The 107,645-nt window shown below is 61.5% G+C and carries 102 protein-coding genes and 2 pseudogenes; 49 read left to right on the forward strand and 55 right to left on the reverse strand.

Translation table 11 applies throughout. The annotated features are described in order from the left end of the window. Positions 1-497 precede the first annotated feature (497 nt). From F2P47_RS13110 to F2P47_RS13120, 3 genes are all read right to left on the reverse strand, one after another. The gene (locus F2P47_RS13110) at positions 498-689 is read right to left on the reverse strand and encodes a Thivi_2564 family membrane protein (RefSeq protein WP_152216828.1); all 192 of its coding nucleotides are present in this window, start codon (positions 687-689) and stop codon (positions 498-500) included. A gap of 138 nt (positions 690-827) precedes the next feature. Further along, positions 828-1,676, reverse strand: a complete 849-nt coding sequence (locus tag F2P47_RS13115) for an RcnB family protein (protein WP_152216829.1) — start codon at positions 1,674-1,676, stop codon at positions 828-830. A 145-nt stretch (positions 1,677-1,821) separates the two neighbouring features. Further along, positions 1,822-10,386, reverse strand: coding sequence for a glycoside hydrolase family 94 protein (locus tag F2P47_RS13120; RefSeq protein ID WP_152216830.1), 8,565 nt, complete (start codon positions 10,384-10,386; stop codon positions 1,822-1,824). A 286-nt stretch (positions 10,387-10,672) separates the two neighbouring features. Between F2P47_RS13120 and F2P47_RS18065 the strand changes: the two genes are divergently transcribed. The 5 genes and pseudogenes from F2P47_RS18065 to F2P47_RS13140 all read left to right on the forward strand — a co-directional run bounded on the left by F2P47_RS18065 (position 10,673) and on the right by F2P47_RS13140 (position 13,816). Beyond that, positions 10,673-10,798 (forward strand): hypothetical protein, encoded by a 126-nt coding sequence (locus F2P47_RS18065; protein WP_281349291.1) that lies wholly within the window; start codon positions 10,673-10,675, stop codon positions 10,796-10,798. 709 nt (positions 10,799-11,507) lie between these two features. Next, positions 11,508-11,603: an entericidin A/B family lipoprotein gene (locus F2P47_RS17940; RefSeq protein ID WP_246176897.1), complete on the forward strand. Its 96-nt coding sequence runs from the start codon at positions 11,508-11,510 to the stop codon at positions 11,601-11,603. Between the two features lie 53 nt (positions 11,604-11,656). Next, the gene (locus F2P47_RS13130; RefSeq protein ID WP_152216832.1) at positions 11,657-12,370 is read left to right on the forward strand and encodes a DUF6134 family protein; all 714 of its coding nucleotides are present in this window, start codon (positions 11,657-11,659) and stop codon (positions 12,368-12,370) included. A 371-nt stretch (positions 12,371-12,741) separates the two neighbouring features. Further along, positions 12,742-13,047 (forward strand): annotated as a pseudogene (locus tag F2P47_RS18145) (phospholipase D-like domain-containing protein); the annotation flags it as partial. A gap of 376 nt (positions 13,048-13,423) precedes the next feature. Next, positions 13,424-13,816: a phospholipase D-like domain-containing protein gene (locus tag F2P47_RS13140; RefSeq protein WP_152216925.1), complete on the forward strand. Its 393-nt coding sequence runs from the start codon at positions 13,424-13,426 to the stop codon at positions 13,814-13,816. Positions 13,817-13,903: 87 nt separating this feature from the next. On the opposite strand, the gene F2P47_RS13145 is transcribed toward F2P47_RS13140, so the two are convergent. The 7 genes from F2P47_RS13145 to F2P47_RS17720 all read right to left on the reverse strand — a co-directional run bounded on the left by F2P47_RS13145 (position 13,904) and on the right by F2P47_RS17720 (position 17,426). Beyond that, complete coding sequence (locus F2P47_RS13145) at positions 13,904-14,398, reverse strand: DUF2141 domain-containing protein (protein ID WP_152216834.1); 495 nt, start codon at positions 14,396-14,398, stop codon at positions 13,904-13,906. A gap of 151 nt (positions 14,399-14,549) precedes the next feature. Beyond that, complete coding sequence (locus F2P47_RS13150) at positions 14,550-15,077, reverse strand: DUF1003 domain-containing protein (RefSeq protein ID WP_152216835.1); 528 nt, start codon at positions 15,075-15,077, stop codon at positions 14,550-14,552. Between the two features lie 106 nt (positions 15,078-15,183). Then, positions 15,184-15,549, reverse strand: coding sequence for a response regulator (locus tag F2P47_RS13155; RefSeq protein WP_152216836.1), 366 nt, complete (start codon positions 15,547-15,549; stop codon positions 15,184-15,186). Positions 15,550-15,676: 127 nt separating this feature from the next. Continuing rightward, the gene (gene dps, locus F2P47_RS13160; protein WP_152216837.1) at positions 15,677-16,156 is read right to left on the reverse strand and encodes a DNA starvation/stationary phase protection protein Dps; all 480 of its coding nucleotides are present in this window, start codon (positions 16,154-16,156) and stop codon (positions 15,677-15,679) included. A 159-nt stretch (positions 16,157-16,315) separates the two neighbouring features. Then, positions 16,316-16,540 (reverse strand): hypothetical protein, encoded by a 225-nt coding sequence (locus tag F2P47_RS13165; RefSeq protein ID WP_152216838.1) that lies wholly within the window; start codon positions 16,538-16,540, stop codon positions 16,316-16,318. 126 nt (positions 16,541-16,666) lie between these two features. Then, on the reverse strand, positions 16,667-17,242 hold the full coding sequence (locus tag F2P47_RS13170; protein ID WP_152216839.1) for a lipid-binding SYLF domain-containing protein: 576 nt from the start codon (positions 17,240-17,242) through the stop codon (positions 16,667-16,669). Positions 17,243-17,264: 22 nt separating this feature from the next. Beyond that, positions 17,265-17,426, reverse strand: coding sequence for a hypothetical protein (locus tag F2P47_RS17720; RefSeq protein ID WP_185681106.1), 162 nt, complete (start codon positions 17,424-17,426; stop codon positions 17,265-17,267). A gap of 186 nt (positions 17,427-17,612) precedes the next feature. On the opposite strand from F2P47_RS17720, the gene F2P47_RS13175 reads away from it, so the two are divergent. The 3 genes from F2P47_RS13175 (at position 17,613) to F2P47_RS13185 (ending at position 22,716) form a co-directional block, all read left to right on the forward strand. Continuing rightward, the gene (locus F2P47_RS13175) at positions 17,613-22,019 is read left to right on the forward strand and encodes a chemotaxis protein CheB (RefSeq protein ID WP_152216840.1); all 4,407 of its coding nucleotides are present in this window, start codon (positions 17,613-17,615) and stop codon (positions 22,017-22,019) included. A gap of 109 nt (positions 22,020-22,128) precedes the next feature. Next, positions 22,129-22,281 (forward strand): DUF3309 family protein, encoded by a 153-nt coding sequence (locus F2P47_RS13180; RefSeq protein WP_152216841.1) that lies wholly within the window; start codon positions 22,129-22,131, stop codon positions 22,279-22,281. Positions 22,282-22,545: 264 nt separating this feature from the next. Further along, a complete protein-coding gene (locus tag F2P47_RS13185; protein ID WP_152216842.1) occupies positions 22,546-22,716 on the forward strand; it encodes a CsbD family protein in 171 nt (56 codons plus the stop codon). A gap of 250 nt (positions 22,717-22,966) precedes the next feature. On the opposite strand, the gene F2P47_RS13190 is transcribed toward F2P47_RS13185, so the two are convergent. From F2P47_RS13190 to F2P47_RS13200, 3 genes are all read right to left on the reverse strand, one after another. Then, positions 22,967-23,326, reverse strand: a complete 360-nt coding sequence (locus F2P47_RS13190; protein ID WP_152216843.1) for a hypothetical protein — start codon at positions 23,324-23,326, stop codon at positions 22,967-22,969. Between the two features lie 596 nt (positions 23,327-23,922). Next, positions 23,923-24,888, reverse strand: coding sequence for an isopenicillin N synthase family dioxygenase (locus F2P47_RS13195; RefSeq protein ID WP_152216844.1), 966 nt, complete (start codon positions 24,886-24,888; stop codon positions 23,923-23,925). Positions 24,889-24,977: 89 nt separating this feature from the next. Continuing rightward, positions 24,978-25,955, reverse strand: a complete 978-nt coding sequence (locus tag F2P47_RS13200) for an ABC transporter substrate-binding protein (RefSeq protein ID WP_246176890.1) — start codon at positions 25,953-25,955, stop codon at positions 24,978-24,980. A 377-nt stretch (positions 25,956-26,332) separates the two neighbouring features. Here F2P47_RS13200 and F2P47_RS13205 point away from each other — a divergent pair, with 377 nt between their 5' ends. Together F2P47_RS13205 and F2P47_RS13210 are read left to right on the forward strand one after the other, a co-directional pair. After that, a complete protein-coding gene (locus F2P47_RS13205; RefSeq protein WP_152216845.1) occupies positions 26,333-27,298 on the forward strand; it encodes a UDP-glucuronic acid decarboxylase family protein in 966 nt (321 codons plus the stop codon). Positions 27,299-27,350: 52 nt separating this feature from the next. Next, positions 27,351-28,469 carry a glycosyltransferase family 61 protein gene (locus F2P47_RS13210; protein ID WP_185681107.1) on the forward strand — a complete coding sequence of 373 codons (1,119 nt, stop codon included), beginning with the start codon at positions 27,351-27,353 and terminating at the stop codon, positions 28,467-28,469. Positions 28,470-28,483: 14 nt separating this feature from the next. Here the strand turns inward: F2P47_RS13210 and F2P47_RS13215 are convergent, their stop codons facing one another. After that, on the reverse strand, positions 28,484-28,888 hold the full coding sequence (locus F2P47_RS13215) for a globin (RefSeq protein ID WP_152216847.1): 405 nt from the start codon (positions 28,886-28,888) through the stop codon (positions 28,484-28,486). 229 nt (positions 28,889-29,117) lie between these two features. Here F2P47_RS13215 and F2P47_RS13220 point away from each other — a divergent pair, with 229 nt between their 5' ends. From F2P47_RS13220 to F2P47_RS13240, 5 genes are read left to right on the forward strand one after another with little or no spacing between them, the layout of a single operon-like run. Continuing rightward, positions 29,118-29,567, forward strand: a complete 450-nt coding sequence (locus F2P47_RS13220) for a PqqD family protein (RefSeq protein WP_152216848.1) — start codon at positions 29,118-29,120, stop codon at positions 29,565-29,567. 7 nt (positions 29,568-29,574) lie between these two features. After that, positions 29,575-30,633, forward strand: a complete 1,059-nt coding sequence (locus F2P47_RS13225; protein WP_152216849.1) for a serine kinase — start codon at positions 29,575-29,577, stop codon at positions 30,631-30,633. Then, positions 30,630-31,391 carry a glycosyltransferase family 2 protein gene (locus F2P47_RS13230; RefSeq protein WP_152216850.1) on the forward strand — a complete coding sequence of 254 codons (762 nt, stop codon included), beginning with the start codon at positions 30,630-30,632 and terminating at the stop codon, positions 31,389-31,391. The genes F2P47_RS13225 and F2P47_RS13230 overlap by 4 nt, the downstream gene beginning before the upstream one ends. Then, on the forward strand, positions 31,384-32,085 hold the full coding sequence (locus F2P47_RS13235) for a glycosyltransferase family A protein (protein WP_152216851.1): 702 nt from the start codon (positions 31,384-31,386) through the stop codon (positions 32,083-32,085). The genes F2P47_RS13230 and F2P47_RS13235 overlap by 8 nt, the downstream gene beginning before the upstream one ends. Further along, positions 32,078-33,532 (forward strand): nucleotidyltransferase family protein, encoded by a 1,455-nt coding sequence (locus tag F2P47_RS13240; RefSeq protein WP_152216852.1) that lies wholly within the window; start codon positions 32,078-32,080, stop codon positions 33,530-33,532. The genes F2P47_RS13235 and F2P47_RS13240 overlap by 8 nt, the downstream gene beginning before the upstream one ends. Before the next feature lie 11 nt (positions 33,533-33,543). Here the strand turns inward: F2P47_RS13240 and F2P47_RS13245 are convergent, their stop codons facing one another. The 5 genes from F2P47_RS13245 to F2P47_RS13265 all read right to left on the reverse strand — a co-directional run bounded on the left by F2P47_RS13245 (position 33,544) and on the right by F2P47_RS13265 (position 39,573). Beyond that, positions 33,544-33,981, reverse strand: coding sequence for a Rap1a/Tai family immunity protein (locus F2P47_RS13245; protein WP_152216853.1), 438 nt, complete (start codon positions 33,979-33,981; stop codon positions 33,544-33,546). 108 nt (positions 33,982-34,089) lie between these two features. Next, entirely contained in the window at positions 34,090-35,313 is a 1,224-nt protein-coding gene (locus F2P47_RS13250; RefSeq protein WP_152216854.1) for an LLM class flavin-dependent oxidoreductase, read from the reverse strand. Between the two features lie 36 nt (positions 35,314-35,349). Further along, entirely contained in the window at positions 35,350-36,375 is a 1,026-nt protein-coding gene (locus F2P47_RS13255; RefSeq protein WP_152216855.1) for a hypothetical protein, read from the reverse strand. Positions 36,376-36,409: 34 nt separating this feature from the next. Beyond that, positions 36,410-37,054, reverse strand: coding sequence for a TetR/AcrR family transcriptional regulator (locus F2P47_RS13260; protein WP_185681108.1), 645 nt, complete (start codon positions 37,052-37,054; stop codon positions 36,410-36,412). Between the two features lie 134 nt (positions 37,055-37,188). Beyond that, on the reverse strand, positions 37,189-39,573 hold the full coding sequence (locus tag F2P47_RS13265) for a xanthine dehydrogenase family protein molybdopterin-binding subunit (protein WP_246176893.1): 2,385 nt from the start codon (positions 39,571-39,573) through the stop codon (positions 37,189-37,191). Between the two features lie 223 nt (positions 39,574-39,796). On the opposite strand from F2P47_RS13265, the gene F2P47_RS13270 reads away from it, so the two are divergent. Beyond that, entirely contained in the window at positions 39,797-40,384 is a 588-nt protein-coding gene (locus F2P47_RS13270; protein WP_185681109.1) for a Spy/CpxP family protein refolding chaperone, read from the forward strand. Positions 40,385-40,503: 119 nt separating this feature from the next. On the opposite strand, the gene F2P47_RS13275 is transcribed toward F2P47_RS13270, so the two are convergent. Together F2P47_RS13275 and glpK are read right to left on the reverse strand one after the other, a co-directional pair. Then, the gene (locus tag F2P47_RS13275; RefSeq protein ID WP_152216858.1) at positions 40,504-41,922 is read right to left on the reverse strand and encodes an FAD-binding oxidoreductase; all 1,419 of its coding nucleotides are present in this window, start codon (positions 41,920-41,922) and stop codon (positions 40,504-40,506) included. Between the two features lie 31 nt (positions 41,923-41,953). Further along, the gene (gene glpK, locus F2P47_RS13280) at positions 41,954-43,468 is read right to left on the reverse strand and encodes a glycerol kinase GlpK (RefSeq protein WP_152216859.1); all 1,515 of its coding nucleotides are present in this window, start codon (positions 43,466-43,468) and stop codon (positions 41,954-41,956) included. A gap of 129 nt (positions 43,469-43,597) precedes the next feature. Here glpK and moaA point away from each other — a divergent pair, with 129 nt between their 5' ends. Further along, positions 43,598-44,635 carry a GTP 3',8-cyclase MoaA gene (moaA, locus tag F2P47_RS13285; protein ID WP_152216860.1) on the forward strand — a complete coding sequence of 346 codons (1,038 nt, stop codon included), beginning with the start codon at positions 43,598-43,600 and terminating at the stop codon, positions 44,633-44,635. Here the strand turns inward: moaA and cutA are convergent. Continuing rightward, a complete protein-coding gene (gene cutA, locus F2P47_RS13290; RefSeq protein WP_152216861.1) occupies positions 44,632-44,973 on the reverse strand; it encodes a divalent-cation tolerance protein CutA in 342 nt (113 codons plus the stop codon). The genes moaA and cutA overlap by 4 nt on opposite strands. On the opposite strand from cutA, the gene F2P47_RS13295 reads away from it, so the two are divergent. Together F2P47_RS13295 and F2P47_RS13300 are read left to right on the forward strand one after the other, a co-directional pair. Further along, entirely contained in the window at positions 44,972-45,802 is an 831-nt protein-coding gene (locus tag F2P47_RS13295) for an NAD kinase (protein ID WP_343032312.1), read from the forward strand. The genes cutA and F2P47_RS13295 overlap by 2 nt on opposite strands. A gap of 115 nt (positions 45,803-45,917) precedes the next feature. Further along, positions 45,918-46,562 carry a hypothetical protein gene (locus F2P47_RS13300; protein WP_152216863.1) on the forward strand — a complete coding sequence of 215 codons (645 nt, stop codon included), beginning with the start codon at positions 45,918-45,920 and terminating at the stop codon, positions 46,560-46,562. A gap of 55 nt (positions 46,563-46,617) precedes the next feature. Here the strand turns inward: F2P47_RS13300 and F2P47_RS13305 are convergent, their stop codons facing one another. Next, positions 46,618-47,418: an NUDIX hydrolase gene (locus F2P47_RS13305; RefSeq protein ID WP_152216864.1), complete on the reverse strand. Its 801-nt coding sequence runs from the start codon at positions 47,416-47,418 to the stop codon at positions 46,618-46,620. A 175-nt stretch (positions 47,419-47,593) separates the two neighbouring features. Between F2P47_RS13305 and F2P47_RS13310 the strand changes: the two genes are divergently transcribed. After that, positions 47,594-48,739 (forward strand): EAL domain-containing protein, encoded by a 1,146-nt coding sequence (locus F2P47_RS13310; protein WP_152216865.1) that lies wholly within the window; start codon positions 47,594-47,596, stop codon positions 48,737-48,739. 116 nt (positions 48,740-48,855) lie between these two features. Here the strand turns inward: F2P47_RS13310 and pcaF are convergent, their stop codons facing one another. Both pcaF and F2P47_RS13320 read right to left on the reverse strand, forming a co-directional pair. Beyond that, complete coding sequence (gene pcaF / locus F2P47_RS13315; RefSeq protein WP_152216866.1) at positions 48,856-50,070, reverse strand: 3-oxoadipyl-CoA thiolase; 1,215 nt, start codon at positions 50,068-50,070, stop codon at positions 48,856-48,858. Positions 50,071-50,145: 75 nt separating this feature from the next. Then, positions 50,146-51,276: a DUF2336 domain-containing protein gene (locus F2P47_RS13320; protein WP_152216867.1), complete on the reverse strand. Its 1,131-nt coding sequence runs from the start codon at positions 51,274-51,276 to the stop codon at positions 50,146-50,148. Between the two features lie 173 nt (positions 51,277-51,449). On the opposite strand from F2P47_RS13320, the gene F2P47_RS13325 reads away from it, so the two are divergent. Further along, positions 51,450-52,649, forward strand: a complete 1,200-nt coding sequence (locus F2P47_RS13325; protein ID WP_152216868.1) for a CaiB/BaiF CoA transferase family protein — start codon at positions 51,450-51,452, stop codon at positions 52,647-52,649. Here F2P47_RS13325 and F2P47_RS13330 read toward each other — a convergent pair whose 3' ends face one another. Further along, entirely contained in the window at positions 52,650-53,597 is a 948-nt protein-coding gene (locus F2P47_RS13330) for a lytic transglycosylase domain-containing protein (RefSeq protein ID WP_185681110.1), read from the reverse strand. Positions 53,598-53,721: 124 nt separating this feature from the next. On the opposite strand from F2P47_RS13330, the gene F2P47_RS13335 reads away from it, so the two are divergent. Beyond that, positions 53,722-55,152 (forward strand): spinster family MFS transporter, encoded by a 1,431-nt coding sequence (locus tag F2P47_RS13335; protein ID WP_152216869.1) that lies wholly within the window; start codon positions 53,722-53,724, stop codon positions 55,150-55,152. Between the two features lie 85 nt (positions 55,153-55,237). Here F2P47_RS13335 and F2P47_RS13340 read toward each other — a convergent pair whose 3' ends face one another. Together F2P47_RS13340 and F2P47_RS13345 are read right to left on the reverse strand one after the other, a co-directional pair. Further along, entirely contained in the window at positions 55,238-55,723 is a 486-nt protein-coding gene (locus F2P47_RS13340) for a response regulator (protein ID WP_152216870.1), read from the reverse strand. 36 nt (positions 55,724-55,759) lie between these two features. After that, positions 55,760-56,167 (reverse strand): HIT domain-containing protein, encoded by a 408-nt coding sequence (locus F2P47_RS13345; RefSeq protein WP_152216871.1) that lies wholly within the window; start codon positions 56,165-56,167, stop codon positions 55,760-55,762. A 104-nt stretch (positions 56,168-56,271) separates the two neighbouring features. Here F2P47_RS13345 and F2P47_RS13350 point away from each other — a divergent pair, with 104 nt between their 5' ends. The 3 genes from F2P47_RS13350 to F2P47_RS13360 are packed head-to-tail and all read left to right on the forward strand — an operon-like array spanning position 56,272 to position 58,562. After that, the gene (locus tag F2P47_RS13350; RefSeq protein ID WP_152216872.1) at positions 56,272-56,742 is read left to right on the forward strand and encodes a MaoC family dehydratase; all 471 of its coding nucleotides are present in this window, start codon (positions 56,272-56,274) and stop codon (positions 56,740-56,742) included. Positions 56,743-56,746: 4 nt separating this feature from the next. Then, positions 56,747-57,622, forward strand: coding sequence for an HpcH/HpaI aldolase/citrate lyase family protein (locus tag F2P47_RS13355; protein WP_152216873.1), 876 nt, complete (start codon positions 56,747-56,749; stop codon positions 57,620-57,622). A 16-nt stretch (positions 57,623-57,638) separates the two neighbouring features. Next, the gene (locus F2P47_RS13360) at positions 57,639-58,562 is read left to right on the forward strand and encodes an NAD(P)-dependent oxidoreductase (protein WP_152216874.1); all 924 of its coding nucleotides are present in this window, start codon (positions 57,639-57,641) and stop codon (positions 58,560-58,562) included. A 60-nt stretch (positions 58,563-58,622) separates the two neighbouring features. Here F2P47_RS13360 and F2P47_RS13365 read toward each other — a convergent pair whose 3' ends face one another. Continuing rightward, positions 58,623-59,816, reverse strand: a complete 1,194-nt coding sequence (locus F2P47_RS13365; protein ID WP_152216875.1) for a hypothetical protein — start codon at positions 59,814-59,816, stop codon at positions 58,623-58,625. Positions 59,817-60,063: 247 nt separating this feature from the next. On the opposite strand from F2P47_RS13365, the gene F2P47_RS13370 reads away from it, so the two are divergent. Then, positions 60,064-61,497, forward strand: a complete 1,434-nt coding sequence (locus F2P47_RS13370) for a tetratricopeptide repeat protein (RefSeq protein WP_185681111.1) — start codon at positions 60,064-60,066, stop codon at positions 61,495-61,497. Between the two features lie 202 nt (positions 61,498-61,699). Continuing rightward, positions 61,700-62,509 carry a phytanoyl-CoA dioxygenase family protein gene (locus tag F2P47_RS13375; protein ID WP_152216877.1) on the forward strand — a complete coding sequence of 270 codons (810 nt, stop codon included), beginning with the start codon at positions 61,700-61,702 and terminating at the stop codon, positions 62,507-62,509. A gap of 2 nt (positions 62,510-62,511) precedes the next feature. Here F2P47_RS13375 and F2P47_RS13380 read toward each other — a convergent pair whose 3' ends face one another. After that, a complete protein-coding gene (locus F2P47_RS13380; protein WP_152216878.1) occupies positions 62,512-63,252 on the reverse strand; it encodes an HAD family hydrolase in 741 nt (246 codons plus the stop codon). Between the two features lie 97 nt (positions 63,253-63,349). On the opposite strand from F2P47_RS13380, the gene F2P47_RS13385 reads away from it, so the two are divergent. Continuing rightward, entirely contained in the window at positions 63,350-63,610 is a 261-nt protein-coding gene (locus F2P47_RS13385) for a hypothetical protein (protein ID WP_152216879.1), read from the forward strand. Positions 63,611-63,619: 9 nt separating this feature from the next. Here the strand turns inward: F2P47_RS13385 and F2P47_RS13390 are convergent, their stop codons facing one another. Further along, positions 63,620-64,201: a nitroreductase family protein gene (locus F2P47_RS13390; protein ID WP_246176896.1), complete on the reverse strand. Its 582-nt coding sequence runs from the start codon at positions 64,199-64,201 to the stop codon at positions 63,620-63,622. A 101-nt stretch (positions 64,202-64,302) separates the two neighbouring features. Here F2P47_RS13390 and F2P47_RS13395 point away from each other — a divergent pair, with 101 nt between their 5' ends. Next, positions 64,303-65,136 (forward strand): hypothetical protein, encoded by an 834-nt coding sequence (locus F2P47_RS13395; RefSeq protein ID WP_152216881.1) that lies wholly within the window; start codon positions 64,303-64,305, stop codon positions 65,134-65,136. Between the two features lie 4 nt (positions 65,137-65,140). On the opposite strand, the gene F2P47_RS13400 is transcribed toward F2P47_RS13395, so the two are convergent. The 7 genes from F2P47_RS13400 to cysS all read right to left on the reverse strand — a co-directional run bounded on the left by F2P47_RS13400 (position 65,141) and on the right by cysS (position 72,742). Continuing rightward, complete coding sequence (locus F2P47_RS13400; protein ID WP_152216882.1) at positions 65,141-66,862, reverse strand: hypothetical protein; 1,722 nt, start codon at positions 66,860-66,862, stop codon at positions 65,141-65,143. Positions 66,863-66,940: 78 nt separating this feature from the next. Beyond that, positions 66,941-67,192: a hypothetical protein gene (locus F2P47_RS13405; protein ID WP_152216883.1), complete on the reverse strand. Its 252-nt coding sequence runs from the start codon at positions 67,190-67,192 to the stop codon at positions 66,941-66,943. Further along, positions 67,183-68,175, reverse strand: a complete 993-nt coding sequence (locus tag F2P47_RS13410) for a hypothetical protein (protein WP_152216884.1) — start codon at positions 68,173-68,175, stop codon at positions 67,183-67,185. The genes F2P47_RS13405 and F2P47_RS13410 overlap by 10 nt, the downstream gene beginning before the upstream one ends. Before the next feature lie 104 nt (positions 68,176-68,279). Further along, positions 68,280-70,265 (reverse strand): threonine--tRNA ligase, encoded by a 1,986-nt coding sequence (thrS, locus tag F2P47_RS13415; RefSeq protein WP_152216885.1) that lies wholly within the window; start codon positions 70,263-70,265, stop codon positions 68,280-68,282. Further along, positions 70,262-70,567, reverse strand: coding sequence for a membrane protein insertion efficiency factor YidD (gene yidD / locus F2P47_RS13420; RefSeq protein ID WP_152216886.1), 306 nt, complete (start codon positions 70,565-70,567; stop codon positions 70,262-70,264). Before yidD ends, thrS begins: the two co-directional genes overlap by 4 nt. A 307-nt stretch (positions 70,568-70,874) precedes the next feature. Further along, positions 70,875-71,339 carry an iron-sulfur cluster assembly scaffold protein gene (locus F2P47_RS13425; protein ID WP_152216887.1) on the reverse strand — a complete coding sequence of 155 codons (465 nt, stop codon included), beginning with the start codon at positions 71,337-71,339 and terminating at the stop codon, positions 70,875-70,877. An 8-nt stretch (positions 71,340-71,347) separates the two neighbouring features. Continuing rightward, complete coding sequence (gene cysS, locus F2P47_RS13430) at positions 71,348-72,742, reverse strand: cysteine--tRNA ligase (protein ID WP_152216888.1); 1,395 nt, start codon at positions 72,740-72,742, stop codon at positions 71,348-71,350. Positions 72,743-73,138: 396 nt separating this feature from the next. Between cysS and folE the strand changes: the two genes are divergently transcribed. The 3 genes from folE to F2P47_RS13445 all read left to right on the forward strand — a co-directional run bounded on the left by folE (position 73,139) and on the right by F2P47_RS13445 (position 75,497). Then, positions 73,139-73,765: a GTP cyclohydrolase I FolE gene (gene folE / locus F2P47_RS13435; protein WP_204886692.1), complete on the forward strand. Its 627-nt coding sequence runs from the start codon at positions 73,139-73,141 to the stop codon at positions 73,763-73,765. Between the two features lie 132 nt (positions 73,766-73,897). Continuing rightward, positions 73,898-74,338 (forward strand): phosphoribosyl-AMP cyclohydrolase, encoded by a 441-nt coding sequence (gene hisI, locus F2P47_RS13440; protein ID WP_152216889.1) that lies wholly within the window; start codon positions 73,898-73,900, stop codon positions 74,336-74,338. 109 nt (positions 74,339-74,447) lie between these two features. Continuing rightward, positions 74,448-75,497 carry a patatin-like phospholipase family protein gene (locus F2P47_RS13445; protein WP_152216890.1) on the forward strand — a complete coding sequence of 350 codons (1,050 nt, stop codon included), beginning with the start codon at positions 74,448-74,450 and terminating at the stop codon, positions 75,495-75,497. Here F2P47_RS13445 and F2P47_RS13450 read toward each other — a convergent pair. Next, on the reverse strand, positions 75,494-75,922 hold the full coding sequence (locus F2P47_RS13450; protein WP_152216891.1) for a CBS domain-containing protein: 429 nt from the start codon (positions 75,920-75,922) through the stop codon (positions 75,494-75,496). The two genes, F2P47_RS13445 and F2P47_RS13450, sit on opposite strands and share 4 nt — an antisense overlap. Before the next feature lie 256 nt (positions 75,923-76,178). On the opposite strand from F2P47_RS13450, the gene F2P47_RS13455 reads away from it, so the two are divergent. Further along, positions 76,179-77,462 (forward strand): DUF2157 domain-containing protein, encoded by a 1,284-nt coding sequence (locus F2P47_RS13455; protein WP_152216892.1) that lies wholly within the window; start codon positions 76,179-76,181, stop codon positions 77,460-77,462. Continuing rightward, positions 77,459-78,088 (forward strand): GDYXXLXY domain-containing protein, encoded by a 630-nt coding sequence (locus F2P47_RS13460; RefSeq protein WP_152216893.1) that lies wholly within the window; start codon positions 77,459-77,461, stop codon positions 78,086-78,088. Before F2P47_RS13455 ends, F2P47_RS13460 begins: the two co-directional genes overlap by 4 nt. Positions 78,089-78,101: 13 nt before the next feature. Here the strand turns inward: F2P47_RS13460 and F2P47_RS13465 are convergent, their stop codons facing one another. Continuing rightward, positions 78,102-79,532, reverse strand: coding sequence for a carotenoid oxygenase family protein (locus tag F2P47_RS13465; RefSeq protein ID WP_185681112.1), 1,431 nt, complete (start codon positions 79,530-79,532; stop codon positions 78,102-78,104). Positions 79,533-79,653: 121 nt separating this feature from the next. Between F2P47_RS13465 and F2P47_RS13470 the strand changes: the two genes are divergently transcribed. Continuing rightward, positions 79,654-80,358 carry a TetR/AcrR family transcriptional regulator gene (locus F2P47_RS13470; protein ID WP_152216894.1) on the forward strand — a complete coding sequence of 235 codons (705 nt, stop codon included), beginning with the start codon at positions 79,654-79,656 and terminating at the stop codon, positions 80,356-80,358. Here F2P47_RS13470 and F2P47_RS13475 read toward each other — a convergent pair. The 3 genes from F2P47_RS13475 to F2P47_RS13485 all read right to left on the reverse strand — a co-directional run bounded on the left by F2P47_RS13475 (position 80,339) and on the right by F2P47_RS13485 (position 82,143). Continuing rightward, entirely contained in the window at positions 80,339-80,638 is a 300-nt protein-coding gene (locus tag F2P47_RS13475; RefSeq protein ID WP_152216895.1) for a DUF4389 domain-containing protein, read from the reverse strand. The genes F2P47_RS13470 and F2P47_RS13475 overlap by 20 nt on opposite strands. An 84-nt stretch (positions 80,639-80,722) precedes the next feature. Then, positions 80,723-81,532 carry a rhomboid family intramembrane serine protease gene (locus F2P47_RS13480; RefSeq protein WP_152216896.1) on the reverse strand — a complete coding sequence of 270 codons (810 nt, stop codon included), beginning with the start codon at positions 81,530-81,532 and terminating at the stop codon, positions 80,723-80,725. Further along, on the reverse strand, positions 81,529-82,143 hold the full coding sequence (locus F2P47_RS13485) for a 2-hydroxychromene-2-carboxylate isomerase (RefSeq protein WP_152216897.1): 615 nt from the start codon (positions 82,141-82,143) through the stop codon (positions 81,529-81,531). Before F2P47_RS13485 ends, F2P47_RS13480 begins: the two co-directional genes overlap by 4 nt. Before the next feature lie 300 nt (positions 82,144-82,443). Here F2P47_RS13485 and hfaB point away from each other — a divergent pair, with 300 nt between their 5' ends. Then, positions 82,444-83,520: a holdfast anchoring protein HfaB gene (gene hfaB / locus F2P47_RS17950; protein ID WP_281349293.1), complete on the forward strand. Its 1,077-nt coding sequence runs from the start codon at positions 82,444-82,446 to the stop codon at positions 83,518-83,520. A gap of 60 nt (positions 83,521-83,580) precedes the next feature. Here the strand turns inward: hfaB and F2P47_RS13495 are convergent, their stop codons facing one another. The 3 genes from F2P47_RS13495 to F2P47_RS17725 all read right to left on the reverse strand — a co-directional run bounded on the left by F2P47_RS13495 (position 83,581) and on the right by F2P47_RS17725 (position 87,179). Next, positions 83,581-83,934 carry a hypothetical protein gene (locus tag F2P47_RS13495; RefSeq protein WP_152216899.1) on the reverse strand — a complete coding sequence of 118 codons (354 nt, stop codon included), beginning with the start codon at positions 83,932-83,934 and terminating at the stop codon, positions 83,581-83,583. A gap of 439 nt (positions 83,935-84,373) precedes the next feature. Continuing rightward, complete coding sequence (locus tag F2P47_RS13500; protein WP_152216900.1) at positions 84,374-85,792, reverse strand: MATE family efflux transporter; 1,419 nt, start codon at positions 85,790-85,792, stop codon at positions 84,374-84,376. Positions 85,793-86,174: 382 nt separating this feature from the next. Continuing rightward, on the reverse strand, positions 86,175-87,179 hold the full coding sequence (locus tag F2P47_RS17725) for a hypothetical protein (protein ID WP_185681113.1): 1,005 nt from the start codon (positions 87,177-87,179) through the stop codon (positions 86,175-86,177). Between the two features lie 343 nt (positions 87,180-87,522). On the opposite strand from F2P47_RS17725, the gene F2P47_RS13510 reads away from it, so the two are divergent. Further along, positions 87,523-88,206 carry a PAS domain-containing protein gene (locus F2P47_RS13510; protein WP_185681114.1) on the forward strand — a complete coding sequence of 228 codons (684 nt, stop codon included), beginning with the start codon at positions 87,523-87,525 and terminating at the stop codon, positions 88,204-88,206. A gap of 67 nt (positions 88,207-88,273) precedes the next feature. Here F2P47_RS13510 and F2P47_RS13515 read toward each other — a convergent pair whose 3' ends face one another. Further along, entirely contained in the window at positions 88,274-89,917 is a 1,644-nt protein-coding gene (locus F2P47_RS13515; protein ID WP_152216903.1) for a choline dehydrogenase, read from the reverse strand. A gap of 289 nt (positions 89,918-90,206) precedes the next feature. Between F2P47_RS13515 and F2P47_RS13520 the strand changes: the two genes are divergently transcribed. The 4 genes and pseudogenes from F2P47_RS13520 (at position 90,207) to F2P47_RS13540 (ending at position 93,311) form a co-directional block, all read left to right on the forward strand. After that, positions 90,207-90,815, forward strand: coding sequence for a PilZ domain-containing protein (locus tag F2P47_RS13520; RefSeq protein WP_152216904.1), 609 nt, complete (start codon positions 90,207-90,209; stop codon positions 90,813-90,815). A 163-nt stretch (positions 90,816-90,978) separates the two neighbouring features. Further along, positions 90,979-91,592 (forward strand): annotated as a pseudogene (locus F2P47_RS17955) (crotonase/enoyl-CoA hydratase family protein). An 80-nt stretch (positions 91,593-91,672) separates the two neighbouring features. Continuing rightward, the gene (locus F2P47_RS13535) at positions 91,673-92,176 is read left to right on the forward strand and encodes an RT0821/Lpp0805 family surface protein (protein ID WP_152216907.1); all 504 of its coding nucleotides are present in this window, start codon (positions 91,673-91,675) and stop codon (positions 92,174-92,176) included. A 337-nt stretch (positions 92,177-92,513) separates the two neighbouring features. Next, on the forward strand, positions 92,514-93,311 hold the full coding sequence (locus F2P47_RS13540; RefSeq protein WP_185681116.1) for a transglutaminase-like cysteine peptidase: 798 nt from the start codon (positions 92,514-92,516) through the stop codon (positions 93,309-93,311). A 128-nt stretch (positions 93,312-93,439) separates the two neighbouring features. On the opposite strand, the gene F2P47_RS13545 is transcribed toward F2P47_RS13540, so the two are convergent. Further along, positions 93,440-94,216: an enoyl-CoA hydratase-related protein gene (locus F2P47_RS13545; protein WP_152216909.1), complete on the reverse strand. Its 777-nt coding sequence runs from the start codon at positions 94,214-94,216 to the stop codon at positions 93,440-93,442. A 212-nt stretch (positions 94,217-94,428) separates the two neighbouring features. On the opposite strand from F2P47_RS13545, the gene F2P47_RS13550 reads away from it, so the two are divergent. Both F2P47_RS13550 and F2P47_RS13555 read left to right on the forward strand, forming a co-directional pair. Continuing rightward, complete coding sequence (locus F2P47_RS13550) at positions 94,429-95,145, forward strand: hypothetical protein (protein WP_152216910.1); 717 nt, start codon at positions 94,429-94,431, stop codon at positions 95,143-95,145. 167 nt (positions 95,146-95,312) lie between these two features. Further along, positions 95,313-95,738, forward strand: coding sequence for an FKBP-type peptidyl-prolyl cis-trans isomerase (locus F2P47_RS13555; protein ID WP_152216911.1), 426 nt, complete (start codon positions 95,313-95,315; stop codon positions 95,736-95,738). 13 nt (positions 95,739-95,751) lie between these two features. Here F2P47_RS13555 and F2P47_RS13560 read toward each other — a convergent pair whose 3' ends face one another. The 3 genes from F2P47_RS13560 to F2P47_RS13570 form a co-directional block, all read right to left on the reverse strand. Then, complete coding sequence (locus F2P47_RS13560; RefSeq protein ID WP_152216912.1) at positions 95,752-96,828, reverse strand: catalase family protein; 1,077 nt, start codon at positions 96,826-96,828, stop codon at positions 95,752-95,754. 78 nt (positions 96,829-96,906) lie between these two features. Further along, entirely contained in the window at positions 96,907-97,704 is a 798-nt protein-coding gene (locus F2P47_RS13565) for an enoyl-CoA hydratase/isomerase family protein (RefSeq protein ID WP_152216913.1), read from the reverse strand. 34 nt (positions 97,705-97,738) lie between these two features. Next, entirely contained in the window at positions 97,739-98,269 is a 531-nt protein-coding gene (locus F2P47_RS13570) for a gamma carbonic anhydrase family protein (protein WP_152216914.1), read from the reverse strand. A gap of 131 nt (positions 98,270-98,400) precedes the next feature. Here F2P47_RS13570 and F2P47_RS13575 point away from each other — a divergent pair, with 131 nt between their 5' ends. Together F2P47_RS13575 and F2P47_RS13580 are read left to right on the forward strand one after the other, a co-directional pair. Further along, positions 98,401-100,362, forward strand: a complete 1,962-nt coding sequence (locus tag F2P47_RS13575; RefSeq protein WP_152216915.1) for a PhoX family protein — start codon at positions 98,401-98,403, stop codon at positions 100,360-100,362. A 62-nt stretch (positions 100,363-100,424) separates the two neighbouring features. Continuing rightward, positions 100,425-101,480 carry a hypothetical protein gene (locus F2P47_RS13580; RefSeq protein ID WP_152216916.1) on the forward strand — a complete coding sequence of 352 codons (1,056 nt, stop codon included), beginning with the start codon at positions 100,425-100,427 and terminating at the stop codon, positions 101,478-101,480. Positions 101,481-101,483: 3 nt separating this feature from the next. Here F2P47_RS13580 and F2P47_RS13585 read toward each other — a convergent pair whose 3' ends face one another. After that, positions 101,484-101,795, reverse strand: coding sequence for a DUF6949 family protein (locus tag F2P47_RS13585; RefSeq protein ID WP_152216917.1), 312 nt, complete (start codon positions 101,793-101,795; stop codon positions 101,484-101,486). A gap of 267 nt (positions 101,796-102,062) precedes the next feature. On the opposite strand from F2P47_RS13585, the gene F2P47_RS13590 reads away from it, so the two are divergent. Continuing rightward, positions 102,063-102,827 carry a hypothetical protein gene (locus F2P47_RS13590; RefSeq protein WP_152216918.1) on the forward strand — a complete coding sequence of 255 codons (765 nt, stop codon included), beginning with the start codon at positions 102,063-102,065 and terminating at the stop codon, positions 102,825-102,827. An 11-nt stretch (positions 102,828-102,838) separates the two neighbouring features. On the opposite strand, the gene F2P47_RS13595 is transcribed toward F2P47_RS13590, so the two are convergent. Both F2P47_RS13595 and F2P47_RS13600 read right to left on the reverse strand, forming a co-directional pair. Further along, on the reverse strand, positions 102,839-103,051 hold the full coding sequence (locus F2P47_RS13595) for a DUF3126 family protein (RefSeq protein ID WP_152216919.1): 213 nt from the start codon (positions 103,049-103,051) through the stop codon (positions 102,839-102,841). A gap of 84 nt (positions 103,052-103,135) precedes the next feature. Further along, on the reverse strand, positions 103,136-103,936 hold the full coding sequence (locus tag F2P47_RS13600) for an SDR family oxidoreductase (RefSeq protein ID WP_152216920.1): 801 nt from the start codon (positions 103,934-103,936) through the stop codon (positions 103,136-103,138). A gap of 124 nt (positions 103,937-104,060) precedes the next feature. Between F2P47_RS13600 and F2P47_RS13605 the strand changes: the two genes are divergently transcribed. Further along, entirely contained in the window at positions 104,061-104,345 is a 285-nt protein-coding gene (locus F2P47_RS13605; RefSeq protein WP_152216921.1) for a hypothetical protein, read from the forward strand. A gap of 8 nt (positions 104,346-104,353) precedes the next feature. Further along, on the forward strand, positions 104,354-105,640 hold the full coding sequence (locus tag F2P47_RS13610; protein ID WP_152216922.1) for an NAD(P)/FAD-dependent oxidoreductase: 1,287 nt from the start codon (positions 104,354-104,356) through the stop codon (positions 105,638-105,640). Between the two features lie 10 nt (positions 105,641-105,650). On the opposite strand, the gene cysE is transcribed toward F2P47_RS13610, so the two are convergent. Beyond that, positions 105,651-106,490 (reverse strand): serine O-acetyltransferase, encoded by an 840-nt coding sequence (gene cysE, locus F2P47_RS13615; protein ID WP_152216923.1) that lies wholly within the window; start codon positions 106,488-106,490, stop codon positions 105,651-105,653. Between the two features lie 191 nt (positions 106,491-106,681). On the opposite strand from cysE, the gene F2P47_RS13620 reads away from it, so the two are divergent. Continuing rightward, positions 106,682-107,488, forward strand: a complete 807-nt coding sequence (locus F2P47_RS13620; protein WP_185681117.1) for an alpha/beta fold hydrolase — start codon at positions 106,682-106,684, stop codon at positions 107,486-107,488. Positions 107,489-107,645: the final 157 nt, after the last annotated feature.

Genomic DNA, 107,645 nt, shown 5'->3' on the forward strand with positions numbered 1-107,645 from the left:
CGGACACAAGCAAAGCCAGATCAAAGATCTGCTCCCTTGGAATTATCCAGTCAAGGTGTGAACGAAACATCGCTTACCGTGACAGTATCTCTGACGGTACATTTCGCCTCTCTGTGGAGGCACCTCCACGCCACTGACCGATGCAGCCAAATCCAAACGGGTGGCACTACTGGCGAATCCAGTACCGCTGTCGTGGGATTCGAAAACTCTTGCATTGGGGGCTATCCCGATGTGTCGCGCGCCAAGGCGCGCGATGCTGCCCGCTGCATCGTCGTCAAAGGGGAAGAGACCCTGCCTATCTCAGAAAGTTGGAAAAGCTCACAGAGGCAACGTCCTCGGAGAACACATTTCGGATCATAGCCAAGGAGTGGGCGGCGAAGCAGGAGCGCGAAGGACAAGCTGCCATCTTGCCCGTCTTGAAGATTGTGCCGTCTCGTCCTTCGCGCTCCGGCGGCGCAGTTCGGAACCGCCCTGAAGCCCCATTTGCATTTCACAAGTCATCGACCAACATGAATGCCGCTCAGCGAATCCAGAACCCCGAAGACTTGCAATAGCCAGATCACGACGACAATGACGACGACCGCGTTCAAGATACTTTTTATTTTTCCGTCCATCGGTATGTAAGTATTGACGAGCCAAAGCAGCACGCCAACCACGATCAGTACAACGACGAGGTTGATCAGAGGCATTGAGATTCTCCTGTTGGATATCAGTGAGAGGAAGGGCGTTGTTGTAGTTCACGCCATACTCCTCATTGCCGGTCGGGACATGAACCCGGACAGCCATCCAAGGCGGTCCGGGTTCAAACGTCGAGGTCATTCAGGGATTCAATAAAATATTCCGTAGACTACCTGCAGAATCTCGCCGGAGTCCGTATCGATCAGCAGCGCGTCGTTGCCGTACCGGACCCATTCGCAACCATATGGCGGGATCGCAAGACCGAACATCCAGTAATCCGCGATCCAGTAATTCCGTGCCCAGAAGAATGCAGGCAGAAATTCACCGAATAGCCAGCGGCGCTCATACCAGCCCCGCGGGCGCTGATATTGACCCCAGTGATAACGACGCTCCGCCTGGTAGTTGTGATGGTAATCGCGCGGGTCGAACTGGCGCGGGCGCTTGTTCCAGTTGGTCGGACGACGACCGGGCGTGTAATCGCGCGGCCCGCTATAACGCTCCGTCCGGACGTTGTCCTGCCCCTGAGGTTTGCGCTGACGCTCGCCGGCGTCTTGACCTTGAGGACGATGGTCCTGTTGGCCGCCTTGCCACTGGCCACCGATCGGCTTCTGTTGAACCCGCGGCTGTGGCGGCTGGTTACCGGGCGTCGTTGGTTTAGCGCGCTCCTCCTGCTGCTGCATACCCTGCGGTTGGACACCCGTTGGCTTCTGTTTTACGCCCTGCGGTGCGCCGCCTTGCTGCTGGCCACCGGGCTGCCCCTGCTGCGGGTGATCCTGGCGTTTTACGCCGGCAGGCTTCTGTTGCCCACGCTCCTGTTGTCCGCCCGGCTTCCGTTCGCCAGGCTTTCCTTGCTCGTTGCCTTGCGGTTGTTCACCTTGTTGTTTGTGCTTTTTGGCGCTGTCGTCCTCGTTGCCCGGCTGGTTGTCAGGCGGTGCCGCATGTGCGGGCATCCCGGCAAGAAGCACGAGAGAAAGCGTTGGAATAAAGAGCCGTTTCATCGCAGATCTCCTGTTAGATCATTGTGTCATTAGAGAGATTCCGCAGCGTCTCAATGCGGCTTGATCGCTTGATATCAATGTTGTCGCGGTCTTCAGTTCGGACGCACTTAACGATCGTGGCGGCAGATTGGATCCGGCTTGGCAGTCAGTTCAGAGCGAGCGTCGCCACGCCAGCATAAGATTGAGCCCCGCTCCCGGCTCGATATATCGACAGGCTGTGTATTGCCTCATCCAATGGAAGCCGGACCCGGCCTTCGACACAGTCAATTTCAAAACCATCCAGAACAGCATGTGAAATGCCGACATCGTCCGATGGTAAGATCTCCACGTGCACGTCGTAACTTGTCGACCCCATCTTCACGGTCGCCTCGAAGCCCGGCCAGTCCGCCGGAATGCAGGGATCGATAACAAGAAGTCGGCCCTCGCGGCGAATGCCCAAAATCCCCTCGACGCCGGCGCGATACATCCAGCCGGCGGCGCCCGTGTACCAGGTCCATCCTCCGCGTCCAGTATAAGGCGCGACGGAGTAGACGTCGGCAGCGACGACATAGGGCTCGACTTTATAGCGTTCGACCTCCCCGGCTGTTCGCGTGTGGTTGATAGGGTTGACCAGCCTGAAAAGATCGACTGCCTTCTCGCTCTCTCGGAGCCTTGCAAAGGCAAGGATTGCCCACATGGCGGCGTGGCTATATTGCCCGCCATTTTCACGCAGGCCCGGCGGATAACCCTTGATATAGCCGGGATCGCGCGGCGTCTTATCGAATGGCGGCGAGAACAACAGAGCAATGCCCTCATCACGTCGAACAAGAAGCCTATCCAGCGACGCCATAGCAATCTCGGCTCTTGCCGGATCGGCAGCGCCCGACAACACTGACCAGGACTGAGCAATGGAATCGATCCGGCACTCGTCGCTCGTTTTTGCGCCGAGCCAGGTTCCATCATCGTAAGTTGCACGACGATACCATTCGCCATCCCACGCCTCACGTTCGAGCGCGGCGCGAACCACGATCGCATGAGCGCGCCATCGTTGAGCACGAGATGCATCACGACCGTCGGCCAGCGGCGCGAAGAGCTCGATGGTCCGCAGCAGCAACCAGCCAAGCCACACACTTTCGCCTTTGCCACCTTCGCCGACACGGTTCATGCCGTCGTTCCAGTCGCCGGTGCCGATCAGGGGCAGGCCGTGCTCGCCGGTAAGTTCGAGACACTGATCAAGGCCACGCGCGCAGTGTTCGAACAATGTGCCCCGCTCATCCGCCATCATCGGCTGAAAGAAGGAATCGTGTTCACCAGCAGGCAGAGGCGGGCCCTCGATAAACGGTACAATCTCGTCCAGAACCGTAACGTCATCCGAGCCTGCGATATATGTCGCGGTCGCAAATGCGAGCCACACCCGATCATCCGAGATACGCGTTCGCACGCCCTGCCCCGAGTGCGAAAGCCACCAATGCTGGACATCTCCTTCCACAAACTGCCGGGCAGCAGCGCGCAGGAGATGACGTCGTGTTTCCTCGGGCTGTGCAACCATCAATGCCATGCCATCTTGAAGCTGATCGCGAAAGCCGTAAGCGCCGCTTGCCTGATAGAAGGCCGAACGTGCCCAGATGCGGCAAGCAAGCGTCTGATAGAGCAGCCAACCATTCAGCATGATGTCCATAGCGCGATCGGGCGTCTTGACCTGAACCGCTTCGAGCACCGCCTTCCACTGGCCTGTGACCTCGTCGAAAACGGAGTCGAGATCGCTATCGCGATAACGCGCGATCAGTGCACGGACCTCATCGACGGACCCGCATTGTCCAACGAAGGAGACGACTTCGATCATCTCGCCAGCGTCAAGTTCCACAACGCATTGCAAGGCCGCGCAGGGATCGAGCCCGGCACCGGTTGCTCCAGACAAAGGCAACTTCCCAACCAGTGCCGCCGGAGCCGCAAGTGTCCCTTTGCGACCAAGAAATTCGGTGCGGTCGCCTGTCCACGCCGTCTGGCGTCCGCCCAGATCGACGAAGGCAACGCGACCGGGAAAAGCGAGACTCCACGGATTGCGCACCAGCATCGCCCCCGTTTCATCGTCGATCTCCGTCCCGATGAATGGACCTGATGCCCCACGGGACGTTCCAAGCACCAGATCCGCGTAGGCGGTGACCGATAGCCGACGCCTCCGCCCCGATAGGTTCCGAAGCGTCAGGCGTGAAATCTTGATCGGATCGGCAATCGGAACATATTGAAGCAACTCCAGCGCGACGCCTTTTGCCTGATGTTCAAAACGGCTATAGCCATAACCATGCCGGGCAACATAGGTTCCACCATCCCTGATCGGTTGCGCGGTTACGCTCCAGAGATCGAAGGTCTCCTCGTCGCGAACGTAAATCACCTCGCCTGTCGGGTCTCCGACCGGATCGTTAGACCACGGCGTAATCTGGTTCTCACGACTGTTCTCGGCCCACGTATAGCCGCTTCCTTCCGCCGAAGCCTGAAAGCCGAAGCCGGGATTTGCGATCACGTTGATCCACGGCGCAGGCGTCGTTTCGTCCGCATTGAGGATGGTCACATATTCCCGACCGTCATTGTCAAAGCCCCCAAATCCATTGAAGAACTCAAGACCATCCATCGGCGCTGATGGCTTCGGCGCCGATATTGTACGCCTTGTTCTGTGATGGGCCGGCAACACGATCGAAGGGCGCAGCAACCGCGAAAGCTGATCAGCGACTGGGCCGCGGCGGGCGATCAGCGACACGCGGGCGGCCGACAGAAGCAAGGCGCGGGTCTCGACACTCATCATGTCTGCGCGAAGCGCGTAGACGGAACCACGCGTTTGTTCCCCGCCAAGCCGCGGCCGCATCTGGCTACTGCGCACGGCGGCCTCGATCACCAACTGCAGATCCTGGGTATAGGATGAGGCGTGCTCGTTGACGATGACCAGATCGACATCAAGACGCTTCATGCGCCAATACTCATGCGCACGTAGAAGCTGGCGCACCTGCGCGATATCCTCGATATCGTCAATGCGCAGGAGCACGATTGGCAAGTCCCCGGAAATCGAGTGCCGCCAAAGACCAGACTGTGAGCCGGCACCGCGGGCAATCGCATCCGATGATGCCCTGAAGCGTGGGTCCGCATAGAGGATCGGCGCAGCCAGGCGCTGAAAATCCGCAGCCTCCCCTGGCTCGATATCAAGATGGCGAAGCTGAACCTGGGCCTGAGTCCAGGCGAGAGTTTTTGCTCGGTCGAATGCGCTTCGATCGTTATGCTTGTCGATCAAGACAAGGAGCTCCTCCCGCGTCGACGCAATGACGGTCCAGAAAGCGACGCGGGCGACCTTGCCCGGCGGGATCTTGATAGACTGTCGCAGTGAGAATATCGGATCGAGAACAGTCCCAACCGTATTTGAGAGCGGTTGGCTGTCCGCGATCGCAGAAGCCGTCGCGACTGTATGGCTCCGTCCAAGGAAGCGGGCACGATCGGTCTCGTATTGCGGATCGGCGAAGATCTCACCTTCGACCACAGCGAAATGCGCAGCCCACACTCGCGGCTCATCGTGAGAGCGCGGGCGGCGCGTCGCAATGAGCGCGGCGTAATCGGCAAGATATTCGGTTTGAACGAACATCTTGGAGAAGGCCGGATGCGCATTGTCGGCTGCGGGTGACGTCAAAACCACCTCGGCATAGGATGTCAACTCGATCTCGCGCGTCCGGCGGCCGCTGTTCGCCAGCGATAGGCGACGAACCTCGCCGTCATCTTCGCCCGAGACGATAACGTCCATAGTGGTCGTCAATGTCCCGTCGCGGCGGATGAACTCGGCGTAGTCCTCCCCGAAGACGACCTCTTCGTGGTCAGCCTCAATTCCGAGCGGTTGCGCTCCGGCAGACCAGACATTTCCGCTCTGCATATCCCGCAAAAAGATAAATGATCCCCAGTCGTCGCGCGTGGCGTCCTCTCGCCACCGCGTCACCGCAATATCGCGCCACCGGCTATAGCCGGCCCCTGCCGCAGTCAGCAGCACTGCGTAGCAACCGTTCGACAGCAAATGCGTAACCGGGGCGTCGAGTGTCGACGCCGAAAGGCGACGCGCGGTCGGAGCACCAGTCCTGACTTCGGTGGGAGAGACCTTGACCTCTTCGGCGCGGGGATGTGCAACCGCAATGTGCCGCGGCATTCGCTCCTGAAGCAACAGCTCGCTTGCCTGAATCATCGGTTCCCGATGGAACCGGGCCCGCATAAGACCGTTCTGGAGGGTATTCGCGATGGCAACTATAGTCATACCCTGATGATGGGCCATGAAGTTGTAGACGATTGCGACATCCTCATTGTCCGGAAGTCGCGAGTGAGTGAAATCGAGAGCTTCATAGAAGCCATAGCGACCGCGCGCGCCCAACCTCGCGAGGTGAATATAGTTTTTTCTTGCGCCGTGAGGATCTGCCATGGCGGCGAGACCTGTTGCATAGGGCGCAACCACGACATTCTCGGAGAGACCACGCTTGAGGCCGAGACCGGGAACGCCGAAGTTCGAATACTGGTACGTGAATTCAATGTCGCGGGCATTGAAGGCGGATTCCGAGATGCCCCATGGAATACCTAGCGACGCGCCATAAGCCTGCTGCCGCGCCACCACCAGACGATTGGTTTGTTCAAGTATGCTGCCAGCCGGCGCACGCATTACAAGCGACGGCATCAGATATTCGAACATCGATCCGGACCAGGAGATCAGAGCTGATGCGCTCCCGACCGGGGTCGCCGCTCGCCCGAGGTGAAACCAATGCCGAGTGGGAACATCACCCTTCGCTATGGCAAACAGGCTTGCGAGCCGCGATTCCGAGGCGAGAAGATCATAGCAGCTTGAGTCGAGGCTGTTCTCGGCAAGGGAATAGCCGATAGACAATAGCTGCCGCTCGGGATCGAGGAGAAACCCGAAGTCCATCGCGAGCGCCATCTCGCGCGCCGTTCTGGCGAGCGCATCCAGCCGGCCCCTCAGGATGTGCGGCGATTCCGTGATTTGAAGCCGGTCCCGGCCACTTTCATACACGGCTTTTCCCAACACCCCGATCCAGAAGCTCAGCTCCGATGAGCTCGCCTTTGCAGATGCAGGCTGAAGATCGGGGGCTACCTTGGCGGCTTTCTCAACGAGTTGCTTCAGCTCTGGCAGTATCGTCTCGAGTGTCTGCGTCCCGCTCAACTTCGTGCTGATCTCTTTAAGAATAGCAGGGAACAGGCTCTGCCCCTTCCCGCTCTCTACGCCCTCGGCATCAAGCGCCTCAAGTAAAAGCCGGAGATTGTCCTTCATCCCAGACCGCGCATCCGGAACGACAGAGGAATGAGTCCATTCTTCGCAGAAATTGGCGAGCACGATCAGGTGCCCAGCCAGATTCCCACTGTCTACGGATGAAACATAAGCTGGATCGAGCGCACGCAGATCCATCGTCCCGTACCAGTTGAAGAAGTGGCCCTTGAATCGCGGCAGCTTCTGCATGGTGCCGAGGGTCGCCTCCAGACGCTCGACTGTCTCCACTATGCCCGCCCAACCGAAATCATGCGCGGCGACAGTCGAGAGCAAATAGAGGCCCATATTGGTTGGCGAGGTCCGATGCGCGATGATCGGCTTCGGCACTTCCTGAAAATTGTCCGGTGGCAACATGTTGTCGTCTGGCGTCACGAAGGTCTCGAAGTAGCGCCAGGTACGACGCGCAATGAGGCGCAAATCGCGTGCCTCCGGTCCCGAAGCCACAAGCCGGCTTTTAGCGGCCGCCGGCTGGCTAATTCTCAAGGCCAACGCAGGCGCCGCCAGCCACAGCAATGCAAATGGCAACGCTATTGGCCAGGATGACGGCTCGAAGACGATAGCGGCGCCAGCGAGAAGAAGTCCCAGCACAGTCCCGCCGGCCATTCCTCGATAATAGCCGCCAAGATCCAAGGGAGCCTTCCCTGTCGCTTCAGCCGCAGTCGTCCATTCGAGAAGATGGCGATGCGTCACAAAGAGCCGCGCCAATGTCCTTGCAGAGGCATCGATCATTCGTGTCGACTGATCGACAACGAACGCAACCAACAAACCGGACTGCTTTGCAGCGAGGCTCAAATCACTCGCCAGAATCCTCAAGTGATTGCGGGGACGGCTACCCGCGCGTTGTGGTAGCGCGGAGACAAAACTCGGGAGGAATGTCGGGATAGCGATAGCAGCAAGGATCAGCAACACGCCTACCGGCGCCGAGGGCATAGGGAGAATCCAACAGACCAGGAAGGCCAGCAACGTGGCAGGTGCCATTAGCGATCGGACAAGATTGTCCAGCATCTTCCAGTGGCCGACTCTCGGAACCGCCTGACCTCCGGCCGGCCTCCCGAATATCCAGGGAATGAGCTGCCAGTCGCCGCGCGTCCAGCGATGCTGGCGTTTGGCGGCGACATCATAGCGAGATGGAAATTCCTCAACGACCTCGACGTCGGAGGCAAGACCCGCTCGCGCAAAAATGCCTTCGAAAAGATCATGGCTGAGCAGAGCGTTCTCGGGCACCCGGCCGGCCATGGCGGCCTCGAACGCATCGACGTCGTAAATGCCTTTGCCCGTATAAGACCCCTCTCCAAACATATCCTGATAGACGTCGGATACAGCCGCCGCATAAGGGTCCATGCCGCCAGGCCCGGAAAATATCCTCTGATAGGCCGAAGCTTCCCGTCCTATCGGCAGCGACGGCGTCACGCGCGGCTGAAGAATGCCATAGCCTTCGACGACACGTTGCTCGGCGGCGCTGAATTTCGGTCGGTTGAGCGGATGCGCCATCTTGCCGATCAGCCGGAGTGCGGCATCTCTCGGCAGCCGCGTATCCGCATCAAGCGTAATGACATATCGCACGCCGGCGGGCGCGTGCGGCGGGTGCCCGCCAACGGACATGAAGGTCGTATCGGTGGCGCCGCGCAATAGCCTGTTGAGCTCATGCAACTTGCCTCTTTTGCGCTCCCACCCCATCCACTTATTCTCGCCGGGATTGAAGACGCGGTGTCGATGCAGCAGAAGGAAGCGGTCGCCGCTGGGGCCCGGTCCATGACGGCGATTCAATTGGTCGATTGCGTCGGCGGCGACGGCAAGCAGATGTGCGTCGCTTTCCACGACCTCCATATCGGCGTCCAAGCCATCCGACAAAAGGGCGAACGAGAGATCGCCGCCAGCACCGGAAAGATGGTGCACCTCAAGCCGTTCGATCTGCTCCAGAAGATCGGCTTCGCTGGTCAGAAGCGTCGGAACGACGACGAGGGTTCGCAGCGACGACGGCACGCCACCTTTGAGTTCGAGACCTGGTAGAACTACCGCGCCGAAATTCCAGGTAATCATACGGTTGACGATCGCCGTCGCCGCCGCCATTGCGGGAAGAATGGCAACCAGTCCGAACAACGCGAGCCGCGTGCCGATGAGGCCGGTGGATGAGAGCGCCCACAGACCGGAAAGCAGCAAGACGGTTGTGGTAAGTAGAATCGCGCCTACGTAGCCGCCTATACCCAGATGGATGTTGAAGCGGTTGATCCGCAATCGAGTCGAAGGTTTGAAGTTCATCGCCCGCTCGAGCGCTCGCCGGCCTCCGCCAATCAAGTGGTAGCCGGGATCACCAAGACGCGCTGCCTCTGTATGATCTTCAACATTGGCAGCAGCAATACGCGAAGAACGTAGCGCATGGTCAGCTATTTCGAGCTCCGGCGAGGATGCGCCACGTGCCAGCTCTTCGATCGCACTGCGATAAAGATTGCGCGTTGGAAAATCCATCGCAGAAAAGTTGCTCGCCGCACGCAGCCGCTCATCAACAAGACTCACGCTTTCAAAGAGGTCGGCCCAGTCGATATCCGAGATCAACCGCATGCTGGTGATGATATTGCGGACGGAGAGATTGGACGCGCCTTGCCTCAATTGCTCCTGCTGCACCACACCGTCAATTTCGCTTCCCTGCAATTGAAGCCGCTCCTCCAGCCAGCCGAGCGCCGGCGTCGTTATCGGATCCTGATCTCTCAATCGCTTTGCAAGTTGTGCAGCGAAGGCTTCCGACAAGGGGCCGCTGGGACGCGTAGCCAAATCAGCCTCGAGCGCGGATCGTCCGTGGCCGGCCGCGAGCAGCCGGCCTGCCAAGGCATCAGCATCGGCACGCGCTGCCCTTCCGGCCGACATCTGGTCGGACAATCGCCGCAGATTCTCGATGAGGACAATCCGAAGCGTAATCGCAACCGCCCATAATTCGCCGATCGTGAGGGGTTGCACTCGCTGATAGGCGCCAATGAAACGACGCAGTGTTTCGGGATCAAAGTGGCTATCGGTATGGGCAACATAGGCCCAAGCGATGCCCAAAACCCGCGGATATCCGGCGAATGGACCTTCGGTCAGCTTCGGCAGCTGGCGATAATATCCATCCGGAAGGTCATCGCGAATTTCGCAAATCTGTTCTTCGACGACGTGATAATTGTCGAGCAGCCACTCTGCTGCAGGAACCACTCCCCGGCCACTCTCCAGCTCGGCGGCACTCGCGCGATAGACGGCGAGCAACACGGCGGCATTATCATCAAGGCGGGTACTCAATGGCAAAACGGCGGGCGCTCGAGCACCTATCGGCTGGGCAGCTGCCAGACTTTCGGCATGCTGCTCTAGCCGTTCAACACCGAAAAGCTCTTCCCGCACCGGCGCCGGGTCGCTCCAGAGCGGTGTCGAACGATGAAATCTACGCACATAACTCAGGATAGAACTCATATATGCCTTTCCGGCCAAGGTAGGATCGAGACGGGCGTTAGCTGATTTCTTTCCCGCGAAAATTTCCATTCGCACGATTTGAGCGCTGAAGCAGACGCAGACGCCGGTTTTAAAGCGCTGTTCCGAAAGCCGCGCTAATAGTCACGACTTGATACGACGAATACGAAATTCATGGATGCATCGTCTCACGTGACGAGTCGTTCATCTAAGAGGTTTACGGATCAACAGATAGGCCGTTCAACTCGTCCGCCCTGAAATAAGTCCGCTGACGCCGTATGTGGATTCAGTGCGCATACGTACCCCGCTCGTTACGATCGTCACCACGATGATCACGATCTCCGCCGCGATCATCGTGGTAACCACCGTCATCGCCAGGACGCCCGTCATGGCCGTGACGGAAGCAGCCCGATAGCGCCAAAAGCGCCAATGTTCCGCAAACCACAGTTGAAATTTTTCTCATTTTTCCTCCGATGCTTTGACGCGGCGGAATTGCAGCCATCTCGTCCACTGGCTTGTCGGCCTTTTGGGCGACAAGTCAGTGACACGGGTGGACATACGTCCATTGCAGGCGAGGAGCGCCAATAATTCGCGTACCTTGACACAACGCGCCCTGCGCGTATGAGGCTCGGAAAATACCTAGGACCATGTTCATGTTGGCTCAGTCGCGAACGAGAATATGTGAAATGAAAAATATTCCCGTCGCTCGCCACCGGGCGACAACTCTCATTGATCACAACTTCAAGCTTATTCACGACGACGATGACATACGAGCGCCGGGTAAAACGTCGATTCGGGATAGGCGGCGGCCGCGTACGCACCGGAAGAACGCTGGTTTGCGAACCACTATCGAAGCGCAGAGCCTGGTGTGCCGAGGCAGCTTGTGCCGAGGCACCTTAAGTGAGGGGCCTATCGTTTAATAGGGTTGAGTAGTTTCCGAGGCTGCTGGAGAGGGACGACTAAAGTTAGATTTCATATGGGAGATTCGCAGACCGCGACAAACTGGAAATGGTTGCATTGTCCAGAAAACGATCTGTCGGTGCTCGGAAAACCAAAGGAACTTAACCATGCGTCAAAATCTCGCGATTGCCTTCATCTGCCTTGTCGTCCTCAGCGGCGCGTCAATGGCATTGACCGCGTGCAACACCGTTGAAGGCGCCGGCAAGGACGTATCCAAGGCTGGATCGGAAATCTCCGGAGAGGCTCGGGAACACAAGTAGACCGAAGCTTTCAAGGCGAGCGGGCTGCACTGCGAGAAGAAGGAAACTCAAAAGTGATTTTGGCTCCACGCCTTGCCTGCGCCGCGTCTCTCATCGCATCGACGCTGATTGGCAACGCGTCCGCAGCAACGCGGACTGACACCTATAAGGTTGAACATCCGCTATATGGCGATATCGGCACCTACGTCTACAACTTCGACGATGCCAATGGTGTTACCCGGATAACTTCGCAGCTGCACGTGGCGATCACGCTGATCGGCATTGTCATCTACAGGCAGGATTCCGATCAACAAGAGGTCCTGCAGAATGGACATCTGATTTCGTTAAAGAGCGTGACCAGGATGAATGGTCGACAGAGCACCGTTCATGGCGAGGCCAGAGACGGTCGCTTTTTTATTACCGCGGCATCGGGAACAACCTCTGCCCCGGCTAGCGTCTTGCCGTCCGATCCCTGGTCGCTCAAGCGCATCGGTTTGGGCGTGGTAGTGTCAACCAAGTCAGGCAAGATCTACAACGTCAAGGTAACCGGCGGCGAGGCCGACACGGTTCTTCTGCAAGGGATGTCCATATCCGCGCGCCACTTCCGTATTCGTACGGAAGCTCAGGAGGACAAATGGGAGGTCTGGCTCGATGCGCAGGGCGTGCCAATAAAGTTTCGCAGCCTTGAGGATGGCGAGCAGATCGACTTTATTCTCACTTCGACATCCTCGAGAGCGGCCGACACTTTGAGCCCTGCAACTTCTCCCGACCTGCGGAGTTCCCCCTGATGGGCCAGCACCGGATCGCTTATCGGGCGAGCTTTCCACGGACAGGCCGGGGGCCTGCCGTGCCCCGGCCCATGTCGAGATTCAACATTCTCATAGCGGTTTGTATCGGCCTTTGTTCCCTGACCGGCTGCGCCTCAGTGCCCTACATTAGCCATGCTCGTGCCTCGACGTCGAAGCAGCAGATCATGGGAGCCCGCGGACCACTCAGCGCGCAACAAAGCAAGGCGCTGCTTAGTCGAATAAGCACTGAGCCGGGCGACGCTGGCATACTCCGGCGCCATCTTGCGATCGAGCAAGCGGTGGCTGAGAGCCCCCTGATTGCCGGTAACCGCACCCGACTCTTGCGCGATGGGCCCGCGTCTTTCCGCGCCATGTTTCGCGCGATCGAAAGCGCCACCAATAATATAAACCTCGAATATTACATTTTCGAAGATGTCGAAAGTGACGGAAAGCATCTCGGCGATCTCCTCGTCGCCAAGCGTGAGGCTGGGGTTGCCGTCAATGTAATCTATGACAGCTTCGGATCCGGCAGCACACCCACGGCATTCTTCGATCGGCTGAAGAAAGCCGGTGTGAACCTCGTCGCGTTCAATCCTGTTAATCCTCTGGACGCGAAGGTGAGCTACTCGCTCAATGATCGCGACCATCGCAAAATATTGATTGCCGATGGCACCATCGGGATAGTGGGCGGAGTCAATCTCAGCTCCACCTATCAGAGCAATCCAATCGGAAAATCGGGGCCGCCAAAAGGTGCCCCCCTTGAACATTGGCGAGATACCGACCTCGAAATCGAGGGGCCTGCCGTCGCGCAGTTGCAGGCGCTCTTTCTCGATCATTGGAACCAGCAGAAGGGTCCGCCGATCAAGACGTCAGACTTGTTCCCGAAAATTCCCCCAAAGGGAACCGCCGTCGTTCGCGTCTTGGGCAGTACGCCCGATCAACCCATCCCCCCCTATTACGCGACGCTGCTCTCGGCGATACGGAATGCCGAGAAGACCATCAGGATAAGTGCTGCCTATTTCGTTCCGACGGAGCAGGAAATGGAGGACCTGACTGGCGCGGCGCGGCGTAGACGTCCGTCTCCTATTGCCCGACAAAAGCGACTCCGAGTCCTCTATCGCCGTTGCGCACTCGCACTATTCGGATCTGCTGGAGGCGGGAGTGAAAATCTACGAAACCCACGATGTGGTCCTTCACTCAAAGACGCTGGTCATCGACGGTGTATGGTCGGCTGTCGGTTCATCCAACTTCGATCACCGGAGTGTCATCTTCAACGATGAGGTCGACGTTGTGGTACTGGGCACCGAGACGGCTACTGAACTGGAGGCCATGTTCGCAGACGATCAACGCGACGCCACAGCAATAGACCTGAAAGCCTGGAAGAATCGCCCGTTACTGCAGCGGCTGAGGGAGACCTTGGTCATCGCCTGGCAGAAGTTGCTGTAAGAGGCACTCTTCTCGAAATGCATCCGACGGATGGGCATCCGAAACACCAGCCCAGTGGAAAAAAGGCCAAGTCGCCGTGCAGAGAGCTTACTTCCCGAGCCGAGGCGGCGATAGCGCCAACTGGTATGAGAGTACAATGGAAATATTTGTGTCCGCCTGACCTACGGTTACAGCGGCGACATCAAAAGACGGCGCACTTAGAAAACCGCGCGCATTGTTGCTAAAACCGTAACCCTCCATCGGAATACCCAGGAAGCTCTTGTCCAGGAGTCCGTTGTCGTTCTCGTCGTGGAACACGATGACGGCGTAGCGGCCCGGCGGGAGCTTCAGGAATCCAATTCCCTGCTCACTCCTTCTCGCCCGTAGAGTCACCCCGATCAGGCGCCCCTTGTCGCTCAGAAGCCCGACATGCGCCGCATTATTGACGGCCTTTGAGAACCGTTCGGCGCTATCGTAGACACCTATCATCACGGCACCAGCTTCCGAGCGAATGCCCAGCACGGTCACATTCAGATTGCCTGCCTGTACGGGGATCGCCATCGAGAGCGCCAGAACGATTCCCGCAACGACTTTCCAGATCATTCCTCAAGCACCTCCTGGAACGGCCCCGACCGAAGTGCGGCTCACCTGACGCCTATATGACCGGAACTCTCGATATCGCGAAAATTATAGGCACCATGTCGTTCGAATCCAGAAACCATTTTTGTTCAACCTCATGCAACCTCACAACGCATCAGGTCGAACCCTCATGGAAATCCTTGATGCCTTGCAGAACCGAGTGAGGATCCGATGGCGTCGACATGGCGAGCGCCTGCTCGTCAACGCGGTCGGTTATCGACGGGTTATCACGACGCCCCTCTTCGAGAAGCTGGATGATCTTTGACGCCTTCTGATCGTTCAGGATCGCGAGTTCGAGGATCAGCTGCTCGCGCTGGCTCGAAAGTTGGTCCTCACGGCGCTGCGTCGACAGAATGAGGGCTGCGATGTAAAGACCAACCGTATTCAGCGCGCCCTGAAGCCAGACAAACGGCGACGGGTCGATCTCCGTGAAGCCCAGAAACCCTGCCAGAAAATTGCCGACCATCCACGACAGAATTGCCAGCGTGAGAATCGCAACAAAGCTCGGTCGTCCAACGATCGCCGTGAGGCGATCCACCGCCCGCTGTATGCCACTCGTCTCCTGCTCATGTTCCGAGCGAAGCCGGGCCGTCGCCAGCGCGATATCGTGCCCCGTTAGAAGCTCTTTCGGTGTCGTTTCCATTTGGCTTTTGTCCTGCCCAAAGGCGACAATTTCGTGGCAGATACTGCGAAGATTCACGACCTGAGCATATGCCGGGAAATGCCTGGCCAACTGCCACAAATGACCTTCAACAAGGCGGCGTGATACCGAGCGCGCGCTGAATCGCCCGAGCAAGCTGGGGCCCGCTATAGGGCTTCTGAAGGATGATCGCGTCCGGCCGGAGCGTCTGCACTGCGAGGATATGTCCGCTTACAAAGACGTGCGGGACAAATCCTGAGCGCAGAATTTCATCGACGGCAGCGATGCCGCTTCCATTCCCTAGCTTCACATCGACGATCATCAGGTCCGGCTTGTATTGCTTGCTGGCGGCAACTGCTCCGGTCTCAGTGGTCTCGACGGCGCACACCATATGCCCCATCGCCGTGAGCAGCTCCGCAAGATACGTCCCGATCAGCGCATCATCCTCAACGACCAGGACACGGCTAGCCTTCATTGATCTGCCTCGCCTGGGGCAGCGCCTTCATGCGCCCTGCCCTCAATGCATGCGTCAAACCTCAAGATTGTCGTTACCGATTCAACGCCATCGATGACAAATCGATGCCTGGAGACGACCGGCTTTCTCATTTTGGTGCGACATGGGATTCAACGAACCAAAGCTGGTGGTCGACGTCGCGAGAAATTTCCGTGAACAGATCGGCGGTGTCGGCATCACCAAAGCCGCTTGCCTGATCAATCGCCTCACGCACCGACTGGCCGAAGGCAGCCAACGCGCCCGCAACGGCGAAGATATGCTGCTGCTCATCCGCGATACCCAGCGGATATGGGATCAGATAAGACCGCTCCGCAGCCATCTGAATGGTCCCGTAGGCTGTTCCGCCCAATCCGCCCGCGCGCTCGGCCATGAGGTCGGAATAATTCTCCGCCTCTTCCGCAACCTTGTCGAAAAGCTCGTGAACCGCGATAAAGCTCAGCCCCCGCACGTTCCAATGCGCCTGCTTGATCTGGGAATGCAGGTCAATTGCTGCCGCGAGATGCCGGTTCAGGAGTTCTACGGACTGCGCCCGAATGTTCTCGGGCAGCGTGTTTCGTGTCGGCTGCATGATCGCTTCTCCACTACTTACGAAGGGTGGAAACGTCGCTGGTGCACTTCAGGTACATCGCATGACGCAGGACGTATCCGTAAGCGCCACACTAGCGCCCGGCCCCTCGGCAGCAGAGCCTCGGAAACTACGCAGATGCAGACGACTTCGCCCGCTTTCTCAGCGCTTCCTGTAAAGGCTCGCGGCGATGAGCACGACGCCGACAAGCATCACACCACCACTGAGCAGCGGCGGTATGTCGTGTCGGGTATTTTCCGTCGTCTGGATCTTGAGGTCCCCAACTCGCGCAACGTCTTCGGTCTTATGGGTCGTGAAAACCGGAATTGCGAAGCCGAGCAAGCCGAGAAGAACGAGAACGACGCCGCCCGTGAGCAAACGATCCATGGATATCTCCCTTGAGCGGCAGAGCCGCGAATTGGCGAATGACTTTTTAATTCATCGGAAGTCCTGACATGCAATCGCCTCGTCCGGTATCCGGGACGAGGCGAGAGCTGATTGTCCGGTCGCCGCTCAGCGCTTGATATGGCTGATCTTCGTTCCCTCGATGCTGACGCCTGCCATCAGCCCCTGCTGATCGAAAATGAAGGCATAGGCATCGTCCTTCAGTGTCGAGGAGGACAGGTTCTTGGCGACACCCTGATCGACGATCACGACCGTCGGCCCGACGCCGATTTCCCAGCCTTCCGAGCGGTGAATATACTTCACGGCCTTGTTGGTCATGAGGAATACGGCGTAGCCGTATGACTGGGCGCCGGCCTGCAACCCCCAGGACCCGGTGACGGAATTATAGTAACCTTCGACCGTAGAGCCCTTTTTGAGCACGCCTTCACCATAGGCACCGCCGAACACAAGCCCGGCCTTGACCATGTTGGGGAAAACGAGGATCGCCTTGGCTCTCTTCGAAAGCGAGGCTGCCAGCGGATTCGTCTTGTAGAGCATCTGCAACGCCTGATCAGAATCCTTGTTGAGATCCTCCGCAGTCGCTGCGTTTGCGCGATCCTGCGCGCCCGCAAAAACAGCCGTCGCAGCCACCGTCGCCACGGCGAGCGAGGTTGCTAGAAAAATGCTTCGAATGTTGATCGTCATCGTTGAATTCCTGTTCGTCTGGTTATTTGGCAATGACGGTCTTGTCACCGCCCGAAGCGCCGGCGCTTCCTCGGTCTCGCTGCTTGCCTGCTGCGCCAATACCGTGGGCGTAGGCCGCCATTCCGGTCACGCCCGCGTTATCGGCACTACTCTCAATACCCTGCGCGTCGAAGTTCGATCGCATCGGCCCTCTGCAGACAGATCAAAACCTGACGCCCGGACCATAGCCCGACAGAAACGGCGGAAAATAGCCTCGGAAACTACTTAGCCGCGAACATTTCGCCCCATAACGAAACACCATCGACAAGGAAAACCGTGTTATTATTAAACATTAAGGCTTCCGAGATCGGCCTTTTGAAAGCAACGTCACATGGCATTAAGCCGCCCGCGCACGGCGAAAGTGATCGACGCACACGCAGGCCGACGCGCCATTCGCAGGCCGCTTGGTACCGCTGACGATTTCGAGGTTGTCGGAATAGGCGCCTCCGCAGGAGGCCTCGACGCCTGCCGGAAGCTGCTGGCTACCCTGCCCGCCGATATCGGCATGGCTTTCATACTGGTGCAGCATCTGGACCCGACCCACGAAAGCATGATGGTCGAATTGCTGGCGGCGCACACATCTATGCCCGTGCTACAAGCGACGAATGGAATGCTCATCGAGAGCGATCATCTTTATGTCATTCCCCCCGGGGCGTATCTCTCCGTCGGCAATGGGGCGCTGCACCTCTCGCAGCCGCAAGAGCGCCATGGAGCACGCCTACCTTTCGACTTTTTGTTGCATTCCATGGCGGTCGAGTACGGCGCCCGTGCCGCCGGTGTGGTCCTTTCCGGAACGGGGGCCGACGGGAGCCTTGGGCTGAAAGCTGTGAAGGCAAGCCGCGGTCTCGTCATCGCTCAGGACCCCGACGAAGCCAGCTATGACGGCATGCCCCGCAGTGCAATCCAGACGGGCGCGGTCGATCTTGTGCTGCCCGTCGCCAAGATTTTCCAGGCCCTCGTCGAATATCGCCAGAAAGCTGCCTCCACTCGAGTTCATGCCGACGCGGCGCCACAGAGCGATGCCGTGGATCATTTGTCAGCGATTATCGATCTTTTGCGCAGCAAAACGGCACATGATTTCACGCTGTACAAGCCCGGTACGCTGCAGCGTCGGATCACGCAGCGCATGTCGCGGGCGGGCATCGCCCCGCATGACACGGATCGGTATCTCGATATTCTACGAAGGGACGCCGAGGAGCTCGAGCTTCTTGCCAATGACCTGCTCATCAATGTGACGAGCTTCTTTCGAGACCCGAAGGTATTCGACTATCTGGCTGCGACGATCATTCCGGAGATGATCCACAGCCGCTCGCCCGACCTGCCACTGCGCATCTGGGTCGCAGGATGCAGCACAGGCGAAGAAGCCTATTCGCTTGCCATGCTTTTTCGCGAGGAAATAGCCGCTGCGAAGCTCAACATCAAGTTTCAGATCTTTGCCTCCGATGTCGACCCGGACGCGGTAGCGAAAGCCCGTGAAGGCCTCTATCCGGACGCGATCGACGCAGATGTGTCGGCGGAGCGGCTTGCACGCTTCTTTTTGAAGGATAATCGAGGTTACCGAGTATCGCCCGAACTCCGCACGGCCGTGGTATTCACAGTTCAGGATCTATTGATCGATCCGCCATTTTCTCGCCTCGACATGATTGCATGCCGCAATCTCCTGATCTATTTGCGCCCCGAGGCGCAGGCAAAGGCCATATCTGTTTTCCATTTCGCGCTGCGCGAGGGTGGCATCCTCCTGCTGGGAAACTCGGAGACCGTTGGCAATGACGATGGCCGCTTCGCGGTGATCTCAAAGCCGGCCCGGCTCTTTCGACATATTGGCCGCAGCCGACCGGGTGAGTTGGCTTTTTCGATAAGCCCAGCAGACGGCGCGCGCATCCCGGCACGCCCGGGACAAGGCGCCGCGATCTCACGCCAGGCCGCGCTCGCCGACCTCTGCAGGCAGCTGGTGGCGGAGAATTATGCGCCCGCGTCGGTTCTGATCGACAGCAAGCATGAGTGCCTTTATTCGCTTGGGCCCACGGAACTCTACCTGCATGTGGCGCCGGGGCGACCGACACATGATCTCCTCGCAATGGTGACCGATGGGCTGCGCATCAAGCTTCGCGCGGCCATTCATCAGGCAGGTCAGGAAAAAAAACGCATTGTCGTCCCGGGCGGCCGAACAAAACAAGGCGGCGATCAGGCTTCGTTCAAAATCGCCGTACAGCCGGTCGTGAACAATGGTGAAGAGCTTTTTTTCATCAGCTTCATTGATGAGCCACAGCACGCACGTCAGCAAGGAACGCCAGCCGTGCCGACGAATGTCGCGCGGGTCGTCGAGCTGGAAGAGGAACTGAAGGCCACGAGAGGTGAGCTTCAGGGCGCTATTCGCAACCTCGAAATAGCGAGCGAGGAGCAGAAGGCAATCACCGAAGATGCCTTATCCATCAATGAAGAATATCAGTCCACGAATGAGGAGTTACTGACCTCCAAGGAGGAATTGCAGTCGCTCAACGAAGAGCTCACTGCCCTCAATAGCCAGCTTCAGGAAACGCTGGAACGGCAACGTACAACCTCCAACGATCTGCAGAATGTGCTCTACAGCACCGATGTCGCGACACTCTTTCTTGACGTCGAGATGAATATCCGCTTCTTCACGCCAGCGACGAAGATGCTTTTCAACCTTATCCCGAACGATATCGGCCGTCCGCTTGCCGACCTCAGCTCGTTGGCTTCGGATGGCGTTCTCCTTGCAGATGCCCGCACGGTCCTGCAGACCCTCGCGCCACTCGACCGCGAGATCGAGGCGCAGAACGGCACCTGGTTCATGCGCCGGATATTGCCCTACCGCACCCAGGATAATGCAGTCCAGGGCGTCGTTATCACATTCACTGATATCACCGAACGGAAGCGCGCCGCGCAGGCGCTGGAGGATGCCAAACGCCAAGCGGACCTGGCGAATGCCGCCAAGTCTCGTTTTCTCGCCGCCGCGAGTCATGATCTCCGCCAACCGCTTCAGACACTTGCCTTGTTGCAAGGCATGCTGGCGATGACTGTCGAAGGTGAGCGGGCGCAGACGCTGGTCAAACGACTCGATGAAACCCTGGCTGCGATCTCAGGCATGCTGAATGCACTACTGGACATCAACCAGATCGACGCCGGCAATGTGAGTGCCAAAGTAGTTTCCTTCCCCATCAACGATCTGTTCAGCCGCCTCAGGGATGAGTTTACCTATCATGCGCAAGCCCTGGGACTTGGCTTGCGGGTCGTTCCATGCGGTCTTTCGATAGAAAGCGATCCGCGCCTGCTCGAACAGATGATCCGCAACCTGCTTTCGAATGCCCTGAAATACACCAAGCACGGCAAAGTGCTGCTTGGCTGCCGTCGGCATGCCGGCTCACTCAGCATCGAAATCTGGGACACCGGAATCGGCATTCCAGATAGCGAGCTACGGAAAATCTTCGAGGAATACCATCAGCTCAACAATGCTGCCCGCGAGCGCGCTCGCGGACTTGGTCTCGGCCTCTCCATCGTCGAACGCCTGAGCGATTTGCTCGGTCATCGGATACATGTCCGCTCACGCCCGGGGAAAGGCTCCGCCTTTGCTATCGAGATCGTGCTAGGCGCGGGCGAAGCGGCGCCGCACCCCAAACATGATGGGCACGGCGCTGATGCGGCAGTCGCGGAATCTACACACCATACGGGCAATGTCCTGATCGTCGAGGATGACCCTGAGGTGCGCGAGCTCATGGAACTTCTACTCAAGAGCGAGGGTCACCATGTGGCAGCCGCGCCCGATGGTTCTTCGGCGCTGGAATTGGTTGCCCGAGGTACGATCAGGCCCGATCTCATTCTCGCGGATTACAATCTGCCCGGCGGCATGAATGGGCTCCAGATGGCGAAAAAGCTGCGGGAGAGACTTCATACCGCTCTCCCGGTGATCATTCTGACGGGCGACATCTCGACGAGTACCTTGCGTGACATCGCGCTTCAGAATTGCACGCAGCTTAACAAGCCCGTGAAGCCGAGGGAGCTGACACAGATCCTCCAGAATCTGCTCACCGCATCAGCCATCACCGTCCAGGTCTCGCCGCCGCCACCCGAGCCGATCGTCCGCCCTGCAACGCCGGTTGTCTTTGTCATTGACGACGACAACCACGTCCGCGAGGCGATACGCACAGCGCTTGAAGATGATGGCTTGGCGGTCGAGGACTTTTCGAGCTGCGAGGCATTCCTGGCGGCCTATCGTCGGGGCGGTGAAGCCTGTCTCGTGATCGATGCCTATCTGCCCGGAATGAAGGGCATCGAATTGTTGCAACGATTGAAAGATGAGGGGCATCAGCTGCCCTCCATCATGATCACAGGCAGCAGCGACGTATCGATGGCCGTTCAGGCGATGAAGGCAGGCGCTTCGGATTTCGTCGAAAAGCCGATCAGCCACGCCGACCTCCTTGCCGGAGTCCGGCGCGCGCTGGAACAGTCGCGGGATTCCGGAAAGCTCGTTGCCTGGCGGCAAACGGCGGTAGACCATCTGGCGACGCTCACATCGCGGCAACGCCAGATCATGGAGATGGTTCTGGCGGGGCACCCCAGCAAGAATATCGCCGCCGATCTCGGCATCAGCCAGCGTACCGTCGAAAACCATCGAGCGTCGATCATGAAGAAAACGGGCACCAGATCGCTGCCCGCCCTGGCCAGATTGGCGCTCGCAGCCGCGTCAAACGCCGCCGATGAGACTGTTGCCGGCGATTGAAATTCAGTCGATCACACATTGAATCCCGCTAGGTAGATTCCGAGTCTATCGGCCCGCCCTCTCCTTTCGCTAGTGTGCAGCTCAAATCACAGAGGAGCTGCGCACGAGCATGGGTACCATTCTACTGATCATTCTGGTCCTGCTGCTGGTCGGCGCTTTGCCGACCTGGCCGCACAGCGCGAACTGGGGCTACTTCCCGTCCGGAGGCTTGGGCCTTGTTCTTCTCATCGTCGTCATCTTGCTGCTCATGGGCCGGATTTGAGCCGGCACACTGCGGATAGAGGACGTCATCATGCGCACGAGAACAACGATATTGGCCTTCATCATGCTCGCGCTGCTGGCTACCTCACCAATCCTCCAGGCCTGCCACAGCGCGCCACGAGCTGGTTGGTATATTTCCGAAACCCACTGAAGCATCAAGAAGTGCGTAGACAGATAATCCCCCTGATCTGACGCCTGGGGCATTCACAAGCATCGTCGAACGGGCGCAATGAGCGCCGGCACTTAGCACAAGGCCACAAACATCATGGACAAGAATCGTATCATCGGATCTGGCAAGCAGGTCAAGGGCGCGATCAAGGAAGCCGTCGGCAAGGCGGTCGGCGATGCCAAACTGCAGGTTGACGGTAAGTCCGACAAAGCCGAAGGCAAGGTTCAAAATATGGTCGGCGCGGTGAAGGACTCCCTGAAGCCCTGACGCGACAGAGCTTCGCAAAGTAGCCGCTCACTGGCATCATTCGCTTGAACGACGCAAGGCCCCGCAGCAAAAGCTGTCGGGGCCTTGTTGTTCATCCGGCTCCCGGGTTTCTCCACCCGCCGGATACAAAGCTCATCAATCGGGAAGAGGTGGAGCCGCCGGTCACAGGGGGGGGCTCGGGGGAAGCGACCGGCGGCATGAGCGGCGAATATGAACCCGCCGTCATTTCAGGAAAGAGAAAAATGGCAACTCAGAAAATGTCAGCTATCGGTGCTTGCGTGGAACGCTCTCTTTCCGGAGGGACACTCGGCGCCAAACGCAAGGCCTTGCGACGATCGACCAAATTCGCGTAGTTGAGAAATCTTGCAAAGCCGCCCAGAAGCGCCGCACCGCAAGCTGCACTGGTGACGATCGCCAGAAAAACGACTGCGATCAGCGGCAGGGTGATGATGTTGGCGAGATTGCATATCCAGAGTGCATATGCCGCTCCAAGGATCGCCCCAGATACTGCCGCACGTTGACTGTTCCAAACGGCGTCTGATTTCATGATGGATTGTGTCTCCAGCGGCTCTGCATCAACTCCCCGCGATATCGTGATAAACGCCGCCATTCTCCGCGCCAACACTTGCGTCGTCAGAGTTGATCATCAAGTCCCGGAAGTCGTGGGAACCTTCGTGGCTCCCCGATCCAATGAATGAATGATAGGCCTCATCAGGTCGAGGCGGACAGAGTCGGAATCTACTCATATGCAGCGCATTCCGACACGCCGAGTGATTGACTTGGGACGCCTACATTGGACAGACAGCTCATTGCGATCCCACTTCCGCAAGCCCACATGAATAAGGTCTGTGGACGGTCATTGGACTTGACCTTACGCGGTATACCAACTGGTACTTGATCTTCTTGAATTATGATTTCCTGCAACCTGCGCGGCTCGTGGCGGATGAGGAAGAAATTCTCGGCCTCTCCTTTCTCGCCTTCCGACGCATAGCGACGATGCTGCACGTGCCAGCCATCTCAATCACGAGCGGGATCAATCAAGTTTTCCGGATTGATCCCATAGCCCTCGCAGCCACACTGGAGGCAGATGCACAGGCCTGATCTCTCACGCTGTATTGGAGATTGATCCCGCGATATTCCAGCGAGTTCTCGGGCTGAGTGTGCTGAAGGATGATGGTGCCTGATGATGAGGCGGATTCTACGTTTTCAGACCTGATGCGACGCGGCGATCTTTCCACGGATATAGGCACCCGCCGTCACCGGCGGGTATTGCGACGGATGCTCCGCCGTGCAGCAGGTCGGCAGGGGAAGGATCTCCGCGTCGGCATTGGGGCCAGTGAATAGGACCATGGAAAGACGCTCGGTCGAGCCCGTGAGCTCGCGCCCCGGATTGACCACCCGATGAAGCGTCGAGCGCCAACGGTCATTGGTCCAGCGCGCGAGCAAATCGCCGACATTGATGACGAACGACTTCGGCTCGTTGGGAACGTCGCGCCATTGGCCTGAGCGATCGAAGACCTGTAACCCACCGGGCGCATCGTCCTGACGCAGGATGGTGAAGCCGCCGTAATCGTGATGCGCGCCATAGCGAAGCTGGCCCGGCAGCGGCGGCACGATCTGATCTGGATATTGCACCAGCCGGAGAACAAACGACCCTTCGTTGAAGAAGGGCACGAAGTAATCTTCAGGCAGGTCGAGCGCGAGCGCCGAAAGACGGTAGAGATCGCCGGACAGCGCTGTACACGCATTAAAATAGTCGAGAACCGCCGGAGCGAGCCCCGCGGGCTCAGCCGGCCAGAACTGCTTTTCCGGACCATCGGGTCTGTTGTTGGGCATTTGCGGATTGGGGAAGACCAACGCTTCGCAGAGATCCGGCGCGGCCTTCGCGTCCAGCGTCAATGCCACGGCTTCGTCACCGATCGGTATGTAGCCCTTCGTCTTCGCATCTGACTGAAGGACATAGCCGCGTTTGACGTCTTCCGGTAGGGCAAAGAAATTTTTGGTGAGCCGATAAAGGGTGCCTGTCGTTTCGTCGGCAACGCCGTGGTTCGTCACCGTGACGAAGCCGGCCTCTTCGAGCGCCTTGTCAAAGCTCCGCGCAACGGCGGCGCGCTTCTCGCGGTCACCGGAACGGAAGTCCGCGAGATCCACAACGGGAATATCGGCAAGCATGGTCGTCGCTCTCGTTACGTTTCGGAATGACAGTGTGAGTCCGACGCATCGCCGCACCGCCGCGCCGGACTCACAGGGGCCCCCGCCCCCTATTGAATGAACTTCAGCGTGTAGGCGGATTTGTAGTCGATGTCCTTGGGCAGGACTCCTGCGGCCGCCATCGTTTCAGTGAAACTCTTCCAACGCGCGTCAGTCATCGCGCCGAGCGGCAACCCCTCCTCGCCGGTCACGATCTTGCGCTTGACCATTTCATTGATCGAATACTCGAAGAGTTCCTTGCTCTGGTCCGGATTGGCCTTCATCACAGCAGCTTCGGCGGCGGCATAGTCGCCCGCGAGGCACTGCTTCCAACCTTCCGAAGAAGCCTCGAGGAACGCCTTGATGATCTGCGGCTTCTCATCGACGGTCTTTGCGAGCGTCTGAACGGTCGTCTGGTAGTTCAGATACCCGTAGTCGGCGAGCAGGAATATCTTGGGCTCGGCGCCGAGAGGCTTGCTGAGCATGAAACCATCATTGGTGACATAGCCCTGCTGCACCGCCGTCTTGTCCGCGAGGAAGGGCGCGGCGCTATAGGTGTAGGGACGGAGCTGCTCGTCGGAGAAGCCGTATTTCGCTTTCACCCACTGCCAGAACTCCTGACGCGAATAGGTGCCGATGAGCATCGGCCTGCCCTTGAGATCGGAGAGGTCTTTTACCTTCGGGTCGGGATGCGCAACGAGCGTCTGCGGATCTTTCTGGAAATAGGCTGCGACCGTCACAGCGGGAATCTTCTCGGCGGTCATCTTGAGCTGGCCAAGCGTGCTGCTCATTGCCATGTCGATCCGACCGGTCGCCAGCAGCAGCGACATGTTCGTCTCGGGGCCGCCGGGAATGAGGTCGACGTCCAGCCCCTTGGCGGCATAGAGGCCATTGGCCTTCGCCTGATAGAAGCCGCAATGCTCAGCCTGGGGCAGCCAGCTCAGACCATAGGAGAGTTTCTCGGCAGCCTCGCCCGTTGAAGCACTCGCCAGCCCGATCAGCAGCGGCACGGCGAATCGCGCCGCCCGCGTCATGGAAATACGCCTCACTTTTTCGCCCTCACCAAAATTGCCCGCAAAGCAGGCAAAAATACGGAACATGTATACGGAGAATATGAATTGCAATTCATGTGCCGTGCCGCAGAGCGCCGCCGCCGGGCCAAAAGATGCTGAAAAGCTGAGGATTTTCGGCGTGCAAGACATGAGGAGGCCGTCTTGCCGCAATATCGCGCGCCGCCCGATATTGCGCTCTAAAGGCAGATTGCATCCGGATTTGGCAGAGCCCAAGTTGAAACGGCGCCCCGGGGCTTGACCTCCGCCCGCGCCTCGCATGACATCGCCAATTGTGGGCGTTTTAAACCCAAGGACCTCAGGGCCCCGACAGCGATCAGGCCCAGGCCGAACGGAACAATAAAGAGCGGAATTTAATGTTGAAGCGGATACTGGTGACGGGTGGCGCGGGGTTTCTCGGGTCTCATCTCTGCGAGCGCCTGCTGGATGCCGGTAATGAAGTGCTGTGCGTCGATAATTTCTTCACCGGCACCAGGCGCAATGTCTCGCATCTCCTCGATCGGAAGCCGTTCGAAATCCTCAGGCACGACATCACCTTCCCGCTCTATGTCGAGGTGGACGAGATCTACAACCTCGCCTGCCCCGCTTCGCCCATCCACTACCAGTTCGATCCGGTGCAGACGACCAAGACCAGCGTGATGGGCGCGATCAACATGCTCGGTCTCGCCAAGCGCCTGAAAGCCAAGGTGCTGCAGGCATCGACCTCGGAAGTCTATGGCGACCCGGTCGAGCATCCGCAACGGGAGGAATATTGGGGCAATGTGAACCCCGTCGGCATTCGCGCCTGCTATGACGAGGGCAAGCGCTGCGCCGAGACGCTTTTCTTTGACTATATTCGCCAGCACCAATTGCCCGCGAAGGTCGTCCGCATCTTCAATACCTATGGCCCCCGGATGCATCCGAATGACGGGCGCGTCGTATCGAACTTTGTAGTTCAGGCGCTGAAGGGCGAGGACATCACCATCTATGGCGATGGAAGTCAGAGCCGATCTTTCTGCTACGTCGACGAAATCGTCGAAGCCATGATCCGGATGATGGCCACGCCGCCCGAGGTGACGGGTCCGATCAATATTGGCAATCCCGTCGAGTTCACGATTCTCGACCTCGCCCGCATGGTCATCGAAATCACCGGCTCGAAGTCGCAAATCCGCTTCAAGGATTTGCCCTCGGACGATCCGAAGCAGCGCCAGCCCGATATCACGCGCGCCAGGGCCGAGCTCGGCTGGGAGCCAAAGATCGAACTGCGCGAGGGACTGACGAAAACGATCGCCTATTTCGAAGAGCTGCTTCTAAATCCGAATGTCGTCCCACGACCGGAGTAGGAGTTACGGCCACCACCCCCTGCTGCCGCCCCCACGCTGGAGCCGCGCTACCATGCCCAGACTGAATCTCACCGTCCGCTGGCAGCGCAAGCTCGCCCGATTTCATCTGCTTCCCTCTGCCGAACGCTTTGCGGAGACCATCTTCGGCGCGACCGACGAATACGGCCCGGCCTATCCCGATTATGACCGTCCTCCCTTCGACAAAAGGCCGATCAAATTCCGACATGAGCGGATGAACGGCTGGGTGCGGCTCTTCACGGGCAAGCTACGGCTGGAATATGCGACCGGACTCATCTATTCCGGCCTGCGTCCGATCTATCGGTCGACGGACGACATCTACACGAAATTCCTTCCCGCGACGAAATACTACGCCACGTTTCGCAGGAAGCGACGGCACATCGACGAAGCGATCGTGCTGACGACGCTTTGGGCAGATGGCTACTATCACTTCCTCTATGAGTTCGTGGCGAAGGTGGAGCTCATAGAACGCGCCGGACTGTCGCCGACTATTCCGGCGATCGTCCCCAAAGGCCTCACGGAGCGATCCTTCTTCAAGCAAGCCGTCGCGCTTGGACTGTTCGGCGACCGCCCCATCATTGTTCAGGAAGAGGACGAGGTCATTGAGGCCAGACGCTTTTATGTTGTAAGGCCCGACCGTCATTCGCAGCGCCAGCTTGGCTTCCCCGCGAAGCGCTTTGGCGCTTGCCCAGATCCTCAGGCTCGGCTCCGCATCTATGTATCGCGGAATACACAGGCTGGCACGATCAGGCAGATCCTCAACGAGCAGGAACTCGTCGCCCGGCTGGAGCCGCTCGGCTTTCAGGTGGTTGATCCCGGCACAACCCCGCTTTCGGCTCAGATCGATCTTTTCTCACGCGCGAGCATTGTCGTTGGGCCGCACGGTGCGGGCCTGGCCAATATCCTCTTCCGCACAGGCGCTCCGATGGCGCTTGTCGAGATGATCAACGACACCAAACTGACGCACCACCACTTCTTCCAGATCGCGAGGCTCTGCGACTATTTCTATCGCGCCACGCTGAACCGAGCCGAGGCCACCTGGGAACAGACGGCCAATGCCCATGCGGACATCGAATCGGTCATGGAAGCCGTGAACGAGGCAATCGCCTGGGAACATTCGACCTACGACGGCGTCGCGAAGCAGGCCGGTTGATTGCACACTGAAGATCACGCGTGGGCTGCCGCCAACTCCCCGATCAGATTGTCGAGCCCCGCCAGCAAGTGTCGCCAGGCATTGTCCATCTCGGGCGTCCATTCATCGCCCAGAACCTCCCGGAAGGTTTCCATGACGGTGCCAAAGAAGGTGGCGAAGACGGCGGGCGGTACGCCGAGATTTTCGTGATTGCGCAGCTCGCTCGGGATCATATTGGCCGCATAGCGCCGGTCGCCAGTGAAATCCACCAGACATTCTATGACCTGCGCAAGCATTTCGCCCTTCACGAGGTCGTTGGAATCGCGCACGAAGAGCACCTGCATCTCCGGATGGCGGGCGAAGAGCCGTTGATAAACGAGCGGGGTGGGATCGCCGATACGCTCGGCTACTTTTTCAAGACTCTCCAGTACCAAATTCATTGTCGTCCTCCCTGGGTCCGTACCTTGAAGAATAGACGTTTGGTCCGGCCATGAACATCTTGTGCTGCAGCCTTGGCAAAGCCGAAAATTTTCTTATGTGGGGAATGGCGTCTGTGAAAGTTTTGCGGCAGGTTTAAGCGCGGCCTTCGTGAATAGTCATTATCGTTCGCGAGGCGACGTCTGGTGCCCTCCGCAGGGGGGACGGAGACGAATACAAGGACTTTGACTTATGCATTTTAAGGCTGTCTACGAAGTATCCACACCCGACGTCGTGGCCGAGGATTTTGGTGGTGAGGTCGTGGTCTTGAACCTGGGAAATGGGCGTTATTTCAGCCTTCTGGGCGTTTCGGCCGATATCTGGCGCGATCTCGCCCGGGGCCACAAACCTCAGGACCTGATCGACTATGCGGTAGCCGCCCGCGCCTCTCTCGGAGAGGCCGTTTCTGTGCTGGTCGCCAGCATGATCGCCGAAGGGCTCATCCGTCCTCTGAGCGATTCGGAGGACCGCGCGAGCCCAACCGGAGCGGCAAGTGCAGCGGCAGCATTGCTTGCCGGCGAAGACGTGCCGCCAATGGAGGCCTTCGACGATATGGCCGAACTTATCCTTGCCGACCCGATTCACGATGTCGATGAGGATATGGGCTGGCCTGTGAAGCGGGACCCGGCGCCCACAGCCTGAGCCTCCAATGCCCGCCGTCCGCATCGATATCGCGAACCTTCCCCTATTCGCGCAGGACCTCATCGGCCGCACGGCAAACCTGCCGCGCTCGTCGCTGCATTTGCGCAAGCTCAGCATATTCGGCCTCAGCATCGACGCATGGTTCAGCGATCCCGCCTATGCTGATCTCTGCGCCCGCAACATCGCGCAGACGCCAGCGGGCGAAGGTGCTGTAGAGATCACCCTGTTCCTCATTGATGCGCAATCGACCGGCTCCCCGGCTCCCGCCCGCTGGGGCGAAGATGTCTTCGACCGCGCGGCCTTCAATGAGGCGCTCGCCTCGGCGGGCCTTCACGGCGCCTATCTGCACGATCCGCGGGTCTGGCAGTTCTTCTCGCCTGCCGCACGGACCGGCGTCCAGATGATCCGCGAACCCGGTGCAACGCCGGACTGGGAAACGGGCGGCCCTCTTCGCGTCTTCCTTCACTGGGCTGTTGCCATGAATGGCGCGCGGCTCTGCCATGCCGCAACACTTGGGCACGATGGCAAGGGCGTCCTGCTCTCCGGCGCGGGCGGCTCCGGCAAGTCGGGCACCACACTCGCCGGTATCGCAGGTGGCCTCACGACCGTCGGCGACGATTACTGCCTCCTTACCCAAGGCGATGGCGATGGCGCTTCCGCTTACCCGCTATACCGCATTCTGAAGCAGGACCCGGCGGGCGTCGCCCGCGCCCTCGGCCCCGTCGCCGCGTCGCGCTTCGGAGCACTCAACTGGCAAGGCAAATACGAGATCCACGCCCCCTTCTTGCACCGCTCGCCATTTGTCGACCGGCTGGCGATCAAGGCGCTGCTGTTGCCGAGGGTCGCCCATGCGGCACGCAGCGAACTCCGCCCGGTTTCCGCAGGTGCCGCCATGCGCGCCTTCGCGCCATCGAGCGTGTTCCAGCTTCCCGACGATGAGACGCAAGGTATCCAGTTTGCGGCGAGGCTCTGCCGCCACCTTCCCTGCTATGAATTGTTTCTGTCGGAAGATGCCGAAGATATCGCTGGAACCATCAAGCACTTCATCGAAGAATTGCCGGAATGACAGACAAGATCAGCGTCATCATGCCCGCGCTTAATGCCGGCCGCTTCATCGGTCCCGCGCTGCGTTCCCTGCTGCGCGAGCCGGGGGTCGATCTCGACATCATCGTGGTCGATGACGGTTCGACCGATGACACCGCCGCAATAGTGGAGAAAATCGCCGCCACTCATCCCTGTATCAGGATCATCAATGGTCCCAAGGCGGGCGTCTCACGGGCGCGCAATGCGGGCCTTGCCGCCGTCTCGCCCGAGAGCCGCTACATCACCTTTCTCGATGCGGACGATCACTGCGCTCCGGACAGGATCTGGCGACAGCTCCAGCTTCTCAAAGATAATCCAGACCTCGAATTCATCATCGGGCTCGTGCAATTCTTCGAGGAGATCGACGAGGAGACGAGCAGGATCATCGAGGGATCGAAAACGGTGACAGTCACCGGCGTTCAACTCGCCGCGGCACTTTTCCGCCGCTCGGTCTTCGACAGGTTCGGAGGCTTCGACGAGGAAATGCCGCAGGGCGAGGACACCGACTTCTTCATGCGCCTGCTTGAGGCGCAGACACCATATCTCCTTGAGACGGTTGTTGCCGTGTTCTATCGGCGCCACTTTGCCAACATGACCAATGACACAGCGCAAGTGCGGCGCGGATTCGTCGATGCTCTGCGCAAATCTCTCAATCGGCGGCGCGCAGGCGGTGGATCGATGGAAATCGGTGACCTTTTCAAGCGACGTGGATCGGCCGAGGAGGCTTTCAGGAATGCATGAGGCCTACAGCGTTGTCATTCCCGCCTATAATGCGGCGGAGACCATCGAAGAGGCGCTGCATTCGATCCTGACGCAAAGCGTGCCGCCCGAGCGGGTCATCGTCGTGGACGACGGCTCCATTGACGACACAGGCCTGCGCGCCAAAGCGCTGGACGCTCGCGTCGTCGTGATCCGGCAAATGAACCAGGGCTGCGGCGCCGCCACCACAGCCGGCATCGCGGAAGTAACGACGCCGTTCATCAGCTTTCTCGACTCCGACGACCTCTGGCTTCCTCACAAGGCGGAGCGCCAGCTTGCCCGGCTCTCTGAGCGCACAGAGATCGCCGCGCTGGTCGCCCAGGCTCAGATATTCAGAGGCCCCACAGGCTCGCCGCAACTCGGCCCGGTTCGTGAATTGTGGGGACGCACCACGCTGATGATGCGCACGAAAGCGGCAAAGGCCATCGGCGAGGTCATCGACCCGCCGGGCGCGCGCGGTGACATGGTCGACTGGATCGCCCGTGGCCGCGAAAAAGGCTACGCCTTCGAATTGATGAACGAAGTGCTGTCGATGCGGCGCATAAGGCCGGGAAGCCTGTCCTATGGCCGCGATATGGAGAAGGATCGCGGCTATCTCCTTACCGTGAAGCGCGCGCTGGAACGCAAGCGGGCGGCTGCCGTACCACAGCCCTCTCCGGCGCGGCGCGATGAGTAGTCTTGCCCGGCTTCTCATGCGCCAATCATGGCCGCAAGGCGATCTCGACCTTCTTTTGAAGGTTTCACTCCTGCCCGAGGCGGAAGCGGCCAGATGCTGGGAGCAGTGGAAGGCACATCACGATCTCGACGATGTGACGTGGGAGGAGCACAAGCTTCTCACCCCCATTGCCTCGCGCCTTCCCGCCATCGCGCCCGACTGCCCCTATCGCCCGCGCGTGCAGGGCCTTGCCAAAGCCCATTGGACGACTTCGCAGCTCATGTTGCGAGCGTCGGCGGCGGCCCTCGACGTCCTGATCGCGAACGCCATTCCGGTCATGCTCCTCAAGGGCGGCGCGCTTCAGGCGGCAGGGCTCGCAGGAAGCGGCCCGCGTATCAGTGGCGATCTCGATATTCTCGTTCCGCGCGCGCTCTATCCCCGCACCATCGCGCTTCTCTATGCGGACGAATGGTCTTCACGGGATTCGCGTGAATATGCGCAGAGCTCATGGCGCTTCCGCTCGGGCCTCAACCTTCGTCGCGGCCTTCATGGCGACATCGATGTTCATCACCAACCCGTGCCGAGTCCCCGGCTCAGCGACGCCGCGCTCGACGCGCTCTGGTCACGGGCGGTGCCCGCCCGCTTTCATGGCCGGGCTATCTTCGTTCCCTGCCATGCCGACATGATCGCGCTCACGGCCGCGCATGCGATGCACCCCGCGACCGCACGGCAACTTAGCGCCGCCTGGGCCTTCGATCTCATCACGCTTTTGAAGCATGGCGAGGTCGATCTGGAGAAGGTCGTCGAAAGCACGGCGGCGCTCGACGCTGTGGCGGCCTGCCTGGCCTGCCTGCTTTATCTCGACAGACTCGTACCGCTCGACAATGGCCGACAGCTCATCCACGCATTAGAGCAGCGCCGCACCAGACTGGGAGAAACGCTTGGGCTCTTTGCGCACTCAAAGGGTTCGGCAGCCACCACCCCATTGCGGCACCTTGCCGGGCTCGTCGCGGAAAGCCCGAAAGATGATTTCGAACCCGAACGGCGCGTCGTGCCACGCATCCGCCGTTCGCGCCGGCCGATACCGGACAAAGGCGCCATCGCCCAGACATTGGACATGCGCGAGCCGAGGCTGCGCCATGAGTTCAGTATCGGGGGACCCGAATTGGATGGACCACGCCGCCTGGTCGTCGAAATCGAATTCGAGAGGCCCCGCGTCGCGCGGCGCTTCCGCTTCGACATCTCCGTCGATGGCATGCCGGTCGCACGTCTCGGCGCCCGCCCGGCAAGCCTCGCCCCCGCGACGCGCATGACCTTTTCTGTGCCGCTGCCGTATGCGAGCGAACTTTCGTCCCGCATCGCCATCGAGGCTCTGTCAGAGGGGGAAATCCCGGCAAAGGCAAATCTGGAACAGATCCTGCGAGCAAAGCCAGTACCGTTCCAGATCGCACATCTCGCCTGGGCTTGATCAGCGCCGCGTCACTTCACTTCCTTGCACGGAAATTTATCGGCGAGGCTCCGGCCCGCAAGCTCGGCGGCGGGACGTTCGGCAAGTTCGGGATGCGTCTTGTTGTATTCGACAACGAGCGCGGCGAACTCCTGATATTTCAGCATTTCAGGGAGGCGGAAGCAGACCTCTTCGTCCTTCTTCGGCCCGAGGCGATGGAGCTTGGTCGGCATGCCCGCCTCGGTCGCGTTGTAGACGGCAACCACCATGCCGGCCAGAAACTGGTTGCAGGCGGTGGCGGAGATCTGCCCCTTTTCGGACATATCCATGTCAACCGACGCATTACAGGCGGCGACAAGATCGGCACCGGTCTTTATATCGGCACCGGGATTGGCCCAGGCGGCCGACGCGGCAGCGACAGCAGCGACAGCAGCGAGCAGAGGCACCGCAAAACGCACTGACTTTCTCATTCGACTTTTTCCTCCTCCTGAGACGATCATCACGATCGACATCGCAGCATAGGGAAAAACCGCGCCGCTTTCGAGGCGCGGCTTTGTCACATTGAGAATTCGGCCCGCCTAGTCAGCGGACACCACTTTCGACGTTTCCGCGATCTGGCGCCCCAGCGCAACGACATTCGGGATCTCATCATCCGAAAGCGGCTTCATGAACTTCTTGCGCTTCATCGCCGCCTCGATATAGGGCGCCAGTTCCTCGGCCTTTTTCTTCTGCCGTTCGGCCTCATACTCCTTGAACTCAGGCATGACGTCGTTCGCAAAAAGCTCTAGCGACGAGCAGATGTCTTCATGCCGGTTGCGTCCTCCCTGCTGAATGAAGGCAACCTGATCGACGCCGGCCTCCGCGAAGCCGCGCAGATGCTTGCGCATATCGTCCGGCGTGCCGATGCCGCGATTGCCGCCCTCTTCCGGGAGCGTGGGCCGCGCCTTCTCGAAGGCGTCCCAGATATTCGTGCGGCCTGGCTTGTGCTCGCCGAATATATAGTGATGGCCGAGCGCATAGCCGAAGAAGCGGAAGCCGTCCATGCCGCGCGCCTTCGCCACCGCGGCATCCTGATTGAGCGAGAAGCCCGTCACCATGGCGACATTCGGATTGCAGGCATGGCCGATGGGAACGGCCTCTTCCTTGAAGATGCGGTAATAGTCATCGACCCATTGCTTCGCTTCCGACGGATCGACGAAGGCGAAGGTGAGCGCACCGATGCCGAGCCGCGCGGCCAGCTTGATCGTCTCGCGATTGGAGCAAGCGACCCAGAGCGGCGGATGCGGCCGCTGCACGGGCTTCGGCACCACGTTGCGGCAGGGCATGGAGAAATATTCGCCCTCATAGCCCGGATAGGGATCCATCGCCATCATGTTGGCGCATTGCTCCACTGCCTCGCGCCACTGGCTGCGCTTCTCGCCCACCGGCACATTGAAGCCACCGAGTTCGAGCAGCGCGGAGCTTTCGCCCGTGCCCCATTCCACGCGGCCGCGTGAAACAAGATCGAGCGTCGCGATGCGTTCCGCGACGCGGGCTGGATGATTGTAGTTCGGCGGCATCAGCGTGATTCCGTGGCCGAGGCGAATATTCTTGGTGCGTTGCGAACAGGCCGCGAGAAAAACCTCCGGCGCGGAGGAATGCGAATACTCCTCCAGGAAGTGGTGCTCGACTTCCCATGCGTGGTCGATGCCCAGCTTGTCGGCAAGCTCCACCTGATCGAGCGCATCCTGAAAGAGCTTCAGCTCGTCGCCCTCATGCCAGGGTCTCGGCAGTTGATGTTCGTAGAAAATCCCGAAACGCATATCATCCTCCCCGTTATTGTTTTTATCTTCGCGAGATCAGGCGGCTTGCGCCCGATCTGCCAGAGTTTCGAATTCGTTCAGAAGGCCCTGCTTGTCCGCGAGCCTCCGCGAAATGCTTTCATGCGTCTGGGCGTGGCTGAAGTCGGCCTGCGTCACAGAATGCCACTGCACCATGCCCTCCCAGATCGGGTCGATCATCTTTCGTCCCTCGATGGTGCCGCCATCGACCGTCCTGAAAGTGAGGCTGCGCATCTCTGATATCGTGGTCTGCAGATAGGCGACGTGGATCGCCTCGTCCGTGCGGATGCGCTCGATCATCTCGGCGGCAAGTTCCGCCTCCGCGCGCTTGTCGGGAAATGTCCCCGGATCGCGCAGAAGATTGCAGTTGAAGCTGAACCCGGCTTCAGCGCGCACCTCGATCATCAACACATTCATCAGCAAAAGAATGAGCTGTTCGAAGCCCGCCGGAATCTGCGGCATCAGGCGGCCGATATCGGGCCTCGAAATATTGTCAGGCACTTCCGGAATCGGATAGCGGTTCTTGCCGAAGACGAGATCGCGGGCCGCAAACCACATCTGGTCATGCGCGCCGATGGTCTCGTCTTTCGGATCGCCGCCTTCATCGACGCCATGTGCATAGAGCAGACCCTTGTGCAGGTGCCCGACGCACATGTTCGAAATGTCCTCGACAATGATCTGTTGAAAATCCGGCGCCTGAAGCTCGCAAAGAGCGCGTCCCCGCGCCTCGACGATTCCCGTAATCGTGAGCGAGTTCCACAAGGTCTCGCCATAGCCATTCTTCAGCAGCAGCTTCTGCTGCTCGATGTTGGGATAGTGCCCACGTTTCAGAAGCTCCACCGTCGCGTCGATCAGCGGCCAGCCCCTCGCCGTCAACTGCGCGCCCCACGCCTTCACCGCAGGCCAGCGGTTGAGCGTGCGCGGCGAGATATATTCGCCCTTCGCGTCAAAACCGCCATGCAGGCGATAGCCTGCCTCCTCGTGTGGGCGCGCATAGTCGTGCGACGCCATCAGCTCGGCCCACGTGTACTGGAGCTGCGTCATTATCCTCTCCTCCCTTTGCCGGCCCATTCGGGCCTTATTGTTTCTTCAACGATCTGACGAAAAGCAACGTCATGCCGTCTATGACCTTTTCCGTATCGAGACGTTCACGTGCGGCGTACCCGCCACCTTGCTTGATCGCGCCGACGATGAGATGGCCGGCGAGCCTGCTATCCACATCGGACGAGACATCTCCGCTCGCCTTCCATTTCTCGATGAGAACGCCCCAGCCTTCGGCCCAGCGCGTCATCGGCATCTTCTTGCCGATGTCGCTCGTCGAAAGCACCGAGGCGTCAGTCAGCGCCGCGGCGATGACGCCGGGATGCGCGGCCGAATATTCGAAAATGCCGCGCAGAAGTTCGCGGACGGCATCTTCGAAGCGAGCGACGCCGACAACATGTTGCGCGAGAAAATATTCAAGCTCCCCCGCCGCCTCATCGGTGAACGCGAGAAAGCAGTCGAGCTTGTCCTCGAAGTGGAGATAGAACGTGCCGTGGCCCACTCCCGCCTCGCGAGAGATGTCCTGCGGGCGGGTCTCATGGTATCCCCGCTCGACGAAAAGCTTTCGCGCCGCTGCGAGTAGCTTGCGCCGGCTTTCCAGTTTTCTTCGAGAGACGCCGCCACGCGCACCGCCAGCGCCAGCGCTGGTGGCTGCATCTTCCTCGATCTCCAGGACAGCCATCTCTGTGGCCTTACCCGTCCTGGACGTTGGTTCCTCCATCATCATGAACAGATGTTCGACACCGCATGACAAATTGTCAACGGCACATCTGCTCATACTGACAAAAATGTTAGGGTCCAGACCCTAATCCAGCGTCACTCGGCGGCGCGGCGCACTCCGTTGATCAGCGCCCAGAGCTTCTGCGACGTCACCGGCATGTCGATGCTCTCGATGCCAAAGGGGCGCAGTGCGTCGATCACCGCATTGATGAAAGCCGCAGGTGCGCCGACCGTGCCCGCCTCGCCCGCACCCTTCACGCCCAGCGCATTCGAGGTCGAGGGAATTTCGTTATAGCTGATGTCGAAGAAGGGAACATCGTCGGCACGGGGCAGCCAATAATCCATGAGCGAGCCGGTAATGAGCTGGCCGGTCTCATTGTCGAAGATGGCATGCTCGCCCATCGCCTGCCCGAGGCCCTGCACGATGCCGCCATGCACCTGCCCCGCCACAAGAAGCGGGTTGAGGATATGGCCGAAGTCGTCCACGGCGGTGAAGCGCACGATTTTGTAAACGCCAGTCTCCGGATCGATCTCGACCTCGCAGACATGGGCGCCATTGGGGAAGGTATTCCCCTTCTGATTGTATTCGCCGTCGCCGGAAAGCTCGCCGACATCGGCCTGACCTTCGGCGAGTCGCGCGACCGCGAAGAGATCAATCTTGCGGTCCGTGCCCGCGACCGCAAAGACAGGCTCGCCTTCGCCTCCGCGATATTCGATGTCCGCCTTCGCCGCTTCGAGTTCATTCGCCGCGATTTCGCGGCCCTTCTCGATCAGCTTGTCGGAAGCGTCGCCAATGGCGCCGGTGACGAGATAGATCGCCTTAGATCCGCCCGTGCCCGCGCCGCCCGGCAGCACGTCGCTGTCGCCGAGATGCACCTTGATCTTTTCAACATCGAGGCCGAGGCGATTGGCGAGAAACTGCGTCCAGGCCGTTTCGTGCCCCTGCCCGTTCGTCTGCTGACCCGTCCACACATGGACCATGCCATTCTCGCCGTCGAGCGCGATGCGCGCATAGTCCGACATGCCCGCTGCCGTACGCTCGACATAATAGCTGAGGCCGAGGCCGCGAATCTTGCCCTCTTTCGCTGACGCGGCCCGCCGCGCCTCGAAGCCCGCCACGTCGGCCTTCGCCAGCGCGTCATCGAGGTTGCGTTCGAAATCGCCCGAGTCGAAGGGCAGCGACGCGCCGCCGTGATAAGGCATCTCGCCCGCCGGAATGAAATTGCGCCGCCTGATCTCCACTGCGCCAAGGCCGGTTTCGCGTCCCGCCTGATCCATCAGGCGCTCGATGAGATAGGAAGCCTCAGGACGGCCCGCGCCGCGATAGGCATCGACCGGCACGGTGTTGGTGTAGACCGCCCGTACGCGGTTATAGAGCGCCGGCACCTTGTAGACGCCAACCTGCATATTGCGCGGCGCAAGCGAGGGAATGAACGGCCCGAACTGGCTCTGATAGCCTCCGAGATTGGCGATGGTATCGACCTGAATGCCGAGAATATGTCCGTCCTTGTCGAGCGCGAGCGACGCTTCCGTCACATGGTCGCGGCCCTGGCTATCGGTGAGGAAGGCATCAGAGCGGTCGCCCGTCCACTTCACCGGGCGGCCGAGCTTCTTCGAGGCGAAAAGCACCAGCGGATATTCCGGATAGACGAAGGTTTTCATGCCGAAGCCGCCGCCCACATCCTCGGTAACGACGCGGAGCTTCTCCACCGGAATCTTCAGCGAGAACTGCGCGATGAAGTTCCTCATCGAATGCACGCCCTGGCTCGGGCTGTAGAGCGTGTAGTGATCGCGCGTCGCGTCATAGACTCCGAGCGCCGCGCGCGGCTCCATCGCATTGACGACAATGCGATTGTTGATGAGCTTGAGGCGCGTAACATGTGTGGCCTGCTTCAGCGCGGCATCTACCGCCGCCTCGTCGCCGAAACTCCAGTCATAGGCGAGGTTCGATCCCGCTTCCGGCCAGACGACTGGCGCGTCAGCTGCGAGTGCGCCTGCCGTGTCCGCCACGGCGGGCAGCGTCTCATAGTCGATGACCAGAAGATCCGCCGCATCGCGCGCCTGATTGAGCGTTTCCGCGACAATCAGCGCCACCGTGTCGCCCGCATAACGCACCGTGTCACGCGCGATGAGATGACGCGTCGTCTTGAAGATCGGCGTGCCATCCGCGTTCTTCAGCATGTCGGCCGCGGGGCTCGCAACGATGCCGAGGCCTTCGCGCTCCGCATCCGCGCCCGTCCAGACCGCAAGCACGCCGGGCGCGTTCTTCGCGTCTTCCGTATCGATCGAGAGAATGCGGGCATGCGCATGAGGCGAACGCACCATGAAGGCATAGGCCTGCCCGTCGAGGGAAAGGTCGTCCGTGTACTTGCCCTTGCCCGTGACAAGCCGTTCGTCCTCGACACGCCTCATCGGTTGACCGACGCCGAACTTCACCATGACGACCTCACCTCGCGGAACATTGTGGATGGCTTCGGACAATTGGGCGGATCCGCCCGGCGTCCATGTTTCAATTCTGTGATGATGGAGAAGCAGGCTGCGAGTGACGCGCCTCGCCTCGATCCGGATTCGTTGCGGTTTCAAACAGTCTGCCATGAAGCGCGTCCGCACTGCAAACACACGCGCGTTTCCGAAAAAAGGCGACGGATATCGCGCCACCCGTCGTTTGATCGCTGAGGGGGAACGCCTGATAAGGAACTCAAAAATGAGAAACAAACTGCTGACGGGGGCTGCCACCGCCCTATTATTCGTAGGGCTTTTCGCAGCGCCGTCCTTCGCAGAAGACACGAAGCCACCGCGCCCGGCTGCCGCCGACATGCAGAAATTCGCAAAGGAGCGATGCTCCGAGCACTCTGCCCGCATCGCGGGCGGTCTGGCCTATCTGGAGGCGCGACTGAAGCCCACTGCGGCGCAACTCCCCGCTTGGAACAAATGGCGCGACATCACTCTGGCCAACGCCAAGGCCGCAGAACAGGCCTGCTCCGAACGCCCATTTCCCACGAAAGGCAAGGATGGCGCCCCCACCATCATCGAACGCCGTGCCTTCATGGTGAAAATGCTGACGCTGAAGCTCGACGCGATGAAGGCTTCCCAACCTGCCCTTGAAACGCTTTATCAGTCGCTCGACACTAGCCAGAAGGAAATCCTCGACCGGCATGGAGAATTCGAAATGCGCGCGCCCTTCGGGCACGGACCGCGGCCTGAGCGCCCGGGCATGCTCAAGGGCAGCTCGCGCATGATGATGGACGATGACGGCCCGGACGCCCCGCCGCCACCACCGCCTGCCGAATAATGGGATGAGCGGCGGGTGCGAATGCCCGCCGCTCGTCTCACACATCTTGACCGCGCTATGCGGCGTCATCGTCAAGTTCGGCAGGTTGCAGACTGCGATTCCATGTGCCCGGAGGCCGCCTATTCCGCCGCCTTGGCGTGAGCGCCCGTGGGCTCCAGCACCTTGCCGGGATTGAGAATACTCTTGGGATCGAGTGCGGCCTTCAGCGTCCGCATCAAGGCGACTTCTTCCGGCGAGCGCGACCAGCCGAGATAGGGCCGCTTTTCAAGGCCGATGCCATGCTCGGCGGACACCGAGCCACCGCGCTTGCGAAGCGCACCATAGACGATCGCCTCGACCTCTTTGCGAATGGCCGGCGTGTGTTCGGGCACGCTGCCCGGAATGACATGAAGATTGCCGTCGCCGAGATGGCCGAAAACCATCAGCGAATGCGCGGGCCATTTCGCCGCGAGCTCCTCGCGCACCTCCGCGATATAGCTCTGCATGTCGGCGATCTTCAGGCTCACGTCGAAAGTGAAGATCGGCCAGTTGCGCGCTACCTGCCCCACATCGTCGCGCAGCGCCCACATCTGATTTCGTTCGGCCTGATTTTTCGCAATCACGGCATCGGACACTTGTCCATCTTCGAGTGCCGCCATCAGCGCCTTTTCGAAACGCGCGGAATCTTCCTGCTGATCGCCGCCCATCGACTCGACGAGCACATAGTAAGGATGGCCATAGTCGAGAAGCGGCTTGCCCTTGGCCGGCTCCGTCGTCACCAGCTTGTAGAAATCCTCCCACAGCACCTCGAAGGCCGAGAGTGTGCCACCAAGCGCGCGCTCCATGTGACGCAGGAATTTCGGCAACTGCTCGAAGCTCTCCACCGCGACGAAGCCCGTGTCCTGCGACAGCGGCTTGGGGCGCAGCCGCAGCACGGCGCGGGTCACGATGCCGAGTGTGCCCTCCGAGCCGATGAAGAGCTGCTTCAGGTCATAGCCCGCATTGTTCTTGATGAGATGGTTGAGCGAGGAAATCACCGTGCCATCCGCCAGTACTGCTTCGATGCCAAGCACCATGTCGCGCATCATGCCGTAACGGATGACGCGATTGCCGCCCGCATTGGTCGATATATTGCCGCCGATGGTGGCGGAGCCACGCGCACCGAGATCGAGCGGAAAGAGCGCGCCCTCGGCCTCCACCGCGTCGCAAACCGTCTGCAATATACAACCCGCCTGCACCGTCGCTGTGCCGCCCGCGACGTCGATTTCCTCGATATGGTTCATGCGATCGAGCGAAAGCACGAGGTGCCCTTCGGCCTCGCCTCCTTCGACCAGCCCCGTCTTGCCACCCCAGGGCACAATGGGCTCGCCCGCCGCATGGGCGAGCTTCAGGATTTTTGAAACCTCTTCCGTCGAAGCAGGACGCAACACGGCGCGCGGACTTCCGAGCCTGCTCCATCCGCCCTGCGCCTTCTCAGCTGCCTCTGCGCCTTCGAGCACACTGCCAACCGGCAGCGCCGCTTTCAGTTTCGCGATGAGGTCGTCCGTCGATGCGGCCATGAGCGTTCTCCCGATTTGTCGATTTTGGAAATTATAGCACGGCCTGGCGCGTCAGCACCCGCCCCACCGCCTGCCCCCAGCGGCCATAACGCGCGGTCCGCTCAGCCTCCACCATCTCGGGCTCGAAGCGGCGCTCGCATTGCCAGTGCCGGGCGACATCCTGCGGCGTGCCGTAGAAACCGACCTGCATGCCAGCGAGATAGGCCGCGCCGAGCGCCGTCGTCTCGGTGATGGCCGGACGTTCGACCGGACGGCCCAGAATGTCCGTCAGGTTCTGCATGAACCAGTTGTTCGCGACCATGCCGCCATCGACGCGCAACGCCTGCGGGCTTTCGAGACCCGCCGCCTTCATGTCGGCGGTCATCGCCTCCATGAGATCGCGCGTCTGGAAGGACACGGATTCCACGGCGGCCCGGACAATCTCGGCGGCGCCCGTGTCCCGCGTCATGCCGAACAGCGCCGCCCGCGCATGCGGGTCCCAGTAAGGCGCGCCGAGGCCGGTGAAGGCAGGCACCAGCACGACCGAGGAATTGGGATCGGCATCGGCGGCCAGCGCCTCGCTCTCCGCCGAACTGGAAATCAGCCGCATCTCGTCGCGCAGCCATTGCACGATGGCGCCGGCCATGAAGATCGAGCCCTCCAGCGCATAGGTCGTCTTTCCGCCAAGCCGATAGGCCACTGTCGTCAGCAGGCGGTTCGCGCTCGCCACCTGCCGTTCGCCGGTGTTGAGGACGGCGAAACAGCCCGTGCCATAGGTCGATTTCATCAACCCCGGCTCGAAGCAGGCCTGCCCCACCGTCGCCGCCTGCTGGTCGCCCGCGACGCCCGCGACGCGAACCTCCGCACCGAAGAGCGATTTTTCCGTCAGGCCAAAATCGGCGCAGCAATCCTTCACCTCCGGCAGCAGCGCGCGGGGAATACCGAGCCAGCCGAGGATTTCGTCGTCCCACGCCTGGGTGCCGATGTTGAACAACAGCGTGCGCGAGGCATTGGTCGCATCGGTCGCATGCACCTTGCCGCCGGTGAGCTTGTAGATGAGCCAGGAGTCGATCGTGCCGAAGCACAACTCGCCCTTCTCCGCCCGCACCCGCGCGTTCGGCACATTGTCGAGCAGCCAGGCGAGCTTGGTGCCGGAGAAATAGGGATCGAGCAGAAGCCCCGTCTTCGCCTGAACGGCAGACTCCTTGCCCTCCGCCTTCAGCTTGGCGCAAAGCTCCGCAGTACGGCGGTCCTGCCAGACAATGGCATTGTGGAGCGGCTTGCCGGTCGCCCGCTCCCAGAGCACCGTCGTCTCGCGCTGATTGGTAATGCCGATGGCGGCAATGTTCTCGACATGCGTTCCAGCCGTCAGCAGGCCTCGGCAGACATCGAGCGTCGCCTCCCATATCTCCTCGGCGTCGTGCTCCACCCAGCCATCCTGCGGATAGATCTGGCGCAGCTCCTTCTGACGCACCCGCATGGGCGAGCCGGACTGGTCGAAGAGCAGCGCCCTTGTGCTGGTCGTCCCCTGATCGATCGACAAAATGTAATGGGCGCCGTTCGGCATCCTCAATCCCCCCTTGTAGGCCGAGCGAGGCTAACGCCTGAGCTCGCTCTTTGAAACCCGCCCGAAAGCCGGAATCGCCCCATTCGACATGGGGGCGAAATCCGCCGGGGCTAATGCTATCTTTTGTCCATGACGTTCGAGCCCCGCGCCCTGACCCCGGCCCCGGAAGCCGCCCCCATGATCGACCCGTTCGGCCGGACGGTGACCTATCTGCGCGTCTCGGTAACGGATCGTTGCGACTTTCGCTGCACCTATTGCATGTCGGAGCACATGACCTTCCTGCCGAAGAAGGAGCTTCTGACGCTCGAGGAACTCGACCGCGTCTGCTCCGCCTTCATCTCCAAAGGTGTGAGGAAGCTCCGCCTCACCGGGGGCGAACCCCTTGTCCGCCGGGATGTGATGACGCTCATCCGCTCGCTCGGCCGACATTTCGAAACGGGGGCGCTGGAAGAGCTGACGCTCACCACCAATGGCAGCCAGCTCGCGCGCTTCGCAGAAGACCTCGCAGCCGCAGGCATCCGCCGCATCAACGTCTCGCTCGATACGCTTGACGCAGAGCGCTTTTCCCATATCACGCGCTGGGGCCGCCTGCCTCAGGTGCTCGAAGGAATCGAGGCCGCGACGAAGGCCGGGATCAAGGTCAAGATCAACACCGTCGCATTGAAGGACGACAACGCGACCGAACTCCCCTCGCTCATCGAATGGGCGCATGGACAGGGCCACGACATCACGCTCATCGAAACCATGCCCATGGGCGAGATCGACGAGGACCGCACGGATCAATATCTGCCGCTCTCGCGCGTCCGCGCCGACCTTGAGGAGCGCTGGACGCTTGAAGACCTGCCGGATCGGACCGGCGGCCCCGCCCGGTACGTCCGTATCCGCGAAACGGGCGGCAAGCTCGGCTTCATCACGCCGCTGAGCCATAATTTCTGCGAAAGCTGCAACCGCGTGCGGCTCACCTGCACGGGCACACTGTTCATGTGCCTCGGACAGGAAGATGCCGCCGACCTCCGCGCCTCCGTTCGCGGGAGTGGCGAAGACGATCGCCTCAACGCCGCCATCGACGAGGCCATCGGACGCAAGCCCAAGGGCCACAACTTCATCATCGACCGCGAGCACAACTCACCCGCCGTTCGCCGCCACATGTCGGTAACGGGCGGCTAGTCCTTCACCTGCCCCTGCGCCCAGGCGAGATAATCCTCGTTCCCGCTTTCGATAGGCAGCAAGAGGAAGGCGGGTACCTCATAAGGATGCAGCTTCCGCGCCGCCGCCATTGCCTCTTCGGCCAGCGCCCGGCGCGTCTTGATGAAGGCGACGACCTCGTCGCTCACCTCGATCTCGCCCTTCCATTCGCAAACGGACACCACGCCCGGATAGATATTCACGCAGGCCGCCAGCCCGTCCCGAACAAGCGCCCGCGCCATGGTTTCCGCCGCCGACCGATCCGGCAAGGGCGTGTAGATAAAGACGAATTCGGTCCCTATTTGCGCCGCGCCGCTCATGTGCTTATCTCCTGCCCTCGCGTGGAGATATAGTGCCTGTGCGCCCGATGGAATGGAACTGATGAAGTTCGACAAGATCGCCTTCGTGGCAACCGATGTGCCCGAGGCCCAGGAAGCCCTGAAGACGCTGACCGACCGGTACGGCAATGCCGCACCGGCGGAGGCGGATGTGTTCGTCGCGCTTGGCGGCGACGGCCTCATGCTCCAGACGCTTCACAAGCATATGCATCGCGGTATCCCTATCTACGGAATGAACCGCGGCTCTGTCGGCTTCCTGATGAACGAATACAAGCCCGACCATCTGCGCGAGCGGCTTGAAGCTGCCGAGATTGCCCGCCTCCATCCCCTGCGCGCCCACGCAACGCTCGCCAATGGTTCGGAGCATCAGGCGCTCGCGATCAACGAGGTCTCGCTCCTGCGCGAAACGGCGCAGGCGGCGAAGATCAGGATTTCCATCGACGGCAAGGTCCGCATGGCCGAACTGAGTTGCGACGGTGTGCTCGTCGCAACCCCGGCCGGATCGACCGCCTATAACCTCTCGGCTCAGGGGCCGATCATTCCGATCGACGCGGCGCTTCTCGCGCTCACGCCGATCAGCGCTTTCCGCCCCCGCCGCTGGCGCGGCGCGTTGCTCTCGCATCGCGCGAAGGTGCGCTTCGAAATTCTCGAAGCCGACAAGCGCCCCGTCAGCGCGGTTGCCGACCACCGCGAATTCCGCGACGTGGTCGACGTTCGCGTCGAGGAAGATCCGTCCATCGACCTGCTGATGATGTTCGACGAAGGTCACAGCCTCGACGAACGCATCCTGACGGAACAGTTCCTGTTCTAGGCGCGCCTCCGAACCGGTCGCCGCGCATCGTCATGGCGGCCATCATTCTTTCCCCCTCGCCGTCCGGGCCGGACCGGGACATACTTCGGTGCTGTCACGCAGGGGAGCGACATTCATGAAAATTCGTCTATGGCGCACTCTTGACGCCTTTGCCGCGGTCGTTGCCGCCACGCTCTTCATCGGCGCGCCGGTTGCCGCCGCTGAGATCAACGCCGAAGTCATGCAGAAATGGGCGACGGTGACGGTCGTGCATTATGCTGTGACCGGCGACTATTCCGCCGACACGCTGATCGTCAATGCCGGGACAAACGGCTATGCGCCCGTCAAGGACCGGGTCGAGATGAGCTTTGACTGGGACCAGACCGAAGCCAAACTCGTCGGCGAGCCCACCATCAAAAATCTCCCCACCGAGATCGGCGCCCTGCGGAATGGCGCGTCCGGATGCCGGGCGCCCGTGCTCAACGGCAAATACGAGCACTTCACGTTGCTGTCGTTGAAAGAAGGGCTCGGCGGCCAGCTCGCCATGTCGGTGCGGAGCGATTACCCCGCCGCCGCCATGCCCGTGGCCTGCACAGGCGGGTCGGAGTCCGTGCCGGCCAGATCGACGACGGAGAGCGCGGACCTCCCCGTTCCAGGAACGATGATCCTCGCCATGCCGGTGGAGCCCGGCGGCCAATTGACGGTCTCGTCCGACGGCAAGTCGATGATCTTCGTCAACAAGGGCTGGACCTGGACCTACACACCGACGCCGGTGCGATAGGCGCCCAAGCCTCGACGAGCGCATCCTGACAGAACAGTTTCGGTTCTGAAGCCGCTTACACCTTCACGCGCGACAGCGGCTCTTCGTTGACGTCGTATCCCGCCTCGATGGGAATGCGCAGCACCGGCTCGCCGGCCTCGTTCTTCGTCACCTGCGGCTCGACGGTGACGATGCGCGCGGCCCGCGCCGTTTCGATGGCGTGGGCGGCGTTTTCGTGACGTCCAAGCTTCTGCACGTTGACGCGCGTCGGGAAGATGATGGTGCGCTTGCCTTCTTCCGCCTCGCGCACGGCGTCGAGCGGCTTGATCCAGACGGAGTCGACCGACTCCGATCCATCATGCACAGCAAGATGATCTTCCGGCGCCAGGGCCAGATAGAAACGCGTGTCGAAGCGCTTGGGCATCATGTTCGGCGTGATCCAGTGCGCGTAAGGCGTCAGCAGATCGGCGGCAAGGCGCAAGCCCTCTTCCGCCAGCATGTCGCCAATGCCGATCTCGCCCTTGTTCAGTGCATCGCGCCGATGCTCGAGTTCCGTCAGACGCGCCGCGTTGACGAGCGCGCCCGTCTTCTCATCGCGGGCAAGCAGGACGCCGCATTCCTCATAGGCTTCGCGGATCGCCGCGACGCGCATCGCGAATTCCCAATCGTCGAGATCCTCCGCGCCGTCGACGAGGCCGCGCACATTTTCATGCCGGTCGCGCGGGTCGACCTTGCCGCCCGGAAAGACGAGCGCGCCCGATGCGAAGTCGATCTGGTGATGACGCACCACCATGAAGACTTCGAGTCCCTCCGCGCTGTCGCGCAGAAGGAGAATGGTGGCCGCCGGAATCAGCTTGTCGCTTGCGGGGCTGGACATGGACTTACTCCCTGTTTCATTTCCTGACGCTTTTCTGGCTGAGCGTCTTTTTCTTAATCTATTGGCAAGGCTGTTCGCCGCGCCACCGGATTGTTAAGCCGGTCTAAACCAGCCGAGGGGCAAATTTCAAACAGGCGACCTGCGCCTGCCCCGCGACCAAAGAATTTGGCTCAAGATGTACAGCAGTTCCTTTCGGCTGACCAACCGCGACATCGACCTCGCCTTCGAGGCGCGGCATCTGCACCTCGTCTTCCAGCCGAAGATCGAGCTGGCGACGGGGCGCGTACTCGGCGCGGAAGCCTATGTACGCTGGCTCCATCCCGATTACGGGTTGATGCCGCCAGGCCTCTTCCTGTCCTTCTTCGACCGCCACGGACGTAGCGGCGAGCTGACCCGTTTCGTCGCAGCGGCCGCTTCCGAGTCGATGGAGGCCTGGCGCCTCAGGGGCCAGAACTGGCCGGTCTCGCTCAATATTTCCGGCAGCGAGCTCACCGATCCATCCCTTCCCGGGGCACTGGACGGGATCGTCGGCGAGCACGGGCTCGACCCTGCGCATTTCACGATCGAAGTGCCGGAAGCCGTCTTCGCCCGCCACGGGCAGGATGCCGTTACGACAATTGCCGAAATGCGGCGCCTCGGCTTCCGCACGGCGCTGGACGGCGGCGGCGCGGTCATCGTGCCGCAGGAATTCCTGACCCCCGACCATTTCAGCGAGATCAAGATCTCGGGCGGCGCCATCATCCAGTTTGCGCGGCGGCTCAAGCAATCCGGCCACGGCTTTATCGGCAAGCGCGTCGCCCTCGCGGTCTCTCAAGGTCTCGATGCGACCGCCGTCGGCGTCGAGGACGAGACGACCCTGTCCGCGCTCGCGGCCCTCGGCTTCACCGCCGCGCAGGGTTCGCATATCTGCCCACCCCGCGAAGCAAAGGACCTCATCGGCTGGACCTTCGCACAGGACATCAGGCGCGATTTTCAGGAGGCTGCGCGCGAGGAGGAACTCGGCGAATTGCTGCTGAGCGAAGCGCTCGATGAGGAAGAGGAAGCGATCGCCCGCGTCGACCTCCCCGTCGTCGAAATGATCATCGACTACGAAGCACTGGATTTCTCCATTCCGGGCACAGATGATATTCCGGTTCCGATCGCCGAAATCGATGTCGTTTGCATCTTCCCCGACCGCAAGCTCGTCGCCCTGCTGCGCCGCCCGCCGCAACATGGCCGCAGGCTCTCCGGTGTCGATCAGCCGATCCGCATGCGCGTCAAGCGGCCTAAACCGAAGCAGAAAAAGAAGAAGAACTTTTTCCTGCGCGCGCTGGGGATGTAAGCGCCTTTTATTGTCACCCCGGGCTTGTCCCGGGGTCCAGGGGCGTCGAATGCAGCGCCGGCAACTCCTGGAGCCCGGCACGAGGCCAGGATGACAGTCCGTTTTCGGGCGAAGCCCTACACCCGCTCAATCACCATCGCGATGCCCTGCCCGACACCGATGCACATGGTGCAGAGGGCGTAACGCGCGCCGCGTTCATGCAGCTCCTGCACCGCCGTCGTGACGAGGCGCGCGCCGCTCATGCCGAGCGGATGGCCCAGCGCAATGGCGCCACCATTGGGATTCACGTGTTCTGCGTCGTCCGGCAGGCCGAGATCGCGCATGACGGCAAGGCCCTGCGCGGCGAAGGCCTCCTTCAACTCGATGACTTCGATGTCGCCGATATTGAGACCGGTCTTTTCCAGCACCTTGCGGGTCGCGGGGGCAGGCCCGATGCCCATGATGCGTGGCGGCACGCCCGCCGTCGCCATGCCGAGAATGCGCGCGCGCGGCGTCAGGCCATGCGCTTCTACGGCTTCGGCAGACGCGATGATCATGGCGCAGGCACCGTCATTGACACCGGACGCATTGCCCGCCGTCACCGACCCGCCCTGACGGAACGGCGTCGACAGTTTTGCCAATGCTTCGAGCGTTGTGTCGGGACGCGGATGCTCGTCCTGCGAGACGACCGTCTCGCCCTTGCGGCCTGAAATGGTGACCGGCACGATTTCCCTGGCGAAGCGGCCCGATGCCATGGCGCGTCCCGCGCGCTGCTGGCTCCGCACCGAGAACGCGTCCTGATCCTCGCGCGAGATCTGGAATTCCTCCGCGACATTCTCCGCCGTCTCGGGCATCGAATGCGTCCCGTACTGCCGGTTCATCAGCGGGTTGACGAAGCGCCAGCCGATGGTCGTGTCATAGATCTGCGCGTCGCGCGAATAAGCGCTCGTCGCCTTGCCCATGACGAAGGGCGCGCGCGACATGCTCTCCACGCCGCCAGCGATCATGAGATCGGTTTCGCCGGATTTGATGGCGCGGGCCGCCGTGCCCACGGCATCCATGCCCGAGCCGCAGAGGCGATTGATGGTCGAGCCCGGCACAGTATCGGGCAGGCCCGCCAGCAGCGACGACATGCGCGCGACGTTGCGGTTGTCCTCGCCCGCCTGATTGGCGCAGCCGAAGATCACATCGTCGATGCGGCTCCAGTTGATCGAGGGATTGCGCTCAATCAGCGCCATGAGCGGCACGGCGCCGAGGTCATCCGCGCGCACAGAGGCAAGCGCCCCGGCATAACGGCCGATCGGCGTTCTCACCGCGTCGCAGATAAAGGCTTCTCGTGTGGCATGCATCATGGCTCTGGCCCTTTCTCATGGGAAGGGCCGCAACCTACCAGCTTCCATTTGCGGGTGCGAAGGGGTTTTTGCCCCTCAGGCGGCAAACCCCTTGCCCCAGGAAACAGGGCTTAGCCGCCGTGTCAGGCGGTCTATCAGGAAATCGACATCGCCTGCCTCGATCTCGGGAAAACGCTCGCCGATGCGCGTCCGCATGCTATGGCGAAGATAGGGCCTGTCCGACAGATAGCCGTCGGCCTGAAGCTCATGGACGACATCGAGCGCGGCGCGGAAGGCGGGATAGAAGATTTCTGGCAGAGCCGCCCGCGCATAGACCGCGCGAAAGCCCAGCGGGCCGACATCATGGATGAGCCGTGTCGCGCGCTCCTCCGGCACATTGGTGAGCAGAGCAAAACCCGTCTCCACAAAGCCGGACTCGCCAGCGCAGAGCGCGCGCAGCAGCAGCGAGGCAGTGAGACGCTTCCTTTCCGCGATCTGCAGCACGACGCGACCGATCTCGTCGGGATGGATCGCCTGAATCCTTTCGACAAGCACGCGCTCGCGCGCCTGCTCCTCGAATATGGCCGCCATGTCCGGGGCGATGTCATGGCGTTCGATCAGGTGCTGACGCAATTGGTCCGACACGATGGTGAGAAGGCGCTCGACGAGACAGATCGGCAGGTCGGTCCGCCGCGCCATGGGGTCCATGATCTCATCGTCGTCCGAATAGCGATCGACGATCGCATTGAGCGCCTCGGACCGAATGATCGCGCCTTCATTGCCTATGAGCGCAGCGACGGCGGCGCGGTCCCCCGCCCGGGCAATCGCATCGGAAACGGCCGGCGCGACATCCTTTCTTCCCGCAATGGCACGCCGCTTCGCCGCGCTGCCGGTGAGGACGAGGTGCACCATGTCTTCTTCGGTGAGTACGGTCGAGCTTTCAAGGATAGGAAGCGCCACCTCGTCTATGTCGCCCGCCAACGCAAGGATGACGTCACGCGGCGCAGCGGGCAGATCGCAGAGGCATTGCGCCAGCGCGCTACGCACTTGCGCCGCGATGTCATGGACGAGATAGCCGAGAATTTCCTGCGCCAGCTCCCGCTCGCGCGGCGTCAGCACGACATTGCTGAATTGCGACGCGACCTTGCGGGCGATCAGCGCGCGCGCATCTTCCATCGGCTCGGAGAGCAGACGCTCCACATCGGCGAATGTCAGCCTGTCCTGCATCGTCCAGCCCCGGGGCACCACAACGAAACGGCGTTACGCACTCTTTGCAGACACTAGTGCAAAGCCTTTAACGAAGCCTTCAGGTCACACCGCGAAATCCGGCCGACTTTGACAGGCTGGCCGTTTCATGGATGATCCGCAGCAACAAGAAATTCAAAACAGGGAGAGCGGACATGCTCGAAGGTATCAAGGTCATCGAGATGGCGACCTACATCGCCGCGCCGGGCGCGGGCGGCATCCTTGCCGACTGGGGCGCGGAGGTCATCAAGGTCGAGCCGCTGGCGGGCTGTCCCATGCGCTACACCATGGCGAATGTCGGCGCCGACCATCTCAAGGGCAGCCCGATCTTCGATCTCGACAATCGCGGCAAGAAGGGCGTCGCCATCAACACAGCGACGCCCGAAGGCGTGGAGGCGGTGAAGCGGTTGGTTAAGGATGCGGACGTCTTCCTCACCAATGTCCGCCCCGGCGGCCTCGAACGCTCTGGCCTCGACTATGCCTCGCTCGCGGCCATCAATCCGCGCCTCGTCTATGCGAGCGTCACCGGCTATGGCCTCGAAGGCGCGGAGCGCGACCGCCCCGGCTTCGACATCGCCGCCTTCTGGGCGCGATCGGGACTCGGCTATCTCGAAACCGTCAAGGGGACCGAGCCGACGACGCTCCGCACGGGCATCGGCGATCACACGACCAGCATGGCAACGGTGGGCGGTATTCTGGCGGCGCTGGTCGAGCGCCAGCGCACGGGCAAGGGCCGTCTCGTCGAATCCTCGCTCATCCGCGCGGGGATCTACGCGGCGGGCTCCGACATGGCCGTGCAGCTCAAATTCGGCAAGCTCGGCTCCACCAAGTCGCGCCATGAGGCCGTGCAGCCCATCAGCAATTTCTTCAAGACGAAAAGCGGCGAATGGTTCGTCATCGTGCCGCGTCAGGGCTCGGTCGACTGGACGGCTGTCTGCAAGATCATCGGCCAGCCTGAACTCGAAACCGATCCGCGCTTTGCGAACCCCAAGGGCCGCCGTGCCAACGCCGCCGAACTGGTCGACATTCTCGATGCGGCTTTTGCCGAGCATGATCTCGACCATTGGCGGCAGAAGCTCGACGAGCATGACGTGATCTGGTCGCCGCTGATGCATCCCAAGGATGTCGTGCAGGACCCGCAGGCGATTGCTGCCGGAGCCTTTGTCGACGTGCCTGAAGAGGATGGCTCGGGAACCTTCAAGGCACCGGCGAGCCCCGTGCGCTTCCCCGGCGCGGATGACGGGCCGAAGGGCCCAGCCCCTGCCCTCGGCCAGCACACCCTCGATGTGCTGCGCGCGGCAGGCTACGGCGAAGCCGACCTCGCGAGGCTCAGGGACGCCAAGACCATCGGCTGATCAGCCATAGGCGAAACCTGAACGCGGCAACAGACGGCTGGCCACCTTCGTCTTGTTGTCGCGGTCATCCTTCGCGTCCTTGCGCTCGCTCTGCGCCGGAGCGTCGAGCGAATTGAGCACGGCGAGAACCCCGGGGGTGAGCTTCAGCGGCGAGCGGGAAATGGATGCCGCCGTCGCGGCGACGGCGGCACCGCCATAGCCCGTCGAGGGAGCCGAATAGGACGGCTCGGCGGCTGTCGTCTCGTCGTTCAACGCAGACGAAAGGCTACCGAGCGAGGCCGTTGCCTCCGCCTGCCCGGCGCTTGCCAGCACCGGCCGAGGCGCAAGCTCGGCGCCACCCTGATGCTTGGTCACGAGGTTCTGATAGACCTGCCCGACCGTCTTTGGTGCCCCCGACGAGGTGTAGAAGATCGACCGGTTCGCGGCGGCCGCCTGCGGGAAGAGCATGTCGGCCCGCGCGTTCGGCGTGTCCTCGGCGGCGGAGATAAGCTTCGTCGCGCCGCCCGCGCCGAGGAAATGCGCGACATAGAGTTCGCCTGAACTGACGGACCGCCCGAGACTCGCCTCCAGCCGGTCCTTGCTCGCGTTCGTATAGGCCCCCGCCATCAGCGCCGAGACCTGCGGATCATCGCGAAGGGCAAGAATTTCCCGGCGGGCGGCAGGATCGGCCACGACATACTTGCCGTGCGAATCCCGGCTGATCTGGTCCGCATATTGGCCGAGGCCCAGGCCCGAGCCGTCCTTCTTCATGGTCGCGAGCCAGGTCTGCTCGGTGAACTGAAATAGCCCGCAAGCGCTGGAAGTAGCTGATTTTGCAGAGCAATTCATGCTCGACTCACGCATGGCCGTGTTCAGCAAATAGTTGAAGTCGGCCCCCGTCTGCGCGCTCGCATTCTGCAGCGCGGCAGCGATCTGGGTGGGTGCCGATATGGCTTGAACCAGGCTCATCGTCGAAAAAACCTCTGTTGCTCAAGACATGGGTCGCAAGCACCGTGCCAGAGGGTAAAGTCAGATTGGAGTCGGCCACAAAGAGCCGGCCAACAAGAACCAGGGAAACGGGAGGGAGCGGCTCATGGCCGAAATCGAGGTTGCGTCCGAAGTCGAGGACATCCTGCATCACAAACCGGCGGCCTCCGCTGATACGAGGCCCTATCCGAACCCGGCCTATGCCTGGTATGTCGTCGGCGTCTTCGTCCTCGCCTATACCTTCTCCTTCATCGACCGGCAGATCCTGAGCCTGCTGGTCGGTCCGATGAAGCGCGACCTCGCCATCACCGACACCCAGATGAGCCTGCTGCAGGGCCTCGCCTTCGCCGCCTTCTACACAATCATGGGTCTACCAATCGGACGCCTCGTCGACCGGCGCAACCGGATCGGGATCATTTCCGTGGGCGTGTTCTTCTGGAGCCTGATGACAGCTCTCTGTGGTACGGCAAAGGTTTACTGGCAGCTCTTCGCCTACCGCATCGGCGTCGGCGTCGGCGAGGCGGCGCTCTCGTCCTCGGCTTATTCGGTCATCTCCGACTATTTCCCCCCCAAGCGCCTCGGCATCGCCATCGGCGTCTATGGCATGGGCGTCTATATCGGCGCTGGTCTCGCCCTCGTTATCGGCGCCGAGGTCATCGGCATGGTCGCGAAAGGCGGAAACATCGTCCTGCCGCTGCTGGGTCAGGTCTATAGCTGGCAGATCGTGTTTCTGATCGTCGGCCTGCCGGGCCTCCTGATCGCGCTCTGGGTCCGCACGATCCGCGAGCCGGCGCGGCGCGGCCATATCCGCCGCGAGATCGGCGCGGACGGTATCGAGCGCGACGGCCAGGTACCGCTTGGCGAGGTCATCGCCTATCTCAAGGCGAATGCAGCCTCGTTCCTCGGCATGAACCTCTGCTTCGCCTTCCTCGCCATGATGGCTTATGGCACGGCCGCCTGGGTCCCCTCCTTCTTCGTCCGCACTTATGGCTGGAACGTCGTCGAGGCCGGCCGCTGGTACGGATGGATCATCGTCATCTTCGGGACCGGCGGCGTGGTCGCGGGCGGCGCGCTCGGCGACCTCGTCTGCTCATGGGGTTATCGGAACGGGCGCATCATCGTCATGTCCTGCACGGGCCTCGTGACGCTCCCCTTCGCGGTGGCCTTTCCGCTGATGAGCAATCCGATGATAGCTCTGGCGCTCCTCGCTCCGGCCACCTTCTTTGCGACCTTCACCACGGGCATCGGCCCCTCGGCGCTTCAGGAGATGATGCCGAACCAGATGCGAGGCTTCGCCTCCGCCCTATCGGGGCTCCTCGTCAACTTCATCGGGCTGGGTCTCGGGCCGACCGCAATCGCGCTGGTGACGGATTTCGTTTTCAAGGACGAGCAGCTGCTCCGCTATTCGCTTGCCTATGTCCCTCCCGTGGTCTTGCTGATCGGCGCGGGCACCGGCTTCCTGGCCCTGAAGCCTTATCTCAGGAGTCTCGACTACCTCGAGCGCTGGAGCCAGATGCACGAAAATCCAGATGCATGAGTGAATTAGGCGGCATTGTTCCCAAATCGGATATCGATCCGCGAACCTGAAAATCGCGATTGCGTCGATTCGCTGAGGGACAGCCTCAGATCGCCTTGCCGAACGCGCGGAAGCGCCAGGAATGGGAATTGTCCTGAACGAGCTTCATGGCCCTCTTCCCTTCGCGCAGACATCCGCGGGCACGGGCCTGTTCGAGCTTGAAGGACAGAAGCTCCCGATCGAAGGGCTTGATCAGGAAGTCGTCGGCGCCCGCCTCCATGGCCGCACGGACGCCAGCGGGTCCGCCATCGGCAATGAAGAAGATGCAGGCGGGCGCGCCTTCCGGCAGCGACCTGATTTCGTCGATCAGCGCGGCAGCCTCGAAACCCGGCAGCCGCGCATCGAGCAGGATGAGATCCGGCGCGACGCTCCGAACGGTGCGCAGCGCCTCTTCGCCATCGCGCACGCCCACCACCTCGAAGCCGAGGCTTTCGAGCAGGAATTTCGCGGCCTTGCGGACCGGCGCGGACTGATCGGCGATGAGGCAGGTCGCCACGGCTCTCTCTCCATGATCGGCGGGAATCGCCGCCATGGGAGCGAGACTAGGTCCCGAACCTTAAACCAAAGGTTAACCGTGAAGCTCTTTTCTTAAGCTTTCGATAAGCTCTCCGGCGGCTGGCGGGTCATACGGCTCGGCCACACCCTGCCCCCAGACCGGCTTCGGCCATGCGGCATCTCCGTCAAAGCGGGCGACCACATGGACGTGAAGCTGGGGCACCATGTTACCCAGTGCAGCGACATTCAGCTTGTGGGCACCGGTGAGCCGCTTCAGCGCCTCCGAGACATGATCGATCTCGGCATGGAAGGTCGCCTTGTCGGCCTTCGCCACCTCGTGGAAATCGCGCAAGCCATCCCGGCGCGGCACCAGGATCGTCCAGGGGAAGCGCCGATCGTTCATCAGCAGAACGCGGCAGAGAGGCAAGTCCTTCACCGTATAGGTGTCGGCGTGCAACTGTTCGTGGAGACGGAAGGTCATACCGGAAGGGCCTTGGCGCTTTTCTTTTTTCGGTCGGATAAGACTATAAGCTAACCCAAGGGCAGTCAGGGAGGCGAGCCCTCAGCTTTCAAACGGGATACAAGATGCCGGGACTTCTTTTCGAGGATTTTCAAGACGGTCAGCTTTTCAAGCATTCGATCACGCGCACGGTGACGGAGACCGACAATGTTCTCTTCTCGACCATGACGATGAATCCGGCGGCACTTCATCTCGACCATCATTATGCAGCGACCGAGACGGAGTTTGGCAAGCCGCTGGTCAACAGCCTCTTCACGCTCGGCCTCATGATCGGCATTTCGGTCCATGACACGACGCATGGAACGACCATCGCCAATCTCGGCATGACGGATGTCGTCTTCCCCAAACCCGTCTTTCAGGGCGACACGCTCCACATCGAAACGCGTGTGCTCGGCAAGCGCCGTTCCAAGTCGCGTCCCAATGCCGGTATCGTGACCTTCGAGCACAAGGCCTATAACCAGCGCGGCGAGGAAGTCGCCTCCTGCACACGGCAGGCCTTCATGCATGCGCGCGGGACCGAGACGGTCAAGGTCTGATCCCATGCGTTCCTTCCTCTTCATTCCCGCCGACAGTGACAAAAAGCTCGCCAAGGCGGCCACCACGGGCGCCGACGCGCTGATCCTCGATCTCGAGGATTCAGTCGCGCTCTCGAACAAGGAGGCCGCCCGCGCCAATGCGCGCGACTACCTGAGAAGCGCCAGTGTCAAGGGCCCCCGCGTCTGCGTCCGCATGAACGCGCTCGACACGCCGCTCTGGGAAACGGACCTCGAAGCCGTCGTCGCGCATCGCCCCTTCGCCATTATGATTCCGAAGACAATTTCGGGCGATTGCGTGAAGAAGGTCGCCGCGAAACTGGACCAGCTCGAGCGCGACGCAGGCATCGAAGCCGGGGCGACGAAACTCTTCTGCGTCGCGACGGAAACGGCAGCTTCGCTCTTCAATCTCGGTACCTATGCCGGCGCGAGTTCTCGCCTCTTCGCGCTCACATGGGGCGCGGAAGACCTCGCCACCGCGCTCGGCGCGCGCAGCAACAAGGATGAGAGCGGGAACTATACGGAGCCCTATCGCCTTGCCCGCACGCTGACGCTCGCAGGCGCGGTTGCGGCAGGTGTCATGCCGCTCGACGGCGTCTACAAGGATTTCCGCGACGAAACTGGCTTCATCGCCGAAGCGCGCGAAGCGGTTCGCGACGGCTTCACCGCCAAGATGGCGATCCACCCCGCGCAGGTGCCGCTCATCAACCGCGTCTTCACCCCTTCCGAGGAAGACGTGGCGCATGCCCGCGCTGTCGTCGACGCCTTCGCCAGGGCAGGCGACGTCGGCGTCGTCGCGCTCGACGGCGTCATGCTCGACATTCCACATCTGAAGCAGGCGCAGGCGTTGATCGCGCGCGCGGAAGCGGCGCAGTCCGCCTGAATCTCGGAGAGTTCCAATGAAGCCGTCCGTCTTTCTCGCCATCCCGCTCGGCAAGGCCTTTCAGGATCAACTGTCCGGGAAGTTCACGCTGATTGCCGACCCGGCTCAACGGCATGAGGCCGAAGCAATTCTCCTCGCCGGCGCTTCCGTCACCTCGGTGAAGGAAATGGACGAGATGCCGAAGCTGCGCATCATCGCCTGCATCGGTTCAGGCTATGAAGGCATCGACGTGGCGGAAGCGACGCGCCGTGGCATCAAGGTGACGAATACGGTGGGTGCCAACGCCGCCGCCGTTGCCGACCTCGCTGTCGCCCTTCTCCTCGCCTCCATCCGCCATGTCGCCACCGGCGACAGGCTCATGCGCGCAGGCCTCTGGCGCGGCGACGGCGCGGCCAGGCTGCTCTTTTCGCCCGGCCTCACTGGACGCAAGATCGGCATCGTCGGTCTTGGCGCCATCGGTGAGAAAATTGCGGCTCGCCTCGCAGCGTTCGAAACCGAGATCGGCTATTACGGCCGCAACAAGCGCAACGCCTCACCCTACCGATATTTCGAAACGCCGCTCGCCCTCGCGACCTGGGCAGACGCGCTGGTTCTCGCCCACCGCGCCGACGAGAGCAACCGCCACCTCGTCAACGCCGAACTCATCGAGGCGCTTGGTCCTCGCGGCCATATCGTCAACATAACGCGCGGCTCGGTCATTGATGAGGAAGCCCTCGTCGCCGCGCTCAAGTCCGGCAAACTCGCAGGCGCGGGCCTCGACGTCTTCGAAGGCGAGCCTGACCATATCCGCGCTGACCTGCGCGAACTCCCCAATGTGGTGCTCACCCCGCATCTTGGCGGCGCGAGCGTTGAGGCGCTGCAATCCATGCTGAATGCCGCCATCGCCAATCTCGATGCCTTCTTCGCGGGCAGGCCGCTGCCCGCTCCGGTCACAGCCTGAGCGCGGCGCGCCAGACAACACGTCTCGATGGGGGCAATTACATCCGCCCACTGATCTCTGTCAGATCGCTCCAATGAAGCGTCCGTTGTCCTTGTCAAGATACCTGAGCGGAACAACGGAGGTGAGAGTATGGAACTCGCCGCTCCCGGCTCCGCTCAGCGCCTGAAAACAGGCCTCCGACCCCACAGAACTCAAAGTCATCGACAGAAATCGCTCTCTGGTTGTCTGTACGGAAACGATGCAATCTCGTTCCCGACTCCCGGTCGCCTCGTGTGTGAGGTCCACCCAGCCATTGAAAGTAATGGCGTCAATATGGCCGGCTGCATCGGCTTCAAAAAGTTCATGCAGGTTGCGCAAGCAGATGTCGCGAACAAGCTTGTCATATATCCGCCCCTTCTCCGCTTCCTCCAGATACACCTCCTCGAGCACATCGCTCGATTCTATGTATTTGACCTCCTTCAGCGCGGGAAGGTCGTCCGGCATCGGCAAATCGAAATCCAGAATCAGCATTCTGTCCTCGGGATTGAACCGGAGCCCGAAATTTTTCGGGCACCATTCCGGATAGAACGAATTACTTAGAACCAGATCGCAATACTCTTCGATTGCCTCAACGTCGCCGCTCCCGTAACGCTCCTGCAAGCCATCAACAACCGCATTGGCTTCCGCCTGCGCTTTCTCGAAGGCGTTCTTCTGGCGCTCCCAGTCTTCGACCTCCTTTCGGTGACGTCGCGCATTCTCCGCGTTCTGTGCCATTAATTCCTTGACCGTCCTATCCCAATTGGACAGGGCGAGTTGAAAACGCGCTTCGGCGTCGGCGATCTTTCGTTCCCGATGAGAAGAAAACAACTGATCGATCAGATTGAGCTTCACCTGGTGCTCGGGATCTTCCTTCGTCGGCTCAGGAACCAAATTCTGCAGTAGCGGTGCAGCTGGTTTCGGCACAGGAAAATTCGAATGATCTTTCAGTGCATCCCAATCAACGGCTTCGTGTACGGATAATGATGTTCCGAGGATGTTATCGGCATCCCGCAGGGCCGCCTGCGCATCGACTGTGCGTCGGGCCGCCTCTGCCTTCCACCCCTCCATTGGCCTGTTCAAAGAATAGCGCTCATAAACACGGCGCCATTGCTCGTCCCATTGAGCCTTTTGCGCACGAGCTTTCTGATTGACGATAGATTGCTCCTGCCCGCGGATATGGCGATATTTGTTAAGGCCCTCGTGCCTGACCTTAATCTCGTAGTACTGCCTGGCCATCTACCGCCCTATTTTACGATCCGGCTCTCCTTTGGATTTGAGTATACAACTCTCATCCGAAGCAAGGTCCAGATTGAGAAAAACATATCCGAGCGCAATTCACACCCCGCCCCGCCGGCGGATGCCAAGCGCAGGCATCCGGCGCGGGAACCGGCCGTTTCGATCGCCTGGCCTCTCATCAGCCCGTCTATTGACGCCGCGCCCGCCCCCGTGCAGCTTGTGCCCCTCAGCAGCCATGGAAAGTAACGTGAGCGATCAGACGCAAATGCCGGTCAATATCGTCGAGCGGCGCAAGGAAATCCTCGGTCTCATTCAGGCAAACAAGAGAGGCCAGGCGGAAGCCAAGGCTCGTGCGCTTCTGTCGGACCATGCGGACGACGCCGAGACCATGTCGATGCTCGCCGCCGTTCTCATCGATCGGGGTGCGCAGGGCGAGGCTGAGCCGCTTCTGCGTCGTGCGCTGGAACTAGCGCCGCATTCGCCGGTGCCCTGGGTCAATCTCGGCCGCCTGTTGCAGGCGCGGCAGCTCTGGGCGGAAGCGGAGGAGCACTACAGCCGCGCCGCAGCCTCCTTCCCGCGCAATCCTGTTTTCCAGCTCACACTCGGCCAGATCGCGCAGCGGGCCGGTCACTTCGCCAGGGCGGAGGAGTGCTTCCGGCGCGCGCTCGAAGCCGAACCGAATAACCCGGCAACGCTCACGCTGCTCGGCATGGTGGTCTTCCGACAGGACCGTCTCGATGAAGCCGCGGAAATCTTCCGCAAGTCCATCACGGTCGATCCGAAGTTTGCCGCTGCCTATGGCAATCTCGGCAATGTCGAACAGAAGCGCGGCGATCTCGCCGCCGCCGAGGCCGCTTATGAAAAGGCGAGCACGCTCGATCCGAAAGACGGACTGAGCTACGTCAGTCTCGGCATGGTGAAGCTCCGTCGCGGCGACGCCCGCGAGGCGGCGGAGATCTTCGACCGCGCGCTTGCGCGGTTCGGGCCGGAACGTCGCGCCGCTGCGTGGTTTCCCTTCGCCCGCGCGCAGGAACTTGGCCAGATGCCCGCGGGTTCTCGCGCGGAAATGGCGCGCATGATTACGCGCGTCACTCTGACGCCGCCGGAGGGCTACACCTCGCTCGCCGAGTTCAACAAAGTGCTGGCCGACGCGCTGCGCGCCGACCCAACCGCCATTTGGGAGCCGGTGGGCAAGGCGACGCGCAAGGGGGGGCAGACCGGCCTTCTTCTCGACAATCCGCGCGAACCCTTCCTCGCTTTCGAGAGGATGCTTCGCGCCGCCATCGACAAGCATTTCGACGCCATCAAGCGCGAGAAATACCATCCCTTCTTCGGCATGGTGCCTGAGACCTACACTCTCGACATGTGGGGCACTCTGCTTTCGGAAGGCGGCCACCAGCATTCGCATATTCACACGGGTGGCTGGATGAGCGGCGCCTATTACGTCGCGCTGCCGCCGACCATGGGCACCGGCGAGGCACGCGACGGCTGGATCGAATTCGGCAATCCGCCGCCGGAGTTCGACGCAACATTCGAACCGCAAACGCTGATCTTTGAGCCGCGCGAGGGCGACGCTTTCTTCTTCCCTTCCTACCTGTTCCACCGCACCCTGCCGTTTAGCGGTGAGGTGCAGCGCATCAGCCTCGCCTTCGACGTGAAGCCGACGAGCTGGCGCAAATGAACCGCAGCGCGCGAATGCCGGACTGAATACTCCGCCCTCCCCGCGCCCCTCAGTTTCATTTTGAAGCAATGATGGAAAATATTCTGGCGATCTGGAGCCCCTAACTGTCCGGTCTGGTCACATAACCGGTTTCCCATTCGGCCCGAGTTGCTATGTTGTCTTCAAGAGACCTTTTCATCATCACTCCGGGGAGGGAGCCTGTATGCATGAGAAAGACCTCGAAACGCATCTCAACGCCATCGAGAAAGACGGCTACACGATAGTCGAGAATGCAATCGACCCGGATCATCTCGTCGCGCTGAACGCAGCCCTGCTGCGGCTCGAATACGAACTTGGCATAGAACCCGCGCGCAACGGCTTCGAGGGCCATCACACGGTTCGCATCTATAATCTTCTTGCGCATGGAAAGGCCTTCGAGCGCATTCCGACACATCCGCTTGTTCTGCCGATCGTCGAAGGCGTGCTGGATGAAGGTTGCCTCGTTTCGTCACTCTCGTCGATTTCCATCGACCCCGGCGAAAGAGCGCAGCCGATTCACGCCGACGACCAGATCATGCCGGTCGCCAAGCCGCATGCGCCCTTCGTCTGCAATTCCATGTGGGCGCTCACCGACTTCACGGAAGAAAACGGCGCGACGCGCATCATTCCCGGGTCGCACAAGCGGAGCTCATCACCGGACTACGGGCATGAATATGACAGCATTGCCGCCGAGATGCCGAAGGGTTCCGTGTTAATTTGGCATGGCAGCTTGTGGCATGGCGGCGGCGCCAATAAATCCGGCGAGCGCCGCGTCGGCATCGCCATGAATTATTGCGCGGGTTATATCCGCCAGCAGGAAAACCAGCAGCTCGGCCTGCCGCTTGAATTCGTTCGTTCCTTCGAGCCGCGACTGCAGGAGCTTTGCGGCTTCGGCACCTACCGAAGCCTCATCGGCCATATCGACAAAAAGACGCCCGCGCAGAGGCTTCTGGGGGAGGTTCGCGACTTCAAGGCGATATGGGACCTCGGTTGAAGTCAGCAGCGCTCGGCTAACAGCGAGGGAAGTTCAGCGATGCTGTCAATGACGACATCGGCAAGCGGCGCCAGATCCTCTCGCGCGCTCGTACCCGTCAGCACACCAACTAAAAGCCCCGCCCCGGCCGCGCGCCCCATGTCGAGATCGTGGCTGTTGTCACCGACGACGGCGATGCATTCGGGGCCAAGCCCGATGGCGGCGCAAAAGGCATTGACCATGCCGGGGGAAGGCTTTGCGCCATAGCCGCTGTCATAGCCACAATGAAATTCCAGATGCTCCGCCAGACCGAAGCGTGTGATGGTGGCCAGCGCGGAAGCCTCTCCGTCATTCGTTGCAAGACCAAGCCGGAATCCCCGGCCCCGCAAAGTTGAAAAAAGCACCTGAAGATCCGTGACCGGCCGCGAGCGCACCGGCGCTTCGCGGGCAAAAAGGGCGTCCAGATCCTCGACAAGGCGCGAAAGCTCGCGCTTCACGCCAAGCTCCCGCCACAGCGTTGCGAGTTCCACCGTCTCGCCGGCCGCGAAGACCGTACCCGCACCGATGCGGCCACTCGCCACGTCATACCCCACCGCTTCGAGAAGGCCGGGTACAATCCCCTCGTCTCCCTCCGCCGCCAACGCCGCCGCCTCCTTCAGAATGGGTCCCCAGGTCTCGTGATAGCTGAACAGCGTTCCGTCCTTGTCGAAAAGGATGGCGCGGATTTCCGCTTCCTGTCGCTGGCGATTTTCAGAACCTGACATTTCGGCACCATGCATGGGCGTCACTTTTCCGCTTTAAAGCGAGCCGCGATTATACTGATATATATTGCGGTCTGACGAACCTGAGGGGGAGATCCCGATGCGATCCTTCAAGATCACCTTCGCGTTCCTGCTCCTGCTCGCAAGCGTCGCGATCGCAGGCCTCACCTATATCCAGAGCCATATTGCGGGCATCTCGACCGGCATCCTTCTCGTTATCGTGAATGCTGCCTATGCCTTCGACCATCGCCATGCGCTTTTCGGCATCGAAGGACCGGATAGCCCTGAGCGCTCTTCGGTTCAGACTGTCGCGCTGCGCCACGGCCACATTGTTGCCATGCGTCATGACGGCGATAGCTGATGACGTCGACTATTCGGACTTCCACTCGCTCACGATGTCGGCAAGTGCCGGCCGCTCGCGTTCATCCTTCGGCTGGCTCGGGCTGCCAAAATAGATGAAGCCCGCCACGCGCTCGTTCTCGCCGAGGCCAAGCGCCTTCGCGACATTGTCGCTATAGGCATACCACTCTGTCAGCCATGCACCGACGAACCCCAGCGCCGTCGCCGCGACCAGCATGTTCTGGCAAGCGGCGCCTGCCGAAAGGCGCTGCTCCCATTCCGGTGCTTTCTTGCTCGGCACCAGGCGCGAGATGACGGCGACGACGAGCGGGGCCTGCAGGAGGCGGTTCTCTTCGAGCTTCAACCGGTCCTCATCCGCGCGCGGCTCCTCCGCTGCGAAGATGTGGCGCAGCACCTTGCCAAACTGCGCCCGCGCCGCGCCCCTGAACACGATGAAACGCCAAGGCGCGAGCTTGCCGTGATCCGGGACACGCGACGCGGCACGCAACATGATCTCGAGGTCAGCCTCATCCGGCCCAGGCTCAACCATGGTCAGCGGCTTCACGGAGCGGCGGGTAAGAAGCAGATCAATGGTTTCCGGGGAACGCGGCACGATATTTCCTTCCGATTGGGAGTGCCGCAAACCTAAGCATCGCCCTTTACAGGCGCAAGCCCGCGCAGCAACATCCCGTCGGGCAAATAAGGGGGCATTCCGTGGGGTTTTTACGGTTGGGCCGCGCATTGCGCGCAACGCTGACCGCGGCAACGGGGCTGATCGCCGCGACAGGAGCAAGCGCGCCAGCGCTGGCCGGCGCATGGCCCATGGCTGAGGGCGAGCTTCTGGTCATCGTTCCGTTCAGCACAACCCGCGCAAACGACAGCTATGATAGCAGCGGCAAGGTCGTGCCGCATAGCGATTACCGCAAGACGGAACTCGCACCCTATCTCGAATATGGCTTGACGAAGAGCCTCACACTCGTCTCTTCACTCGCGCTGACGCGCGACAGCACCGATTATTTCGGCATCGAATTCACCCAGAGGTCGATTTCGCGGCTGGAACTCGGCATGCACCTCGGCCTCGGTGAATGGCGCGATACGCGCTTTGCCGTGCAAGCGCTCGCCGTGCGGCACAACGCGGCCTCAGGCGGCGATCCCTTCAGTTCGCGGCGTGGCGACGTCGACGGTGAGATCGGTCTCTTCATGGGTCGGAACTTCACCCTTTGGGGCCTGAACGGCTTTACCAACACCTATGGCGGCTGGCGCTATCGTCCGGCGGGGCGGCCCGGCGAGACCAAGCTCAATGTCACGATGGGCTTAAGACCGCTTGCCGACACGATGTTGCTCATCAAGAGCGAAAGCTTCGCCTCCATCGGCAAGGTCACGGGAGATTATGCGTTTCAGCGTGTCGCCGCGAGCAAGGTCGGCCTCTCCATCGTTCAGCAATTCGACCGCAATGTTTCACTCGAACTGGGCGCGATGCGCGCTATCGCCGGGCAAAACAGTCTGCGCGAGAGCACACTTACGCTCGGCCTCTGGTACAGGCTATGACGCATCACCGCCTCAGCCCATCGATTGCTGAGGCTGACTTCTCATCCGCCGCCTTGCCGAGCATCGACAGAACGTCGACGTCGGGCGCGGCGTCCCGCCCGCTCGCGGGCACCGCGGCGCGGAGTTCTTCGAGAGAGAAGCCCATCTTCGCGTCATAGGTCCGCTCCGACTGATTGCGCAGCCGCCGCTCCGCCTCATACCAGCTCCGCTTCACGCTATCGTCGCGGCAGGTGGCTAGTTCGGCGCCTTGCGCGCCCCAACGCCGTTCGGGGCACTGATAGGGGTCGAAGGAAAAGTCGAAAAGCCGCTTCCGCGCCTCCTCAAAGCTCATCTGACGCCTGCTTCCATCGCTCGCTGTCCAGACCACGGTGCAAGCTCCCGCCGCCTCGCGATAAGCGGCGGAGAGATCCCGCGCTAGGTACGCCCCGCCATAGGTGATGTTTTTGCTCCCGGCCTTGCGCATGGCGAGGAACTTCGCAATCTGGTCCTTCAACTCCTGAAATGAAACCTTGAGCCGCGCATCGCGCGATGGCGTCGAATAGGTCTCCCAATCGCCGGAAGTGCCATAAATATTCTCCGGCAGACGCGACGGTTGCGGCTGACTGTTGATCCCGGCCTGAACGGCAACGTCGATTGCCATGGCCCTGTAGTGGAGATCGTCGCAAAGTCCCTTCACCATGCCGCGAGTCTCGGCCAGCGGATCATAGATGATGTCGTGCCCCGCGACGGCGCGGCGAACATAGTCGTAATAGTCGAGCGTCTCGCCCTTGTAGACGAAACGGCCCGCGCTCCAGCTTGCGCCCCGCTCGGTGCCGTAAAACTGCTCATCGGACCAGTCAGGCAATTGCCCGTCCATCGCGGCTACCATATGGCCACCGACATAAGAGCCGTCGCTCGCCCGGCTCGCACCGATGAGCTTCGGCGGACGCCAGTTCTTGAAACCCGCACCCATGGGCGGGGAGGCTCGAACAAAGCGCCGTCCATAGCTGCCCCGCGTCAATGTATTGTCCGGATGGCTGTCGATGAAGCGGATGCGGCCCTCATCATCCACATCATAGACAACCGCAACATGGCCATTGGGGTCGTAGATGTTGGTCCCGGCGCGGATCGCACCAGGCGCGATCTTCACCGGATAAAAGTCGAAGAAATCGCCTTCGCGCGGCTTCGGCGCGAAGCGATACATTGCGCTCGAAATCATGTTGGAGATATTCGTCAGCACATATCGAGCGTTTGGCCAATGCCCATCCGACGGGGTCAGAATATCCGTACGCTGGAAGACGTAATTGCCGTAACGCGAATAGCGAAGATCGTTGGACTCCCCTATCGCCGCGACGCCACTGACATAAGAGAAGGGCAAGCCGTTCTTCCAGGCAAAATAGGCGCGCAGCACATAGGGCAAGTCCGCGCAATCAGCAAAGAAGCTCGATCCGGCGGGATCACTCGCGCGGTAGATATTGGCGGGGCCGCGGAGGCATTCATCGACGGTTCGGCAACCGCTCAGGCCTATGGCGCGAATGAATTCGCCATAGGCGCGCTCGTCGCTGGCGCTCCATTCAGGTTTGAGAATGCGCCACTGAAGTCCTGCGGGCGCCGGCGCGGCGTTCGGGTCGAGCATGTCGAGCCCGCTGACGACGGGCGACATGGTGCCGGCAGGCAGGGACTCGGCAAGCGCGCCGCCCACCCATAAGCAAAGCGCTACCGCAATAGCGTAGCCGCCGATCCTCATCCCGTGTATTCCCCCGAATCCGCGTGACAGGCAGACACTCAACCACATCCTTATGTGGCATGTCCGACACGGACAGATTTAGTCTTTACCCGGGATATTTTCGTGCTGCATGGCCGCCCCCACCATCTGGAAACCGACACCTTTGGGCAGCGTCGCCGCGAAAGCTTTCAGCGCCTTCATGGCGCGTTCGCGCGCCGCAGAATCGGTAAGATAGAAGCTCACGCGATCCTCTTTCGGCGTAATCCTCGCGCCTCCCAGCCGAAGTACGGCAAGTTCAGCCCATCGCGCGGGAATCGCCCCCTCGAAGGAGTTCTTGTAGATTATGGCCATTTCCACTCGCTTTTCGGCGACCGCGTGATCGAACCAGCCCGCATCCCTTTGTTCAAATGCGATCCGGGCGCGGGCGAACCCGAGACCGCGCATATCGAGCACGTAATCAGGGTTCCGATAGGCAACCCATCCAAGATCGTTGACCGCAACCGGCGCCTTCCAGAATTCCGTGACGAAACGGTGCATCTGATATTGCTGCTCGAAAATGTTTCGTGCCGCGGTCGGCGTCTGCGCCACAGGCACAACATAACTGGCAGCGAAGACCAGCAGGACCACAAAGCCGCCAAACCATGTCCATATGTGTTCGTCGAGACGCGAGGAAATCGGGCGGGCAATGCCTGATAGATGCGAATAGAGGATCCAGACGAGCAGAACCCCGACCACAGCAACGCCAGCGCAGCGGCTCCGGCGCCCGCGCCTCCCTCATAACGCAGAAGTGCGCCCGCAAAAGCTATCGGGATCATGAACCATGGCGTCGGCTTACCCTCGGCGACATCGATGATCGCGACCATCGTTGCAAGCGTGCAGAAGATATGAGGCGTGTGCTCCATTCCCGTGAAGACGAGAGCGACGCCATTGACGGCCAGCGTCGCCAATAGAGCGCCAGCATTCGCCGCCGGATCATTACTCGCAAAGCCGAAGCGGATAAACAGCTGCCGCCACACAGCAAGGATGCCGAAGCTTGCCGCGACGTTAAGCGCCAGCGCACCCCATTCTCCAACGACCAGCGCCGCGAATGGGGCAAGGAGAAATGGATAGAGAATGGAGGATGATGGCGAAGCATATTCGCCCGGATTGATACCATATTCACCGTGGGCGATGCTTTCCGCGAGCGCCAGATGAATGTAGGGATCGTCGAGGGTGAAGAAGACGGGTGTTCCGGTTTGAACCGCGATCACAATCATCTCGGTCAGGAGCAAGATGCCGAGTACCGCATACGCGACAGCGCCCTGCGAACATCGTAATCCCGAAACCTTCGCCACCCCTGCCCCCCTGACATCAAGTTGAGCCTCAATCAAAACTCATAAGGTCAAGCCCGGCAACTATCATTAAAAAAGGGGAAGCTTTCGCTTCCCCTTTTTAATCGTCACTCGGCGGCGGCCCTGAGTTTGGCTGGTCTGAGGTCAGGTGGCGTCGCTTCGGCTGTCAGTGTCCGAATTGCTTCGTCGAGCGAGGTCACCATCTGATCTTGCGACCCGAGGCGGCGGACTGAAACCGTGTGCTCCTCCGCTTCGCGCTTGCCGGCGACGAGGATCACCGGGACCTTGCCGACCGAATGTTCACGGACCTTGTAATTGATCTTCTCGTTACGCAGATCGAGTTCGACGCGAAGTCCCGCCGCGCGGAGTGCCGCCACCGCCTCTTCGGCATAGGAGTCGGCCTCCGACGTGATCGTCGCAACCACGACCTGCACCGGCGCGAGCCAGAGCGGGAAGCGGCCTTCGTAATGCTCGATCAGAATGCCGATGAATCGTTCGAGCGAGCCAAGGATGGCGCGGTGAAGCATCACGGGGCGATGCTTGGCGCTGTCCTCTCCGATGTAGGATGCATCGAGGCGCTCCGGCAGGTTGAAGTCGAGCTGCAGAGTGCCGAGCTGCCATGAGCGGCCGATGGCATCCTTCAGGTGGAATTCGAGCTTCGGGCCGTAGAATGCACCTTCACCCGGCGCGAGCGTGAATTCGCGACCGATGGCTTTGAGTGCCTCGGCCAGTGCCGTCTCGGCGCGGTCCCATGTATCGTCGGAGCCGACGCGCTGCTCCGGACGGAGCGCGAGGCGGACCTTGAGGTCCGTGAAGCCCATATCCTCATAGACGCTTTCCAGAAGCGACACGAAGGCTTCCGTCTCGCCGCGGATCTGCTCCTCGGTGCAGAAGATATGCGCATCGTCCTGCGTCATCTGGCGAACACGCATCAGGCCATGAAGCGCGCCATGCGCCTCGTTGCGATGGCAGCAGCCGAACTCGGCCATGCGCAGCGGCAGGTCGCGATATGACTTCACGCCCTGCTTGAATATCTGGATATGGGCCGGGCAGTTCATCGGCTTGATCGCCATGAGCTTCGCCTTGCCCGAGAGGATCGGCGCCTCATCATCCGTTGACGGAATTTCATCCGGTACGACGAACATGTTCTCGCGATACTTGCCCCAGTGGCCGGACTGCTCCCAGAACTTCGAGTCGAGAAGCTGCGGGGTGCGGACCTCGACATAGCCCGAAGCATCGATGCGGCGACGAACATATTGTTCGAGCGCCTGCCAGATGCGCCAGCCCTTCGGATGCCAGAAGACCGAGCCTTGCGCCTCTTCCTGCAGATGGAAGAGGTCCATCTCTCGGCCGATCTTGCGGTGGTCGCGGCGCTCGGCTTCTTCGACCATCTGGAGATAGGCCTTGAGTTCCGGCTCCGTAGCCCAGCAGGTGCCATAGATGCGCTGAAGCATCTCGTTGCGGCTGTCGCCACGCCAATAGGCGCCCGCCAGCTTTGTCAGCTTGAAAGCCTTGCCGAGCTTGCCCGTGGACGGCAGATGGGGCCCACGGCATAGGTCAAGCCAGTTGCCCTGGCGGTAAACCGAAACATCCTCGCCCGCCGGAATGCTCTCGATGATCTCGGCCTTGTAGGCTTCGCCGATCTTGCGGAAATAGGCGATCGCCTCGTCACGCGGCCAGACTTCGCGCGTGATCGTCTCGTTGCGGTCGACGATCTCGCGCATCTTCGCCTCGATGGCTTCGAGATCTTCGGCCTTGAAGGGCTCCGCGCGTGCGAAGTCATAGAAGAAGCCGTTCTCGATCACCGGGCCGATGGTGACCTGCGTGCCGGGAAAAAGCTCCTGCACCGCTTCGGCCATCACATGGGCGCAGTCATGGCGCAGGATTTCGAGGCCGTCCGGCGTCGCGGGTGTCACCACCTCGACGATCGCATCCTCATCGATGATCGTCGAAAGGTCCTTCACCTTGCCGTCGATCTTCACGGCAAGCGCCTTCTTCGCCAGCGATTTGGCGATGCTCTCGGCAAAGGCGAGGCCGCTCAAGGGCTCCGCATGTTCGCGCACCGATCCATCCGGCAACGTCACTTTGATCATTTCATGTCTCTCGCTTCAATCCTGCGCGACCAACGTCCGTAGCGCCAAGGCATATACCACGGCACATGGGGCAAATCGCGCGGCACGGGGTCGAAACCGTGGCTGCCCCAGGGATGGCAACGGCTGATCCGCGATGCCGCGAGCCAGCCCCCTTTCCAGGGGCCATGCAGATCGATCGCCTCCATCGCATATTCCGAGCAGCTCGGCATGTGCCGGCAGCGCGGGCCAAGCAAGGGCGAAATGAACCAGCGGTAAAGCTGGATCAGGCCGCGCATTGCGAGCGACAGGGGGTCGTGCCTCATGTCGTTTCCGTGGTCATTGCCCGGCGGAATCGGCCGGACGGGTGCAGGTTCATTATAGGAAATTTGATGTTCGGCGCGCGGTCGCGGGCCTTCGCGGCTCAGGCTATCTGCCCGAGCCGGTTCTAGTGAGGGTCACGGGCTGCAGGGCAGTCCCACTCCCGGAGATGGCTGTCTGTGCCGGTCGCAGAGACACGATTTCAGTCCTCGTCTCAGCGGAGCCCCGCTCCGCCCGTTTCACGGCGGCAAAGTTAGGCCGTCATGGTTGATAGAATATTACAGCCTCGGCCCCGGATCGTCCAATATCCCGCTACTGCGCGACAGATTGGCTCTGTTTCGCGTTCATGGCCGCGTCTACCGCCTCCTCGACCGCATCGAAGATCAGCAGCGTGGAGGCATGACGGGCCTTATAGTTACGGACAGGTTCGAGGACTTCGAGGTCCTTCCACTTGCCGTCATATATCTCGCGTGGCGGCTCGCCGCCTTCCTTGAGCATGCGCCGCATGGCGGCGCCCACCTCGTGGAGTTCAGCAGCGGTCGAGCCGATCACATGCGCGGCCATGATGGAGGAGGAAGCCTGCCCCAGCGCGCAGGCCTTTACGTCGGCGCCATAGGCGACAACCTTGTCGCCATCCATCTTCACATCGACGGTGACCTTGGAGCCGCAAAGTTTCGAGACCGCCGTCGCGCTTGCATCCGGCGCGGCAAGCCGCTCCGTCAGCGGGATGTTCCCGGCCAGCTTCAGAATTCGCGCGTTGTAGATCTCGTTCAGCATTGGGCCTCTCAGCCTGCCACCCGCCAGGTGGTTCCCTGCGGGCCGTCCTCGATCAGGATGCCGCGCCCGGCGAGCTCGTCGCGGATGCGGTCCGACTCCTTGAAATCCTTGGCCTTGCGCGCAGCCGCGCGGGCGGCGATCAGACCTTCGATCTCTTCCGCATCAATATGGGGAGCGAGCCCCGCGCCTGCAAACCAGCTTTCGGGGTCTGCCTGAAGGAGGCCGATGAGATAGCCCGAGCCGAGCAAGGCGGCCTTGAGACGGGCTCTTTCGGCCTTGTCGGTCGCCGTGTTCGCCTGTTTGGCCAGATCGAAGAGAACGGCCAGCGCCTTGGGCGTGTTGAGATCGTCGAGCAGCGCCTCGAGGAAGACATCCGGCACGGCGTCGTTCGCCTGCGCCTCGACATCGGCCAGCGAGCGCAGCGCGCCATAAAGCCGGTCCAGCATTCGGCGGGCCTGAATCAAGCCATCCGCCGTCCAGTCGAGCGGCTGGCGGTAATGGCCGTTCAGCAGCGCAAGGCGGATCGCCTCGCCCGGCGCTTCCTTGATGAGGTCGTGGACCAGCAGCACATTGCCGATCGACTTCGACATCTTTTCCTTTTCGATGTTCACGAAGCCGTTATGCAGCCAGAAGCGCGCCAGCGGCGCGTTGTGATGGGCGCAATTGGACTGGGCAATCTCGTTCTCGTGATGCGGGAACTGGAGATCGATGCCGCCGCCATGAATGTCGATGGTGGTGCCGAGATGCTTCTCGATCATGGCCGAGCATTCGATGTGCCAGCCCGGACGGCCGCGGCCCCAGGGGCTGTCCCAGCCCGGCTGTTCCGGCTCGCTCGGCTTCCAGAGCACGAAGTCGGCGGGGTCTTTCTTGTAGGGCGCCACTTCGACGCGCGCGCCGGCAATCATGTCGTCGCGGTCGCGTCCGGAAAGCTGGCCGTATTCCGGATAGCTCGGCACGTTGAAAAGCACATGGCCGTCCGCCGCATAGGCATGGCCATTGGCGATCAGCGTTTCCAGCATGGCGATCATGCCGGGGATGGTTTCCGTCGCCTTGGGCTCGATGTCGGGCGGCAGCACGCCGAGCGTGCCCATGTCGTCGCGATAAATCTTCGCGTATTTGTCCGTGATCGCGGATATCTCGACGCCCTGCTCTTTCGCGGCGGCGATGATCTTGTCCTCGATGTCGGTGATGTTCCGCGCATAGACGACATTCGGATAGAGCCGCCGCAGCACCCGGGCGAGCACGTCGAACACGACGGCGGGGCGCGCATTGCCGATATGGGCGAAGTTGTAGACCGTGGGCCCGCAGACATACATGGTCACACGGGCCGGATCGGCCGGCTCGAAGACCTCCTTGCGGCGGGTCAGCGAATTCTGAAGCGTCAGTCGAAGGGGAGTCGTCATCGCGGGGTGCCTTGGGCGGGATGCCTGGTCTCGGACGCGGCATGGCGCTCGCCGCCCAGCCCGCTCCGAAGCAAACCCTGTCCATGTCAGGGATAGGCACTTGTTAATCGCCTTGATCCTGCCCGGCAAGGCTTAACATTCCGCAGAATACCAAGGGTTTACCCCCACGCCATTTGCGCTTTTAGCGGGTCGGCCTGCCTTGATAGAGCGTTTCCGCAAAGCTATATGCATCCTTGAGACGATGGAACATGGGTTGGCGCGTGGCATATAGGCCTCGTGCTTGATGGGCAAAATGGCCGATCCACTTCGGTTGGCCATGACTTGAACTGACGGCGAGCATCCTCCGCGTTTTTCGGGGTGCCGTCGGGAAACCCCTAAAGAGATGGTCATATGGACATGAATGCTGCAGTTGATGGGTTGCGCTCGACCATGACGGATCCCCGCTCCGCCCCCCTGAAGAAGCCCTCGCGTGAGGAAGCGGAAGCCGCCGTGCGCACGCTCATCGCCTGGGCAGGCGACAATCCGGCGCGCGAAGGGCTCATCGACACGCCCGGCCGCGTCGTGCGCGCCTATGAAGAATTCTTCGAGGGCTACAATGAAGACCCCTACAAGGAACTGACCCGCACCTTCGAGGAAGTCGAAGGCTATAGCGACATGGTCATGCTCCGCGACATCGCCATCGAGAGCCATTGCGAACACCACATGGTCGCGATCCTCGGCAAGGCGCATGTCGCCTATGTGCCGACCTCCAAGGTCGTCGGCATTTCGAAGCTCGCCCGCGTGATCGAGATTTTCGCCAAGCGCCTCCAGACGCAGGAAACGATGACGGCCCAGATCGCCGACACGATCAACCGCGCGCTTGAACCGGCCGGCGTCGCCATCCTCATCGAGGCGAAGCATCAGTGCATGACGACGCGCGGCATCAAGAAGCCGGATGTGGCGACCATCACCAGCCAGTTCACCGGTGTGTTCCGCGACGATCCGCGCATGGAAGCCCGCTTCATGCAGATGATCCGCGGTTAGTGAACCCCATCTCTCTATCCGGAAAACGTCATGGCCCGGCTTGTCCGGGCCATCAACGTCTTTAGGATACCGCAAAGCAAGACGTGGATGCCCCGCATGAAGCGGGGCATGACGTTTTGGGAGCAGAGCGTCATGAGCACTTCCCTTTTCGGCCCGCGCGGCAGCGAACACGAAATCGAGACCGGCACTACCCTCGCGCCGAAATTCGACGAGCACGGACTCATTCCCGCCATCGCCACCGATGTGAAGACGGGCGATGTGCTGATGTTCGCCTGGATGAACGCCGAAGCGCTGGAACGCACGATCACCACCGGCGAGGCCTGGTACTGGAGCCGCTCGCGCAAGGCCTTCTGGCGCAAGGGCGAGACCAGCGGCCAGACGCAGACGGTGAAGGAAATCCGCATCGACTGCGATCAGGACGCGATCCTGCTCAAGGTCGAGGTGGGCGGCGACGGCGGCGCATGTCATGTGGGCTATCGTTCCTGCTTCTATCGTTCGATACCGGTCGGCGCTTCCGGTCAGGTCGAACTGCGCTTCGAGGACGAAGAGCTCGGCGAACACAAGCACGGTTGAAGCCGGCTCCGTTCGGCCACATTTCCGCCTGACTGGTGCCGCGCTCGCGGATTGCACTCCACTTTGACGCCGGGCGGCATGGGCGCATGATGGCCCGGTTGATGACGACATGAAGCAACACCGAATGATCCGTCCGAAGATCGGCATAGCACTGGGCAGCGGCGTCGCGCGCGGCTGGGCGCATATCGGCGTGTTGCGCGCGCTCGACCGCGCAGGCATCGCGCCCGACATCGTATCCGGCACATCGATCGGCTCGCTGGTCGGCGGCTGCTACCTCGCAGGCAAGCTCGACCCGCTGGAAGAGTTCGCCCGTTCGCTGACGCGCAGGCGCCTGCTCGGCCTTGTCGATTTCCGTTTCCGCTCCTCGGGCCTCATCGGCGATTCAAAGCTCGAAGCCGTGATGCGCGAACATCTCGGCGACACCCGCATCGACCAGCTCGATCGCACATTCGTCGCCGTTGCGACGGAGCTTGCCACGGGCCATGAGCTTTGGCTGCGCGAAGGAAATCTGGTGCAGGCGATCCGCGCCTCCTACGCGCTGCCCGGCGTCTTCGCGCCGGTGCCCATCGACAATCGCTGGCTGATCGACGGCGCCATCGTCAACCCGGTGCCGGTTTCGGTGACGCGTGCGCTCGGCGCGCGGCTCGTCATCGCGGTCAATCTCAATACCGATCCCTTCGATCCGGCGACACGGCGACATTGGGAACAGGGCCACAATCCCTTCTATGTGCATACGCCGCCGCCCGAGCCTTACGGCCTTGCGGACGAGATCGACGAGATCGTGGAGGAAGCAGAGGCCGAGGCGGCGCTGGAAGCGGGCGATGCGGACTCGAAACTTGTCGCCGGCATTCGCGGAACGCTCGCGCGGCTGCGCGGCAAGGTGCCGACGCCGGAACGCGAATTGGTGAAGCGCGCCATGGGCAGCAAGCATCGCGGCCCAGGCTTTGCCAGCGTCATGCTCGCCTCGCTCAACATCATTCAGGACAGGCTCGCTCGCGCCCGGCTCGCCTCCGATCCGCCGGACATCGTCATCGCGCCGAAGATCGGTCATCTGACGCTGCTCGAATTCGACAAGGCGGATGAGCTGATACGACTCGGCGAAGAAGCGGCAGAGGAAGCCCTGCCGCTCATTCGCGAGATGTCCGAACTTCTGCGTTAGCTGTTCGCGATATAGAGCCGCAGCGCCTCGGACTCCATGACGGTTTCCGCGATGCGATGTTTCACGACGTCGCCGATCGAAATGATGCCGATCACCTCGTCGCGATCCACGACAGGCAGATGGCGGAAGCGGCCTTCGGTCATCACATCCATCAGTTCATCGACGGAGTCGTTGAGGCTGCAGGTGACGACGCGCTGCGTCATCACATCGTTCACCGGACGTTCCAGCGCCCCGGCGCCGGAGGCCGCAATGGCCCGCACGATGTCGCGTTCGGACAACATGCCGAGGATTTGGCCGCCCTCCATCACGACGACGGCACCGATGCGCTTGCCGGTGAGCAGGCGCGCAGCCTGGGCCAGTGTCGCGAGGGGCGAAATGGTGACAACGCCCGATCCTTTGGCTTTCAGTATTGTGGCAACGTACATGGCTCTCCTCCCATACCAAGGGAAGCCACCAACGGGGCATCGTGATCCGTGCGAACCGTCCTCCCGGGTCAGTTCGCACTCTGCCGCGGCAGCAACTACCCGAAAGTCATGTTGCGGCATTCCACCGCCCCCGGCAAGCTGCATGACGCAGGGTAAAATTGTCCCTTTTCGGGATTTTCGGCCCCATTCGCGCCTTATCCCCGGGCGACAGTCAGCGGGTTAAGCTCAACCCGGACCCAACGATTCGGCATAACCCATGTGGCAACGCGTTTACCTTCAACGTCTCAAGCACGATCTGGAACTCTGGATCGAGCGCGGCTGGGTGACGCCCCAGAATGCGGAAGCGATCCTCGCCTCGGCCAGCGGTGAGGCTACCGTCCGGCGCATTCCGCAATTGCTTGCCCTTTTCGGCGCGGTGCTGATCGGCTTCGCGGCCATGAGCTTCGTCGCAGCGAACTGGGCCGAGCTTTCCAAACTCACCAAGCTCGTGCTGCTGATGGGCGCCATGTGGGCGGCCTATGGCGCCGCCTTCGTTCTCGACCGGCGTGAACATCCCGCCTTCGCGCAGGCCGCCATCGTTGGTGGCCTCGCGCTGTTCGGCGCCAACATCATGCTGATCGCCCAGATCTATCACGTGAGCGCGGACAATCCGGGCTGGCTGCTGCTCTGGTGTCTTGTCTCGCTCGCCAGCGCATGGGCACTGCCATCACGCCCCGCCCTCGGCCTCGCCTTCCTGCTGGCGTCCCTCTGGTCCTTTTCCGTGACGCCGGGCGAAGGTCAGGTGCATTGGAGCTTCTTCCTTCCCTGGGCTGCGTCGCTCGCGCTGGCACTGCGGCTCAACTGGCTTTCGGGATTGCATCTCGCGATCCTCACAACCTGCGCATGGGCAGCCTTCAGCATCGATCCTCTCAGTGCGGCGCTCGGCTGCGGATGGAACGAGATCGCGGCGATCTATCTTGTCGTCTCGGTACTCCTCTGGCTCGGCTCGCTTCGCGTTTCGGCGACCTCCATGCGCTTCGGTTCGACGATGGAAGCCTATGGCATCGTGCTTTCGTTCGGTCTCTTCTGGGTGCTACAGGCAATGCCGCCGGAGCATCACGTGAGCGGGAGCTGGATCGCCATCATTACCATCGGCATTGTCGCCGTGGCGGCGTTCCTCCTCCGCGAGTGGAAGGCGAAGCGCCTTTCGACGCGCGACGCGGCGGGGTTTGCGGCGCTTGCAGGCTTCGGCGCGCTCTACCCGGCCTTTGCCGCAGCCGTGCCCGCGCTCGTCCCATGGCTTTATGCGGGGCTCTTCATCGCACTCGGCGTCTGGCTTGTCGCTTATGGATCAGGCCAGCGCAGCCGCTTCGCGCTCAACGCGGGCTTTGCCGCCTTCGCGGGCGAAGTTCTCTACCTCTATTTCGAAACGCTGGGCACGCTGCTCGACACGGCGGCCTTTTTCGCGCTGGGCGGCGTGATCCTGATCGCCGGCGCCTATGCGCTGGCCCGGGTCCGCAAACGCGTCGTCAACGCCGTCGATGAAGGAAGCGCGGAATGAACGGGCTCCTGAAAAATTTCGGACGCTTCGGAGCGGCCGTCATCATTCTCGCCGTGGTACAGACGATCATTCTTGTCTGGCTCATCAATGGGCGTGTCTCCCTGCTTCGCTCACATGATGTCGTCACATTGAAGAGCGAACCCATCGACCCGCGCGACCTGTTCCGCGGCGACTATGTGGTGCTCTCCTACGGCATCTCGCGCCTCGCGCTGGATGGCCTGCCCGGCGACAAGGACCTGAAACAGGGCGACACTGTCTATGTCGAGATCAGCCCGAAGCGCGACACATGGCTCGCCGAAGGCGTGTGGCGCAAACCGCCGACGCCCGCCGACGGGAACAAGGTCATTCGCGGCCGCGTAAGCCAGGTGACGAAGAACGTCCCGCGTGTCCGGCCAACGCCTTCCGGCAAGGATGTTGAAGAAACGCCCTGCCCCGAATGCGAGATGGCGACGGTCGCCTATGGCATCGAAAGCTATTTCGTGCCCGAGGGACAGGGACGCAAACTCGAAGAAGAGCGAAACGCCCGCGCGCTATCCGTCGACGTGGCGATTGCCCGCGACGGCGAAGCCGCGATCAAGGGCATTCGCCTCAATGGCGATCTTCTCTACGAGGAACCGCTGTTCTGACCTCCGCACCTCATCAGGCCATGTTGCGCCAGTTGCCGTGGAAGCCGAAAGGCACGCGGGTCGGGAGTTCGACGCGGGCGATCGGCCCCTTTGAAATATCGTCCGTATCGAGAACCACGAAGTCGCTGAGATTGCGCGATCGGTCGTAAACGAGCGTTGTGAGCCATCCATCGCCTTCCGGCGCTGCCGCCGAGCGCGGCACGAAGACGGGCTCCATCACATATTTTCCTTCGCCGGGCTCATAGACGCGGCGGTTGCCCGTCGTCAGATCAAGATGCACGAGCGTGTCGAAGGGATTGCCCGGTGTGAGGGGGCGCAGGTTCGCCGCATAGAAGCCCTGGTTGTAGACTTGGCCTGCGAAGCGCTCGTCGAAACGCGGGAACTCGCCGCCGAGATCTGTGAGCGGTTCCTCGGTGTAGCTGTTCGAATTGTCATCGAGATCGAAGGTCCAGCGCACCAGCATGGAGGGCGTATCCTCAAGGCCGATGCGTGCCTTCGTGCCATCGGTGTTCGGAAAGAGCGGTACGCGCGCATATTTCATCACGTCGGCGACGATCTTCGTTCTGCCGCCTTCATGCAGCGTGAAGGCATTCATCGGGTGATAGACGTAACAGGGATCGCCCTCGAACCAGCGCATCGTATCGACGCTCGCATTGCGGGCCATGATCCCGATGCGTGTTCCGGCATCGGGATCCCATGCGATGACTGGCCCGCCCTTCATGATGCGTTCGACGTCGATGGTGGCGGGGAAGATCGGAAAGATCACATGCTCGTCGGTGACAATGAAGTCGTGCACCATTGATGCATAGGGCGCCTTGAACATCTCCGAACGTGTCAGCCGGCCCGAGGCGTCGACCACCTGATAGGAAATATCCGGCGAAGCGGGCCCCGCCGCCATGTAGCCAAAGAAGTGCATTTCGCCCGTCCGGGGATCGAACTTCGGATGCGCGGTCATGGGGCCCGCATACTTCCCCTCAAAGGTCCAGGAGCCCGTCGTTTCGAGTGAGTCCCCATCCATGGCGACGGGCGGGCTGCCTTCGTCCAGCGCGAGCAGCTTGCCGCCATGCCATACGACATTTGTGTTTGCGACATTCTGACGCACACCTTCACCGCCAGGAGCGGCCGGCTCGCCGAACGCAGTACCGATGAGGCGGCGCCCCGCGTTTCGCTGCGTTTCGTACTGGCTGGTATGCACCCAGCGGTTGCGATAGCTCGCTTTTCCGTCCTCCACGCGGATCGCGTGGACCATCCCTTCGCCCAAGAACCAGTGATGTTTGGTTCCGAGGGGCGGAAACATTGGGTTTGGGCCGTTCCTGTAAAGTGTGCCGCGAAGATCCGCTGGAAGCTCGCCCTCGGCGACGATCAGCTCGGGCGCATCGCATTCGGCCATGACGGGCGCAAAATTACCCATAAATAGCGGATTGACTGGAAACGGCCTGGACATTGGTATGACCTCCCACGTGAGCCAAAAAACATAACGTCGTTATAAACAAGCGCTGGACAGGCCGTAAACGGTGCCCGATAGAAGTGACGCTAAACTACGGAGTTCCCCTACGGAGTGAGCAATGAGTATCGACGAGAGAACAGACAGCGCGTCCGACAAGCGGCGCTCCGCACAGCGAGCCGTGCTCCTTGATGCCGCCAGCGAAATGCTGGTGCGCGGCGGGCATGAGTCGATTTCTCTGCGTAAACTCGCCGCGAAAGTCGGCACCTCGACCATGGCCGTCTACACGGCTTTCGGCGGGAGAGATGGCCTGATCGAGGCATTGATCGAAGAAGGCTACAATCGGCTGTCCATCGCGCTCGCGCATGTCCCGCGGAACAAGGAACCGCTTCTCTGGCTCAGGAACCTCGGCACGAGCTTCCGCCATTTCGCTCTGGAGAACCACTCCTACTACGCACTGATGGTTTGCGTGAGCATGCCGCTGAGCCCCGCAGAACGGAGCCGAATTCCAGACTATGCCGACCGGCCCGTGCGCGCCATCACACGCCACCCCGCCTATAACGTGCTGCTCGATGCGATCCAGGCCTGCATCGATGAAGGAAGCCTGCCCGCCGGCCTCACCCCGGTGGCGATTTCCGAAGCTTTCTGGGCAACGCTTCACGGATTGTGCAGCCTCGAACTTGGAGGCTTCTACAAGAATGAGCAGGACGCGGAGGCAGGCTTCTCACTGGCTGCCTTCGCAGTGATGAAGGGACTGATGACGCCGAAGGGCCTCGCCAGGCTCGACGCCCTGCTCACTGCCAGCGCTACTCCTGCGGTGGCGTGACGACCGGAAACTTGCCGAATGGAAACGGCTTTTCTTCCCGCGCGAAGATCACGAAGGAAAGACACTCGCCGACATATTGAACGAGATTGCGGCTGAAGTTCCGCAACTCCTCGTTCTTTTCCTTGGTCGCAAGAATGACCACCAGCTGCACGACGCCCAGAAAAAGCGCCAGTGAAAAGGCGACATGCGCCAGGAGCGCATAGGCGATCATGTAGATAAAGCGCAGCCAGAGCGGCTCCTGCGCAGTGACCTCTGACGGTGCGGACGACGTATCGCTCATCTCGAATGCCTCCTCATCACCGGCCCTTCGCTATGGGCCCTGAATCCATGTGGTTATAGCCTGAGCGCATTCAAGGCGGTTTGTTCAGGGCAGCTTGTTGCGCCCGCTCCATTCGCCATAGCCGACATTGCCCGGCCCGCCCGAGGGCGAGGTACGATAGGGATCGAACAGGCCGAAGAAGAACAGACCCGCCAGGAAGCCGCCGAGATGCGCTTCCCAGGCGACGCTGACATTCTCACCCGTGGGGGTGATGCCGGTCGGGCCGAAGAGAAAATTGAGGCCGATCCAGACGCCTGCGAAAATCAGCACACGGCGATCGGTCAGCGCACGGCCAATGCTGGCCTGCGCTCGTGGCGCCGAGCTTGAATACGCCGCGCCGCCAAGACCGCCAAGCGGCCCATCGGCGAGAAAGACGAAACGGGCCGCGCCGCCCATCATGCCTGAGATCGCGGCGGAGGCGCCGATGACGGGCACGAGCGACCCGGCGTTGAGCCAGACATGGAGAAGCGCTCCGACAATGCCGCAGGCGAAATAGAAAAGCAGAAAGCGCAGCGTCCCGATGCGCCGCGCCACAGGGCTGCCAAAGGCGAGCAACCAGACGGAATTAACGATCACATGTGTCCAGCTTCCATGAAGGAAGGTGTAGCTGATGAGCGAAAAGAGCTCGCCAGCAAAACCGCCCGGAAAGACGAGATCCGGATGGCCCGGTACCCCGGTGAAGCGCCCGGGGAAAAGCCCGAAGAGGACTATGATTTCGCTCTGCGCCGCGTCTGACAGATTGCTCACGACACCATAGATGACGAGAACCGCGACAACGAGCGCGAGGACGACGCCGGGCACGTTGAATGCCGGCGGATTCGTCCGCCGCGCGTAAACTTCAGGGGGGATGGTCATTTCACAAGTGCCTTCAACGCGGCTTCTACGAGGGGCAGGCGATCATTGCCGAAATACATGTCAGTCTTGTCGACGAACATCGTGGGGGAGCCGAAGCCGCCACGGGCGATGACTTCCTCGGTATTGTCGCGCAACCGCTTCTTGACGTCGTCATCCTTCATGCGGCGGCTCACCATATTCCAGTCGAGCCCCACCTCGGCGCAGATGGCGGCGAGAACATCCGGCTGGCTGATGTCCTTCAACTCGCCCCAATAGGTGCGGAAGGTCGCGCGGGCAAAGGCCGGTAGCTTGCCCTCGTCGCCAGCAACGACGGCCGCGCGCATGGCGTCCACTGCACGGACGGGAAAGACCGGCGGCTGGCCGATCTCGACGCCGCAGAAGCGTGCCCAGTCCTGAAGGTCCTTCACGTAGTAGCGGGCCTTCACCGGATTGGGATTTGCGCGCTGCTCATAGACCGTATCGTTGACGGCATTGAAGATGCCGCCGACAAGCACCGGCCGCCAGTCGATCACCGCCCCCGCCCGCTCGGCCAGCGCCTCGACGCGGCTGAAGGCGAGATAGGTCCATGGGCTCGAGCAGTCGAAGAAGAATTCGAGGACAGGTTTCGGCAAGGGCTCTGGCTTTCCTGCTTGTTCTGGTTTTGCCGAGTGTCGCCCGCAAGGGCCGGCGCCGCAAGGCGCGCCCGGCTGTGCCAAGCCCCGCTGTGCCAAGGATGTACAGCACTAGCATTTCCGGTGTGCCCGTGTCGAAGCGGGACAATGCATGAGTGCGACGACGCTGCAACTCCCCCGGAAAACCACGAGATTCGACAAATCCAGACAGATCACATCTGCTGGCATACCGGTTGCACTCATGAGTTCGACTTCGGTTTCTGCCCATCTGGAACCGAACTGGAACTCAGGAGACCCATCGTGTTCGCAACCGTGAAGTCGATATCGGCACATAAGGGACTGGCCGCGCGCACGCTTGGCCTGCTCTCCATCGCCTTCGCCTTGACCGGCTGCATCACGCCGAGCGCGGGATCGAACGGGCAATATACGACGCCGGTGGGCGACGCTCCCGTCATCAGCAACGAGACGCCCTACTCCTCGGCGCTGCGCTGCCTTGCCTCGCATATTCCCAGCGACATTCAGGCGAGCCGCATCGCGGTTGGCAATATTCGCGACTATACGGGCAAGGAAGAAGCCGACGGTTCGGGCCGCAAACTCACGCAGGGCGCGTCATTGATGGCGATGTCGGCGCTGGGGAAGGCGGGCGTTCCGCTGGTCGAGCGCTACGATACCTCCGTCACCGAGCTCGAACTCAAATATACGAACAACAAGCTCATCGGCGACGCGCAGCCGAATGGCGACTATCGCAAGATCTTCGCGGGCGAAATTCGTGGCAGCGACTATTACCTTGTCGGCGGCATCACAGAACTCAACTTCAACATCCGGTCGGGCGGCGTTTCGGCCTCCGTCGCAAGCTCGTCGGATCAGGGCTGGGGCGCGAATGCGGGCGGCAAGCTCTATGTGATGAATATCGGCCTCGACCTCCGCCTCGTGAACAGCCGCACACTGGAAGTCGTCGACTTCGTGTCCTACCAGAAGCAGATCGTCGGCCATGAAGTCAGCGCGGGTGTGTTCGATTTCCTCGGCGGCAATCTCTTCGACGTCGGTGCGGGCGAAAGCGCGATGGAGCCGATCCAGCTCGCTGTGCGTTCGGTCGTCGAACGCGCGGTCCTGAAGATGCTGGTGCCGCTCTATCATGTGGACCCGAGCCAGTGCGCGAAATTCGGCGCCAAGGGCGACCCGATGGGCAAGATCGACTATCGTCAGACGAACCCCGATGCCGTCGATCATCGTCCGGTGCGCGACGACGCCCCGCGCGAGGCGGAAGCGGCAATGCCCGCCGCACCCGTTCGCAAAAAGGCGCAAGCCGATGAATCTCCCTACGCTTATTATAGCCCGATCGACAATAGCGCCGGCCTGCGCGGACAGGTCAACTGATCCACGCGACGGTGCATGGAACGACAAATCGGGGAGGGCTCATGCCCTCCCCTTTTCCGTTCAATTTATCGGACCGAAGGCCGGCGGCGCGCCGAACCGCGCATAGGCTTCAATGCCTGCGCGGGTGAACGCGGCGTAGAGCCAGAGCGTCGCGAGGCTCGCCGCGAACCAGACAAAAAGCGCGATGGCAACGTGGCGCCGCCCCGCCTGGGGCGCGACATGATCGCGATAGAGCGCCGCGAAGGCAGCAAACATCGTAGCCTCGATGCCCGGCAGAATGACGACTGCCAGGTCGACGAAGCTCTCTGCGCGTGCCGATGCCAACGCAAGGCCAAGATAGAGAACGAGCGCCGTGCCGACAGCGGCAAGGCGCGGGTTTGCTGCTATCAAAGGGCCGGGATGTATCTGTTTCATGAGCATGGTCTCTCCCCCTGTTGTCGGCGCACAAGTCTCCGTTCGGCCACGCATGATTTTGCGGGCCGGCAAGCGCCGGAATGAAATGCGTGTCTCGTCGTTAAGCGCGTGAAGGCGGCGCGCAGATTTCGCCGCGCCGGTCTTCGGCAATCCTCTTGAGATTTCTCATATGAACTCCTGCGGTGTGATCACCGGCAGGAACCTGAAACGACAAGGGCCCCAACCGGTTTGTGGGGCCCTTGAAGTCGCGTTTGCAGGCTAAATCAGCGCGTGCGGAAACGACCGGGCCCCGTGGGCACGTATTCGCGGCCAAAGGCCGAGGAATGGAAGTTTCGCACAACGTGTGTCATGGCGCGCAACATACAGGCGAGTCGTCCGTATGCAAACCGATATTCGGAACGCATCGGAAAATTGCCGCCCACTGTGGCAGAACTGTCGCCTAGAGCGTCCGCGACCCGATCATCCCCGACATCCAGGCGAAGCGGAACACCATGGCGGAGGCGCAGCAGAACAGGCCCAGGATGAAGGCCATCCAGACGCCAACGCCTTCAAAACCGAACACGAAGACGAAGAGCAGCGCCGCCGGGAACCCGACGACCCAGTAGCTCACACCATTGATCCACATGGGCGCCTGCGCGTCTTTCAGCCCTCGCAACGAGAGGCTGAGCGTCACCTGCAGCGCATCGAAGAACTGGAAGGCGGCACCGAGACGCAGGAAGACGATTGCGTGTTCGATGACATTGACGTTAGCCGGATCATGCGCATCGATATAGAAGCCGACGATCTGACGCGGAAAGACGGCGAAGGCCAGTCCGGTCAGGATCATGAAGAGCTGCCCGAGCACCGAGGCCGTGATACCCGCGAGACGCACGCGCGGCATGTCCTTCGCGCCCGCGGCGAGCCCCACCCGCACCGTCGCCGCCGTCGCGACACCGAGCGGCACCATGAAGGCGAGCGCGACGGCATTGAGCGCAACCTGATGCGCGGCGACGCTCTCCGTGCCGAAATAGCCCATAATGAGCGTTCCGGAATTGAAGAACATGGCTTCGAAGATCATCGTCATGCCGATCGGCAGGCCGAGCCGGACCACCTCCGCGAGCTTGGGCCAGGCAGGCCGCATGAAACGGTGGAAAATTCGATAGCTCGCAAGCGACGGCGTGACGAGGATCGCGATGAGAAGCGCGAAGAAGCTGAACGCGAAGGAAAGCGCGCTCGCCCAGCCCGCGCCGAGGAGCCCCATGCGCGGCGCGCCGAAATGCCCGAAGATCAAGGCATAGCCGAGCGTCGCATTGACGACCACCGTCAGCATCATGACGACGAGCGCCGCCCGGGGATGGCTCAAGGCATTGGTGTAGCCACGCAGCACATTGAAGGCGAGCGTGAACGGCAGGCCGAACATCAGCACATGCATGAAGGCGCCTGCATCGGCGCAGAGCCTGGCGGGCTCGCCGAGCAGCAGGAGAATGTCACCAGTGAAATAGAGCAGCAGCATCATCGGCGGCGATATGAGCAGGATTGCCCAGAGCGCCATGCGCACGCTGGCGCGAACAGCGGGGGCAGCGAAGCGCTTCTCGCCCAGGGTATGCGCGATCATCGGAGCGACCGCGACGGCGGGCCCCATGCCGAGCAGCCACATGGCCCAATAGATGCTGAGCGCCAGCGCCGAAGCCGCGAGCGCATCCTTGCTATAGGCGCCAAGCATCAGCACGTCGATCGTACCGACACCCATCTGGGCGAGCTGTGTAATTACAATGGGCCCCGCAAGCCGCAACAGCGCGCGCGCCTCGATCTTCCAGGCCGGAGCGACATGGGCTCCAACGTCTGTTGTTGTCTGAATATTCTGAATTGAATCGGTCATTTGACGGGCTTTGTTCTGCGGAGCCCGATGAACGATGGAGGTGTCGAAGCGGACAAAAAAATACCCTCCGGAGCGGACATCGGGCTCGGGAGGGTTCGATCCTTGGGATCCTGCGGATTGTTAGTCCGCGCGTTCCTCGCGAGTCATCGGCACGCACGGCGATACGCGATCGCCGTGCGGCGCCTTATCTGCGGTGCTGATTGAACTCGCCATGAATTTGCTCGCTCGAACGCAGGCCCGGCCTGCTGGGAGTGAAATGGTTACGCCTCGCATTTGCCCGAGTCAACCGGACGGCCTGGCTCTGCGGCCCCGCGAGGCCATTGAGCCAACAAAAAAGGGAGAGCCGATGGCTCTCCCTTTGTCTTTTGCGATCCGCAGCCGCTCAGTAGCCGACACCGCCGGAGAACCAGGCGCCACCACCGGCGCTGACGACCTGCTCGGCCTTGTCAGTCTTGCGGACCATCACTTCCGCATAGCCCGGACGTCCCTCGTGCCGGTCGCCGCGCGCAAGACGCCCCTGCGCGGGTGCGCAGGCCAGCATGCCGTTCGAGCCGTGGCGCAGCGCCTCGCCCTCGTGGCATTCGATGGTGTAGCCGGCGGTGTAATCCGCAACCTTGCGCCCCTCACCGCCCGCGAGGCGGCCAATCGTGGCGACGAGCATGTCGCCGGAAAGGCAGCGGAAGAGTTCCACATCATCCTGCGGTCCGACTTCAAGCGAGGGCGTGCTGATGCGGGCCGCTTCTTCAAGGCCCTTGGCACTGACGCAGACGCCTTTGACCGGCTTCATGACAACTTCGTTGCGCACAACCACATTGAGAGCGCCCATGGGCATCGCCTGCGGCGCGGCGACATAATAGCTGCCGCCACCGCCACCCGAACCATTACCGTTGCCGATGCCGTAACCGCTGCCGCCTGAATTGCTGCGGCCTGTGCTGCTACTCGCGCCTGTTGCGCGGCTTGCGGCATTGGCCGCCGTTTCCGCATTTGCGTTAGCGACCGAGGACGCCGTCGCAAATGCGGACGTGTTCACCGTCACGCTCACATTATTGACGTTCGTATTGGTGTTCGTGTTGGTGTTGGTGTTGGTGTTGGTGTTCGTATTCGTGTTGGCGTTCTGATTGTTGTTGTAGTTGTTGTTTTCGTTGAGGTTGACGTTCTTGTTGATGATGCCGGTGCTGCTGCCGCCGCCACCTTCCTCGCAACCGCAATCATCCGCAGGCGGCGGGGGCGGCGGCGAAGGTTCCTGGCAACCGCAATCCTCCTGCGAGCCACCGCTGTAATCCGTGCCTGCTCCGGCAAAGGCGGGCGCCGCGCCCAACAGGCCATAGGTTCCGAGGCCCAGCCCAAATGCCAGGGCGGCCGTCGCGAAGGTAGTCGAGTGTTTCATCCTTGCACTCCTGGCCCGGAAGGGCACGTTCTGCTGCGCCAATGGGGCGCCTTGGCCCCCTCAATGCGAAAGACGTGCCGTCCCGGACTCGCCCGCCGGCCGGAAGCGAAACACTATGAAACGCGGGCGAACGGATCGGCATTGCGAGTGCTGGCATGCTTTCTGCTCTCCACCCCATGCGAACGGACTTCGTGCCGCCTTGCGTCTCCGTTCGGGACGAAAGGCCACAAAAAGATTTCGTGAAGGCTGCTCCGATACGGGACGCGCCTTCGAGTTTGGACTAGCATTCTCGTTCTGGGCAAAGGGGGGGCTTCCCTGCCGGGCGAGACAGGCGCGGCAGGGAATGAGTGCGATGAAGCACAAGACGACACAGGCGCTCTTCGACTACTGGAACGTCATGCGCGCGGGCCGCCCCGCGCCGCTGCGCAGCGAGATCGAGCCGGGCGCCATCCGCCGCCTTCTTCCCCATGTGTTCATTCTTGAGCGGCATGACAAGCAGAGCTACCGCTTCCGCCTTGCCGGCACGGGCCTTTGCAGCGTCTACGGAATGGAGTTTCGTGGGCACAATTTCCTCTCCATGTGGCAGGACGATTGCCGGGAAAGCCTCGACAAGGCGCTTGTCGAAGTGACGGCCAATGGCAATGTCGCCATCGTCGAATACACGGCCTCAACAAACGATCACCGCGAAGCGGCCTTCGAAATGATCCTGATGCCGCTGGCGCAGGAGAATGGCGCAATCACGCGCGTACTCGGCGCCGCCGTACCGATGAACGAGAGCGTATGGATTGGCGATCGCCTCCTCGCGCGCCAGTGGATCGACCGTCTGAAGATTGCCGATCCCGAGCGCATGCCGAAACGTGCCTTCACCCAGCCCTCCGCTGAGGCCGCACGGCGGATCGTGCGCGAAAGGCCGCCCGTTATCAGCGCAGCGATCGCGAGCCTCGCCCATCGCCGCCCGCCGCTCCGCGGCGAGCGCTCTTACCTGCGCCTCATCAAGACGGCCACGTTCAGCGACGAGCAGCAGTGAGCCGCACCAGACCAACAAAAAGGCCGGCGCTAGCGCCGGCCTTTCTGTTTCAGCCTTGAACCTGCGATCAGGCGGCGTGACCCTGGCGATCTTCAGCGATCGTCACGTGTTCCGGGGCAAGCGCCGCGCGGCCCAGAATGTCATCCGAAATCTTCTCGGCGATCATGATCGTCGGCGCGTTGGTGTTGCCGCCAACCAGCGTCGGCATGACCGAAGCGTCGACCACGCGCAAACCTTCGATACCGCGCACGCGGCACTTGTTGTCGACGACGGCCATCGGGTCGTTGCCCATCTTCGCCGTGCCGACCGGGTGATAGATGGTTTCCGCCGTTTCGCGGATCCAGCTGTCGATCTGCTCATCGGTCTGCTTGTCGGCGCCCGGCCAGAACTCCGGCCCGCGATAGGGGTCCATGGCGCGCTGCGCAACGATATCGCGGACGAGGCGCACACCGTCACGCATGACGCGGCGGTCGGTCTCGGCTTCGAGGTAATTCGGCTGGATCAGCGCGTGGTCTGCCGGATCGAGCGATTTCAGGCCGATATAACCGCGGCTCTCCGGACGGAGTTGGCATACATGGACCGTGAAGCCATGTCGATCGGACTTCGTTCGCGCATGGTCGCGCATCATCGCGGCCACGAAATGGATCTGGATGTCCGGCACTTCGAGCTCCGGGCGTGTCTTGAGGAACGCACCCGATTCAAGACCGTTCGAGGTCGCGACACCCGTCTTGAAGAAGGTGTACTGCATGCCCGTCAGCAACTGGCGGAACAGATTCATCTGGCTGTGCAGCGTGATCGGCAGCTTGCACTCATAGATGGAGGTGCAGTCGAGATGGTCCTGCAGGTTCTGGCCGACCCCCGGCAGATCGGCCACGACGTCGATGCCGAACTTGCGCAGATATTCGCCCGAGCCGATGCCCGAGAGGAGCAGCGTCTGGGGCGAGTTCACCGCGCCACCCGAAAGAATGACTTCCTTGTTGGCGCGAACCGTCTTCTTCTCGCCATCCTGGACATATTCGACGCCGACCGCCTTCTTGCCCTCGAAAAGGATGCGTGCGGTAAGCGCCTTCACCTCGACCTTCAGGTTCGGACGCGACAGCGCCGGAACCAGATAGCCAACAGCGGCGCTGCAACGCTTGCCGTTCTTGATGGTGAGCTGATAGGGGCCGACGCCTTCCTGCTGCGGACCGTTGAAATCGTCCGTGTAGGGGTGGCCCGCCTGCTTGCCGGCCTCGACGAAGGCGTCGAAGAGCACATTGGTCTTGCGCGCATTGGTGACGCCGAGCGGGCCCTCGCCGCCATGGAAGGCGCTGTCGCCATTCTCATTGCCTTCGGCGCGGCGGAAATAGGGCAGCACGTCGGCGAAACCCCAACCTTCCAGGCCGAGCTGGCGCCAGAGGTCGTAGTCGCGCGCATGGCCGCGGATGTAGATCATGCCGTTGATCGAGGACGAGCCGCCAAGCACCTTGCCGCGCGGCCAGAAAAGCTTGCGGTTGTTCAGATGCGGCTGGCCTTCCGTGTAGTAGTACCAGTTCGCAGTGTCCGTGCCGATCAGCTGGCCGACGCCGGCGGGCATGTGGATCATGAAATTGGTGTCTTTGGCGCCTGCCTCGAGCAGAAGAACCTTGTTCGCCGGATTTTCCGACAGGCGGTTCGCCAACACGCAGCCCGCGCTGCCCGCACCAATGATGATGTAATCGAATGAGCTCATAGTTCCCGGCCTTCCCTGTGACTCGACCTTTTCGGGGCGCTCGTGCCCCGCCGCGCTTCTCACTGCCCTGAGGCAGCCCGATTCCCTGCGATGGTCGGATTTTGCGTGGATTGTCAGCAATCAACAAAGCTGACGCAAGCGTCAATTTTGAAGAAGCACCGCAATTTACCACTTTCCTCCAAAATAGATGTTTCACCTGCTCTTGCGATAAATTTTCATTAACCCTGCTTCCATATTCTGGCTCGATCAACGTCCTCCCAAGTCGGACGCCAATGGCGAGCTAGAATTGATGACGAACGACGAACCAGGCAGCGAGCGTCGACGCCACCCGCGCATTCCGGTAGCCGTGAAGGGCCGCTTCCTGGCCCCGGACGGCTCGGAGCACGAATGCGTTATCCGCGACATGTCGCTTTCGGGCATTGCCCTGATCGCCGACGTGGAGGTGCCTGCCGGCGCGCATCTCATCGTCTACCTCGACGATTTCGGCCGTTTCGAGGGACCAGTCGTTCGCGCCTTCGAGGGCGGCTTTGCCATTGAAACCGCGCTGAGCGGCCCGCGCCGCGAGCGCGTGGCCGAAAGGCTCAATACCTATGCGACCGGCGCCGCTGCCCCCGATGCCGATAGCCGCCGCAACTTCCCGCGCTATGCGCCGCAGGATGGAGGCTTTGAAGAAGGCTCCGTCGTGACGCTGGCCGACGGCCGGACGGCCCCCTGCCGCATCGTCGACATGTCGCTGGGCGGCGCCAATGTGGCAACGGAAGTGCGTCCGCCGCTCGGCACGCGCGTTTCCATCGGCCGCATGAAGGGCCGCATCGTGCGCCATACGCCGGAAGGCTTCGCGATCGAATTCACCGACATTCCCGAACGCGCCAGCGCGCTTTCGCGCCCATTCGGCTGAACCGTTCCGCCCTCGCCGCGCCCACTGCCCTCATCTAGACTGCGAGTCGCACGCAGACAGCCGGGGGACGAACATGGGCGAGCCAATTCTGAAATATGAACTCATCGACGATATCGCCGTCCTGACCATGGATGACGGGCGGGCCAATGCGCTCGGCCACAACATGATCGACGCGATCGGCGCGAGCCTGAGACGCGCCGAGGGCGAGGCCAGGGCCGTGCTGCTGCTCGGCCGCGAGAAGCGCTTTTGCGCGGGCTTCGATCTGGAGGTCATGGCCTCGGGCCAGGAGCATGTCCAGAAGCTCGTCACGGCAGGTGCGGAGCTCATGCTCGACATGTACACCCACCCGCTTCCCATCGTGATCGGCTGCACCGGCCATGCGCTGGCGGCGGCGGGCTGTTGCTGCTCTCCGCCGATGCACGGATCGGCGCAGAGGGTGAGTTCAAGATCGGTCTGCCGGAAGTCGCCATACGGATGACCTTGCCGATCTTCGGCGTGGAGCTTGCGCGCGACCGGCTGGCGCGGAACCACCTCACTGCCGCGGTGACGCAGGCGCGCATCTACAATCCGGTGGAGGCCGCCCTCGTCGGCTACCTCGACCAGACGGCACCCGCCGAGCGACTCAGGGAAACGGCGCTCGCCCGTGCGCGCGAACTGGCGCTGCTGCCGCAACCGGCTTTCCGTAACACCAAGCTGAAGGAGCGGAGCGCCACGGTGAAGCTCATTCGCGACACACTTATGGAAGATTTACGCACTTTCGACGGTGCAACACGCTAGAAGATTGATGATTTGTGGTGGCGGCTGGGCCCGCCGGCTATAACCGCCTCCATCGAAACAGGCCCACTGGAGGTAGCACCATGCTGATCCCGACCATTAAACGGCTAGGGTTTGTTCCCCTCGCCCTGCTTCTCGTCATCGGCCTTGTCGGCATGCCCGACACGGCGCGTGCAGACTGCAGCCCAACCGGTACGAACGGAATCATCGGCGGCCTTGGCGGCGCGGTTGTCGGCGGGCTTCTCGGCTCGACCATCGGTGGCGGCTCGGGCCGAACGCTGGCAACCATCGGCGGCGCGCTCGCAGGCGGCCTCGTCGGCAACAACCTCGCGACGCAGCTTTCCTGTCAGGACCAGAACTACGTCGGCAGCAGCACGTCGCGGAGCCTCGATAGCGGCCAGCCCGTGAGCTGGCACAATCCCGATACGGGCACCTACGGCGATGTGAAGCCGGTGCGCAGCTACAATACGCAACAGGGCCAGTATTGCCGCGAATTCCAGCAGACGATCTATATCGACGGAGAGCGCAAGCAGGGCTATGGCACCGCCTGCCGCCAGCCGGATGGAAGCTGGAGGATCGTCAGCTAACCTCACCGGGTTCATTCATTATTAAGGCTGTTTGGCGATGCCCGGAAAATTTTTCGGGCATCGCTTTTTTGTGTGCGGGGCGCGAAGCAGAATGCGCACCCCACACCCACCACAACCCGCTACACCAATCGCCTGTTTTTTCAGGCAAATTGGAGCACTGTCGCCGGCGCGAATGCGCCCGCGCGGAAGTCGATAAAATTTGAGCAAAATTTAAATCAATGACGATTCTCATTCGATTAAAAACCACATCGCTCACTTAAACGGCGGCAAACGCCTCTTTGCCACTCTGTACACGCGGAACAGGAAGTTCCGCATCGACGGATAGTGGGTGGTGGACGTGAACCGGAATTATTCGCTCGCCCTGGCGGCGGGCATCGCCCTGTGGGTGGCGGGATGCCAGTCGACAGGGAGCATAGGCCAATCGGGCGGCATGCTGATGAATAGCGGCGTGACCATGGCGGCATTGCATATGCCCGTCGGTCAGCAGGTCGTGCCGCCCAATGGCTTCATCTCGTTCTGCCTGCGCAATCCGAAGGAGTGCGAGGGCGGAACGGACCACCCAACCAACATGGTGATGACCCCCGGTCGCTGGACACAGATCAACGAAGTCAACGATTACGTGAACCGCAACATTCCGCAGATCGAGGACATCGACAATTACGGCACTGTCGAGAACTGGACCTATCCCAACGAGCGGGGCGGCGATTGCGAGGATCTGGCGCTGCTTAAGCGCAAGATGCTGATCGAGCGCGGCTGGCCTGCGAGCGATCTCCTCATCACGGTAGTGCGCGAGTGGAACGGCGACGGTCACGCCATTCTCGTCGCGACGACCGACAAGGGCGACTACGTGCTCGACAACAAGAACTGGGCGATCGTGTCCTGGGCTCAGGCTCCATACACATGGGCGAAGCAGCAGTCGCGCGAGCGGCCCTATATCTGGGTCAATCTCGACCAGTCGAGCTTCCGCCTCGCCTCCAATGAGACCGTACCGCCGCTCGGTGCGCCGATACCTTTCGTCGAAGCCGCCAATCGCATGAAGCCGGCGGCGAATGCGCCGCTGCGCCCCAGCCTTGCGAACGGAGATGTTCGCCCGGCCGCCTCACAGGCGCCCACTGCGGCGCTTGCGATGAACTGAGAGATACGGCCCCATCGGCCGCAACGTCCCCCACGACCGGGTCCGCCCCCACAGGCCCGGTCCTGTCGAGGCCGGTCCTGTCGCGCCCACACGACAGGGCCGGTATTCGACATCGGGGCATATGAGCCTTACTTGCCCTTCCAGACCGGCTTGCGCTTCTCCGCGAAGGCGCGCGGTCCCTCGATCAGATCCTCGCTGCGGAAGAGCGCTGCGACCGAGGGATATTTGCCGTTGATGGCCTTTTCCAGATTGGCTTCATTGAGGCCCTGATAGACAGACTCCTTCGAGGCCCGGATCGACATGGGCGAGCATTCCATGATCAATCCCGCCCAGCGCCTGGCTGCGGCGAGAAGCTCGGAAGCCGGAACGACTTCGTTCACAAAGCCGAGTTCCTTGCCCTCCTTCGCGGGAACCTGACGGCCGGTGAGGATCATGCCGAGCGCCTGCTTGGTGCCGATCTGGCGCGGCAGACGATGCAGACCGCCGGCAAGCGCGGCAAGGCCAACCTTCGGCTCGGGAAGCGCGAAGACCGCATTTTCCGAGGTAATGATGAGATCGCAAGCCAGCGCGATTTCAAAGCCGCCGCCCATGGCAACGCCATTCACCGCCGCGATGACCGGCTTGTTGAGGTCGTAGCGCGAGGTGAGACCCGCGAAACCCGACGGCGGCACCTCGATCTTGTTGCCTTCCGCCTGATAGCGCAGATCGTTGCCGGCGCTGAAGGCGCGTTCGCCCGCGCCGGTGATGATCGCCACCCAAAGGTCGTCATCCTTCGCAAAGTCATCGAAAATTTTCGCCAGTTCGAAATTCGCCGGCGGATGAAGCGCGTTCATCCGTTCCGGACGATTGATCGTGACGATCAGAAGGTGCCCTTCCCGTTCGGCTGTGCAGTGTTCGGTGGTCATGCGCGTTCCCTGTTTGCGGCTGCCGGGCGCGTTGTGGCCCGTTGTTTCGGCATGAAATCTGCCCTCTCGACTCCCGGGGAGCAAGCATCCCGACGTTGACGCAAGGGTAATGAGTGCGTCTTATTGTGACGAAATGGCAATTACCGCTGCGTTCGTATGGCGAATCGGCATTATTGTCGGCGACACGCAAACGAAGCGGCACTGAAAGACATATGGCCGGAACCGGTTCCCATTCTCGAGCTGAAGCTGCAGACGCAGATGCTGCGTCCCGGCGCTGGCTGCTGAAATATGGCGACCGCATCTACGGCCCCTACTCGTTCGACGCGATGAAGAACTATATCGCGGAGGGCCGCGTGATCGCGCAGAGCATCATTGCGCCCGACGGCACGCCAGCCAGCGCCGAGACGTGGCAGAGCGCCGCGCTCGTTCCCGACTTCGCGATATTCTTTGACGGCGCCCAGCCCGAAGCGGAGCCCGCGGCGCCGACGCCAGGCATCACGCAAACACAGGCCCAACAGGCTATTGCGCAGACGGCCGCCTCCGACGCGACGGCAAAACGCGAACCCGAGACAGATGTCGCGGAAGGCCGTCGGGAGCGGACCTCCTACGGTTCCGCCAAGGGACAGGTGGACAGGCGCCGCCAGCCGGAGACGGCGAATTTCATCATCATCATGGACATCAAGGCGCGGTACGCAGGTCCGCTGGAACAGGCGATCATGTCACTCGGGCCCGCCTACAAGCTCGCCCCGAATGTCTGGTGTGTGAATACCAACGGAACGGCGGGCGGGCTCCTCAACGATCTCAGCATGCACATCGGCAAGAGCGACACGATGTTCATCGTCGACGCGACGCGCGACCGCACAGCCTGGCTCAATCTCGGCCCGGAAAGCGATGCGAAGATCCGCCGCGTCTGGCGCCGCCCCTTCTGAAAACTCTCATATTTGCGCGGATGACGCCGCGGCGTTTCCGATGCTAGGTTGCGCGAATGGCCAACGGGTCTTCAGGGATATCCCCTGAAGGGCCTTTTTTATTTCAATGAACCGCGCGCGACGAACCGGTCGGCCGCGGCGACGTCACGCACAGAAAGGCAATATCCGTGGCAGCAGCAACAGGCGACACCGTACAGGTGCATTACACGGGCACACTCGGCGACGGCTCCGTCTTCGACAGCAGCCTCGAGAGCGACCCCATCGAATTCACGCTTGGCAGCGCCGCCGTCATTCCCGGTTTCGAGAATGCCGTGCTCGGCATGCAGATCGGCGACCGCAAGACCTTCACCATTCCCGCCGGCGAAGCCTATGGCGAGCGCGATCCGCGCATGGTGCAGGACGTGCCGCGCTCCGAACTTCCAGCGGACATGGAGCTCTTTCTCGGCATGCGCCTGACGGCGAGCGACAATGAGGGGCGGGAAATTCCGCTCGTCATCACCGAACTCACCGACACGTCGGTGAAGCTCGACGCCAATCATCCGCTGGCTGGACAGGACCTCACCTTCTCCATCGAACTCGTCGCGGTGAGCTGACGCGCACGGCGCCTTAGCCGCGCGGATCCGGCAAAGGCATCCTGATGCCGCGCCGCCGCGCTTCGACGAAAGCCTTCAACGCCGCTGCGGACATGCTCCGCGGCGGCGTTTTTATTTCCGGCTCGTCAATGATCGCGGCACGGAGCGGAAGCTGTTGCGGAGCCGGCAGGGATGCGCCGTCTGGAAGCCCTGCCAACTCCCGCATGATCGAGGTGGCATCGCGCCAACGCGCGATCATGGGCCCGCCCAGCGCGCTCATATCCGCGCATTTCGACGGCGTGGACTGACCACGATTGCAGAGGATCGTTTCGCGCACGATGTCGAACTGAAAGCGCGCGCGGCTGATGAACTCCGGGAAAAGCCCTGCCCTCTGCGCCGCTGCGGCAAGCGGCAGGAACTCCGCACAGGTCGTCTGCTGACGGTCGAGGAGATCGGCCAGAGTCTGCTGCGGCACCGGGGTGCCCGCTTGCACCGCTGCGCAGACGCGCCAGAGAATATCCGCCGCCGCATGATCGTAAAGCTGAATGAGGCCGCGGTCGCGGTCACCCAGCGCCCCGTAAAGGCGCGCAACGTCCGCAGGTTTCCACTGCCTGTATTCATCAATGAAACGCAGCACATCGACTTTCTGTTCGACGGGCGCAAGCAGAGGCACGGCTGGTGCTGGTGCTGGTGCTGGTGCTGGTGCTGGTGCAGGCAATTTGCTCTGCGGCAAGACCGAAATGCCCTCGGGAATGAACGGAAAGACGCGCGCATTGGCCATGGCCGGCCTGCCGTCCGCCATGGCCGGAATGAAGAGGAGGCGCAGTCCCGTCGGCTGTTGCTCGATCTGGAAGAGAGCCGCGCTGTCGGCGGCGCCGGAGATACGAAGCGTTCCCTCGACGCCAGTCTCCCTGCGCTGACCATTGAGGGAATAGACGCGCCCATCCGGCAGGCTGAGGCGCCCGACAACGCGGGTTCCCGCCTCCTGCAGGCTGAGGCTCATGGCGGCGGCAGAGTCCGTGCCGATGAAGTTTCCGGTGAAGCCCTCAGCGTGTGCCGCGCGCGCCAGAAGGAGCATGGCAACGACGCAGGCCAGCCACAGCTTGCCCATGAAGCGCTCCCCCCTTGCGGGGGGAGGCGTGTTTCTGTCGATGCCCTGCGCCACGGTCTTCCCTTAAGCGGGCCCGTCCTAGCGCCCGACGAATTTCGGCTGGCGCTTTTCCATATAGGCCGTCATGCCTTCCTTCACATCTTCCGTCCGCATCAAGGGCAGAAGCTGCAGATAGACATGATGCACATGTTCCGGGAAAGGTTCGTTAAGGCCCATGCGCATCATGCGTTTGGCAGCTTGAACGGCGAGCGGCGCATTTGCGGCGATTTCCTTCGCCAGCGCCCAGGCGCGAGGCATTAGCTCCTCGTCGGCCACGACCTCGGTGGCAAGGCCCCATTCGACGCTCTCATCAGCCGAAAGCGTGCGTCCCGTGAAGATGAGCTTGGCGGCCTTCTCCCAGCCGATCAGGCGCGGCAGGAACCAGGTGCCGCCGGATTCAGGTACGAGACCGCGCTTGCAGAAGGCGGCGGCGAGCTTGGCCGACCTCGCCATGATACGCATGTCGCAGCCGAGCGCCGTGTCCATGCCATAGCCCGCCGCGCCGCCATTGAGGGCGCAGATGGTCGGCTTTTCCATTTCGTGAAGCACGGTCGGCGGCGTGTGGCGAACGTTCAGCGTCGTCGAGACGACACTGCCGCTCAGAATGCCCGTACCGCCGCCCGTCTGGGCGCGGAGATCGAGCCCCGCGCAGAAGGCGCGGCCCGCGCCGGTGAGAATGACGACGCGCACATTGCTGTCCGCATTGGCTTCGAGAAGGCGCTCGGTCAACTGGTCGAGCATCGGCCCCGAGATCGTATTCATGCGCTCCGGCGCATTAAGCGTGATCGTGGCGATATGTTCGGAGACCTCGTACAGGACTTCCTGCGGCTGGCTCATTCTATCCTCCTTTTTGTTTTTGAGCTCGACCCGATCAGTCGACGATCTTCAATTCGCGGGCGTAACGCTTCCAGTTCTCGACGTAATGGTCGGACGAAAGGCGCAGCGCGGCGCTCTGCTCTTCGGTCAGCGTACGAACCACCTTGCCGGGCGCACCGAGAACCATCGAATAGTCGGGGATATCCTTACCTTCGGGGATCAGCGTGTTGGCGCCGATGAGACACCCCTTGCCAATGCGGGTTCCATTCATGACGATGCTGCCGATACCGACAAGGCTTCCCTCGCCGATGGTGCAGCCATGCAGCATAACCATATGGCCAATTGTGACGTTGGCCCCGATGATAAGCGGCGAACCCGGATCGGTATGCAAAACCGAGCCATCCTGAACATTGGAATTCTCGCCGATGGTGATCAGTTCGTTATCGCCGCGGATGACGGCGTTGAACCAGATGCTCGCATTGCGTTCGAGCTTCACATTGCCTATGACCTGCGCATTGGGCGCGATCCAGTATTCGCCTTCGGGCGGGAGAACGGGCTTCGTACCGCCCTGCGCATAGATAGCCATTGTTTATCCTCAATCTGGTGTCTCATTGCGGCAAACTATGCCATGCCACGCGGCTCGATACGAGACGCGGTGTCACGAAGCCGCAACGCTGACCCAATAGCCTCGTTCGGTCAAAATAAACGGAGAGCCTCATGACCCAACGCAAGTCCTTCGAAGCCGATCTTGAGACGGCGGACGACGACGCCATTGCGCGGTCCATGGCGCCGACGCTGGGTGAACTCTGGTCGCGCCGCGCGATCCTGAAGGGTCTGGGTGGCGTCGGCCTGGTGGCCACAACCTCGACCGGCTTCCTCGCGCTCGCAGCTTGCGACCGCGCCGCCGCCGTACCGGGCTTCAACTTCAAGGAAATTGCGCGAGGTGTCGATGAACGTCACCATGTCGCGGAGGGCTATGATGCCGACATCCTGATCCGCTGGGGCGACCCGGTGCTCGCGGATGCGCCGGCCTTCGATCCGCAGCATCAGACGGCGGACGCCCAGCGCAAGCAATTCGGCTACAACAACGACTATGTGGGCTTCGTGCCCCTGCCCTACGGCTCCGGCGCGAGCGACCGGGGGCTCCTTTGCGTCAACCACGAATATACGAATGCACTGCTGATGTTCCCCGGTCTCGCCGATGTAAAAGCGGCAAGCGCGGAACAGGTGGACATTGCTATCGCCGCGCATGGCTGCTCGATTGTCGAGATCGCGCGGGGGACGGACGGCAAATGGGCGCCGGTCGCTGCGGGCGTCTATAACAGACGCATCACGCCGCTCGACACCGAAATCAGGATCAGCGGCCCCGCCGCAGGCCATGCACGCCTCAAAACCTCCGCCGATCCGGAAGGAATCCGCGTCCTCGGCACACTCAACAATTGCGCGGGTGGCATAACGCCCTGGGGGAGCTACCTGACCTCCGAAGAAAATGTGAACCTCTATTTCGCGGGCAAGCTCGAAGGACATCCGGAGGCCGGGAACTACAAGCGCATGGGCATTCCCGGCGACAAGATGGGCTGGGCGCGCTTCCACAAACGCTTCGACATCAACGAGGAACCGAACGAGGCCAATCGCTTCGGCTGGGTGGTCGAGATCGATCCGCTCGACCCCGCTGCCGCACCACGCAAGCGCAGCGCGCTTGGCCGCTTCAAGCATGAAGGCTGCGAGAATGCGACGACGAAGGATGGCCGCCTCGCCATCTATATGGGTGACGACCAACGCTTCGAATATCTCTACAAGTTCGTTACCTCGGCAAAGGTCGATCCGCAGAACCGCGCCGCCAATCGCGACCTCCTCGATGAGGGTACGCTTTATGTCGCCCGTTTCGAGGAAGATGGTTCCGGCACATGGAGACCGCTCGTCTATGGCGCGAACGGGCTCAACGCCGGAAACGGCTTTTCCTCGCAGGCGGACGTGCTGATCGAGGCGCGTCGCGCGGCGGACATTCTCGGCGCCACGCCGCTCGACCGGCCTGAAGACGTGCAGCCCAACCCGCGCACGGGCAAGGTTTATGTCTCGCTCACCAACAATTCCAAGCGCACGGCGGACGAGATCGACACTGTCAATCCACGCGCGGATAACCTCTGGGGGCAGATCGTCGAGATCACGCCCAAGGGCGGCGACCACGGCGCGGAGAGCTTCTCATGGACGCTCCTCGTCACCTGTGGCGACCCGGCAAAACCCGAGGAAAAGGCGAAGTGGAACGCGGCGACGAGCACTGACGGTTGGTTCGCCTGTCCCGACAATCTCGCGGTGGACGGCAAGGGGCGGCTCTGGGTGGCAACCGATCAGGGCGTTGAGTGGAGCCAAACCTCCGGCGCCGCCGACGGCATCTTCGCGCTCGAAACCGACGGTGCGGGACGCGGCACCTCGCGCCGCTTCTTCCGCGTACCCGTGGGCGCGGAAATGTGCGGCCCATGCTTCACCCCGGATTCGAAGACGCTTTTCGTCGCCGTGCAGCATCCCGGCGCTGACGGGACGAAGGATTTCCAAGGCTTCAACCGCGCTTCGACCTTCGACGACCCGGCAACGCGCTGGCCGGATTTCACGCCCGGCATGCCGCCGCGTCCCTCCGTCGTCGCCATTCGCGAGAAGAATGGCGGCCCCATAGGGGGATAGGTTGCGCAGCCCCCGCCAATGCCGCAATCTCGGCCGGGGCAAATGACTGGGGCGCGGCGGGCATGAAGCTGTTTTTTGACGTTCTGATCTTCCTCCTCCTCGCCCCCGTCCTCTTCATCTTCGCCTATCAGAACGGCTATCTCGACGCTTACGTGCCGGAAGATGCCGTTCCTGCCGATCCCTTCATTCGCGCGGAGCTGACGCAGGCAACGAGCGGCTCGGACCTCAGCCGCCGCATCGACAAGGCACTCGACGCTGGCAACTTTGACGACGCGACCATGTATGCCGACATCGCCGACTATATGGGCGCGACCATTGAGCCCGGCACGGCCGCGCGCCTTGCACGTGAGAAGACGCTCACCAGCACCGCCATGCGGAACACGGGCAGTTTCTTCGAGGGCTTCGTCACCGGCGAAGGCAGCGACACGGCCTCGTTCATGGGCGCAATCACCTCCGACCTCACCGTCATTGGCGATGTGCGCGACATCGGCTCGGAAGGCACGAAGCTCATCAATGGCCAGGAATATTCGCAGTTCGTCCTCGGCCTCTCTGTCGTCGGCCTCGCGGCCACCACCGCGACCATCGCGACCGGCGGCGGCGCTCTGCCTGCGAAGATCGGCGTATCGCTCATCAAGATTTCGAAGAAAGCCGGAACGCTCACTATCCGCTTCACGCGCGACCTGACGCGCATGCTCGGCGAGGCGGTCAATTTCGAGCGGCTCGGGCGGACGCTCAAGGAAGTGAACCTCACCGACAGCGCCGCGACCCGCCACGCGATTGCGGATTACGCCAATGGCGTTTCAATGGCCCGGCTCACCCCCGTCTTCAAGGATGTCGCGGCGCTTGAGAAAAGCGTCGGCCCGGCCGAAACCGTGCGCCTGCTCAAATATGTGGAGAATGGCGACGACCTCGCCCACATCACCAAGATGAGCGGCAAGCTCGGCACGAAGACACGCGGCATCATCGAACTGACAGGAAAGACCAGCCTGCGCGCCTTCAAGACGGTGGCCAATCTGATCCTCTGGGCGGCAGGCTGGGCCTGGGCGCTCATCGCCGCCGTCGGCGCCGGCTTCGTCGGCTCGCTCCGCCGAAGGTTCAGGCGCCGTCGGGCAGCTTGACCTTCAGGCCGCCAAAATCAGGCTCAGAACGAAGACGCCCGAGATGAAACTCCAGATCATCGCGAGGCAGGCCGAGAAAAGCAGCCAGACGGGCGGGCGGTTCTCGAAAACCTGGGCGCGAAAGGCGTTGCGAAGGATCACGTTCGGCCCGGCGAAAATCAGCGTCGCCACACCCATCACATTCCCGATGGTCGTATCCGACCAGACCTGGAAGCTCGGATGCTTGCTGGTCACGATGCGATAGACGCTGCCCGTAATGCCCGCCGCGACGAAACCCGTTGCCACAGAAAAGAAGAAAGCCAAACTTTCAGACATGCCCTGACCCCAAACCCCTGCCCAGCGCTCCTGCGGGCGCCCCACCATTGTCGAGCCCTTATCCGCAAGGCCCGTACCAGCCGGCCCGTCGGGATGGATGGCAATAAAATCTTTGCAAGTCAGTGGTTTAGATGAAGGTCGGAAGCGCCGAGCGGCTATTCGTTTCGCTTTGTGCCGCGGCCTTGTTCCAAGGCGAGACAGACATTGTCCAGCAATGCGCCGTCGCTACACTGGTGGCAAACCCGGCGGTCCGAAGGAGTAGGTTGAGTGGCGCGACAGAAGCAATCAGGCGGGGAACTGGTTCACGAACGCCCGGCCTGGATTCTGCCCCTGCTGGTCGCGCTCGGGGTCCTGATCTTTTCCGGCATCTTTCTCTATTACTATTTCGGCCCGACGCCCGCCGAACTCCTCGGCCGCGATCCGAAGGCGAGCGCGGCGACGCGGCGCATCGAGGCCGTCATCGGCGGCACCCGCTTCCTCATCCCTGAAAATTACACACGCTACCCCTCGCAGCGCGGCGGCGGCCGGCAGGCCGAAGTCGCCATGCATGCGCTGCTCCCCGACTTCGCGCCCTATTCGCCGGAGCGGCAGGCCGAATTCACGGACAACACGCCCGAGGCGCAAGTCGTCTTCTTCACGCTGCTTGAAGCGGGCGCAATGCTCCCCGCCGAACGCCGGTTGAAGGAGGTCTATACGAAATACCTCGCCTCGACGGTGGCGGAAAAGGACCGCACGGGACTGGAGAAATTCAGCTTCAAGCGCGAGTCAGGCTACCGGGACCAAGATCTGCTTGTCGGCACCGACAACGATGGCAGGCTCATTCTCATCACCTGCCAGCAAAAGACGGCGCTGGTCGAGAGCCCGAATTGCACGCGCAGCCTTCTGCTGACGAGAAACCTCGCCCTCACCTATCGCTACAAGCGCGCGCGTCTGGCGGAATGGCGCCGGATCGACGAATTGATGGTCCGGCTTGTCACATCATTCGAGGCGCCGGGACTTCCCAACGGCCTCGAAGGCACGATAACGGATTGAGGCTCCAAGCCTCACTCCGGCAGGTCGATGTCCAGGATCGCCATCTGGAAGGCGTAGGAAACCTCGCCGTCTTCCTCGTCCTTGAAGATCACGCCGATGAACTCGTCACCGATGTTCACTTCGCAGGAGTCGTCCTTCTGCGGCCGCTTCGTGACCGTGATCGAAGGAAGACGGAACTTCTCGCGCAGATAAGCCTCAATGCGCTTGATTTCGGTCTTGTCCAAATCCGTCTCCAATCATTGTCCTTGCGGCGTAAGGCCCGCGTGGCGGAGGTTTTAACCGCTCGCGGGCCCTCGCGCAAACCATCTTCAACGGGTCGTATAGCCCCCATCGACCACAAGTTCAGCGCCGGTGGTGAAGGAGGATTCGTCGGACGCAAGGAAAAGCACGGTATTGGCGATTTCATCGGCGACGCCGAGGCGTCCGATCGGATGCAGCATGGTGAGCAGCGCGATCACCTCATTGCCCGTTTGAGCAAGGCCCGGCATGCCCTTTTCCGCCACGTTGCGCACCATCGGCGTGTCGATATAGCCCGGATGCACGGAGTTCACGCGGATGCGGTAGCCTGCGTCCGCGCATTCGAGCGCCGCCGCCTTGGTGAGCAGGCGAACGCCCCCCTTCGCCGCCACATAATCGGCCGCATTGCTCGAACCGACGAGGCCGAGAATCGACGAGATATTGATAATCGATCCCAACGCGCCCTTGGCGGTCGTCTTCTTGATGGTGCGGATGCCGTGCTTGCAGCCGAGAAAAACGCTGTCGAGATCAACCGCAATGGTGTGGCGCCAGTCTTCGAGCGACTTGTCCTCGATTGGTCCGCCCTCCGGCGCGATGCCCGCATTGTTGACGACGATGTGAAGCCCGCCATAGCGGTCTTCCGCAAGTTTCGTCACGCGCTCCCACTGGCCCTCGTCGCAAACATCATGGTGCATGAAGACGGCCTCGCCGCCTATGCGCTGAATTTCGGCGACGACCGCCTCGCCCGCCGTCTCGTCGAGATCCGTGCAGATGACCTTTGCGCCTTCCCGCGCCAGCGCCTTCGCGCTCGCCGCGCCGATACCCTTTGCCGCACCCGTCACGATGGCGATCTTGCCTGTCACCCGTCCCATTCAACTCTCCCGTCTGACGATTATGATTTTTATGCATTCTGGCCTGTCCGCGCGCTTCCGCAAAGGAGGAAAGCGGGCTCGAGCCATGCTATAGAGCATCAAACAACACGCATCAGGACCCGTCATGGCCGTCGCCTACCTGCTTTTCTACAAGACCTCGAAACCTGTCGACATTCTGACGCAGCTCCGCGCCTACAAGGAACGTGAGCTCGACCGCTCACCGCCCGCGGGACTTCGCCATGCCCGCATTCTCACCGGCACCGACGGCAAGTCGGTCGCCTTCTACACCGAATGGGACGATGCTGAGGGCCTTGAGGAAATGCGCGACTCCGTTCCCTGGGAAGCCTGCATCGACATCAACGATGTCCATGCCGACTCGCATGAGGAAAAAGTTTTCGAAATCGCCTGAGAGGTTACATGCCGCCGCAAGGACATCCTGCTTCCTCCTACTACGTCGCCACCGCGAAGGGCCTTGAGCCGCATCCGGTTCTCCGCGGAGCCGAAACGGCAGATGTCTGTGTCATCGGCGCCGGCTATACGGGCCTTTCCACCGCAATCCATCTCGCGGAGCGCGGATTTTCGGTCGTCGTGCTGGAGGCCGAGCGTGTCGGCTGGGGCGCATCGGGCCGCAATGGCGGCCAGCTCGGCACGACGCATCGCAAGGATCAGCAAACGCTGGAGACGATGCTCGGCCCAGAATGGGCGCATCGTCTCTGGTCGCTCGCCGTCGACAGCGTCGCCACCGTTAAAGGCCTGATCGCCGACAACGCCATCGACTGCAACCTGAAGCCGGGCATTCTTCACACGGCATGGAAAGAGGGCGAAGCGCCGGAGCTTCGCGCCGAAGTCGAGCATATGCAGCGGGAATATGGCGTCACCACGCTGCGCTACGTGCCGGCCGATGAAGTCCACGAGATGGTCGGCACGAAGCGCTATTTCGGTGCCATTCTGGACATGGGCGGCGCACATCTCCATCCGCTGAATTATTGCCTGGGGCTCGCCTGCGCGGCTACAGCCAAGGGCGTTCGTATTTTCGAGAACTCGCGCGTCACCGACATCGCGAAGACGGACCCTGCCCGCGTGACGACTGCCGAAGGCTCCGTCACGGCACGCCATGTCGTGCTCGCCTGCAATGCCTATCTCGGCAATCTCGTACCCCGCATCGCGGGCCACATCATGCCGGTCAACAATTTCATCCTCGCGACAGAGCCTCTGGGCGAAGCAGGTGCACGAGCACTCATCCGCGACGATGTCGGCGTGCAGGACACGAAATTCGTCATCGACTATTACCGGCTCTCCGCCGATCACCGCCTGCTCTTCGGCGGCGGCGAGAATTATTCGGGCCGGTTGCCGCGCGACCTCGCTGCCTTTGTGCGAAAGCCGATGCTGCGCGTCTTCCCGCAATTGAAGGATGTTCGCATCGACTATGCGTGGAGCGGCACACTGGCCATCACCATGCCCCGCATCCCGGATTTCGGGCGAATCGCGCCGAACATTTTTTACGCGCAGGGCTATTCAGGTCAGGGCATCAACCTCGCAACGCTGGCAGGCAAGCTTCTCGCGGAGGCCGTCGCGGGACAGGCCGAGCGGTTCGACTGGATGGTGGACATCAAGGTGCCGAACTTCCCCGGCGGCACATGGCTGCGCTATCCGGGGCTTCTGGCCGGTGTGTGGTGGTACACGCTGAAGGATCGGCTGCCGTAGGGCGAGCGAGTTAAACGCCCGCGCCCTTCTCGTCTTCGCCGATGATGTGATCCATCTCGTGGCTCGGCTTGTCGCAGCCCGCGCAGCCTACGATTTTCGCCGGAACGCCAACAGCCGTGCAATGCGCCGGGACATCGTGCAGCACGACACTGCCCGCGCCGATGCGGCTGTATTCGCCGATCTGGATATTGCCGAGCACCTTCGCGCCAACGCTGATGAGCACACCGCGATGGACCTTCGGGTGGCGATCGCCCGTTTCCTTGCCGGTGCCGCCCAGCGTCACGCCATGCAGCATCGAGACGTCGTCGTCCACCACCGCCGTCTCGCCGATGACGATGCCGGTCGCATGATCGATGAAGACGCCGCGACCGATCTTCGCCGCCGGATGAATATCCACCGCGAAGAGATCGGAGATACGGTTCTGCAGGTAGAGCGCCATGGCGCGACGGCCCTGCGTCCAGAGCCAGTGCGCGATGCGGTGCGTCTGCAGCGCGTGGTAGCCCTTGAAGAAGAGAAGCGGCTGTACATAGGAGTGGCATGCCGGATCGCGCTCGTAATAGGCAACGATATCGGCCCGCGCCGCCTCGCCGATTTCCGGAGACGCCTTCAGAGCGTCGTCGAAAATCTCGCGGAGCTGCATGGCACGGATTTCCGTGTTCCCGAGCTTCTGCGCGAGGTGATAGGTCAGCGACGCATTGAACTGGCGATGATTGAGGACGGTCACATAGAGAAAGCTCGCAAGCGCGGGCTCGCTCTGCGCCATCTCCTGCGCTTCGTTGCGCATGCGCTCCCATACCGGATCGCAAACGGCCAGAGCATCCGCATAATTGCGTTCCACCGGCTTCGACATGCGGCGCTCCTTCCTTCATCCGTGGCCCGGCCAATGACCTGAGCCCCCAATTCACATTACCGGGGCGGCAAACTAGCACATGGAAGGGTCTGTGGATAGTTCTATAAAAGAACTGACAAAGCGCCCCAGCTACCTCCCTGTCCCCAGGTGATATGGTTCGAGTCGAACGGAATATAAGGGGGAAGCGCTCCATGCCCTTCGCAAAAGTCGGCGACATCGAGATCCACTACGACCGGCATGGGCAAGGGCCCCGCCTCCTCTTTATTTCGGGTACAGGCGGCGACCTCCGCATGAAGCCCAATGTCTTCGACGGACCGTTGCCTAAGCATTTCGACACCCTCGCCTATGACCAGCGGGGCCTTGGCCAGACCACGAAGCCCGACTGCCCCTATTCCATGGCTCAATATGCAGAAGACGCCGCCGGGCTCATGCATGCCATCGGCTGGGGTTCGGCCATGGTCATCGGCGTCTCCTTCGGAGGCATGGTGGCGCAGGAGCTTGCGATCAATCATCCGCACATGGTCGAGGGGCTCGTCCTTTGCTGCACGACGCCGGGGGGCGAAGGCGGCGCCTCATTCCCCTTCCACACGATCGAGCACCTGAAAGGCGAGGAGCGTGCCCGCCACATGATCCCGATTTCCGACACGCGGCATGACGGGGCCTGGGCCAAGGCCAATCCCGCCGCCTATGACGCGATGGTGAGCTTCGCGAGCCTCGATCCTTATGCGGACGAACCGGGCACGGCCATTGGCCGCCACCGCCAGCTCGAAGCGCGTGCAAAGCACGACACATGGGACCGGCTGGACCAAATCCGCTGCCCCACCCTCGTCTGCGCCGGACGCTATGACGGCATCGCGCCGCCTGCGACAGTGGCGAAAATGGCAAACCGCATTCGCAGCTCGGAGCTGCGCCTTTTCGAGGGCGGCCATCTTTTCATGTTGCAGGACCGCGAGGCATTCCCGGCGATGATCCGCTTTCTGAAGGGTGATCAGCCGTAAAATTGTGTTTGACTGCCCCCAATCCGTCCCCCGTGACATCTAGTGTAATTAGCCTAAGCCTGTCCCGTCGCTTGTCTCAACTGACGTGCCACTGAAGTTTCCCCCACGGGGGATTAGAGCCTTGGCATGATTATGCCCTCTCGGGCGGGTTGAGCAA

Source organism: Parvibaculum sedimenti, assembly GCF_009184905.1.
GTDB lineage: Bacteria > Pseudomonadota > Alphaproteobacteria > Parvibaculales > Parvibaculaceae > Parvibaculum > Parvibaculum sedimenti.

Excerpts from the sequence above, each read along its gene's own strand:
- F2P47_RS13480 (WP_152216896.1), bottom strand. The coding sequence starts at position 81,532 with ATGACCATCCCCCCTGAAGTTTACGCGCGGCGGACGAATCCGCCGGCA.
- F2P47_RS13600 (WP_152216920.1), bottom strand. The coding sequence starts at position 103,936 with ATGGGACGGGTGACAGGCAAGATCGCCATCGTGACGGGTGCGGCAAAG.
- dps (WP_152216837.1), bottom strand. The coding sequence starts at position 16,156 with ATGCAGCCGACACGAAACACGCTGCCCGAGAACATTCGGGCGCAGTCC.
- F2P47_RS13275 (WP_152216858.1), bottom strand. The coding sequence starts at position 41,922 with ATGGCCGCATCGACGGACGACCTCATCGCGAAACTGAAAGCGGCGCTG.
- F2P47_RS13500 (WP_152216900.1), bottom strand. The coding sequence starts at position 85,792 with ATGACCGATTCAATTCAGAATATTCAGACAACAACAGACGTTGGAGCC.
- F2P47_RS13585 (WP_152216917.1), bottom strand. The coding sequence starts at position 101,795 with ATGTCTGAAAGTTTGGCTTTCTTCTTTTCTGTGGCAACGGGTTTCGTC.
- F2P47_RS13385 (WP_152216879.1), top strand. The coding sequence starts at position 63,350 with ATGCGATCCTTCAAGATCACCTTCGCGTTCCTGCTCCTGCTCGCAAGC.
- cysS (WP_152216888.1), bottom strand. The coding sequence starts at position 72,742 with ATGACGACTCCCCTTCGACTGACGCTTCAGAATTCGCTGACCCGCCGC.
- cysE (WP_152216923.1), bottom strand. The coding sequence starts at position 106,490 with ATGTCGAAGCCGGTGGAACGCAATTATGCGGATGCTCTGGCCGTTTGC.
- yidD (WP_152216886.1), bottom strand. The coding sequence starts at position 70,567 with ATGAGGCACGACCCCCTGTCGCTCGCAATGCGCGGCCTGATCCAGCTT.
- F2P47_RS13245 (WP_152216853.1), bottom strand. The coding sequence starts at position 33,981 with ATGAGAAAGTCAGTGCGTTTTGCGGTGCCTCTGCTCGCTGCTGTCGCT.
- F2P47_RS13535 (WP_152216907.1), top strand. The coding sequence starts at position 91,673 with ATGCTGATCCCGACCATTAAACGGCTAGGGTTTGTTCCCCTCGCCCTG.
- thrS (WP_152216885.1), bottom strand. The coding sequence starts at position 70,265 with ATGATCAAAGTGACGTTGCCGGATGGATCGGTGCGCGAACATGCGGAG.
- F2P47_RS13225 (WP_152216849.1), top strand. The coding sequence starts at position 29,575 with ATGCCCGCCGTCCGCATCGATATCGCGAACCTTCCCCTATTCGCGCAG.
- moaA (WP_152216860.1), top strand. The coding sequence starts at position 43,598 with ATGACGTTCGAGCCCCGCGCCCTGACCCCGGCCCCGGAAGCCGCCCCC.
- F2P47_RS13300 (WP_152216863.1), top strand. The coding sequence starts at position 45,918 with ATGAAAATTCGTCTATGGCGCACTCTTGACGCCTTTGCCGCGGTCGTT.
- F2P47_RS13455 (WP_152216892.1), top strand. The coding sequence starts at position 76,179 with ATGTGGCAACGCGTTTACCTTCAACGTCTCAAGCACGATCTGGAACTC.
- F2P47_RS13350 (WP_152216872.1), top strand. The coding sequence starts at position 56,272 with ATGCCGGGACTTCTTTTCGAGGATTTTCAAGACGGTCAGCTTTTCAAG.
- F2P47_RS17725 (WP_185681113.1), bottom strand. The coding sequence starts at position 87,179 with ATGAAACACTCGACTACCTTCGCGACGGCCGCCCTGGCATTTGGGCTG.
- F2P47_RS13180 (WP_152216841.1), top strand. The coding sequence starts at position 22,129 with ATGGGTACCATTCTACTGATCATTCTGGTCCTGCTGCTGGTCGGCGCT.
- F2P47_RS17940 (WP_246176897.1), top strand. The coding sequence starts at position 11,508 with ATGGCATTGACCGCGTGCAACACCGTTGAAGGCGCCGGCAAGGACGTA.
- F2P47_RS13570 (WP_152216914.1), bottom strand. The coding sequence starts at position 98,269 with ATGGCTATCTATGCGCAGGGCGGTACGAAGCCCGTTCTCCCGCCCGAA.
- F2P47_RS13580 (WP_152216916.1), top strand. The coding sequence starts at position 100,425 with ATGAAGCTGTTTTTTGACGTTCTGATCTTCCTCCTCCTCGCCCCCGTC.
- F2P47_RS13155 (WP_152216836.1), bottom strand. The coding sequence starts at position 15,549 with ATGAAGGCTAGCCGTGTCCTGGTCGTTGAGGATGATGCGCTGATCGGG.
- F2P47_RS13465 (WP_185681112.1), bottom strand. The coding sequence starts at position 79,532 with ATGTCCAGGCCGTTTCCAGTCAATCCGCTATTTATGGGTAATTTTGCG.
- glpK (WP_152216859.1), bottom strand. The coding sequence starts at position 43,468 with ATGCCGAACGGCGCCCATTACATTTTGTCGATCGATCAGGGGACGACC.
- F2P47_RS13425 (WP_152216887.1), bottom strand. The coding sequence starts at position 71,339 with ATGCTGAACGAGATCTACAACGCGCGAATTCTGAAGCTGGCCGGGAAC.
- F2P47_RS13520 (WP_152216904.1), top strand. The coding sequence starts at position 90,207 with ATGACGAACGACGAACCAGGCAGCGAGCGTCGACGCCACCCGCGCATT.
- F2P47_RS13210 (WP_185681107.1), top strand. The coding sequence starts at position 27,351 with ATGCCCAGACTGAATCTCACCGTCCGCTGGCAGCGCAAGCTCGCCCGA.
- F2P47_RS13120 (WP_152216830.1), bottom strand. The coding sequence starts at position 10,386 with ATGAGTTCTATCCTGAGTTATGTGCGTAGATTTCATCGTTCGACACCG.
- F2P47_RS17720 (WP_185681106.1), bottom strand. The coding sequence starts at position 17,426 with ATGCGATCGAACTTCGACGCGCAGGGTATTGAGAGTAGTGCCGATAAC.
- cutA (WP_152216861.1), bottom strand. The coding sequence starts at position 44,973 with ATGAGCGGCGCGGCGCAAATAGGGACCGAATTCGTCTTTATCTACACG.
- F2P47_RS13365 (WP_152216875.1), bottom strand. The coding sequence starts at position 59,816 with ATGGCCAGGCAGTACTACGAGATTAAGGTCAGGCACGAGGGCCTTAAC.
- F2P47_RS13495 (WP_152216899.1), bottom strand. The coding sequence starts at position 83,934 with ATGAAACAGATACATCCCGGCCCTTTGATAGCAGCAAACCCGCGCCTT.
- F2P47_RS13195 (WP_152216844.1), bottom strand. The coding sequence starts at position 24,888 with ATGCTTGCCGATATTCCCGTTGTGGATCTCGCGGACTTCCGTTCCGGT.
- F2P47_RS13330 (WP_185681110.1), bottom strand. The coding sequence starts at position 53,597 with ATGAGCCTGGTTCAAGCCATATCGGCACCCACCCAGATCGCTGCCGCG.
- F2P47_RS13235 (WP_152216851.1), top strand. The coding sequence starts at position 31,384 with ATGCATGAGGCCTACAGCGTTGTCATTCCCGCCTATAATGCGGCGGAG.
- F2P47_RS13560 (WP_152216912.1), bottom strand. The coding sequence starts at position 96,828 with ATGGGCAAGCTGTGGCTGGCCTGCGTCGTTGCCATGCTCCTTCTGGCG.
- F2P47_RS13110 (WP_152216828.1), bottom strand. The coding sequence starts at position 689 with ATGCCTCTGATCAACCTCGTCGTTGTACTGATCGTGGTTGGCGTGCTG.
- F2P47_RS13170 (WP_152216839.1), bottom strand. The coding sequence starts at position 17,242 with ATGACGATCAACATTCGAAGCATTTTTCTAGCAACCTCGCTCGCCGTG.
- F2P47_RS13355 (WP_152216873.1), top strand. The coding sequence starts at position 56,747 with ATGCGTTCCTTCCTCTTCATTCCCGCCGACAGTGACAAAAAGCTCGCC.
- hisI (WP_152216889.1), top strand. The coding sequence starts at position 73,898 with ATGAGCACTTCCCTTTTCGGCCCGCGCGGCAGCGAACACGAAATCGAG.
- F2P47_RS13145 (WP_152216834.1), bottom strand. The coding sequence starts at position 14,398 with ATGATCTGGAAAGTCGTTGCGGGAATCGTTCTGGCGCTCTCGATGGCG.
- F2P47_RS13190 (WP_152216843.1), bottom strand. The coding sequence starts at position 23,326 with ATGGCGGCGTTTATCACGATATCGCGGGGAGTTGATGCAGAGCCGCTG.
- F2P47_RS13295 (WP_343032312.1), top strand. The coding sequence starts at position 44,972 with ATGTGCTTATCTCCTGCCCTCGCGTGGAGATATAGTGCCTGTGCGCCC.
- F2P47_RS13475 (WP_152216895.1), bottom strand. The coding sequence starts at position 80,638 with ATGAGCGATACGTCGTCCGCACCGTCAGAGGTCACTGCGCAGGAGCCG.
- F2P47_RS13320 (WP_152216867.1), bottom strand. The coding sequence starts at position 51,276 with ATGCAGGACAGGCTGACATTCGCCGATGTGGAGCGTCTGCTCTCCGAG.
- F2P47_RS13215 (WP_152216847.1), bottom strand. The coding sequence starts at position 28,888 with ATGAATTTGGTACTGGAGAGTCTTGAAAAAGTAGCCGAGCGTATCGGC.
- F2P47_RS13310 (WP_152216865.1), top strand. The coding sequence starts at position 47,594 with ATGTACAGCAGTTCCTTTCGGCTGACCAACCGCGACATCGACCTCGCC.
- F2P47_RS13345 (WP_152216871.1), bottom strand. The coding sequence starts at position 56,167 with ATGACCTTCCGTCTCCACGAACAGTTGCACGCCGACACCTATACGGTG.
- F2P47_RS13250 (WP_152216854.1), bottom strand. The coding sequence starts at position 35,313 with ATGCGTTTCGGGATTTTCTACGAACATCAACTGCCGAGACCCTGGCAT.
- F2P47_RS13270 (WP_185681109.1), top strand. The coding sequence starts at position 39,797 with ATGAGAAACAAACTGCTGACGGGGGCTGCCACCGCCCTATTATTCGTA.
- F2P47_RS13240 (WP_152216852.1), top strand. The coding sequence starts at position 32,078 with ATGAGTAGTCTTGCCCGGCTTCTCATGCGCCAATCATGGCCGCAAGGC.
- F2P47_RS13380 (WP_152216878.1), bottom strand. The coding sequence starts at position 63,252 with ATGTCAGGTTCTGAAAATCGCCAGCGACAGGAAGCGGAAATCCGCGCC.
- F2P47_RS13305 (WP_152216864.1), bottom strand. The coding sequence starts at position 47,418 with ATGTCCAGCCCCGCAAGCGACAAGCTGATTCCGGCGGCCACCATTCTC.
- pcaF (WP_152216866.1), bottom strand. The coding sequence starts at position 50,070 with ATGATGCATGCCACACGAGAAGCCTTTATCTGCGACGCGGTGAGAACG.
- F2P47_RS13610 (WP_152216922.1), top strand. The coding sequence starts at position 104,354 with ATGCCGCCGCAAGGACATCCTGCTTCCTCCTACTACGTCGCCACCGCG.
- F2P47_RS13150 (WP_152216835.1), bottom strand. The coding sequence starts at position 15,077 with ATGGAAACGACACCGAAAGAGCTTCTAACGGGGCACGATATCGCGCTG.
- F2P47_RS13575 (WP_152216915.1), top strand. The coding sequence starts at position 98,401 with ATGACCCAACGCAAGTCCTTCGAAGCCGATCTTGAGACGGCGGACGAC.
- F2P47_RS13260 (WP_185681108.1), bottom strand. The coding sequence starts at position 37,054 with ATGGCTGTCCTGGAGATCGAGGAAGATGCAGCCACCAGCGCTGGCGCT.
- F2P47_RS13460 (WP_152216893.1), top strand. The coding sequence starts at position 77,459 with ATGAACGGGCTCCTGAAAAATTTCGGACGCTTCGGAGCGGCCGTCATC.
- F2P47_RS13510 (WP_185681114.1), top strand. The coding sequence starts at position 87,523 with ATGAGTGCGATGAAGCACAAGACGACACAGGCGCTCTTCGACTACTGG.
- F2P47_RS13185 (WP_152216842.1), top strand. The coding sequence starts at position 22,546 with ATGGACAAGAATCGTATCATCGGATCTGGCAAGCAGGTCAAGGGCGCG.
- F2P47_RS13375 (WP_152216877.1), top strand. The coding sequence starts at position 61,700 with ATGCATGAGAAAGACCTCGAAACGCATCTCAACGCCATCGAGAAAGAC.
- F2P47_RS13545 (WP_152216909.1), bottom strand. The coding sequence starts at position 94,216 with ATGACCACCGAACACTGCACAGCCGAACGGGAAGGGCACCTTCTGATC.
- F2P47_RS13325 (WP_152216868.1), top strand. The coding sequence starts at position 51,450 with ATGCTCGAAGGTATCAAGGTCATCGAGATGGCGACCTACATCGCCGCG.
- F2P47_RS13230 (WP_152216850.1), top strand. The coding sequence starts at position 30,630 with ATGACAGACAAGATCAGCGTCATCATGCCCGCGCTTAATGCCGGCCGC.
- F2P47_RS13620 (WP_185681117.1), top strand. The coding sequence starts at position 106,682 with ATGCCCTTCGCAAAAGTCGGCGACATCGAGATCCACTACGACCGGCAT.
- F2P47_RS13445 (WP_152216890.1), top strand. The coding sequence starts at position 74,448 with ATGAAGCAACACCGAATGATCCGTCCGAAGATCGGCATAGCACTGGGC.
- F2P47_RS13605 (WP_152216921.1), top strand. The coding sequence starts at position 104,061 with ATGGCCGTCGCCTACCTGCTTTTCTACAAGACCTCGAAACCTGTCGAC.
- F2P47_RS13450 (WP_152216891.1), bottom strand. The coding sequence starts at position 75,922 with ATGTACGTTGCCACAATACTGAAAGCCAAAGGATCGGGCGTTGTCACC.
- F2P47_RS13115 (WP_152216829.1), bottom strand. The coding sequence starts at position 1,676 with ATGAAACGGCTCTTTATTCCAACGCTTTCTCTCGTGCTTCTTGCCGGG.
- F2P47_RS13400 (WP_152216882.1), bottom strand. The coding sequence starts at position 66,862 with ATGAGGATCGGCGGCTACGCTATTGCGGTAGCGCTTTGCTTATGGGTG.
- F2P47_RS13470 (WP_152216894.1), top strand. The coding sequence starts at position 79,654 with ATGAGTATCGACGAGAGAACAGACAGCGCGTCCGACAAGCGGCGCTCC.
- folE (WP_204886692.1), top strand. The coding sequence starts at position 73,139 with ATGAATGCTGCAGTTGATGGGTTGCGCTCGACCATGACGGATCCCCGC.
- F2P47_RS13565 (WP_152216913.1), bottom strand. The coding sequence starts at position 97,704 with ATGAGCCAGCCGCAGGAAGTCCTGTACGAGGTCTCCGAACATATCGCC.
- F2P47_RS13335 (WP_152216869.1), top strand. The coding sequence starts at position 53,722 with ATGGCCGAAATCGAGGTTGCGTCCGAAGTCGAGGACATCCTGCATCAC.
- F2P47_RS13220 (WP_152216848.1), top strand. The coding sequence starts at position 29,118 with ATGCATTTTAAGGCTGTCTACGAAGTATCCACACCCGACGTCGTGGCC.
- F2P47_RS13255 (WP_152216855.1), bottom strand. The coding sequence starts at position 36,375 with ATGACGCAGCTCCAGTACACGTGGGCCGAGCTGATGGCGTCGCACGAC.
- F2P47_RS13515 (WP_152216903.1), bottom strand. The coding sequence starts at position 89,917 with ATGAGCTCATTCGATTACATCATCATTGGTGCGGGCAGCGCGGGCTGC.
- F2P47_RS13360 (WP_152216874.1), top strand. The coding sequence starts at position 57,639 with ATGAAGCCGTCCGTCTTTCTCGCCATCCCGCTCGGCAAGGCCTTTCAG.
- F2P47_RS13550 (WP_152216910.1), top strand. The coding sequence starts at position 94,429 with ATGGCCGGAACCGGTTCCCATTCTCGAGCTGAAGCTGCAGACGCAGAT.
- F2P47_RS13405 (WP_152216883.1), bottom strand. The coding sequence starts at position 67,192 with ATGGCCATAATCTACAAGAACTCCTTCGAGGGGGCGATTCCCGCGCGA.
- F2P47_RS13175 (WP_152216840.1), top strand. The coding sequence starts at position 17,613 with ATGGCATTAAGCCGCCCGCGCACGGCGAAAGTGATCGACGCACACGCA.
- F2P47_RS13205 (WP_152216845.1), top strand. The coding sequence starts at position 26,333 with ATGTTGAAGCGGATACTGGTGACGGGTGGCGCGGGGTTTCTCGGGTCT.
- F2P47_RS13340 (WP_152216870.1), bottom strand. The coding sequence starts at position 55,723 with ATGGCGGCGATTCCCGCCGATCATGGAGAGAGAGCCGTGGCGACCTGC.
- F2P47_RS13165 (WP_152216838.1), bottom strand. The coding sequence starts at position 16,540 with ATGGATCGTTTGCTCACGGGCGGCGTCGTTCTCGTTCTTCTCGGCTTG.